This window comes from Aquabacter sp. DMC10 (genome assembly GCF_056314145.1).
Genome location: NZ_JBQUYX010000009.1, coordinates 172,404 through 284,103, shown reverse-complemented (window position 1 = coordinate 284,103; position 111,700 = coordinate 172,404). Strand labels below are relative to the sequence as shown.

At 67.5% G+C, this 111,700-nt stretch carries 101 protein-coding genes, 2 tRNA genes, 1 pseudogene and 1 CRISPR repeat array; of the genes and pseudogenes, 48 read left to right on the top strand and 56 right to left on the bottom strand.

Annotated elements, in window-relative coordinates:
- Nucleotides 1-384: 384 nt before the first annotated feature.
- A tRNA-Phe gene (locus ACT54L_RS22455) sits at nt 385-460 on the top strand.
- A 142-nt stretch (nt 461-602) separates the two neighbouring features.
- Here the strand turns inward: ACT54L_RS22455 and ACT54L_RS22450 are convergent.
- From ACT54L_RS22450 to ACT54L_RS22420, 7 genes and pseudogenes are all read right to left on the bottom strand, one after another.
- Nucleotides 603-1,022, bottom strand: a pseudogene (locus tag ACT54L_RS22450) (tyrosine-type recombinase/integrase); the annotation flags it as partial.
- Nucleotides 1,023-1,623: 601 nt separating this feature from the next.
- Nucleotides 1,624-1,827: a hypothetical protein gene (locus ACT54L_RS22445; protein WP_476087883.1), complete on the bottom strand. Its 204-nt coding sequence runs from the start codon at nt 1,825-1,827 to the stop codon at nt 1,624-1,626.
- 141 nt (nt 1,828-1,968) lie between these two features.
- The gene (locus ACT54L_RS22440; RefSeq protein ID WP_476087882.1) at nt 1,969-2,187 is read right to left on the bottom strand and encodes a phage head-tail joining protein; all 219 of its coding nucleotides are present in this window, start codon (nt 2,185-2,187) and stop codon (nt 1,969-1,971) included.
- Nucleotides 2,188-2,189: 2 nt separating this feature from the next.
- Entirely contained in the window at nt 2,190-4,019 is a 1,830-nt protein-coding gene (locus tag ACT54L_RS22435) for a prohead protease/major capsid protein fusion protein (RefSeq protein ID WP_476087881.1), read from the bottom strand.
- Nucleotides 4,016-5,434, bottom strand: a complete 1,419-nt coding sequence (locus ACT54L_RS22430; protein ID WP_476087880.1) for a phage portal protein — start codon at nt 5,432-5,434, stop codon at nt 4,016-4,018. Before ACT54L_RS22430 ends, ACT54L_RS22435 begins: the two co-directional genes overlap by 4 nt.
- Nucleotides 5,431-5,943 (bottom strand): MerR family transcriptional regulator, encoded by a 513-nt coding sequence (locus ACT54L_RS22425; RefSeq protein ID WP_476087879.1) that lies wholly within the window; start codon nt 5,941-5,943, stop codon nt 5,431-5,433. Before ACT54L_RS22425 ends, ACT54L_RS22430 begins: the two co-directional genes overlap by 4 nt.
- Nucleotides 5,915-6,550, bottom strand: a complete 636-nt coding sequence (locus tag ACT54L_RS22420) for a hypothetical protein (protein WP_476087878.1) — start codon at nt 6,548-6,550, stop codon at nt 5,915-5,917. Before ACT54L_RS22420 ends, ACT54L_RS22425 begins: the two co-directional genes overlap by 29 nt.
- A 79-nt stretch (nt 6,551-6,629) precedes the next feature.
- On the opposite strand from ACT54L_RS22420, the gene ACT54L_RS22415 reads away from it, so the two are divergent.
- Nucleotides 6,630-6,863, top strand: coding sequence for a helix-turn-helix domain-containing protein (locus tag ACT54L_RS22415; protein WP_476087877.1), 234 nt, complete (start codon nt 6,630-6,632; stop codon nt 6,861-6,863).
- A gap of 572 nt (nt 6,864-7,435) precedes the next feature.
- On the opposite strand, the gene ACT54L_RS22410 is transcribed toward ACT54L_RS22415, so the two are convergent.
- The 4 genes from ACT54L_RS22410 to ACT54L_RS22395 all read right to left on the bottom strand — a co-directional run bounded on the left by ACT54L_RS22410 (nt 7,436) and on the right by ACT54L_RS22395 (nt 12,892).
- A complete protein-coding gene (locus ACT54L_RS22410) occupies nt 7,436-9,283 on the bottom strand; it encodes a phage terminase large subunit family protein (RefSeq protein ID WP_476087876.1) in 1,848 nt (615 codons plus the stop codon).
- Entirely contained in the window at nt 9,276-9,809 is a 534-nt protein-coding gene (locus tag ACT54L_RS22405; RefSeq protein ID WP_476087875.1) for a hypothetical protein, read from the bottom strand. The genes ACT54L_RS22410 and ACT54L_RS22405 overlap by 8 nt, the downstream gene beginning before the upstream one ends.
- Before the next feature lie 394 nt (nt 9,810-10,203).
- Nucleotides 10,204-11,493, bottom strand: a complete 1,290-nt coding sequence (locus ACT54L_RS22400; protein ID WP_476087874.1) for a virulence-associated E family protein — start codon at nt 11,491-11,493, stop codon at nt 10,204-10,206.
- A 514-nt stretch (nt 11,494-12,007) separates the two neighbouring features.
- Nucleotides 12,008-12,892: a LysR family transcriptional regulator gene (locus ACT54L_RS22395; protein ID WP_476087873.1), complete on the bottom strand. Its 885-nt coding sequence runs from the start codon at nt 12,890-12,892 to the stop codon at nt 12,008-12,010.
- Nucleotides 12,893-13,042: 150 nt separating this feature from the next.
- On the opposite strand from ACT54L_RS22395, the gene ACT54L_RS22390 reads away from it, so the two are divergent.
- Genes ACT54L_RS22390 through ACT54L_RS22365 form a run of 6 tightly spaced genes read left to right on the top strand, consistent with a single transcriptional unit; the run spans nt 13,043 to nt 19,215 of the window.
- A complete protein-coding gene (locus ACT54L_RS22390) occupies nt 13,043-14,914 on the top strand; it encodes a CocE/NonD family hydrolase (protein WP_476087872.1) in 1,872 nt (623 codons plus the stop codon).
- Complete coding sequence (locus ACT54L_RS22385) at nt 14,911-15,444, top strand: GAF domain-containing protein (protein WP_476087871.1); 534 nt, start codon at nt 14,911-14,913, stop codon at nt 15,442-15,444. Before ACT54L_RS22390 ends, ACT54L_RS22385 begins: the two co-directional genes overlap by 4 nt.
- A 50-nt stretch (nt 15,445-15,494) precedes the next feature.
- Complete coding sequence (locus ACT54L_RS22380) at nt 15,495-16,241, top strand: ABC transporter permease (RefSeq protein WP_476087922.1); 747 nt, start codon at nt 15,495-15,497, stop codon at nt 16,239-16,241.
- A gap of 20 nt (nt 16,242-16,261) precedes the next feature.
- The gene (locus ACT54L_RS22375; RefSeq protein ID WP_476087870.1) at nt 16,262-17,314 is read left to right on the top strand and encodes an ABC transporter ATP-binding protein; all 1,053 of its coding nucleotides are present in this window, start codon (nt 16,262-16,264) and stop codon (nt 17,312-17,314) included.
- Between the two features lie 33 nt (nt 17,315-17,347).
- On the top strand, nt 17,348-18,376 hold the full coding sequence (locus tag ACT54L_RS22370; RefSeq protein WP_476087869.1) for an extracellular solute-binding protein: 1,029 nt from the start codon (nt 17,348-17,350) through the stop codon (nt 18,374-18,376).
- 8 nt (nt 18,377-18,384) lie between these two features.
- Entirely contained in the window at nt 18,385-19,215 is an 831-nt protein-coding gene (locus tag ACT54L_RS22365; RefSeq protein ID WP_476087868.1) for an ABC transporter permease, read from the top strand.
- A gap of 249 nt (nt 19,216-19,464) precedes the next feature.
- Here ACT54L_RS22365 and ACT54L_RS22360 read toward each other — a convergent pair whose 3' ends face one another.
- The 5 genes from ACT54L_RS22360 to ACT54L_RS22340 all read right to left on the bottom strand — a co-directional run bounded on the left by ACT54L_RS22360 (nt 19,465) and on the right by ACT54L_RS22340 (nt 30,463).
- Complete coding sequence (locus tag ACT54L_RS22360; RefSeq protein ID WP_476087867.1) at nt 19,465-24,675, bottom strand: autotransporter domain-containing protein; 5,211 nt, start codon at nt 24,673-24,675, stop codon at nt 19,465-19,467.
- Nucleotides 24,676-25,149: 474 nt separating this feature from the next.
- Nucleotides 25,150-26,032: a CRISPR direct-repeat array (repeat unit 29 nt; unit sequence CGGTTCATCCCCGCGCATGCGGGGAACAG).
- A gap of 153 nt (nt 26,033-26,185) precedes the next feature.
- Entirely contained in the window at nt 26,186-27,568 is a 1,383-nt protein-coding gene (locus ACT54L_RS22355) for an MFS transporter (protein ID WP_476087866.1), read from the bottom strand.
- Nucleotides 27,569-27,652: 84 nt separating this feature from the next.
- Entirely contained in the window at nt 27,653-28,600 is a 948-nt protein-coding gene (locus ACT54L_RS22350; RefSeq protein ID WP_476087864.1) for an amidohydrolase family protein, read from the bottom strand.
- Nucleotides 28,601-28,710: 110 nt separating this feature from the next.
- On the bottom strand, nt 28,711-29,547 hold the full coding sequence (locus ACT54L_RS22345; protein WP_476087863.1) for a polysaccharide deacetylase family protein: 837 nt from the start codon (nt 29,545-29,547) through the stop codon (nt 28,711-28,713).
- 34 nt (nt 29,548-29,581) lie between these two features.
- A complete protein-coding gene (locus tag ACT54L_RS22340; RefSeq protein ID WP_476087862.1) occupies nt 29,582-30,463 on the bottom strand; it encodes a fumarylacetoacetate hydrolase family protein in 882 nt (293 codons plus the stop codon).
- 162 nt (nt 30,464-30,625) lie between these two features.
- Here ACT54L_RS22340 and ACT54L_RS22335 point away from each other — a divergent pair, with 162 nt between their 5' ends.
- Nucleotides 30,626-31,297, top strand: coding sequence for a GntR family transcriptional regulator (locus ACT54L_RS22335; protein WP_476087860.1), 672 nt, complete (start codon nt 30,626-30,628; stop codon nt 31,295-31,297).
- A 200-nt stretch (nt 31,298-31,497) separates the two neighbouring features.
- Here ACT54L_RS22335 and tcuC read toward each other — a convergent pair whose 3' ends face one another.
- Both tcuC and ACT54L_RS22325 read right to left on the bottom strand, forming a co-directional pair.
- Nucleotides 31,498-32,820 carry a tricarballylate/proton symporter TcuC gene (gene tcuC / locus ACT54L_RS22330; RefSeq protein ID WP_476087859.1) on the bottom strand — a complete coding sequence of 441 codons (1,323 nt, stop codon included), beginning with the start codon at nt 32,818-32,820 and terminating at the stop codon, nt 31,498-31,500.
- A 192-nt stretch (nt 32,821-33,012) separates the two neighbouring features.
- Nucleotides 33,013-34,062 carry an ABC transporter substrate-binding protein gene (locus ACT54L_RS22325; protein WP_476087858.1) on the bottom strand — a complete coding sequence of 350 codons (1,050 nt, stop codon included), beginning with the start codon at nt 34,060-34,062 and terminating at the stop codon, nt 33,013-33,015.
- A 290-nt stretch (nt 34,063-34,352) separates the two neighbouring features.
- Between ACT54L_RS22325 and ACT54L_RS22320 the strand changes: the two genes are divergently transcribed.
- Nucleotides 34,353-35,018, top strand: a complete 666-nt coding sequence (locus tag ACT54L_RS22320) for a response regulator (RefSeq protein WP_476087856.1) — start codon at nt 34,353-34,355, stop codon at nt 35,016-35,018.
- Nucleotides 35,018-36,433: a sensor histidine kinase N-terminal domain-containing protein gene (locus tag ACT54L_RS22315; RefSeq protein ID WP_476087854.1), complete on the top strand. Its 1,416-nt coding sequence runs from the start codon at nt 35,018-35,020 to the stop codon at nt 36,431-36,433. The genes ACT54L_RS22320 and ACT54L_RS22315 overlap by 1 nt, the downstream gene beginning before the upstream one ends.
- A gap of 60 nt (nt 36,434-36,493) precedes the next feature.
- On the opposite strand, the gene ACT54L_RS22310 is transcribed toward ACT54L_RS22315, so the two are convergent.
- The 5 genes from ACT54L_RS22310 to ACT54L_RS22290 form a co-directional block, all read right to left on the bottom strand.
- The gene (locus tag ACT54L_RS22310) at nt 36,494-37,216 is read right to left on the bottom strand and encodes an ABC transporter ATP-binding protein (RefSeq protein ID WP_476087852.1); all 723 of its coding nucleotides are present in this window, start codon (nt 37,214-37,216) and stop codon (nt 36,494-36,496) included.
- A 10-nt stretch (nt 37,217-37,226) separates the two neighbouring features.
- Entirely contained in the window at nt 37,227-39,206 is a 1,980-nt protein-coding gene (locus ACT54L_RS22305) for a branched-chain amino acid ABC transporter ATP-binding protein/permease (RefSeq protein ID WP_476087850.1), read from the bottom strand.
- A gap of 4 nt (nt 39,207-39,210) precedes the next feature.
- Nucleotides 39,211-40,110 (bottom strand): branched-chain amino acid ABC transporter permease, encoded by a 900-nt coding sequence (locus tag ACT54L_RS22300; RefSeq protein ID WP_476087849.1) that lies wholly within the window; start codon nt 40,108-40,110, stop codon nt 39,211-39,213.
- A 285-nt stretch (nt 40,111-40,395) separates the two neighbouring features.
- Nucleotides 40,396-41,604 carry an ABC transporter substrate-binding protein gene (locus tag ACT54L_RS22295; RefSeq protein ID WP_476087847.1) on the bottom strand — a complete coding sequence of 403 codons (1,209 nt, stop codon included), beginning with the start codon at nt 41,602-41,604 and terminating at the stop codon, nt 40,396-40,398.
- A gap of 228 nt (nt 41,605-41,832) precedes the next feature.
- Nucleotides 41,833-42,243, bottom strand: coding sequence for a winged helix-turn-helix transcriptional regulator (locus tag ACT54L_RS22290; RefSeq protein ID WP_476087846.1), 411 nt, complete (start codon nt 42,241-42,243; stop codon nt 41,833-41,835).
- Between the two features lie 89 nt (nt 42,244-42,332).
- On the opposite strand from ACT54L_RS22290, the gene ACT54L_RS22285 reads away from it, so the two are divergent.
- Nucleotides 42,333-43,067, top strand: a complete 735-nt coding sequence (locus ACT54L_RS22285; protein WP_476087845.1) for an SDR family NAD(P)-dependent oxidoreductase — start codon at nt 42,333-42,335, stop codon at nt 43,065-43,067.
- A gap of 96 nt (nt 43,068-43,163) precedes the next feature.
- On the opposite strand, the gene ACT54L_RS22280 is transcribed toward ACT54L_RS22285, so the two are convergent.
- Nucleotides 43,164-45,722, bottom strand: coding sequence for a hybrid sensor histidine kinase/response regulator (locus ACT54L_RS22280; protein WP_476087844.1), 2,559 nt, complete (start codon nt 45,720-45,722; stop codon nt 43,164-43,166).
- A 495-nt stretch (nt 45,723-46,217) separates the two neighbouring features.
- On the opposite strand from ACT54L_RS22280, the gene ACT54L_RS22275 reads away from it, so the two are divergent.
- Entirely contained in the window at nt 46,218-46,889 is a 672-nt protein-coding gene (locus ACT54L_RS22275) for a VIT1/CCC1 transporter family protein (protein ID WP_476087842.1), read from the top strand.
- A gap of 94 nt (nt 46,890-46,983) precedes the next feature.
- Here the strand turns inward: ACT54L_RS22275 and ACT54L_RS22270 are convergent, their stop codons facing one another.
- From ACT54L_RS22270 to ACT54L_RS22250, 5 genes are all read right to left on the bottom strand, one after another.
- Nucleotides 46,984-47,190 carry a hypothetical protein gene (locus ACT54L_RS22270; protein WP_476087840.1) on the bottom strand — a complete coding sequence of 69 codons (207 nt, stop codon included), beginning with the start codon at nt 47,188-47,190 and terminating at the stop codon, nt 46,984-46,986.
- 50 nt (nt 47,191-47,240) lie between these two features.
- On the bottom strand, nt 47,241-47,762 hold the full coding sequence (locus tag ACT54L_RS22265) for an MgtC/SapB family protein (protein WP_476087838.1): 522 nt from the start codon (nt 47,760-47,762) through the stop codon (nt 47,241-47,243).
- A gap of 252 nt (nt 47,763-48,014) precedes the next feature.
- On the bottom strand, nt 48,015-49,958 hold the full coding sequence (locus tag ACT54L_RS22260) for a PhoX family protein (RefSeq protein WP_476087837.1): 1,944 nt from the start codon (nt 49,956-49,958) through the stop codon (nt 48,015-48,017).
- A 176-nt stretch (nt 49,959-50,134) separates the two neighbouring features.
- Complete coding sequence (locus ACT54L_RS22255; RefSeq protein WP_476087836.1) at nt 50,135-51,637, bottom strand: aldehyde dehydrogenase family protein; 1,503 nt, start codon at nt 51,635-51,637, stop codon at nt 50,135-50,137.
- A gap of 14 nt (nt 51,638-51,651) precedes the next feature.
- Nucleotides 51,652-53,262 carry a GMC family oxidoreductase gene (locus ACT54L_RS22250; RefSeq protein ID WP_476087835.1) on the bottom strand — a complete coding sequence of 537 codons (1,611 nt, stop codon included), beginning with the start codon at nt 53,260-53,262 and terminating at the stop codon, nt 51,652-51,654.
- Between the two features lie 659 nt (nt 53,263-53,921).
- On the opposite strand from ACT54L_RS22250, the gene ACT54L_RS22245 reads away from it, so the two are divergent.
- Nucleotides 53,922-55,286: a hypothetical protein gene (locus ACT54L_RS22245; protein ID WP_476087833.1), complete on the top strand. Its 1,365-nt coding sequence runs from the start codon at nt 53,922-53,924 to the stop codon at nt 55,284-55,286.
- A 148-nt stretch (nt 55,287-55,434) separates the two neighbouring features.
- On the opposite strand, the gene ACT54L_RS22240 is transcribed toward ACT54L_RS22245, so the two are convergent.
- Nucleotides 55,435-55,812: a chlorophyllide reductase gene (locus ACT54L_RS22240; protein WP_476087832.1), complete on the bottom strand. Its 378-nt coding sequence runs from the start codon at nt 55,810-55,812 to the stop codon at nt 55,435-55,437.
- 163 nt (nt 55,813-55,975) lie between these two features.
- Between ACT54L_RS22240 and ACT54L_RS22235 the strand changes: the two genes are divergently transcribed.
- Both ACT54L_RS22235 and ACT54L_RS22230 read left to right on the top strand, forming a co-directional pair.
- Nucleotides 55,976-56,500 (top strand): DUF2975 domain-containing protein, encoded by a 525-nt coding sequence (locus tag ACT54L_RS22235; RefSeq protein ID WP_476087831.1) that lies wholly within the window; start codon nt 55,976-55,978, stop codon nt 56,498-56,500.
- 10 nt (nt 56,501-56,510) lie between these two features.
- Nucleotides 56,511-56,756, top strand: coding sequence for a helix-turn-helix domain-containing protein (locus ACT54L_RS22230; protein WP_476087829.1), 246 nt, complete (start codon nt 56,511-56,513; stop codon nt 56,754-56,756).
- A gap of 175 nt (nt 56,757-56,931) precedes the next feature.
- On the opposite strand, the gene ACT54L_RS22225 is transcribed toward ACT54L_RS22230, so the two are convergent.
- Nucleotides 56,932-57,007: transfer RNA gene (locus ACT54L_RS22225), tRNA-Thr, on the bottom strand.
- A gap of 601 nt (nt 57,008-57,608) precedes the next feature.
- On the opposite strand from ACT54L_RS22225, the gene murA reads away from it, so the two are divergent.
- The 5 genes from murA (at nt 57,609) to ACT54L_RS22200 (ending at nt 62,039) form a co-directional block, all read left to right on the top strand.
- Complete coding sequence (gene murA / locus ACT54L_RS22220; protein ID WP_476087828.1) at nt 57,609-58,898, top strand: UDP-N-acetylglucosamine 1-carboxyvinyltransferase; 1,290 nt, start codon at nt 57,609-57,611, stop codon at nt 58,896-58,898.
- 211 nt (nt 58,899-59,109) lie between these two features.
- Entirely contained in the window at nt 59,110-59,574 is a 465-nt protein-coding gene (locus ACT54L_RS22215; protein WP_476087827.1) for a DUF2948 family protein, read from the top strand.
- 199 nt (nt 59,575-59,773) lie between these two features.
- The gene (hisD, locus tag ACT54L_RS22210; protein WP_476087826.1) at nt 59,774-61,090 is read left to right on the top strand and encodes a histidinol dehydrogenase; all 1,317 of its coding nucleotides are present in this window, start codon (nt 59,774-59,776) and stop codon (nt 61,088-61,090) included.
- Nucleotides 61,087-61,572: a UPF0262 family protein gene (locus tag ACT54L_RS22205; protein ID WP_476087825.1), complete on the top strand. Its 486-nt coding sequence runs from the start codon at nt 61,087-61,089 to the stop codon at nt 61,570-61,572. The genes hisD and ACT54L_RS22205 overlap by 4 nt, the downstream gene beginning before the upstream one ends.
- Before the next feature lie 2 nt (nt 61,573-61,574).
- A complete protein-coding gene (locus ACT54L_RS22200) occupies nt 61,575-62,039 on the top strand; it encodes an arsenate-mycothiol transferase ArsC (protein WP_476087824.1) in 465 nt (154 codons plus the stop codon).
- 4 nt (nt 62,040-62,043) lie between these two features.
- On the opposite strand, the gene ACT54L_RS22195 is transcribed toward ACT54L_RS22200, so the two are convergent.
- Nucleotides 62,044-63,279, bottom strand: coding sequence for a hypothetical protein (locus ACT54L_RS22195; protein ID WP_476087822.1), 1,236 nt, complete (start codon nt 63,277-63,279; stop codon nt 62,044-62,046).
- A gap of 354 nt (nt 63,280-63,633) precedes the next feature.
- Between ACT54L_RS22195 and ACT54L_RS22190 the strand changes: the two genes are divergently transcribed.
- The 5 genes from ACT54L_RS22190 to ACT54L_RS22170 all read left to right on the top strand — a co-directional run bounded on the left by ACT54L_RS22190 (nt 63,634) and on the right by ACT54L_RS22170 (nt 68,394).
- A complete protein-coding gene (locus ACT54L_RS22190) occupies nt 63,634-64,284 on the top strand; it encodes a Maf-like protein (protein ID WP_476087821.1) in 651 nt (216 codons plus the stop codon).
- On the top strand, nt 64,281-64,499 hold the full coding sequence (gene yacG / locus ACT54L_RS22185; protein WP_476087820.1) for a DNA gyrase inhibitor YacG: 219 nt from the start codon (nt 64,281-64,283) through the stop codon (nt 64,497-64,499). Before ACT54L_RS22190 ends, yacG begins: the two co-directional genes overlap by 4 nt.
- Nucleotides 64,500-64,697: 198 nt before the next feature.
- The gene (locus tag ACT54L_RS22180) at nt 64,698-66,182 is read left to right on the top strand and encodes an aldehyde dehydrogenase (RefSeq protein ID WP_476087819.1); all 1,485 of its coding nucleotides are present in this window, start codon (nt 64,698-64,700) and stop codon (nt 66,180-66,182) included.
- A gap of 66 nt (nt 66,183-66,248) precedes the next feature.
- Nucleotides 66,249-67,661: an aspartate aminotransferase family protein gene (locus ACT54L_RS22175; protein WP_476087818.1), complete on the top strand. Its 1,413-nt coding sequence runs from the start codon at nt 66,249-66,251 to the stop codon at nt 67,659-67,661.
- Nucleotides 67,662-68,004: 343 nt separating this feature from the next.
- A complete protein-coding gene (locus ACT54L_RS22170) occupies nt 68,005-68,394 on the top strand; it encodes a DUF1236 domain-containing protein (protein WP_476087817.1) in 390 nt (129 codons plus the stop codon).
- Between the two features lie 61 nt (nt 68,395-68,455).
- Here ACT54L_RS22170 and ACT54L_RS22165 read toward each other — a convergent pair whose 3' ends face one another.
- The 4 genes from ACT54L_RS22165 to ACT54L_RS22150 all read right to left on the bottom strand — a co-directional run bounded on the left by ACT54L_RS22165 (nt 68,456) and on the right by ACT54L_RS22150 (nt 71,169).
- A complete protein-coding gene (locus tag ACT54L_RS22165) occupies nt 68,456-69,049 on the bottom strand; it encodes a glutathione S-transferase family protein (protein WP_476087815.1) in 594 nt (197 codons plus the stop codon).
- Nucleotides 69,050-69,160: 111 nt separating this feature from the next.
- Entirely contained in the window at nt 69,161-70,024 is an 864-nt protein-coding gene (locus ACT54L_RS22160) for a 23S rRNA (adenine(2030)-N(6))-methyltransferase RlmJ (protein WP_476087814.1), read from the bottom strand.
- A gap of 36 nt (nt 70,025-70,060) precedes the next feature.
- Nucleotides 70,061-70,714: a ribonuclease T2 family protein gene (locus ACT54L_RS22155; protein ID WP_476087812.1), complete on the bottom strand. Its 654-nt coding sequence runs from the start codon at nt 70,712-70,714 to the stop codon at nt 70,061-70,063.
- Entirely contained in the window at nt 70,711-71,169 is a 459-nt protein-coding gene (locus ACT54L_RS22150) for a hypothetical protein (RefSeq protein WP_476087811.1), read from the bottom strand. Before ACT54L_RS22150 ends, ACT54L_RS22155 begins: the two co-directional genes overlap by 4 nt.
- 267 nt (nt 71,170-71,436) lie before the next feature.
- Between ACT54L_RS22150 and ACT54L_RS22145 the strand changes: the two genes are divergently transcribed.
- Entirely contained in the window at nt 71,437-72,735 is a 1,299-nt protein-coding gene (locus ACT54L_RS22145) for an alanine racemase (RefSeq protein WP_476087810.1), read from the top strand.
- Between the two features lie 301 nt (nt 72,736-73,036).
- Entirely contained in the window at nt 73,037-73,387 is a 351-nt protein-coding gene (locus ACT54L_RS22140; RefSeq protein ID WP_476087921.1) for a DMT family protein, read from the top strand.
- 722 nt (nt 73,388-74,109) lie between these two features.
- Here the strand turns inward: ACT54L_RS22140 and ACT54L_RS22135 are convergent.
- On the bottom strand, nt 74,110-74,469 hold the full coding sequence (locus ACT54L_RS22135) for a hypothetical protein (RefSeq protein WP_476087809.1): 360 nt from the start codon (nt 74,467-74,469) through the stop codon (nt 74,110-74,112).
- 186 nt (nt 74,470-74,655) lie between these two features.
- Nucleotides 74,656-75,306: a glutathione S-transferase family protein gene (locus tag ACT54L_RS22130; RefSeq protein ID WP_476087808.1), complete on the bottom strand. Its 651-nt coding sequence runs from the start codon at nt 75,304-75,306 to the stop codon at nt 74,656-74,658.
- A gap of 240 nt (nt 75,307-75,546) precedes the next feature.
- Here ACT54L_RS22130 and ACT54L_RS22125 point away from each other — a divergent pair, with 240 nt between their 5' ends.
- The 5 genes from ACT54L_RS22125 to msrP all read left to right on the top strand — a co-directional run bounded on the left by ACT54L_RS22125 (nt 75,547) and on the right by msrP (nt 79,661).
- Entirely contained in the window at nt 75,547-76,749 is a 1,203-nt protein-coding gene (locus tag ACT54L_RS22125; protein WP_476087807.1) for a pyridoxal phosphate-dependent aminotransferase, read from the top strand.
- 180 nt (nt 76,750-76,929) lie between these two features.
- Nucleotides 76,930-77,412 carry a DUF992 domain-containing protein gene (locus ACT54L_RS22120; RefSeq protein ID WP_476087805.1) on the top strand — a complete coding sequence of 161 codons (483 nt, stop codon included), beginning with the start codon at nt 76,930-76,932 and terminating at the stop codon, nt 77,410-77,412.
- A gap of 209 nt (nt 77,413-77,621) precedes the next feature.
- The gene (locus ACT54L_RS22115; RefSeq protein WP_476087804.1) at nt 77,622-78,110 is read left to right on the top strand and encodes a DUF992 domain-containing protein; all 489 of its coding nucleotides are present in this window, start codon (nt 77,622-77,624) and stop codon (nt 78,108-78,110) included.
- A 5-nt stretch (nt 78,111-78,115) separates the two neighbouring features.
- Entirely contained in the window at nt 78,116-78,613 is a 498-nt protein-coding gene (locus ACT54L_RS22110) for a DUF992 domain-containing protein (RefSeq protein ID WP_476087803.1), read from the top strand.
- Nucleotides 78,614-78,689: 76 nt separating this feature from the next.
- Complete coding sequence (gene msrP / locus ACT54L_RS22105; protein WP_476087802.1) at nt 78,690-79,661, top strand: protein-methionine-sulfoxide reductase catalytic subunit MsrP; 972 nt, start codon at nt 78,690-78,692, stop codon at nt 79,659-79,661.
- Nucleotides 79,662-79,704: 43 nt separating this feature from the next.
- On the opposite strand, the gene ACT54L_RS22100 is transcribed toward msrP, so the two are convergent.
- From ACT54L_RS22100 to ACT54L_RS22090, 3 genes are all read right to left on the bottom strand, one after another.
- Complete coding sequence (locus ACT54L_RS22100) at nt 79,705-81,303, bottom strand: acyl-CoA synthetase (protein WP_476087800.1); 1,599 nt, start codon at nt 81,301-81,303, stop codon at nt 79,705-79,707.
- A gap of 143 nt (nt 81,304-81,446) precedes the next feature.
- Nucleotides 81,447-82,127 (bottom strand): ribulose-phosphate 3-epimerase, encoded by a 681-nt coding sequence (rpe, locus tag ACT54L_RS22095; protein ID WP_476087920.1) that lies wholly within the window; start codon nt 82,125-82,127, stop codon nt 81,447-81,449.
- A 103-nt stretch (nt 82,128-82,230) separates the two neighbouring features.
- Nucleotides 82,231-83,220: a class 1 fructose-bisphosphatase gene (locus tag ACT54L_RS22090; RefSeq protein WP_476087798.1), complete on the bottom strand. Its 990-nt coding sequence runs from the start codon at nt 83,218-83,220 to the stop codon at nt 82,231-82,233.
- 179 nt (nt 83,221-83,399) lie between these two features.
- Between ACT54L_RS22090 and ACT54L_RS22085 the strand changes: the two genes are divergently transcribed.
- On the top strand, nt 83,400-83,720 hold the full coding sequence (locus ACT54L_RS22085; RefSeq protein WP_476087797.1) for a DMT family transporter: 321 nt from the start codon (nt 83,400-83,402) through the stop codon (nt 83,718-83,720).
- 4 nt (nt 83,721-83,724) lie between these two features.
- Here the strand turns inward: ACT54L_RS22085 and folB are convergent, their stop codons facing one another.
- The 3 genes from folB to ACT54L_RS22070 are packed head-to-tail and all read right to left on the bottom strand — an operon-like array spanning nt 83,725 to nt 86,201.
- Nucleotides 83,725-84,156, bottom strand: coding sequence for a dihydroneopterin aldolase (gene folB / locus ACT54L_RS22080; RefSeq protein ID WP_476087796.1), 432 nt, complete (start codon nt 84,154-84,156; stop codon nt 83,725-83,727).
- Nucleotides 84,157-84,162: 6 nt separating this feature from the next.
- The gene (locus ACT54L_RS22075; protein WP_476087795.1) at nt 84,163-85,239 is read right to left on the bottom strand and encodes a hydantoinase/oxoprolinase family protein; all 1,077 of its coding nucleotides are present in this window, start codon (nt 85,237-85,239) and stop codon (nt 84,163-84,165) included.
- On the bottom strand, nt 85,236-86,201 hold the full coding sequence (locus ACT54L_RS22070) for an ATP-grasp domain-containing protein (RefSeq protein WP_476087794.1): 966 nt from the start codon (nt 86,199-86,201) through the stop codon (nt 85,236-85,238). Before ACT54L_RS22070 ends, ACT54L_RS22075 begins: the two co-directional genes overlap by 4 nt.
- Before the next feature lie 31 nt (nt 86,202-86,232).
- Between ACT54L_RS22070 and ACT54L_RS22065 the strand changes: the two genes are divergently transcribed.
- Nucleotides 86,233-86,925: a HisA/HisF-related TIM barrel protein gene (locus ACT54L_RS22065; protein ID WP_476087793.1), complete on the top strand. Its 693-nt coding sequence runs from the start codon at nt 86,233-86,235 to the stop codon at nt 86,923-86,925.
- A gap of 8 nt (nt 86,926-86,933) precedes the next feature.
- Here ACT54L_RS22065 and ACT54L_RS22060 read toward each other — a convergent pair whose 3' ends face one another.
- The 10 genes from ACT54L_RS22060 to ACT54L_RS22015 all read right to left on the bottom strand — a co-directional run bounded on the left by ACT54L_RS22060 (nt 86,934) and on the right by ACT54L_RS22015 (nt 97,147).
- Entirely contained in the window at nt 86,934-87,764 is an 831-nt protein-coding gene (locus ACT54L_RS22060) for a triphosphoribosyl-dephospho-CoA synthase (RefSeq protein WP_476087792.1), read from the bottom strand.
- Complete coding sequence (locus ACT54L_RS22055; RefSeq protein WP_476087791.1) at nt 87,761-88,651, bottom strand: RimK family alpha-L-glutamate ligase; 891 nt, start codon at nt 88,649-88,651, stop codon at nt 87,761-87,763. Before ACT54L_RS22055 ends, ACT54L_RS22060 begins: the two co-directional genes overlap by 4 nt.
- A gap of 1 nt (nt 88,652) precedes the next feature.
- The gene (gene mch / locus ACT54L_RS22050; RefSeq protein ID WP_476087790.1) at nt 88,653-89,615 is read right to left on the bottom strand and encodes a methenyltetrahydromethanopterin cyclohydrolase; all 963 of its coding nucleotides are present in this window, start codon (nt 89,613-89,615) and stop codon (nt 88,653-88,655) included.
- 8 nt (nt 89,616-89,623) lie between these two features.
- Nucleotides 89,624-90,745, bottom strand: a complete 1,122-nt coding sequence (locus ACT54L_RS22045) for an ATP-grasp domain-containing protein (RefSeq protein WP_476087789.1) — start codon at nt 90,743-90,745, stop codon at nt 89,624-89,626.
- 3 nt (nt 90,746-90,748) lie between these two features.
- Nucleotides 90,749-91,642: an NAD(P)-dependent methylenetetrahydromethanopterin dehydrogenase gene (locus tag ACT54L_RS22040; protein ID WP_476087788.1), complete on the bottom strand. Its 894-nt coding sequence runs from the start codon at nt 91,640-91,642 to the stop codon at nt 90,749-90,751.
- A gap of 81 nt (nt 91,643-91,723) precedes the next feature.
- Nucleotides 91,724-92,734: a beta-ribofuranosylaminobenzene 5'-phosphate synthase family protein gene (locus tag ACT54L_RS22035; RefSeq protein ID WP_476087787.1), complete on the bottom strand. Its 1,011-nt coding sequence runs from the start codon at nt 92,732-92,734 to the stop codon at nt 91,724-91,726.
- Nucleotides 92,731-93,165, bottom strand: a complete 435-nt coding sequence (locus tag ACT54L_RS22030; RefSeq protein WP_476087786.1) for an HIT family protein — start codon at nt 93,163-93,165, stop codon at nt 92,731-92,733. Before ACT54L_RS22030 ends, ACT54L_RS22035 begins: the two co-directional genes overlap by 4 nt.
- Before the next feature lie 174 nt (nt 93,166-93,339).
- Entirely contained in the window at nt 93,340-93,768 is a 429-nt protein-coding gene (locus tag ACT54L_RS22025) for a c-type cytochrome (RefSeq protein WP_476087785.1), read from the bottom strand.
- A gap of 158 nt (nt 93,769-93,926) precedes the next feature.
- On the bottom strand, nt 93,927-96,236 hold the full coding sequence (locus ACT54L_RS22020; RefSeq protein WP_476087784.1) for a xanthine dehydrogenase family protein molybdopterin-binding subunit: 2,310 nt from the start codon (nt 96,234-96,236) through the stop codon (nt 93,927-93,929).
- 173 nt (nt 96,237-96,409) lie between these two features.
- Nucleotides 96,410-97,147 carry a competence/damage-inducible protein A gene (locus ACT54L_RS22015; RefSeq protein ID WP_476087783.1) on the bottom strand — a complete coding sequence of 246 codons (738 nt, stop codon included), beginning with the start codon at nt 97,145-97,147 and terminating at the stop codon, nt 96,410-96,412.
- Nucleotides 97,148-97,308: 161 nt separating this feature from the next.
- Between ACT54L_RS22015 and ACT54L_RS22010 the strand changes: the two genes are divergently transcribed.
- The 5 genes from ACT54L_RS22010 (at nt 97,309) to ACT54L_RS21990 (ending at nt 102,704) form a co-directional block, all read left to right on the top strand.
- Nucleotides 97,309-98,724 (top strand): circularly permuted type 2 ATP-grasp protein, encoded by a 1,416-nt coding sequence (locus ACT54L_RS22010; protein WP_476087782.1) that lies wholly within the window; start codon nt 97,309-97,311, stop codon nt 98,722-98,724.
- Between the two features lie 91 nt (nt 98,725-98,815).
- Nucleotides 98,816-99,766: an alpha-E domain-containing protein gene (locus ACT54L_RS22005; RefSeq protein ID WP_476087781.1), complete on the top strand. Its 951-nt coding sequence runs from the start codon at nt 98,816-98,818 to the stop codon at nt 99,764-99,766.
- A gap of 40 nt (nt 99,767-99,806) precedes the next feature.
- The gene (locus tag ACT54L_RS22000; RefSeq protein WP_476087780.1) at nt 99,807-100,631 is read left to right on the top strand and encodes a transglutaminase family protein; all 825 of its coding nucleotides are present in this window, start codon (nt 99,807-99,809) and stop codon (nt 100,629-100,631) included.
- 408 nt (nt 100,632-101,039) lie between these two features.
- Complete coding sequence (locus tag ACT54L_RS21995) at nt 101,040-101,813, top strand: sulfotransferase family protein (RefSeq protein ID WP_476087779.1); 774 nt, start codon at nt 101,040-101,042, stop codon at nt 101,811-101,813.
- A gap of 195 nt (nt 101,814-102,008) precedes the next feature.
- On the top strand, nt 102,009-102,704 hold the full coding sequence (locus ACT54L_RS21990) for a class I SAM-dependent methyltransferase (RefSeq protein WP_476087778.1): 696 nt from the start codon (nt 102,009-102,011) through the stop codon (nt 102,702-102,704).
- 21 nt (nt 102,705-102,725) lie between these two features.
- Here the strand turns inward: ACT54L_RS21990 and ACT54L_RS21985 are convergent, their stop codons facing one another.
- The gene (locus ACT54L_RS21985) at nt 102,726-103,385 is read right to left on the bottom strand and encodes a cytochrome b/b6 domain-containing protein (RefSeq protein ID WP_476087777.1); all 660 of its coding nucleotides are present in this window, start codon (nt 103,383-103,385) and stop codon (nt 102,726-102,728) included.
- 214 nt (nt 103,386-103,599) lie between these two features.
- On the opposite strand from ACT54L_RS21985, the gene ACT54L_RS21980 reads away from it, so the two are divergent.
- Genes ACT54L_RS21980 through ACT54L_RS21970 form a run of 3 tightly spaced genes read left to right on the top strand, consistent with a single transcriptional unit; the run spans nt 103,600 to nt 105,614 of the window.
- The gene (locus ACT54L_RS21980; RefSeq protein ID WP_476087776.1) at nt 103,600-104,493 is read left to right on the top strand and encodes a DMT family transporter; all 894 of its coding nucleotides are present in this window, start codon (nt 103,600-103,602) and stop codon (nt 104,491-104,493) included.
- A gap of 24 nt (nt 104,494-104,517) precedes the next feature.
- Nucleotides 104,518-105,087 carry a chromate transporter gene (locus ACT54L_RS21975; protein WP_476087775.1) on the top strand — a complete coding sequence of 190 codons (570 nt, stop codon included), beginning with the start codon at nt 104,518-104,520 and terminating at the stop codon, nt 105,085-105,087.
- Nucleotides 105,084-105,614 carry a chromate transporter gene (locus tag ACT54L_RS21970; protein ID WP_476087774.1) on the top strand — a complete coding sequence of 177 codons (531 nt, stop codon included), beginning with the start codon at nt 105,084-105,086 and terminating at the stop codon, nt 105,612-105,614. The genes ACT54L_RS21975 and ACT54L_RS21970 overlap by 4 nt, the downstream gene beginning before the upstream one ends.
- 5 nt (nt 105,615-105,619) lie before the next feature.
- Here the strand turns inward: ACT54L_RS21970 and ACT54L_RS21965 are convergent, their stop codons facing one another.
- Nucleotides 105,620-106,144: a DedA family protein gene (locus ACT54L_RS21965; RefSeq protein ID WP_476087773.1), complete on the bottom strand. Its 525-nt coding sequence runs from the start codon at nt 106,142-106,144 to the stop codon at nt 105,620-105,622.
- Nucleotides 106,145-106,510: 366 nt separating this feature from the next.
- Between ACT54L_RS21965 and ACT54L_RS21960 the strand changes: the two genes are divergently transcribed.
- The 5 genes from ACT54L_RS21960 (at nt 106,511) to ACT54L_RS21940 (ending at nt 111,419) form a co-directional block, all read left to right on the top strand.
- The gene (locus ACT54L_RS21960; protein ID WP_476087772.1) at nt 106,511-108,112 is read left to right on the top strand and encodes a DEAD/DEAH box helicase; all 1,602 of its coding nucleotides are present in this window, start codon (nt 106,511-106,513) and stop codon (nt 108,110-108,112) included.
- A 115-nt stretch (nt 108,113-108,227) separates the two neighbouring features.
- Nucleotides 108,228-108,503, top strand: a complete 276-nt coding sequence (gene infA / locus ACT54L_RS21955; protein ID WP_274774806.1) for a translation initiation factor IF-1 — start codon at nt 108,228-108,230, stop codon at nt 108,501-108,503.
- 223 nt (nt 108,504-108,726) lie between these two features.
- Nucleotides 108,727-109,551 carry an ABC transporter ATP-binding protein gene (locus ACT54L_RS21950; protein ID WP_476087771.1) on the top strand — a complete coding sequence of 275 codons (825 nt, stop codon included), beginning with the start codon at nt 108,727-108,729 and terminating at the stop codon, nt 109,549-109,551.
- The gene (locus ACT54L_RS21945; RefSeq protein ID WP_476087770.1) at nt 109,548-110,357 is read left to right on the top strand and encodes an ABC transporter permease; all 810 of its coding nucleotides are present in this window, start codon (nt 109,548-109,550) and stop codon (nt 110,355-110,357) included. Before ACT54L_RS21950 ends, ACT54L_RS21945 begins: the two co-directional genes overlap by 4 nt.
- An 18-nt stretch (nt 110,358-110,375) precedes the next feature.
- Entirely contained in the window at nt 110,376-111,419 is a 1,044-nt protein-coding gene (locus tag ACT54L_RS21940; protein ID WP_476087769.1) for an ABC transporter substrate-binding protein, read from the top strand.
- Nucleotides 111,420-111,700 lie beyond the last annotated feature (281 nt).

Here is a 111,700-nt window from a genome sequence, read left to right as displayed (position 1 = left end):
TCATTCACCGATCATGCGCGGCCGATGACCGGGACGTTTTTCTCCGTTCTTGAAAGGCGCGTGATGCAGGTCCCGCATGACGCGCACATGGCTGATTGGGCGACGTTTCCCGCGCCAAGCGACCGGCTCGCCCACACGGTGCCGCTCCTGCCGTGGGTTGACCGGTTGGATCGTCTTTAGGGCCGCGCGCTTCAGTCCTTGCCTACACCCCTTGGTGCTTCCCCCAAGGCGCTCGCAAAGGGATTTCAGGCAGACGCCACCTCCCGCGCCCCCGGTCATCCACAGGCGCGCGCCCGAAACCGGGCTCATTTCCGCGAGCCTATGGACAGGAGCCGACGAACTGACTATACCCGCCACCGTTCCCGACGGCATCGCCGCCCGGACGCCCAGGTAGCTCAGTTGGTAGAGCATGCGACTGAAAATCGCAGTGTCGCTGGTTCGATTCCGGCCCTGGGCACCATCACTTCCGGAAATGCGTTTTCCGACAAAGACTTAGCTTCATTTTCTGTCCCACTTTCCGGCTTCTCTGAAACCGGTGGGACAAACTTCGGCGCCAGGCGCCGCGATTGCGCGGACCGCGCAAGGTGCTTCTGGCTGGCCGAACGCGTGTAGCGGTCCACCTCCTTTGACGTTCTGTGGCCGGTCATCGACATGATCTCGCGGTCGCTCGCGCCACCTTCCGCCAGCTTGGCCGCGAAGTACTTGCGCAGCCCATGGGCGGACCGGTCGGTGAGGCCCGCAGTGCGGCACCAGTCGCGAAACCGGTTTCCGAAGGCGGCTGTCGAGGCGAAAGGCTGGCCACGGTCGCTGACAAGGAAAGTCTCGCGGTCCTGCGGCAAGGCCGCTAGGACGGCCTGCAACTCGTCGCTGAGGGGCAAGGTCAGCGTGATTGGCTTGCGGTGCCGGTTCTTCCATTGCGTGAAGGTGATGGCGCCGTCCTTCACCATGGCCGGCCCAAGCCGATGAATGTCCGAAATGCGCTGGCCCAGCTCCGTGAACAGCATCAGCGCCAGGCGGCCCATGGTGCCGCTGGGAAACGCGGCCTTGAACTTTTCAACGTCGGCGTCCGTCCATGCGGGGATGCCCTCGGCACGCACGGCGGGAAGGTATGGCACGTCCTTTGCCGGGTTCGTGTCCGCCAGGTCGCATTCCAGTGCGAAGGTGAAGAGCTGGCGCAGTGCCTTGACCAGCGCATTCGCTGCGCCCGGCGTCTCCATGCGCTTGTCGCGCATTGCCCGGATATGGCGCGGGAGGATCTGGCGATAAGGCAGATCGCCGAGCGGCTGCTTTCCGGGCGTCGCCTCCTGGCAGAGGCGCTCAAGAATGGAGCGGCGCACCCGCCGCGTGCTCTCATCGAGGCCCTTGAATTCCGATCCCCGGTAATAGGTCTCGCAGAGCGCCCGGAGCGATCCGGCCTGCGAGGGCGCCTTGATGACACGCGAGCCTTCCGCCTGTGCGGGAGCCCGGCCGGTGAGCGCATCGCTGTAGGCTGCCCAGAAGGCGGGGGTCCCGTATTCCTGCCGAATGCGAACCTTCTTCTTGCCCGGCACGCGCACGTACCAGCGCACGTTACCGTGCCTGTCGGTGTCGCGGGAAAGGTGGGGCGGATTCGGGCGTGGCATGTCAGCCGAGGGCCTCGTCCCAAGGGTTGGCGGGTTCGGCGGTCACCGGTTGCGTGGTCGGCTCGGCGTCCGGCATGTCGAAGCGCACTGACATTGTGCCGTCCGGGCCAATCTTCATCTCTTTCGGCTCCATGCCGGCGGCGCGCGCGCCGACAAGGACGCGGGTCACGTCGGCGGCTTTGAAGCGCGCACGCGGGCGGGCCATCACTGCACCTCCGAAGAATGGAATGCGGCCTTGTCCACCTTGACCCCCGTTGCATGCGAAATGGCGCGCGGAAGGGAGGTGGACTTTCCGGTGTTGGGCCGGCCGCTGGCCCGCAAAGAAGATCCGCGCGCCAAGCTCATGTCACACGCCCTTTGCCGAGTAGATGCGGACCGTCCCGACACGCTGGCCGGTCAGGGCAGCGAGGCGGCGTTCCAGGTCGGCAATGGCGCGGCCAAGTTCATCCGAAGACGCGTATTGGACCGAGCGACCGTCGCTGTACTGCACACGCAGCACGCCGCGCCCTCGGATCTGGCGCAGCTCGGTGAGCTGCGCCTCCAGTGTGGTGATGTCGTCCGCCATCGTCAGCCCGCCGCCTTGGAGGCGTACCAGCCGCGCCAGTCCACGAAGCCGGCGCCGAAGTCGAGGCGGACCTTGACCTTCACGCCGTCCACGTCGAACCCCGCCTGGGTTTCGATCTGCGGTCCCGGCTCGCCCTCCAGATAGGCGTATTCCAGGCCGTCCACCTCCGCCGGGTCGGCGGTCACATACCAGCGGCCCGCGTCGGTGAGGCGGGGTTCCACCAGCGGCACCAGCTTGGCGGTGAAGACGTTCACATCCTCGACCGTGGCCGGCTTGATCTCGGCGAGGATGCGTTCCGCCAGCGTCTCCAGATCCGGCGGCACGAGCAGGTACTTGGGCGTCACCGCGACGGGTTCGGCGGCAAGGCCTTTCTGCTTGCGCATGGCCAGGCGCGCCAGGGAGAGCGAATCGACGGTGAGCGCATAGGTGCCCTTGTTGCCATGGTCCGCATGGAACAGGGCCTTGCCATCGGCGAGGTTGGGACCCACGCCGGCATTGCTCACCAGCAGGCTCACCAGGAAGTCGGCCTCGAAGGCGGCGGCGGCCCGGCCCATGCGGCGGGAGAGGTCGGAAAAGGCGCCAAGGTCATCATTCACCAGCGCCTGGCGGGTGATGGAGATGATCTTGCCGAAGGTGTCAATCTTGTAGGACTCCCGAGCCTCGGCGAGGCCGCCATACTTGAACTCGCCATTCTCAAGCACCTTTTCGAGGGTGGGCGCTTCGGAGAGCTGGAGGCGATGCTTGGCGCGGAAGTCGCGATTCGTGGTCTGGCGGCCGAGCTGGCGCACGGCGGCTTGGGCGGTCCGGTAGCCGTCGCGGAGCGTGCGGCCCACCGCGTCGCCGAGGATCAGCGGGAAGTCGCTGGTGGAAAGCGCGCGCTCGATCACCCCGGCGGCGGAAAGGCCGGTGGTCTGCATGCCGCGCGCGCGCAAGCAATCGCGGGCCACTTCCGGGATGGAGAGGCCGACGAAGGCGCGGGCGCGCTCGGAGGGCTGGTGGCCGGGATTGGCGCGGGAATAGAGCGCCTCGCCGATGGCCGCCGCCCGCTGCACCGGGTCGGTGTGGTCGGCGGTGATGCTGATGGTAGCGGTGCGCAACTGCCCGGCGGGCGCCGAGCGGGTGCGCATGGCATCGAAGGCCGCCGCGCGGGCCGCCTCGGTGGAAGCACCGGCATCGATCTGGCCATCGATCCAGGTCTGATCGAGCCCTGCGACGGTGGCGATGGAACGGATCTCCGTGTTGACGGCGGCCCGATCCGCGGGCGCCGAGTGGGTGGGGGCCGCCGCGGCGGGCGGGGTGGCGTCTGCGGAGGGGGAGGGGGCGGCAGAAATGGGCATGGTTTCACCTCGAATGGTTGCGTGGGGGTCGGCGGGAATGGGGACGATGGAGAGTTCGACCGGGGTCCAGCGGGTCGCGGTCTTCACGCGCTGCCCGCCCTCGGTCGTTTCCTTCCAGTCGTGCACGACGTAGCCGACGGACACCCCGCGAAGGTGTCCGTCCAGTATGTCCTGCACGATGGGCTCAACATCGGGTCGGCGGGACAACTTGATGACGGCCCGGGCCTCTCGGTTCCCGCCGGTTGTCCAGGCTTTCTGGACGGACCCGAGGACGTCGGTCAGGTCGCCCCGCCGATGGGTGTTCAGAACTGGCGCACCAACAAAGGGCGTCCAGTCTTGTTCAAGGGATAGGCGCTCGGCATACCCGCCGCGCGTGTCCATGCGCGGCACCTCTGCGCCGGTCGAAAAGACCACCTCAAGGGTTCGTTCTTCAGGGTTCCAGCTTGCAGCCGCGAGGGGCGCGCGGCGGGTAATGATTTCGGCTGTCGGGTTCATGGGGCGTCCTCGGTGGGGGACGTGGGTGAAGCGGCGGCGGGTGCGTTGAAGGTGAGGCCCAGCGTGGCGGCCCGCGCCGCATCGGCCGCGATCTCGGCATCAAGGGCTTCGAGGTCGTAGCCGCGCGCGGCCACCGCCTGGCGGCGGCTCATGAGGCCGGCGCCGATAGCGGCGATCTCGGCTTCAGCATCCTTCTTGGGGTCCACCCATTCTTGGCGGGGCGTGATCCAGCGGGCACCGAGCCACGGCTCGGGATTGCGCTCGAAGCCGGGCGCGGCGAGGCGTCCGGACAGGATTTCGGTGGTGACGAAGCGGCGCCAGGTGGGGCGGCAAAGCTGGAACACCAGCACATTGTGCTGGATGGCCTCCACGCGGCGGCGAAACTCCACCAGGCCGGCGCGGATGCTGGAATAGTTGGTGCCGGAGAGGTCGCCGGTCAACGCCTCATAAGGTACGCCCAGCCCGGCGGCGATCTCGCGCGCCATCGCCTTGAGGAAGTCGATGGCTTCCGCGCCGATGGTCGCCGGGTCGGAAAAGCGGATGTCCTGGCCGGGCAGCAGCACTTTGAGCGAGCCCGGCTCCAGGCCGCCGTCCAGGTTGCCCATGCCATCCCCTTCGCCCGTGAAATCCGCAGGCTGGCCGTTGGGGTCGGTGATGAAGCCGGTTAGCAAGGCGGCGATCTTCTGGCGCATCAACTGCGCATCGGACGCGGCGTCATAGTCCGCGAGCCGCAGCAGCGTGGGAGCGAACCAGGACAGGCCGCGCACCTGGCCGGGCACGTCGGGGCGGAATAGGTGGCACACATCCTCCGCCGGCAGGCGCACCGTATCGAGAATGGTGCCCAGGGGCAGGCCAGGGCGTTCGCGGAAGGCGTGATAGGCGAGGCGCCGGCCTTGGCTGTCGAACTCGACACCAGCCACGATGCGGCTGTCTCCACCGTTCTCGCGGTGTAAGGCCGGGTCCACCTGTTCGGCGTCCAGAAGTCGGATGCGCAGGCCGCCATTGGCGTCATGGGCGAAGGTGGCGAAGCTCTCGCCATCCACCACCAGGCGACGGGCGGCGAGCGCCTGCAAGCCGTAGAGGTCGGCGACGCCTTCGGCGTCGGCTTCATCGGTCCAACGCTCGAAGGCGGCGTTCAGGACCGCGCGCACGTCGGCATCAGGGTGGGTGGACTGCGGCTTGATGCCGGTGCCCACCAGCGCGGAGACCCATGTGTCGGCGCCGGACGCGGCGAGGGGGTTATTGGCCACCAGCGCGCGCGCGCGCTTGCCCACGGGGCCGCGCGCGGCGATCTGCGCCGCGAGCTGGCTGGGCATATCGGTGAAGCCGCGCCAGCGCCGGCCGCCGCCGGCCGCGTCATAGGAGCGGGCGGAAGGTCTGCCGAGGGCGAGGATGCGAGCCAGGAAGCTTTTCATCGCGCGCCATTCCACTGCAGGCGGACCACCGGGCGAGGGGCACGACGTGCGATTTCATGACCGAGCGCGCGGCAGTCCACGATGAAGCTGGAGGCGTCCTGTCCGTCCCTCTCCCGGTCCGCAAGCCAGGAGTCCAGGGTATCGGTTCCGGTCAAGCGCCCGTTGCGGGCGCAGACGAGATAGCGCCAGATACGAACGCCGTGGATGCCGACGAAGAACGCTTCATCGGGCATGCACGATGCCTCTTCGGCCACCGAGACCACCGAGAACCGGGCGGCGGGAGCAGCCTTGAGCGCGGCACCCACGGCCATGCCGAGGGAGGTCAGTGTCTTGAGGACGATCAGGTCCGAAAGGTCTTCGAGATTGTAGATTGTCCGGTGCGCGACCTTGCGCGGCTTCATGAGCTTGCGGCGGGTCCAGTCGCGCATGACGTGCTGGGACACGCCCGTGATCTTCTCGGCTTCCATGGCCGAGAACACCTCACGGTGAACTTGGACAGACAGCGACATAAGGGGCTCCTTTGACTGCGTGCGGGGTGTGCTCGAAATGGTTCGCGCGGCGGGCGGCGCGGCGGCGGATATTGCGGGCGGCGCCGACGAGGCGCATGGCCTCGCGCATGCCCGCAAAGTGGTTGGCGCGGTGATATGCGCGGTAGGTCTCCCAATGCCGCCGGAAGGCGCATTCCTCGCTCCAAAGGAACAGGGCGCCGCCGTCCGCTAGACCGCGTTCCGCGATGTCTTCCTCGCGCTCGTCTTCATCATGCGGCTGGTCGAGAATGTCCCACTCGCCATCGGCGCCGATGCTGAACCCCTGCGACCACGCGCGCTCCTGATTGAACGGGTCGCGGGCCGCATAGAAGAAGTCCGATTTCGGATGCCAGTCCGGCCCGCGCGCGTCGTCATAGGACACCTCCAGGGCGCCGAGGGACGGCTCGTCGTCGGAGTCATCGGCCCATGGATCGTCATCCTCCTCGGGCTCGAAGGCCTCTTCGTCTGGCGATCCATCGATTTCGTCGAGAAGGTCGATCAGGCTTTCGATTGCGGTTTCGATGCGCTCCCGCAGGGCGGAAGGGGTCAGCGAGGCAAGGCTTTCCTGTTCGCGAACATGGGTGCCCATGCGCGTGCTCCTGTGGTATGATCCTAAAACCGGCAAGATTGCCGAATTGAGATATACCTAAAACAGGCAACGTTGCAAGATGTCGCTTACATCAGCCCAATGCCGCGCTGCGCGAGCGCTGATTGATTGGTCGCGCGACGAGCTTTCGGCTGCGGCTGGCGTCGCCGTCCGGACGATTGCGGACTTCGAGGCGGGGCGCCGCGATCCGATTAAGTCGACGATGGCGGCTATGCGGGTGGCGCTCGAAGCCGCAGGCGTCGAGTTCATCCCGGAAAATGGCGGCGGGCCAGGGGTGCGGTTGCGGAAGGAATGAGCCATTCCATTCCCTGGCAACCGGCCATGAAAAAACCCGGCGCGCTGACTGCGAGCCGGGTTCCTTTTTATCTGTGCAAGAGAAGAACCTAATTACCGTCGCAAGTCAAGCGGCGATTGAATCTCTCTTCCGATGGATCGATCACACGACTCAAAGGCGCACACCGCTAGTGTCTTCATCGCGGGAGCGGACTTACGCGCCTTGGCATTCGGCCATTAAAAAACCCGGCGCGCTGGCAGCGAGCCGGGTTCCTTTTTATCTGTGCAAGAGAAGAACCTAATTACCGCCGCAAGTCAAGCGGCGATTGAATCTCTCTTCCGATGGATCGATCACACGACTCAGGGGCGCGCACCGCTGGTGTCTTCATTGCGGGAGCGGCCTTACGCGCCTTGGCAACCGGCCATGAAAAAACCCGGCGCGCTGGCTGCGAGCCGGGTTTCTTTTTATCTGTGACAAGTGATGCACCAAGTCCGTGCTGTAAGTCAAGCGACGACTGAATCTCTCCCCCGAGGGATCGATCACACAACTCAACGTGGCCGGCCTTCAGCTCCTGCGAAGCGGGGGGCGGGGCCTCAGCCTTCCATCCACCGGCTTTTCACCGTGCGGGCCTCGTGCGCCTTGCCAAGTGGAAGGCCCTCCGCCGGCCCTTGCGGAGGTTGCACGGACGTGGGGGGCATCGATCTCCCCAGCGTGGCCAGCCCCTGCAACGCAGCATAGGCATAGACCCTGCAATCCAACGCCTCATTTCGCACGCCGGGGTCCTTCCGCCATTCGCGGATGGGCACGCCTCGGCGCCAGGTCTTAAGCAGGCGTTCGGCGCCGAGCTGGCGGAAATAGTCGAGGTCTCGCCCGGTCGGGAAGTGGCAATAGCCAGGGCCCGGCGCGGTGAGGCGCAGGCGGTTAGTGATGACTTCCTTCGCCGAGTCCACGCCGACGATGAAGGGGGCCATCATCTTCGCCCGATCCTTCGGCCTGGGCGGGCGCTTGGGCCACACGGGAAGGCCGGGGCCGGCGCGACCCTTGATCGCCCACACGCGCCGCGCGCCCCTGTCCCGCGCGAAGCGATAGACCGTCTGTGTATGGTGGCCGCCCGAATCGATGGCCACCGCCCGGATGGGCTGGGCGCCCGCGATGGGATGGCGGAAGGTGCGCAGCAGCTCGGCGTCAAGCGCCCGCCACACCTCCGGCTCGGCAGGGTTTCCCCAAAGCACCGTGTATTCCAGCGACCAAGATTCCTCGCCCGCGCCCCAACCGACGATTTCCAGTTCGAGGCGGTCCCCTTGCACGTCCACCCCGGCGGTGAGCACCGCGACACGCTCGGGCAGATCCTCGCCCCAGTCCTCGAGGCGGGCGAGGAAGCCGGCCGCCTCGATGGCGGAATCGTCCCGATCCTCGAAGGGCTCGCCGAGCTTGAGGTTTGTCCAGGCCTTCAAGCGTGAAGGGTCATCCTTCGAGGCTAGGAAGTCGGTGGCGATCTCCCCCCAGCTCTCGAAGGGTGAATAGAGGGCGGACAGGTGAAAGCCGGCGGTGAGCCCGTCGCCTTCGGCAGTGGCCCGCCATTCCCCGGCCGCCAGCAATGCGGGCTTGTCGGCTTCCTCGATCACCCCGCCGCAGGCCTCGCAGCTATAGAACGCCTTGCGGGGCTCTCCCTGCGGCCATGTCACGCCGCGCCAGGTCAACACCTGATGCGTGCCGCAATGCGGGCAGGGCACGAAGTAACGGCGTCGGTCGCTTTCGGCATAGGCCTTTTCGATGCGGGACAGGCCCGCCACGGTGGGCGTCGAGATGAGGAACACCTTGCGCCGTCCCCGGAAGGTCACGGTGCGTTGGATGGCGAGCGCTACCGGGTCGCCTTCACCGTCCGCGTCGGCGGGGAAGGCATCCACCTCGTCAAGCACCAGGTAGCGCGCCGGGGTCGAGCGCAGGCCGGCGGCGGAGTTAGCGCCGGTCATCACCAGCGCGCCGCCGGGAAACTCCTTCAAGCCCACCGTGTTGCCGGGCTCCTTGGCGCGGGCAGGGGCGATCTTCTCCTTGAGGGCAGGGGTCCCCTCGATCAGGGGATCGATGCGCGTGCGGGAGTTCCGGCGCACCATGTCGATAGAGGGCCACACAGCGAGGATCAGCCCCGGCGCGTGAGCGATCCAATAGCCGATGGCGTTGAGCCCCGCCTCGGTGCCGCCGGTCTGTGCGCCCTTCATGAGCACCACGCGTTCGGTAGGCGAGGCCACCGAGAGGCAATCCATGATCTCGCCGAGGTAGGGCACCCGCGCCGTGCGCCAGCGCCCTGGCTCGGCGTTTGTGCCCGGCAGAATGCGGTGCTTGTCCGCCCACTCGGTGACGGTGAGTTGCGGCTCGGGTTCCAGGCCGGCGCGCCATGCGGCGTCCACCAGCTCGGCGGTGAGGCTGGCGAGGTCAATCACGGTCGAGGTCTCCCAATGGCAGCGAGGCGAGCATGACGAGCTGGTCGCGCACCAGGCGATCCAGCGTGGCGATGACGGGCGCGAGGTCCGCGCCGGTCGCCGAGGCCAGCTCGGGGGCGGCCCGGTTCACCCAGCCAATCCAGGCGTCCCGTTCGGCCCGTGCGCGGCTCTCCACCGTGCGCAGCACCGCCGCACGGTCCACCAGATGGCCGCCGAGGCGTTCCGCCTTCAGCCGAGCAATTTCCGCCTCTGCCACCTCACGAGCGGCACGCGGCGACTGGAGGGGCGCCGGCGCCCGGTCTTCCAGCGAGGCGCGGCGGCGGTTCGGGTCCACATTCTCCGCCACCCACGCCTTCCCCCGCTCCACATGCACGCGCCCATTGGGCTCCAGCGGAAGGCCGGCGGCAATGAGCTGGGACACGCGGCCAGGCGAAACGCCGATCAGCTCGGCAAAGCCTTTCTTGGAGAGGGTTTCCGCCGGGCGGACAGGATCGGAAAAGAGGCCGAAGCCATGCGCGTTCTGCATGCTCAAGCCTTTCTCAAGTCAGGCATTTTAGGCCTCAAACGCCCCCCGTCTAACGCACCCCTGCGCTCAAGCTGCCCGTATACGTTCGTGGCGGGGAGGACCCTCGCAAGCTCGTGCAAGGCCGCTTCGATCTCGGACTTCGCCTCGTGGAATGCGTGCGGGTCTCGATGCGATGGCGAAAGCCTACGCACCTGCTCGGCGAGAGATGAAAGGATGTCGGGGAGTGTCATGTCCTCCCCTTGGCTGGGCAAGGGTGAGTGACACAGTGACGAATGGAGACGGTAGTTTCTATATTGGGAAATGCGTGTGCGCGCGCACACACATAGGGGGATTATATAGGGGCAAGCGTCCTCATCCGTCACTGTGTCACTCGACGGGGACCGTTGGCGGCGGCTCATTGGTTTTCCTCCCCCGCCCGCACGTACCAGCGGATGCCACCGGTTCCGCGCTTACCCTTTGTGAAGCCCAAGCGCTCCAGACAGGAGATGATCCGCAGTTGGTCCGCGCGGGTGACCTTCGCTGTCTCGATGAAAAGGGCCTGAGATGCCACCTGGCCCACCGTCACGCGGGTTTGGCCCTTGAGCCATGGCGCTATGGTCTCCTCCCACGCATCGCCCTGGAAGCGGTCCTCTTGCTGCGGCTTGATATGCTCGCGCTCGAAGTCGGCAGAAGGCCACCAGCGCCGCCCCTCTCGATAGAGGTGCAGGGCCTCGGCGAACAATTGCTCGCGGTCCCGCTGCAAGGCGTCCGGATTGATCCGACCGACCGAGACGGGCCAATAGCGCCGGCCGCCGGTCTCGTCCCGGAGATACTCTGACTTGTTGGTGGTGCCGATGAACACGCACTGCCTGGGCAACTCCACCTCAGTCCGGCCGTAGGGCGGGCGGAACATCTCGGTGGGGCGCGTGATGAAGGCCTTCAGATCCTCATTCACGGCGCGGCTGATCGCGGATAGCTCGGCGATCTCGATCAGCCATTTGCCCCGCAAGTGAAGGCTCGCCTCTTTGCCAGAGGTCACCGGAGGCATGTTGTCGGAGAACCACTGCCCACCGAGGATGCGGCAGACAGTGGACTTCATGGCGCCCTGTTCCCCCTCCAGGACAAGCATGTAATCGGCCTTGCAGCCCGGATCGAAGACACGGGCCACCATGGCGATGATTGTCATGGTGCCGATCTGCGACTCGTAGAGGCCGTCATTGCAGCCGAGATAGACATGCAGCCACGAGCAAAGGCGGGGCGTGCCGTCCCACGTTAGGTCTTCGAGCCAGTCGCGGACAGGATGGAAGGCGCGCTCATTCGCGCGGGCCTCCACCGCTTGATGCGTCGTGTCTCGCCCAAGCCGCCGCAGGCCCGCGTTCTGCAAGTATTCTTGGATTTTGCTCAGGTCATTGTCGCACACCGGGCGCGGCTGGAAGTCGTCGTCCGGAAGGGCAAAGGGGTCACCCGATGGGGGAACCGGCCTATTGAGAACGGCCGCGCTTCGCATCAGATCGAAGGCCAGCAGGTCGCAGAGAGCCGGGTCGCACCGCAGGGCGTGCAGTGCGTTGGCAAGGTTCGCAATCGGCATGCCCCGGTGATCTTCATGCCACTCGTGACGCCAGTCCGATTTGCGGGTGTGATTGGGCCTGGGCGCGGGCGCAACCGGCGGGGTCGCCTGCGCCTTCTGTATGATCTCCGCGACCATATGGGCGCCCGTGGCCCTCGGAGGCTCTGTCAATCCGCTTTCCTTTCCGGTGGGAAGGCCCCATCGGAAAAGCCTTGAGCGTCAGTGGCCGATTTACCGTCCCACCGATGCTCTATCTCCTTGAAGGTCGGTGCATTTTGAGCCTCGGCCCTGGGCACCATCGCCCTTCTAAGGTGTTGATCTGCAAGCTCCCGCCCTACCGGAGCGAAGTGATTGCCCCAGCCCGCTGATGATCTTTTCTCGCGACGGCGAGGCGGCCGCTAGGACTTCACGTCCTTGCCCACGCACCGCATCTGTTGGCGTTCGCGGGCTTTCGTGCGTCGGTCCGCGGCGGGGCGCGAAGGCCTGTAAGGCAAAGCGAAGGGGGCTGCGTCCTGCTCCGGCATTACTCCCCTTGCGGGACGTGAAATTCTATCAGCTCCTGCGCGGGCGAAGCGCGTGCGGGGCCGCGATCTGCAAATCAACTGGCCCCCATGCGGCGGGCTTCAGTGTTTCCGGTGCGATGGGATGCCACCTAGACGGCGGAGAGGAAGGCCTCCGACTGGGATTTCGCCACCCTGCTGATCTCGGAAGACAATTCAACCACCATGGGCGAACGTGACTGCCAGGTGGGATGCAGGAAGCCATATTGCAGGGGGAAGGCGGGCTTGAAGGGGCGCAGCACCAGGTCGGGGACGCCGCTGGAACGGGCGACGAACGGATCTGCCAGGCAGCAGCCCAGGCCCCGCCCGGTCAGCTGACAGGCAATGACGCCGTTGGTGGCCTCGAACCTGACATTGAGGGGCTTTCCCGCTGCCCGGCTCAGGCGCTCAAGATGTTGCCGCAGGATCGAGCGGGGATGCGTGACCACCACTTCCTCGGCGACGAACTGGTCGAACGTCACCACCTGTTGCGCCGCGAGCGGGTGATCTGGACGCATGGCGACCATGGCTTCCACGCGCAGGAATTCCTCGGTCTCGAAGGCCGCATGGGAGAGCGGCAGGATGGTGATGCCGAGATCGAAGGTTTCCTGCCCGACCCACGTTTCTATGTCCAGGCGCACCCGGGATTCGATCGAGGCGGTGAAGCTCGGGCGCCGCTCGGCAATGGTGGCCACCGCATCGGCGACCATGGCATGGGCAATGAAAGGGGCGGTGAGGATTCGCAGATGGTCGCGGCTGCCGCGGCACATCTGCGCCGCGAAACGCTGTAGCCCATCATGGCCCAGCAGGACCCGCTCCGCCTGCGCGTAGAATTCGCGCCCCTCCCGCGTCAGCGTCAGGGGACGGCTGTCACGCCCGAAAAGCGCGAAGCCCAGTTCCTGCTCCAGGGCGCTGAGCAGCCGCCCCACTTGCGGCTGGGTCCGCCCCAGGCGCTCGGCCGCCCGCGACACCGACCCAGTCTCAACGAACGCTCTCAAGGCCTCCAAGCCACGCTGGTTGGGCAAGTCTCTCTCCCCATATGCGTCTTTCGCACTTTACACGACAAATTACGCATTTGACGCATGTTGATTGCAATGTTTGTTTGCAGAACAGACAGGCGCCCAATGGATGGGCATGTGAGACGAGCCATGATCGCGGACAAAGAGACGGACCCTGCCTGGCACATTGCCCCTGGCGACTATGTCGCGCGCCGGCCGGTCGCCTTCTGCTTGGCCGAGCCCACGTCCTGCTACGTCACGATGCGCGATGGCTGCCGCCTTGCCGTTGATGTCTATTTGCCCGAGGCCATCGACAGCGCGGCGGCACAAACCTCGTTCGCCACCATCGTCCTGTTCACCCCTTATTATCGCCGCTTCAAGCTGCGGCCGGGCGGGACGGGGGAGGTCAATCCCAACAGCGGCAAGTTCCGCGACTTCTTTGTGCCGCGCGGCTATGCGGTGGTGGTGGTGGATGTGCGCGGCACCGGTGCCAGCTTCGGCACCCGCGACAGCTTCCGGTCCCCCCGGGAGCGGGAGGACAGCCGGGACATCGCCGATTGGATCGTGGCCCAGCCCTGGTCCAATGGCATCATCGGGGCGACCGGAATCTCTTATCTCGGCGCCGCCTCGGACTTCCTGGCCAGCACCGGCCACCCCGCAGTCAAGGCCATCGCGCCGCTGTTTTCGGTGTGGGACACCTATACGGACAATTATTTCCCCGGCGGCATCCAGGTCACTTCGCTGACGGCCATCTATGATGACCTCCTGGTCGGCCTGGACCATGACCGGCGCGACGTCCTCCAGAACTTCTCCTATTTCAACAATCCCGACTTCCAAGGCCCCCAGCCGGTGGACGAGGACACCGACGGCAGCCTGGTGCGGGCGGCCATCCAGGAGCATCTGGCGAATTTCCGCCAGACGGATTTCATGGCGGAGTTCAAGTTCCGCGAAGAAGGTCTGCCCTACGACCCGTCCTTCAGCTCCGGCTCGTTCAGTCCCTATGCGGTGTCGGCGGGCGTTCGGCGCGATGTCGCCATCCTCTCGGTGTCCGGCTGGTGCGACGGCGCGGGCTACATGAACGGCGCCATCTCCCGCTTCCTGACCTTGAAGGACAATCCGCACCACCTCCTGATCGGCCCCTGGGACCACGGCGCGCGCATCGACATCTCCCCCTGGCGGACATCGGAGGCCGCGGACTTCCCTCTCCTGGGCGAGATCCTGCGCTTCTTTGATACCTATCTTCTGGGCTGGGAGACCGGTCTTAAAGCCGAGGCCCCGATCCATTATTACGCCCTTCACGCGCAGGAGTGGCGCGCGTCCGCGACCTGGCCGCCGGTGGAGGAGCTGCACCCCCTGTTCCTGGCCGCAGGCCACGCCCTTGATGCGGCCGGCGTGCAGGGGAACGCGCAAGGGAGCGTGCAGGCGGGCACGGACCACTACAAGGTCGACTTTACCGTCGGCACGGGCCAGCAAACCCGCTATGAGCGCATCGCGGGCGTCGACAGCCGGGTCTATTATTCGGACTGGCAAGGGCGCACGGACCGCATGCTCAGCTACATGTCGGCGCCTCTGCCTCAGGCCATGGAGCTTGCAGGGCATGGCATTGCCGACCTCTGGATCGCTTCCAGCGAACCGGATGCGGCGCTGTTTCTCTATCTCAGCGAGATCGAGGCGGATGGCACCGAGCGCTATGTGACCGAGGGGCTGCTGCGCGCCCTGCACCGGAAGGAGGCGCCGGCGCCAGATACCTATCGCACCACCTGGCCGTTCCGGACCTTCTCTCGGGCCGATGCGGCGCCGCTGGTGCCCGGCCGTTTCGAGCGCATCCGCATTCCCCTGCTGCCCGTCGGCTGGCGTTTCGCCGCCGGCAGCCGGATCCGCCTGTCCCTTGCCGGCGCCGACGCCGATCATTGCGGGCAGGTGCCGCACGGCCGGCCGCCGCTCCTCACCGTGGCGTTTGGCGGCGAGCATGCGTCGGCGCTGCACCTTCCGCTCATTGCCAGCGGCGGAACCACCTCATGACCCCTGGCAGCCCCCACCGATGCGGCGATCCGCTGGCCTCGCTCCTGGCGCTGGCGCAGGGGCTGGCTGCGGCGGGCCAGCCCGAGGCCGGCCTCGGCATGCTGGACCGCATGCTCGCCGAAACCGTGGGCCACAATCTGTTCACCGCCTTGCTCTATCGCCCGGCGGACGGGGTCGCCGACCGGCTCTATAGCAGCGCGCCGGATCGGTTCCCGGCCAGAGGGTCGAAAGCCCTGGACGATGCCCCCACCATGCGCCGCGTGTTGACCTCCGGCATGCCCTATATCGGCCGGGATGCCAGCGACATTGCACGGGATTTTCCCGACCACGAGAAGATCTTTGCGCTGGGCTGTGGAAGCATCCTCAACATGCCGGTGCGCTGGAACGGGCAGGTCCTCGGCCAGATCAACCTGCTCCATGAAGCCGGGCATTTCCATGACGGGCATCTGCCGATGGTGGAGGCCATGGCCCAATTGGTCGTGCCAGCCTTTCTTCTCGCAGCACAGCCCGCAGGGAGGGACCCGCCTTGACCGCGCGCCGTCTTGCCTATCGCTCCCTGGTGGTGCTTGCCTATGGGCTGATGCTCGCGCCCGTGGTCATGGTGGTCATGACCAGCTTTTTCCGCGACGAGATCGTTTCGTTCCCGCCGAGCGGCCTGACGTTTCGCTGGTATCTCAACGCCTGGCAGCGCCGGGAATTCGCCAATGGCTTTCTTGTCAGCCTCCAGGTGGCGCTGATCGCCACGGCCATCGGCGTGCCCCTGGGGACGGCGGCAGCCCTGGCTCTGGCGCGCAGCACCATCGTTGCCAAGTCGGCGATCAACACGCTGCTGCTTGGCCCTCTGGCGGTCCCCGGGATCGTCGCCGGCACGGCGCTGTACCTCTTCTATCTCAAGCTGGAAAACGGGTTGGACCGCGACATCGTGGGCACCCTGCCGGGCCTCATCGGCGCGCATGTGCTGCTGACCATTCCGTGGACGGTGCGCGTGGTGACCGCCAGCCTTCAGGGCCTGGACACCGCCGCCGAGGAAGCTGCGGCCAATCTTGGCGCGCGTCCCTGGACCGTCTTCCGCCGCGTGACCTTGCCCATGCTGAGGCCGGGCATTGTCGCGGCCACCATGTTCTCCTTCATCCAGAGCTTCGAGAGCCTCGAACTGACGCTCCTCCTGGTGGGACCCGGCAAGACGACGCTGCCGGTGGCTATGCTCAACTATCTGGAATTCCGCATGGATCCGACCCTTGCCGCGGTGGCGACGGTGCAGATCCTCATCGTCGCCGCGCTGATGCTCATCACCGACCGCTTCGTCAAGCTGTCCCGGGTCGTCTGACCCTTCGAGGAGGAAACACCATGGGCACGCTCCTTCTCGAGGGGCTCCGAAAGGAATATGGATCGGCCGTCGCGGTGGAGCGCGTGGACATTTCGGTCGCGGAAGGCGAGCTGGTCTCCCTGCTCGGCCCCTCCGGCTGCGGCAAGACCACGACGCTGCGGATGGTCGCCGGATTCATCGAGCCCACCGCCGGCCGTGTGGTCATTGCCGGCCAGGACGTGACGCGCACCGCGCCCTATGCGCGCCAGACCGGCATGGTCTTCCAGTCCTACGCGCTTTTTCCCCATATGAGCGTCGCCGACAATGTGGGGTTCGGCCTGGAGATGCGGAAGGTCGGCCGCGCCGAGCGCGATCGGCGCATCGCCGAAGCCCTCAGGCTGGTGCGGCTGGATCATCTGGCCGATCGCATGCCGCGCCAGCTCTCCGGCGGGCAGCAGCAGCGCGTGGCGCTGGCCCGTGCGCTGGTCATCAACCCCGCCGTGTTCCTGCTGGACGAGCCCCTGTCCAACCTGGACGCCAAGCTGCGCGCCGATGTGCGCGCCGAGATCCGTGCCCTCCAGCAGCGTCTCGGCCTCACCACCTTGATGGTGACGCATGACCAGGAGGAGGCGCTGACCATGTCGGACCGCCTGGTGGTGATGGAAAGCGGGCGCGTGCGGCAGATCGGCACCGCCGAGGAGCTGTACGAACGCCCGGCGGACGCCTTCGTCGCGGACTTCGTGGGGCGCTGCAACATCATCGCCGGCACCATCGAGGGCGAGGCCCTGCGCAGCGCAGGGGGCAGCCTGCTGCCGTGCAATGTCACGGCTGTGCCCGCCAAGGCCAGTGTGCTGGCGCTGCGTCCGGAGCGCATCGCGGTCCACGCGGCCCCCGATGCCGCGGGGCTTCCCGCGCGGATCTCAGGGATCCTCTATCTGGGCGCGCAGACCGAATATCGGCTCGAACTGGACGGCGTCGCGCTCACGGCCATCCGTGCGACCCCTGCCGCCGGCGATGCCCTGCGCCAGGTCAAGACCGGGGACACGGTGCGTGTGAATTGGGATCCCGCCGCCGCGCGTCTGATCCCTGCCTGAAGAGAACAAGACCGAACCAGAAGGGATAAGATCATGACCGCACTTACCCGTCGCGGATTTATCGGGGCCGCGTCAGCGGCCGTCCTGCTGCCCTGCATGGCGCGGGCGCAAAGCGCCCAGGTCGTTGTGGGGACATGGGGCGGCGACTATGGCGACCTGTTGCGCGAGAGCATCGATGGTCCCCTCATGAAGCCGATGGGCATCGAGGTTCTCCAGGACATTTCCGGCCCGGTCCCACGTCGCACCAAACTGCTCGCCGAGCGCCAGAACCGGCGCGGCAGCATGGATGTGGCCTGCCTCGCCGACTTCGACATGTTCGCCGCGGCCCAGCTCAATGTGCTCGAAGACATCTCGCCCCAGGTGGTCCCGCGCACCGCCAAGGTGCTGCCCTTCCTGACCAAGCCGAGCTCGATCCCGCACATCTATTCGGCCCACACCATCGTCTACAACACCAGCCGCGTGCCCACGCCGCCGAAGTCGATCCAGGATCTCTGGGACCCCAAGTATCGTGGCAAGGTTGGCCTGTCCGACTTCCTGTTCACCACCAACACCGCCTTTGCCGCCATCGCCGGCGGCGGCTCCATGAGCAATTTCGAGCCAGCCAAGAAGAAGCTCATGGAATGGCGGTCCCTGGATGTGAAGGTCCTGGCCTCCACGGAGGCTGTCGCCGCGGCGCTGAAGTCGGAGGAGATCTGGTTCACCATCATTGCCGCGGCACGCGGCTATATGTGGAAGCAGACCGGCATTCCGCTGGGCCATGTGATTGCCGAGGAAGGGGCTTTCCCGACCATTTATGAGGCTGCGGTGCCGCGCAATGCCCGCAACAAGGAAGACGCCTTCAAGTATCTCAACGCCATGCTCGAGCCTTCGGCCCAGACCGCCTTCGCTGCCAAGATGGGCTATCTGCCGACGGTCACGGATGCACCGCTCCCGCCGGACCTGGACAAGCAGATCAACTTCTCGGAGGCGGAGCGCGCGCGGCTCTGGACGCCGGATTTCGCCTATCTTGCCAAGCAGCAAGCCGCGTTGCTCGACTTCTGGAACAAAGAGTTCAAGGGCTGAGGCGCGACATGGCCATCTTCATCTTCCCCGCGGGGCTGCTCGTCTGCCTGCTCCTTGTCGCGCCGATGCTGATGATGGCCCGCATCTCGCTGAACCACTATGACGCGGCCGCGCTGATGGTCGAGGCCCTGACGGCCCAGAACTATCTGCGCGCCGTCGCGGACCCCTATTATCAGCGCGTCCTGCTGACCACGTTGGGCGTCGCCGTCTTCTGCACGGCGGTCACCGTCGTCCTTGCGTTCCCGGCGGCCTACTGGCTGTCGCGGATGGAGAGCAAGCTCAAGAGCATGGTGACCATCCTCACCATGTTCCCGCTGCTGGTCGGCAATGTGGTCCGCTCGGCGGGCTGGATCGCGCTGCTGGGAAACGACGGCCTCATCAATGCGATGCTTCAGGGGAGCGGGCTCACCTCGGCGCCCCTGAAGCTCCTATACACCCCCGGCGCGGTGGTCATCGGCATCATCGGCATCGTCCTGCCTTACATGGTTCTGACCCTCTCGGCCGTGATCGAAGGCATTCCGCGCCAGACCGAGGAGGTGGCTGCCAATCTGGGGGCCCGCCCGCTCACCGTGTTTCGCCGCGTGGTCCTGCCATTGGCCATGCCTGGCGTCATTGCGGGCAGCGTGCTCGTGTTCATCCTGAGCATGAATGCCTATGCCACGCCGGTTCTGCTCGGAGGGCCGCAATTCCAGATGATGGCGCCCGCCGTCTACGACCAGTTCAACCGTGTCAGCAACTGGCCGTTCGGCGCTGCGCTGGCATTCATCCTGCTGGCGGTGACGCTCATGATGACGCTGATTGGAAGCGCGGCACTGGCCCGCAAATACAAGACGTCATAGGTCCCTTCGGAAGGGGCGCGAGCGGGGGGCGAGCGGTCGACGCCCCGCCCGCGGCACGTCAGACGCAGGGACGCTGCTCAATCGCCTGCGCGCGGGTGAACCCCCCCTGAACAGCGCGGCCCGCGCCGGGCCGGGTCAGGCACACGCCTGCCCCGACGGCCGCCCTCTCCCAGGATGGGCTCCCGGATGCCGCGAGCCCATCGGGCGGTAGACGGTCCTTAGGGGAGCGGGCGATTGCCCGCCCCCGGATCAGAACTTCAGCGAAAACTGCGCCGTGACGGCATTCTGGCTCGCCTGCGCGGCGATCTGGCCGGCATAATTCACCTGGAAGGTGGCCTGGTTCGACAGCGCATAGGCGAACCCGGCGCCCAGAATGGCCGAATCCTGCGCGATCGGCACGCCTTCCACCTGGAACGGGGTCGTGGTGCCGGCGAACGTCATGTTCGCGATGGACGACGTGTCGCCGAACGCATGCTGCCAGCCCACCGTCACCGAGGGCGTGAGGGTCCGCCCCATGACCGTCAGGCTGGTGGCCGCCCGCACGCCCAGCGTGGTGTAGAAGGTGCTCTGCCCCTGCACGTCCACATTGAGCGCGGCTGCCGTCGTATAGGCTTCCTGCGTGCTGGCGCCCGACAGGTTCACATAGGCAAGGCCCAGGAACGGCTCCAACGCATAGGCGCCCACCGCGAAGTCATAGGCGGCCTCGCCGAACACCTGCGTCGTGCCCTGGGTATAGCCGCCCGACGTGCTGCCCGAAAAGCCGGGGAACACAATGGAGCGGCTGAGCGAGACGTCGTGCCACGTATAGGATACGCCGCCGCGCAAGGCCCAGGGTCCGAGCTGGGTGCCGGCATAAAGGCCGAGGTCGAAATTGCCGATGGAGCCCGTGGAGTTGCGGGCATCCACATCGAATTGCGACAAGCTGTAGCCGGCCACCAAGCCCACCCGGCTGTTGCTGCTCGCCGCCACGTCGAGGCCCGCCAGGAAGCCGCCGATGGAGGAGGAGATGCTGGCCGCATTGCTATTGCCGGAGACATTGCCCCAGGCGCCATAGCCCTGCATCCACAAGGTGGGGGTGAGGCCCTCCCCGAGCGAGGCGGTGGCGGGTCCGGCGGCATTGGCCGCATAGCCCAGCGCCTGCGCGCCCAATGGGGTGAGCCCCTGCCGCAGACGGGCGTTCACCGCGTCCCGCAGGAAGATGGCTTCCTGCTGGATCACCGTGTTGACCGAAGCATAGGCCTCGCCGGAGAGCTGGTTCAGGGCGGGCGCCACCGCCCCCGCCGGCAAGGTGACGAGGCTCTCCCACACCGTGCTGCCGATCGGCAGGACCTCCGCCGCCGCGGCCACCGCCAGCTGGTTCGGCGTCTGGGCGAAGTCGGTGAAGTTGAGGCCGTTATAGGTCAGCGTCAGGTAGACGTTGCGTGCGTCATAGCCAAGGGTCGGGGTGAGGAAGGCATAGTCCGACGTCAAGGCGCCGAAGGTGCCCGTCACCTGGTCGGTGCTGGTCAGGATGGCGTAGGTGGTTTGCGCCCGGTAGATGCCGCCTGCCGCCCGCACGGCCACGCCGGCGTCGGACGAGATGGTGACCGGCCCGGTGGCCGTGATGAGGTCGTGGGCGCCCTGGGGGGTCACGTCCACCTGGTAGGTGGCGCCGGAATTGAAGGCGACCGGCCCCGCCACCGCCAGGGTGCCGGGCGAATAGCCGGGCGAGATGGTGGCCCCGGAATTGGCAACGATGCCGCCAATGGTGCCCGAGCCGCTCAGCGTGCCGCCCGAGTCCACCGTGAAGACCGACGAGGTGGTTACGCCGCTTTCGAGCGTCACCTTGGAATTTTCCACCGTCACCGCCCCCTGATAGGGCGAGGAGAATTGCACCGTGCCGCCACCCTGGAACAGGACCGCGCCGGCGCCGCTGATGGAGCCGTTGAAGGTGTAGGTGTCCGAGCGGTTGAAGATCAAGGTGGCGTTATTGACCACATCCCCCAGGATGGAGCCGGTGGTGCCGCCATTGCCGAGCTGGAGAACCCCTTCGGAGATGGTGGTCAGGCCCGTATAGCTATTGGTGCCGGTCAGCACGAGGGTGCCCGCGCCCGTCTTGGTGAGGGCATTGGTGCCGGAAATGACCCCGGACAGGGTCAGGGTCGTCTCACCCCCCACCTGCATTGTGCCGCCGCCGGTGCCGAGCGACACATTGCGCGCGGTGGCGATGTCGGCGGTGGTGGCAAGGGTGCCGCCCTGGAGCGTCAAGGCGCCGCTCACCGCGCCGAGCGCGGCATCGGCCGCAATGGAGATCGCGCCACCGGCCACAAGGGTGCCGCCGGAATAGGTGTTGGCTCCTGTCAGGGTCAAGGTGCCCGCGCCGATCTTCCCCACGATGCCGGTGCCGGAAATGATGCCGCCGAACGTGGTGTTGTCGGAACGATAGAAGGCCAGCACGCCATCATTGGCCACGTTGCCGGTGATCGACCCGGTGGTGCCGCCATTGCCCACGGCGAGCCCGCTGCCCGCGGCAATGCTGGTGCCCTGGGTGTAGGTGTTGGTGCCGGTGAGATAGGTGGCGCCCGCCTGCACGTCGAGCGCGCCATTGCCGGAAATGTCGGCGGACAACACATAATCGCTGGCGGTGTGATTGAGCACGATCCGGCCGCCCGCAGAACCGAACACGATGCGGGGCGTGGTGACCGCTCCGGCCGCGGCGGCCGTGGAGCCGCTCTCCGCGCCGATGACCAGGGTGCCTGAGCCCCTGGTGTCATAGCCGATGCGGATTTCGTTGTCGGCCTTGATGCTGGCGCCATTGGCGACGATGACGGTCGCGGTGCCATTATAGCCCACGTAGAAATTGCCGGGGGCTTCGTAATCCGGGTTCGCCTTGGCCCAGAGCTGGGTTCCCGCGCCGGTCACGGTGAGACGGCCCACGGACTTGGGGTCCATGCCGACGCCCACCGTGGCGGTGGTGACGACAGCTCCCTCGGAAATGGTCAGCTGGCCATTGCCGTTCATGGGGTCCACGTCGCGGACGCCATTCTGGCCGCCCACATAGATGCGCTCGGCGGAATCCACTACGGTGCCGGCGCCGGTGATGGTCATGGTGGTCAGGTTGCTTCCGCCCGCCCCCACATAAATGCCGCTGGCGAACAGATAGGCCTGATCCGACACCGTCACCGTTCCGCCGGTCGGACTGAGCCAGGCGGCCGATGCGGTGTTGTTGGGATCGCCGATCTCCACATGGGTGCCGGCGCCGGTGAAGGTGATCTGCGATCCCGCGCCCGTATAGATGCCGATATTGACGATGGAGGCGAAGGCGCCGCCGGAGATGGTGAGCGAGCCCGTGCCGCCCGCAGTGCGCGCGATGTCCACGCCGCCGGTGTTGTGCCAGGAGCTTCCCGCTCCGGTGACGGTGAGCGTGCCATCGCCGCCGCTGCCGCTCTGCCAGGTGGCGGTGGATAGGGCCAGGCGCCCCGTGGCGAGGGACGCGCCGTCGGACACCGTGATGGACCCGGTGCCACCATCATAGCCGATGCCGAGTTCCGAGGTGTTGGTCCAGTTCGTCCCGGTTCCGCTGAGCGTGACGGTGCCGGCGCCGCCGGCCGGCCCGCCCACGGTGGCATTGGCGCTGGTGAGACTGCCGCCGCCGGAAAGGGCGAGGGTGGCGGGCGAGGCACTGCCGACGGTGGCGGTGGCCACCGACAGGCTTCCCGTGAGCGCCAGCGTGCCTTCCTGCACATCCAGGGCGCCGGACAGGCTGCTGCCGCTGCCGGAGACCGTCCAGGTGCCGGAACCGGCCTTGGTGAGATTGGCAAAGCCCTGGTACTTGCCGCTGGCGCCCACCGTGCCCAGGTTGAGCGCGCCGCTTCCCGTGCCGATCAGTCCCAGCGTGTTGTTGCTGCTGGCATTGGTGACCTTGCCGACGATTGTCGCGGTATCGGAGATGAGCAGCGTGTTGGAGCCCGAGCCCATGCTGATGGCTGTGTCGCTCTCGGACGCCGCGGCAATGCTGCCGGTGTTGGTGATGGTGGTGTTGCCGTTGCCGGTCAGCACGGCCACCGTGCCGGTGGAGGTGAGGGAGCCGGAATTGGTCAGCGTATTTGTGGTGGCATTCAGCGAGACGGCGTAACCGCTGGCGGTGACCGTGCCGGTATTGGTCACGGTGGCATTGCCGTTCACGCTGGCGACGGTGGCACCGGTATGGTGGGTGGCCAGACCGCTCTCCACCACGATGCCGGACAAGCCGCTCAGCTGGCCATGATTGACCACCGTGACATTGCCCTGCGGCGTCTCCGCCCGGATGGCCGCGTCGCGGTTGGCAGTGACAATCCCTGTGGTCTCGTTGGTGATGGCAATGTCGCCGGTGGTATAGGCGGAGCCGAGCAGGCCGGCATAGCCCGCAGGGTCCCGGACGGCGGCACGCGCGGCATCATAGGTCGGGTCACCGGTCGCCGTGACGGTGCCGCTATTGGTGACGGTCGCCTTGCCGTTGTCGGTCGAGGCATAGACGGCATTGTCCGTGTTGGACGTCACGCTGCCGGTATTGTTGATGGTGGAATCGCCCGTCTTGGACCAGGTGACAAGGCCCTGGAACAGGGTGGAACGCACCGAGCCATTGTTGGTGATGGTGGAGAGGCCACGATAGTCGATGACGCGAATGGCGGCCATGGTGGCGTTCACGACGCCGGTGGCGGTGTTGGTGACGGAAACCGTCACCGGCGTCTCCGCGCCGATGCAGCCATCGTCCCCCACCGGGCCGCAATTGCCGTCCGCATAGAGGCCGCGTCCGCCATTGGAGGTCACGAGGCCGCTATTGGTGAGGGTCACGGCCCCCAGATTGGTGGTCCCGTCAATGGCCGCGGTCAGGGCGTTGGGGGCGTTCAGGGTGATGGTGCCGGCGTTGTCGATGGCGACGTTGCCGGCATTGTCGTTGCGCACCCACAAGGTGCCAAAGCCGCCGCTGGGGCCGGACGTGGCCACAACGTCGGGGCCGACGGTGACGGTGGCATTCACCACCACCTGGTTGCGCTGGGGCGGCGAGCTTGTATCGGTGCCGAACTGCATCACCAAGCCGCTGTAGCTTGGATTGTTGAGGGTGGTGGCCCCGAGGATTTTCACCGTCTGGTCGTAGGTCCCGGCGGTCTGCGGCGAGGCATAGACGACGGAGACGGTGGTCACGTCCTCCACCGTCAGCCCGCCCGTGCCGGGCGTCATGGTCACCGAGACGCTGGAGGCATCGCAGGTCTGCAGGGTGGTGGTGCCGCTCACCGTGCAGCCGAGCGGCGTCGCCCCGGCGGTGTCGGCGGCCAGCAGCGCGAAGGCCACGCCCGCCAGGGCGGAGGCCGGCGCCGTCAGGGCGGATGTCAGCAGCAGGCGGCGGCGTCGCGACGGAAGGCGGTGGAGCGAGGGATCACGGCGCCCGGAGGCGCCTTCGGCGCGCGCGGAACCTGCCGCGTTGCCGCTGGCATTCGTCATGATGGCCTCCCCCTGCACGCACGTCGGCGGCGTTTGTTCTTGTCGCTGTTCTTGTCGCGCGGTGGACGTGCCCACGCGTTAATCATCTGGCCATAATTATGGCACAGTCCAGCAACGTTGCATGGCGCCGGTCCGCCCTGCAACCGAGTTTCCCTTGGGTGCAGGCTGGGATTGTGGTTTGTGACAAAAATGCATCATTGAGGTGATGCAGCCCTGCGGCAGGGATTTCCGGCCGCGCGGGACCATCCGCACGCCCTCGGAGAGAAGGGAGCAAGGCGGGAGGGCCGCTTCAGACTGGTGATCCGGCTGTTATGCTGGGCGGGGCGGCCGATCGCTCGCGAACCCGGGCACTGCCCCGTCGTGCCGGACGGGGGCAGAGGGGCTGGCTCCCCTTGTAGTCCGAAGGCTCGGGCCTGGGGGGACCCGCGCATGCGGGGAACAGAACGCCTCAGGGAGCCAAAGGGCATCCGACCTCGGTTCATCCCCGCGCATGCGGGGAACAGGACGTGCATCTGATCGGCGCGAGTGACGACGCCGGTTCATCCCCGCGCATGCGGGGAACAGAACCACGCCGGCGGTGGCTGCCCGCTTCTTGACGGTTCATCCCCGCGCATGCGGGGAACAGGCGCCGTTGGTCACCACCTGCAGGTTCACACCCGGTTCATCCCCGCGCATGCGGGGAACAGCTGGAGAACGCCGAAAGCGCGTTCCTGAGCGACGGTTCATCCCCGCGCATGCGGGGAACAGGGTGCGGATTGTCGGGGTGCCACCCGGTGTCTCGGTTCATCCCCGCGTATGCGGGGAACAGACGGCGGCCGAGTGCGTCGCGCGCTTCCGGGCCGGTTCATCCCCGCGCATGCGGGGAACAGTCGGGCGCGCCGCTGCCCTGGGCAATCTCGTCCGGTTCATCCCCGCGCATGCGGGGAACAGCGGCGGAAGGGGTGATGGCACAAGCCTTCACTCGGTTCATCCCCGCGCATGCGGGGAACAGGTGAAGCCGGGGTTTCCATCAGGCTCAACATACGGTTCATCCCCGCGCATGCGGGGAACAGCGCAAAAGGGCCGTCCGCGCGATTTCCCGGCACGGTTCATCCCCGCGCATGCGGGGAACAGGTGTCAAACTCATGCCTAAGGTTGGCCATATACGGTTCATCCCCGCGCATGCGGGGAACAGGCCGAGGTCCGATGGCTCAAGAGCTCCCTCACCGGTTCATCCCCGCGCATGCGGGGAACAGTTGCTGCTCAACGTGGGTGTGGGTGGCATCACCGGTTCATCCCCGCGCATGCGGGGAACAGGGGGCCGCTGAGGGCATGGGGTTCATGCTGGCCGGTTCATCCCCGCGCATGCGGGGAACAGTCCAATTGGAGCGCCTTGAACGACAAGGATAATTTTAAGGCCGCTGACTCTACCGGTTTTCGGGCCGCCCTTACAGACCCGCCTGCGGGGAGACCCCCGCCTTGCCCGGGGGCAAAGCGGGGGAGGAAACGGGCGGGGCGCGCCGGCCGGCGGTCAGCGGGAGATGTCTTCCAGCGACCGGTTGGTGGTCTCGATGGCGAGCGCCGCCACCACCACCCCGGCCAGGACCGCCGCCGCCGCGAAGACGACGAACACCGTGCCGATGCCGTCTGCGACGAAGAAGCCCACGATCAGCGGTCCCACCATGGAGGCGAGTCGCAGCCAGGCGGTGCCCAGCGCGGTGCCGATGGCGCGGGCCCGGGTGGGGTAGATTTCCGGCGTGTAGAGATAGATGCCGAGCACCGACAGGCCGGCGAAATAATAGGCGATGCCGCTCAGCACCACGAACTGGGGCACAGAGGTGAGCCCGACGATCCAGATGCACAGCAGCGCCGCGGCCGCGCCGAAGAAGGCCACCATGAACAGCCGGCGCCGGCCGATGCGGTCGATGACGAAGCCCGCCGTCAGGCCCCCGGCCAGCTGCATCAGGCTGCCCACCGTGCCGAAGCGCAGCGCGGTTTCCAGCGGCAGGTTGAAGACCGAGCGGTAGAGCGTCGGCAGCCAGGTGCCCAGGCCATAGGTGATGAGGAAGGTGGAGAACCAGATCACCCACACCACCACCGTGCGCTTGATGTAATCGGGGCCGATCACATCCCGCCAGGACGACTTGCGCGGGTCCACCGCAACAAAAGCGGTGGGCGGCGCCAGCTTCTGGCCCGTGGAGGCCTCGATCTCCCGCTCGATGCGCGCCATGGCGGCCTGCGCGTCGGCGGCGCGGTTGCGGCTGGCCAGCCAGCGCGGCGATTCCGGCAGGAGGAAGCCAAGGCTCGCGCCGATCAGGATGGGCAGGACGCCGATGAAGAACATGGCCTGCCAGCCCAGGTGTGGCACCACCACCGAGCCGATGAGCCCGGAGGCGAACAGGCCGAAGGTGAAGACGCATTCGTACAGGATGAAGAAGCGGCCGCGCTTATGGGCCTTGGCGATCTCGCTGATATAGACCGCCGCAATGGGCACCTGCGCGCCGAGGCCGAGGCCCTGGATGGTGCGCAAGGCGAGCAGCGTTTGGTAGTCGCTGGCGAAGGCGCAGGCCAGGCTCATGGCCGACATGATGAAGATGGCGCCGATCATGGTCGGCAGGCGGCCCCAGCGCTCGGCGCACAGGCCGGCCACCAGCGCGCCGACCAGCTGGCCCAGATAGCCGGTGGAGATCAGGAGCCCCACCTGCGGCCCGCTCAGGTTCCACAGCGGCCGCAGCACGGGAAGGACCTGGGCGATGGTGAGCGCGTCAAAGGCATCGAAAAAGGTCGCGGTCCCGATCAGGATGCGCGCCTTCAGATGCCATCGCGAGAAGGGCAGGCGCTCGATGCGCGCGGCCACATCGCGGATGACATCCGCGTGCCCGCTCGGCGCTTGGCCCATGCGGATGTTCGTCATTCTTGACCTCCCGGTATGGCTTGATAGGCGTGCGCGATCAGCCGCGCCGGTGCGTCCGGGCGGGTCTGCACGGGGTGCCGGTCTTCACGCCAGCTTCAGAAGCCTGGTGGCGTTGCCGCCGAAAATGCGCGCCTTGTCCGGCGCGTTGAGCTCGAACCGTCTGAGCCACTCCACGCCCGGCGCGTTCTCCACGAAGGGCCAGTCGACGGAGAACAGGACACGCTCCACGCCCATCTCCTGGATGCAGCAGGCGAGGGCCGCATTGGAGAAGAAGCCGCTGGTGGTGACGTGGAAATGGTCGGTAAACAGCTTGCGGAACGTCTTGGTGGGCGTGTCGCGGCTCAGCGCCTCGTCGATGCGCCCCATGAGGAAGGGAATGGCCTCGCCCAGGTGTCCGAGGATGAACTGGAGGCGGGGAAAGGCCTCCAGCGCGCCGGACAGCACGAGCCGCATGGCATGGGTGCCGGTCTCGATGGTGAAGCCCCAGGCCGCGGTGACGAAGGTCGGGTGGCTCTGCGCATACCTGCCCATATAGGCCTCCCGGACCGCAGCCATGGGCAGGGCCGGGTGGAGATAAAGCGGCACGTCCAAGGCCTCCGCCCGTTCCAGGATCGGCCAGAAGCGGTCCTCGTCCAGGAACTGGCCGTCAGTGGGCCCATGGATCATGGCGCCCTTGAAGCCGAGGTCGCGCACCGCGCGCTCCAACTCGCGCGCCGCCGCCTCGGGCACCGCCGTGGGCAGTGCGGCGAATGCGGCGAAGCGGGTGGGATGGGCCGCCACCTGTTCGGCCAGACGGTCATTGACGCGCCGCGCCAGATCGGCCGCGATGGCTGCCGGGACCTTCTGCAATCCCGGCGGCGCGTGGGAGAGGACCTGCATGTCCACGCCCGCCGCGTCCATTTCCCGCAGGCGCTCGGCCCACAGGTCCCGCATGCGGGTGGCGAGGCGGCCGCCGGTGCCGCCGGTGATCGCCTCCACCTCGCCATCGAGATAATGTTCCTCGATGGCCACGATCGGACCTGGCGCAGTCATCGTCAGCCTCCTGTGCTGGAATGCGTGTCGGATGCGCCCCTGCCATGTCCCGCCCCCGCCATGTCCTGCGCCGGCCTTCCGCCGGCAGCCGGCGCCGGGAGAGGCCAGGGTCAGGCGCAGAGGGCGGCGAGTTCCGCGTGGGTGGTCAGCCGCGCCAGGCCCTCGTACTGCCGGGCGAGGCGAAGAGATTCGACCAGCTCGATGATCCCGTAGGGCCGCCCGAACACATGGGCGTGCACCGTGATGTCGAGGCAGCAGGGGCGCTTGTGGGCGTCCGGCCAGTGGGCGAGCAGCCGCTCGAGGATCTGGCTGAAGGCGCGCGGTTCGTTGCCATAGCGGATGTAGAGCGGCATGTCGTTCACCTCCATGGTGAACGGGACGCCGACGAGGCTGCCGCGCGGCGTTTCCAGGCGATAGGGCACGTCGGTGTCGAAGATGTCCGCGTGCCAGGCAAAGCCCTGTTCCGCCAGGAGGGCAGAGGTCACCGCGCTCGGCGTGCAGCGCGGGCTGATCCAGCCCGCCGGACGCCGTCCCGACGTCGCCTCGAGGACCGAAATGCAGCGCAGGAGGTCCGCCCGTTCCTCCGCCTCGCTCTGATAGGCTGGCACGATGTTTTGCGCCCAGGCATGGGCGGCGATGTCGTGGCCGGCGTCGACGATGGCCTTCATCAGGTCCGGGTAGCGCTCGGCCAGGATGCCGCTGACATAGAACACGGCCTTCACATTGGCGGCGGCCAGCGCATCCAGGATGCGCCAGGTGCCGACCTTTGGCGCATAGTCCGCCCAGGAGCGCCCCTGCAGGTCGAGCACGCCGGCTTTCAGCGGATTGCCCATGGGGCCGATGCCGGGGGCGGAATCATCGGTCCAGGCTTCCAGCATCACGCTCACCGAAAGGGCGAGGGGACGGTCGAGGGGCCAGGCGGCAGGGGTGGGGGCGAGGGCAGTCATTCGGCACGCCTTCTTTCAGAGGGGCAGGTCACGGTCAGCCGACACGGTTTTCGAGCGTTCCGATGCCTTCCACGTGGCAGGTGACCACATCGCCCCGCTGCAGGCGCTGGGGGGGCGTCATGGCATAGCCGACGCCGGAGGGCGTGCCGGTGGCGATGATGTCGCCGGCTTCCAGCGTCATGCCGCGCGACAGATCCTCGATGATGCGCGGCAGGTCGAAGATCATCTGGGCGGTGTTGGCGGACTGGCGGCGTTCGCCATTCACCTCCAGCCAGATGTCGAGCTTCTGGGGATCGGCGACGGCGTCGTCGGTGACGATCCAGGGGCCGATGGGGCAACTGCCATCCAGGCCCTTGCCCTTGAACCACTGGTCGTGGCGCCTCTGCAGGTCGCGGCCGGTGACGTCGTTCAGGACGGTGTAGCCGAACACGTAGCTGCGCCAGTCCGCGGCGGGAATGTCCCGGCCGGTCCGGCCGATAACGAGGGCGAGCTCGACCTCATAGTCCAGGAGCGCCGTGATACCCTCGTGAAGCGGGATGGTGTCGCCGGTGGCGATGACGCTGGTCGGCGGCTTGCTGAAGAATTGGGGAAACTCCGGCAGCTTCAGCTCCAGGCCGCGCGCCTTATAGCCCTCGGTGACGTGGTCGACATAATTGCGGCCCACGCAGAAGACGTTCTTGGCCGGGCGCGGGATCGGCGCCAGCAGCGTGACCTCTGCAAGCGGCACGAGGTCGCCGCCGGTGCGACCGGCTTCCGCGACTGCGCGCGCCTCTTCGAGGGCACCGGCGCGGATCAGAGCCAGCATGCTCTCGAACTGGGGCTGCCCGGTCGCCGTCAGGTCGACCACGGCGTCGTCGCGCACCACGCCCAGGCGCGGCGCGGGGGACGGCTTGCGAAGGAAGGTCACGAGTTTCATGCGTCAGTCTCCTTGGTCAGAAAAAATATCTAATTTCGGAGTCGGTCAACAAAAATATCGTTTTTTTAATGATGCAGCGCAGCAATGTCGACCAAACGGGCTTTACGTGGCCCGGTTCATCATCCAGATTTGGAGCGGTAAAATGGAGCGTCGGCGCAGGTGATGACGAAAAGCGCAACCCTGGCCAGCGAGGCCTATGGACGGCTGCGGAGCGATATCATCAGCGGCGCGATCAAGCCGGGCGAGAAGCTCAAGATCCGCAATATCTGCGAACAATATGGCATCGGCGCCAGCCCAGTGCGGGAGGCCTTGAACCGCCTGGCCAGCGAGGGGCTGCTCGACCACCGGGATCAGCGCGGCTTTCGCGTGCACGCTGTCACGCTCGAAGATCTCGACGAGCTCATCCTGGCCCGCTGCTGGGCCAATGAGGTGGGGCTGCGCAATTCCATCCGCAGCGGCGGCCTGGCCTGGGAGGAGGGCGTGGCCTCAGCGCTCCAACGGCTGGACAAGATCCCGCGCTATCTTTCCGAAGATGCCACCGAGCGCAATCCCGCCTGGGAGCAGGCCCATGGGGCCTTTCACGCGGCGCTGGTGGCCGCCTCCGGCTCGTCCTGGATCAATGATTTCTGCACCCAGCTCTATATCGCGGCGGAACGCTACCGGCACGCCTCCCGCGCCGTTCCGCGCTCGGGACGCAATGAGCAGGAGGAGCACCGCGCCATCGCGCAAGCCGCCATTGCGCGGCGCGAGAACGAGGCGGTGGAGCTGCTGATGGAGCACTTCCGGCTCACCGCGCGCCTGGTGCGCGCGGCGCTCCGCCAGAGCGGCATGTAGGGCGGGGCGCAGTCAAACACCTCTGCCACATCCCCGCATGCGTCAAGGGATGAGAGGGACGGCCCCAAGGGGCTCTCCCGCCATCAGGGCGGAATAGGCCACGGACGAGGTGAAGACGGGCGCCTTCACCTGGGGCTGGCGCGTTTGAAAATGCGGGGGAGGGGGAGGCGACCGGGGAAATGGGCGCCTCCCCGCCTGCTTTAGCTGTGTGCGGACCCCGAGCCGCGGCGGCGATAGATCAGCACCGTCGCCACGAGGCCGGAGGCGGCAGCCGCCATGAGCCAGAAGCCGGGTGCGGCGCGATTGCCGGTCTGGTCAATCAGCCAGGTGGACACCAGCGGCGTGAAGGTGCCGAACAGGGCCGCCGCCAGGGCAAAGGCCAGCGAGAAGCAGGTGGTGCGCACATGCGCCGGCACTTCTTCCGACAAGGCGGCGACCATGGCGCCGTTATAGACGCCGAAGCACATGGAGAACCACAGCTCCACCATCAGCATCTTGTTGAAGGTGGGCTCCACCACCAGCCAGGCCAGGGCCGGATAAGCCGTCACCAGCGCCAGCATGGCAATGGTCAGCAGCACCGGCCGCCGGCCCACACGGTCCGAAATGGCCCCGCCGATGGGAAGCCAGATGAAGTTGGTGGTCGCCACCATCAGCGTGACCAGCAGGCTGTCGGTAATGGACAGCTTCAGCACGTTCTTGCCGAAGGTGGGGGTGTAGACGGTGATGAAGTAGAAGGTCACCGTGGTCATGGCCGTCAGCATCATGCCGAGCACCACGATGCGCCAATTGGCAAGCATCGCCGCGAACACTTCGCTCTGGGTGGGCGGCTTCTTCTGCTTGAGGAACTCCGGGGTCTCCTCCAGCGTGCGGCGGATCAGGAAGATGAAGGGGATGATGGCGCAGCCGATGAAGAAGGGAATGCGCCAGCCCCAGTCGGCAATGGTCTGGGCCGGCATCAGCTGGCTCAGCGAGAAGCCGATGATGGCGGCGAAGAAGATGGCCACCTGCTGGCTCGCCGACTGGAACGAGGTGTAGAAGCCCTTGTTGCCGGGCGTCGCGATCTCGAACAGGTAAATCGAGACGCCGCCCAGCTCCACGCCCGCCGAGAAGCCCTGCAACAAGCGCCCGAACAGCACGATGAGGGGGGCTGCGAGGCCGATCTGCGCATAGGTGGGGCAGACCGCGATCAGCACGGTGCCGGCGGCCATGATGGCCAGCGTCACGATCAGGCCCTTGCGCCGGCCGATATGGTCGAGATAGGCGCCGAGCACGATGGCGCCCACCGGGCGCATGAGGGCGCCAAGCCAGAAGGTGGTGAAGGTGAGCAGCAGCTCAGTGACCTCATTCCCCGTGGGGAAGAAGGCCTTGGAAATGGACGTGGCATAGAAGCCGAACAGGAAGAAATCGAACTGTTCGAGGAAGTTGCCACTGGTGGACCGCAGGATGGCGGCGGTCCGTGACTTGATCGTGGGGGTGTCTGCGGTCGCGCTGGATTGCACGGCGGCTGCCGATGGCCCGGCCATACGTCTTCTCCCGTCCCGGCGCAGCAGCCTGCGGCTGCCCTGCGCTGCTTGTTGTTGCTTCAATCGGAACCGTCGGGGCAGGCGGGCTTCTGGCAAAGGTCCGCGCGGCCGGTGCATGACGGCATCCTCGGGACCCTACGGGGCAGAACCTGTCAAGAACCTGTCACGCCTCCGGGGGCGTTCGGCCCGCCCTCACTGGGCTTCCAGGGCCTTGCGCCAATCGCGGAAGAAGATCCGGCGTCGAGACTGGTCCTGGAAGGCGAGGAGGTCCGGCCCCACATGGATGGGGCGCAGGCGTGCGCCGTCGCCGCCGGTGCCGTCCGGCGCGGCCATGTCGAGGCGCACGGTGCCGAACGCCCGCCGCGCCAGATCGGCCTGGCCTTCCCGGGACAGGAGGAAATCCAGGAACAGATGCGCCTCCGTGAGATGCGGCGCGCGCTTGGGAATGAGCGCGATGCGGGTCATCACCAGCGTATAATCGGTGAAGTCGACGATGCCGATGGCCGGCTCATCCATGGCCCGCGCCCGGGCATAAGAAGAGATCATGTTGTAGGCGAAAAGCTGGTCGCCGTTGGAGATGCGGTCCAGCATGGTATGGGCGAAGGAATAGAGCTTGGGCCCGGTGCGCCCGAGCGCCCGCACCAGCTGCCAGGTCTCGGCCGTGATGCGCACGTCGCTGTTCCAGAACAGATAGCCGGTGCCGCTGCGCTCGGGATCATAGGCGGCGATCTTGCCGCGATAGGTGGCGCCCTTCTCGCGCAGCAGGCGCGTGAAGTCGGCGTGGGTGCGCGGCACGTCGTCCGGCGGCACCAGCATCTTGTTATAGGCGAGCACAATGGGCTCTGCGGTGATGCCATAGGCCTCGTTGCGCCACACCGCCCAGGGCGGGAGCACTGCTGCGGCCGCGCTGTCGTGGCGGGCGGCATAACCGTCATTCACCAGCTTGATCTGGAGGTCCATGGCTGAACTCCAGGCAAGGTCCGGGCAGGGCCGCGCATCGTCACAGTCCAGCACGTCGGCATTGATCTCCAAGGAGTTCTTGTGGGTGTAGGTCAGCCTGATGTCGGGATAGCGCGCGCGCCAATGTTCCAGAAGCTCGCCCACCTCCACCAGGTCGATGGAGGACACCACATGCAGGGCGCCGGCGTGGCCGGTGCCGATGGAGATTTCATTGGGACGCTGGGCTTGCGCGGCGGCGGTGCCGCTCGCCACTGTCCAGAGGGACGCCGCAAGGGCAAGCACGGCTCCGATCGGGGCGAAACGACCGCGCTGGCTCGCCGCGGGAGCGGGGCGCGCAGCCTCTCCTTGGCAGGCGGACATGTGCGGGCTAAGGCTCCCTTCCGTCCCTTTGCTGCCGCCCCCTGCCATCGCCCTCTCCTGCGGCTGCTGCGCAGCTTCTTGAAATTACGCCGGTTTGCCGGTCTACATTAGGTGATGCAACGAATGCGGTCACGACCGGGGTCTCCTGGCTTCAGAGGACAGCAGGCCTTCAGGTCCCGCCGGACGTCTCGCCCGCGCCGGGAGGCGCCGTCATGCGGATCCTGATTGTGGAGGACGACCGCGCCCTGGCGAGCGGGCTCAAGCGCTCGCTCTCCTCGCTGGGCTATGCGGTGGACCATGAGGCCGATGCCGCCGACGCCGTGGGGCTTGCCACCCGCGAGGCCTATAATCTGGTGGTGCTCGATCTCGGCCTGCCCAATGGGAGCGGCTACGATGTGCTGCGCGCCCTGCGCCGCGCCGGCCTCAAGACGCCGGTGATGATCCTCACCGCCCGCGACCATGTGAGCGAGAAGGTCAAGGCCCTCGACCTGGGCGCCGATGATTATGTCAACAAGCCCTTCGCCCTGGCCGAATTCGAGGCGCGGGTGCGGGCCCTGGTGCGGCGGGGCTTCGGGGTCAGCGACACCACCCTGGAATTCGGCGCGCTCCAGTTCGATACGGCGCAGCAGGTGGCCTGCCTTGAGGGCAAGCCGCTGGATCTGCGCCGTCGCGAACTGGCGGTGCTGCACCTCCTCCTGTTGCAGGCGGGCAAGCTGGTCCCCAAGGCGCGCCTCATCTCCGAGGTGTTCGGGCTGGATGATGCGGTGGCCCCCAACGCCCTGGAGCTTTACATCGCCCGCTTGCGCAAGAAGCTGGGCGAGGCCGGCGTGCGCATCCGCACCGTGCGCGGGCTCGGCTATATGCTGGAGAAGGAGTGATGATGCGCGCCCGCCGCTCGCTGAGGCGGGCGGTCCTCGTCAATCTGCTCGCGCCCGTCTTCCTGCTGGCCGTGGCCATCGCCGCAGGCGGCTATCTCACCATCACCTCGGTGGTGGAAACCTCCCACGACCGCCTCCTCGACGGCTCTCTGATGGCCATCGCCGAACGCCTGGCGGTGGAGAATGGCGAGCTGGTGGTGGACATGCCGCAGGTGGCGTTGGGCATGCTGGAAACCAAGACGCAGGACAGCGTCTATTATCTCGTCGCCACCGCCACCGGCCCGGTGACCGGCTATGCGGACCTGCCACTCGGGCACAGCGTGGCCGCCGCAGCGGACGAGCCGGTGCATTGGGACGACACCTATCGCGGTCAGGCCGTCCGCCTCGCCGCCGTGGCCCGGCGTGTCTATGGCATCGAAAGCCCGGTTTTCGTGGCGGTTGCCGAGACCCGGCTCGCGCGCAACCAGCTGCGCAACGAAATGCTGCGCAATCTCGGCCTCGCTGAGGCGGCCCTGATCCTCGCGGTGGCGGTCCTGGCGTGGGTATCGGTGGAACGGGGCCTGATGCCGCTGGCGGATCTCAGCCGGCAGATCGACACCCGCGCGGTCGCCGACTGGCGGGACCTGCGGCCGCTGGATTTGTCCGACGTGCCGGAGGAGGCGCTGGCGCCGGCCACCGCCATCAATGCCATGTTCGAGCGCCTGCGCTCGGCCACCGAGATGTTGCGGCGCTTCACGGCGGACGCCTCCCACCAGATGCGGACGCCGCTGGCCATCGTGCGCATGCATGTGGACCTGCTGCGCCGGGAGAGCGCCGATGCCGCCGTGCGCGCCAGCACGCTGGAAGAGCTGGACCAGGGCGCCGTGCGGCTGGAGCGCCTCATCACCCAGCTCCTTACCCTCGCCCGCGTGGAGGAAAGCGGGGTCGCCGCCGCCGGAGCCGCGCCGTGCGACCTGGCCGAGGTAATGGAGCATGTGATCGCCGAGCGCATCGCCGGCATTCCGCCGGACACCCAGATCACCTGCCATCTGCGCCATCGCCCCTTGCCGCTCCTGTCCGATCCCGTGCTGCTGGCCGAGCTGCTGGGCAATCTTCTGGACAATGGGGTGAAATATTCCGGCGTCGGCGGCCAAGTGGTGCTTGCTGCGGAGCGGGACGGGGCGGTGGCGGTGGCCACCATCGAGGATAGCGGGCCGGGAATCCCCGAGGCCGAGCGCGAGCGGGTGTTCCAGCGGTTCTATCGCATGCCGAGCCGGGCGGTTGTTCCCGGCAGCGGGCTGGGCCTGTCCATCGTGAAGGGGATCTCGGACCTGCTGCACATCGCCATCGTGCTCGACCAGAGCCCCGACCTCGGCGGCCTTCGCGTCACCTTGCGCATCCCCCTCACGCCGCAGGCCTCCCCCGCCCAGGCCTGAGAGGGGGCTGCACGCCCGACCGGCGGCAGTCCCGCACCAAAGTTTTGCCGCGCATTCCCGTCAATGCGCGTGGCCGAGATAGGCGGCGCGCACGGCCGGGTCGTCGCGCAACTGGGCGGCGGGGCCGGAGGCGGAGAGGCGGCCATTTTCCATCACATAGCCGAAATCGGCCACCTCCAGCGCGGCGGCGGCGAACTGCTCCACCAGCAGCATGGTGATCTTCTGCTCCTTCAGCCGCGCGATGGTGGCGAACACCTCCGCCACCAGGCGGGGCGCGAGGCCCATGGACGGCTCGTCCAGCAATAGCACGCGGGGATTGAGCATCAGCGCCCGTGCCATGGCCAGCATCTGCTGCTCGCCGCCCGAGAGCGTGCCCGCCAATTGCTCGCGCCGCTCCTGAAGGCGCGGAAAGAGGGCGAACATGCGCGAGAGGTCATGGTCCACGTCGCCCTTGGGCCGCGACCCGGTGAGGCGGGGAAAGGCGCCCAGCAGCAGATTGTCGGTGACCGAGAGCGTCGGGAACACCCGCCGACCTTCCGGCGAATGGGCCATGCCCTTGCGGGTGATGCCATAGGAGGGCAGGCCGCCGATCTCCTCTCCGCCGAGGCGGATGGAGCCCGACTGGGGCGCGATCATGCCGGAGAGCGCGCGCAAGGTCGTGGTCTTGCCCGCGCCGTTGGAGCCGATGAGGGTGACGAGCTGGCCCTCTTCAACGGTCAGGCTTAGGCCGTGGAGCACCTGCACCTTGCCGTAGCCGGCCACGAGATCCTTCACTTCGAGCATGGCCGCCCCCTCATTCCGCTGCCAGGGCGGCGCCGCCCAGATAGGCTTCGATGACACGTTCGTCGGCCTGCACCTCGGCCGGGCGGCCTTCGGCGATCTTCTGGCCGAAATCGAGCACGCTCACCATGTCGCAGACCCCCATCACCACATCCATGTGGTGCTCGATGAGCACGATGGTGATGCCCGCGTCGCGCACCTTGCGGATGATCTCCATGAGCACGCGGATGTCGGGCGCGGTGAGGCCCGCGGCGGGCTCGTCCAGCAGCAGAAGCTGCGGGTCCAACGCCAGGGCACGGGCGATCTCCAGGAGGCGCTGCTTGCCATAGGGCAGGTTGCGCGCCTCCTCGTTGGCGAGGTCCTGAAGGCCCACGAAGGTCAGCAGCCCCATGGCCCGCTCGCGCGCCGCCCGCTCTTCCCGGCGGATGCGGGGCAGGCCGAGGGCCACCTCCAGGAAGGTCGCCCGATAGGTGTGGTGGAGGCCCACCAGCACGTTCTCGATCAGCGTCAGCTCACCGAAAAGCTGCACGTTCTGGAAGGTGCGGGCGATGCCGTCGGTGGCAATGGCCGCCGACTTGCGGCCGGCAATGTCCTGACCTTTGAAGCGGATGGCGCCGCCGGTGGGCACATAGATGCCGGTGAGCACGTTCATCATGGTGCTCTTGCCCGAGCCGTTCGGGCCGATGAGGCCGTGAATGGTGCCGGGCTTCACGGCGATGGACACCCGGTCCAGCGCCCGGAGGCCGCCGAACTGCATGATGACGCCGTCGGTCTCCAGGAGGACGCCGGGCCCGCTTGCGCCGGCGGTGGTGACCGCCGTCTTGGCGGCGGTGGCGTCGATCACCGCATGAGCGTGGAACAGGCGCGGCCAGAGCTTGATGGCGGCGCGCTTGAGGAAGCCTACGATGCCTTCGGGCAAGTAATAGACCACGAACAGGATCATCATGCCGAAGACGGTGAGCTTGTAGTCCGTGATCTTCTCCAGCATCAGCGAGAAGATGAAGAAGCCGATGCATAGCGCCACGGGGATGGCATTCTTCAGCCGCCGGTCCGGCTCGGCGAAGAAGGCGCGGATGCCGGCGATCACGGCGATCACCGCCACGAGCCCCGCGATCTGGCGGAACAGGTTGATGTCCGCGAGCAGGTTGGGCAGGAAGACGATGATGACCGCGCCGAGGATCGGTCCCAGGCGCGACTTGCGCCCGCCCACCGTCACCGCCAGCAGGAATTGGACGGACAGCTCGAAGCCGAAATTGTTCGGCGCGATGTATTGCTCCGAATAGGCAAAGAGCACCCCGGCAAGCCCAGCAAAGCCCGCGCTCACCACGAAGGCCAGGACCTTGTGCTTGTAGACGCTCACCCCCATGCAGTCCGAGGCGATGGGGCTGTCGCGTAGCGCCTCGAAGGCCCGCCCGAGGTGCGAGGCGAGGATGCGGTTGATGACCAGCAGCGCCAGCACCAGCGCGATGGCGCAGATGTAGTAATATTCCACTTCCTTCATGCGCTTCAGCGACATGTCGAACAGCGGAATGGTGCTGCCCCAGTCCCGCAGGTCCAGGAAAAGGGGCGTCGACAGCTTGATGCCCAGCGGCCCGTTGGTCAGGTCGCTCATCTCATTGATGAGGATCTGCACGATGGTTCCGAAGGCCAGCGTCACCATGGCCAGATACGGCCCGTTCACCCGCAGCGCCGGGAAGGCCAGGATGACGCCGAACAGGGCCGCCATGATGACGCCCAGCGGCAAGGACGGCCAGAAGCCGATGCCGAAATGCATGGACAGCACGCCGGCCGTATAGGCGCCGATGCCAAACAGCGCCGCATGGCCGATGGAGACTTCGCCCGTATAGCCAAACACCACGTCGAGGCCGAGCAGCAGGATGGCATAGATGGCGATGGTCACCATCAGGTGCAAGTAATAGGGGCTCGTCACCGCGAAGGGCAGGACGAGCAGGACGGCAAGGCCGAGAACGGCACCGACAAGCTTTACCGGCATCTGCTCAGACCTTCTTGATGGCGGCGCGGCCGAACAGGCCGGACGGCTTCAGGGACAGGACGAGGAGCAGGAGGACGAGGCCGGGCACGTCCTTGTAGCCGGTGGAAATGTAGTAGCCGGTCAGCGTCTCGGTGATGCCGAGGATGAGGCCGCCCACGATCACGCCCATGCCGCTGGACAGGCCGCCGATGATGGCCACGGCGAAGGCCTTCAGCCCCAGCGCGGCGCCCATGGTGGCCCCCGTGAGCGTCACCGGGGCGATGAGCACGCCGGCCAGCGCCGCGGTGGTGGAGGAGAGCGCGTAGGAGAAGGTGATGACGAGGCGCGTATTGATGCCCATCAGATCGGCCGCGTCCTTGTCATTGGCGGTGGCGACCACCGCCTTGCCGTAGATGGTGCGGCGGTTGAACACCTCCACCGCCAGCATCATGGCCAGCGCGCCGAGTACGATGGCGATCTCCATGGGCTGCACGCGGATGGGGCCGATGTTCAGCGCCGCCTCGGGCAAGGGGGAGGGAAAGCGCAGCGCGTCGCGGCCCCAGATGTTCTCGGCGAGATTGCGGAAGATGATGCCGAGCGCGATGGTGGCCATGATCCACCCTGCCTCGGACTTGGCCTCCACCGCCCGGCGCACGCCGAGCCATTCCACCACCGTGCCCTGGGCCATGCCGAAGACGAAGACCACCGGCAGCATCAGGAGATAGGCGATCCAATTGCCCAGCGCCTGGCCAATGAGGAAGTTCACGGTGGTGAGCCCCACCAGCGCCCCCAGCATCAAGGCTTCGCCCTGGCCGAAATTCAGGGTTTTCGAGGTAACGAAGGTGAGCTGATAGCTGAAGGCGATGACGCCATAGATCATGCCGACGGCAATGCCGCTGACGACGAGCTGCAACAGGATGTTCATGGCCGGTCCCGAAGGCGAGGAGCGGGAGCCCGCGCGCGGCGCGGGGCGGGAAGCGTCGCACTGCTAAGAAAGTCTTGGCCGGGCATGAACCGGCCCATCCCCGAACTGCGTCGGGTGGAGCTAGAGCGCGATCCGATCAGATTGAATCAATCTGGTCGGTGAATCGCCCTCTAACTCATTGAGAGAGAATGCGTAATCCGATCGGCCTGCGGTGCAGGGCGCCCGGGACGCGCCCGGGCACCCTTGCCGCATGCAAGGCGGGCCGGTGAGGCCCGCCCCGATGGCTCAGTTGGTGGCGGGCTTCACCCGCACCGCCTTGTCGCCGGCGATGTCTTCGGGGTGGGCGGCGACCACCCGGCCATTCTTCACCACGCCGAACACCGGGATGTTGGACGTGATGGCCTCATGGTCGGTGGCGCTGAAGGGCTTGTCATAGATGGTGACGACGCCTTCCACCTTGGTCTTCAGGTTTTCCAGCGCCTCGCGCACCTTCTTGCCGTCCGTGGAGCCGGCCTGGGTGATGGCGGCGGCCAGCAGATAGACCGAGTCATAGCCCTGCGCGGCCGAGACCGGGGAGGGGATGCGGTCCACCTTGTAGGCGGCCTGATAGGCGTCGATGAAGGCCTTCCGCTTGGGGGTATCACCCAGCTGGATGAAGGTCTGGGGCATCATCGCGCCCTCGCCATTGGCGCCGGCCGTGTCGATGAAGCTGGCCATGGACAGGGTCCACGACCCGATCATGGGCACCTTCCAGCCGAGCTTGGCCATGCCGTTGGCGATCTGCGCCAGTTCCGGGCCGATGGCATAGGTCAGGATCACGTCGGCGCCGGCTTCCTTGGCGCGCAGCAGCTGCGCGGTCATGTCGGTGTCGCCGATGTTGAACTTCTCGGTGGCCACCGGCTTGATGCCCATGGTGGCCAGCGCCTTTTCCAGGTCCTGGCGACCGAGCTGGCCGTAATTGGTGCTGTCGGCGAGGATGGCCGGCTTCTTGAAGCCCTGCCGCTTCACCGCTTCCTCGGCGATCATGGCGCTCTGGATGGTGTCATTGGCGGCATTGCGGAAGATGTAGTTCGCCTTGTCCTTCGGCGGAACAAATTGCTGCGTCACTGCCGTTCCGGTGGCGACGTTGTTGATGACCGGGATCTCGGCTTCCTGGTAGAAACGCTGGGAAGCGAGCGCGACACCCGTGTTGATGAAGCCGAGGGTGGCGATCACTTCCTCTTTATTAATCAGCTCCTGCGCAATCTGGACGCTGACCTCGTTCTTTGCTTCGTCGTCGCGCTCGACGACCACCAGCTGGCGCCCGAGAACGCCGCCATTCTTATTGATCTCGGCCACCGCCAGCTTGACGCCGTCGCGCATGGACACGCCCATGGACGAGGAGCCGCCGGTGAAGGGGCCTGAAAGACCGATCTTGATGGGATCCGCCGCAATCGCGGCTCCGGCCATGGCAAAGGTCACGGCGGCCGCCGTGAGGAACCATTTCAGTCGCATGTTTCACTCCCTATGGGGCGCCGGATTTTTCGGCATTCTTATCGGGACGCCTCTTTGAGCGTCCGAGCTTCAATCGTTTAGAGTAATCACCGCCAAGGCGCCAGTTCAACCTTGAGATGATGACGTAAGGTAATGCTCCTGTGCGGCCCCGTGCAAGGCTGAGGACGTGGAGGTACGCCCGCGCGGTGAGGGGCCTGCGGTGCCGTCACGGCGAAGCCAGGAGGCGGCCTATTCTGCCTTGCGGCGCCAGGCACCGCGCTCGGCGAACAGGCGCGTGACCTCTTCCATGTTTTCCGTCCCCCAGGTGCACAGGGGCACGAGCGCCTGGGCGAGGCTGTGGCCGCGGGGCGTGAGGCTGTAATCCACCCGCGGCGGAACCTCGTGATGGTCGGTCCGTAGCACGAGGCCGTCCGCTTCCAATTCCTTGAGTTGCTGAATCAGCATCTTGTCGCTGACGTCGCGAATGGAGCGGCGCAGCTCGCCATAGCGCGTGGGGCCGCCCTGGGCGACGAAATAAAGGATGAGCGGCTTCCACTTGCCGGCGATGACCCGAAGGGTCGCATCGAGGCCGCAGGTGAAGCCGGGGAGGGTGGGCGTGCAGCCGGGCGTGGCATTCGGCATGGGAGACGAGGGATCCATGGTCATCTCAGGTACTTACCAAAAGGTGCATACTTGTCAAAAAGTAGGTGGGGCGCCAGCTATGTGCAACCTCAACGCAGGAGCACATGATGAGACGGCTGGAAAACAAGACGGCGGTGATCACGGGCGGCGGCAGCGGCATTGGCCTTGGATCGGCCAAGCGCTTCATCGAAGAAGGCGCTTTCGTCTATCTCTTCGGGCGGCGGCAGGACGTTCTGGATGCGGCGGTCGAGGATCTCGGCCCCTCCGCCCGTGCCGTGCGGGGATCGGTGACGGACCTTGCCGATCTCGATCGCCTCTATGACAGGGTGAAGGCCGAGCGGGGCGGCCTCGACATCGTCTTCGCCAATGCGGGAACGGGCCTGTTCGCGCCCCTGGGCGAGATCACGCCCGAGCATTACGACCGGATTTTCGACACCAATGTGAAGGGCCTCGTCTTCACGGTCCAGAAGGCCCTGCCCCTCATGAGGGCGGGCGGGTCCATCATCCTCACCGGCTCGTCCACCGGCGTCATGGGCACGCCCGAATTCAGCATCTACAGCGCCTCCAAGGCGGCCATCCGGAACCTGGCGCGCACCTGGGCGCTGGACCTGAAGGGCACGGGCATCCGTGTGAACGTGCTCTCGCCGGGACCGACCCTCACGGAGCTGGCCATGGAAGTGGTGGGCAAGGATGCTCTCGACGCGCTCGGGCGCACGACGCCCATCGGACGCATGGGCCAGCCCTCCGAAACCGGTGCGGTTGCCGCCTTCCTCGCCTCGGCCGACAGCAGCTTCATGACCGGCGGCGAAGTCTTCGTCGATGGAGGCCTCGCCCAGGTTTAAGGCGGCGACGGGCCTGCGCCGCGCCCGGGGGCTTGCAGCCCTCCGGCGCGGTGCGGACACGCCGGGCCTGCCGTCGGCCCGGAATGAACGCAGCCCTCAGGCGCTGAGCGCAGCCTCCACCACCGCCTTGAGATCCTTGAAGACATAAGGCTTGCGCAGAAGCAGCGCGTCGCCCGCATCGCGGATGCTGGCCTCGCCGGTGGCGAAGATGATGCGCATGCGGGGATGGGACTGGCGGACCTGGGCGGCAAGGTCGCGCCCGCTCATGCCCGGCAGGTTCAGATCGGTCATCAGCACATCGGCGCTGGCGCGGTCCAGCAGGGCGAGGGCCTCCTCGCCTTGATGGGCTTCCAGCACCCGGTAGCCGGCATCCTTGAGCATCTCGCTGGCGGACAGGCGGATGAGTGGATCATCCTCCACCAGCAGAACCACGGCGGGGGCGGCCGAAGCCGATGCCGCGACGGGCGCAGCCTCCTCGGCCCGGGACGACAGCTCCGAGGCCTTGGCGAGCATGGCGGAGCGCTGGCGTTCATTGGCGAGCACATGGCGCAGCTTTCGCGCCAGGGCCTCGCGCGTGTAGGGCTTGGAGAGCAGTTCCACCCCCGCGTCCAGCCGCCCGCCGTGCACGATGGAGTTTTCCGTATAGCCGGAGGTGAAGAGCACCGCGATCTGCGGCAGGCGCTCCTTGGCCTTGCGGGCCAGTTCCGTGCTCTTGATGGGGCCGGGCATCACCACATCGGTGAACAGCAGGTCGATGGGGATGCCGCTTTCCACCACGCTGAGGCCCGACTGGGCATCCACCGCCTTCAGGACGTTGTAGCCGAGCTCGCTCAGCATCTCCACCACGGTCGCGCGGACTTCCTCGTCATCCTCCACCACGAGGATGGTTTCCGTGCCGCCCGACACGTTCGCGGCGGTGGCCACCACCTCCACGTCCTCGCTGTCGGTGGCCCGCGGCAGATAAAGGCGGATGGTGGTGCCTTCGCCCACCTCAGAATAGATTTTTACATGGCCCCCGGACTGCTTGACGAAGCCATAGACCATCGACAGGCCCAGGCCCGAGCCCTTGCCCTCGGGCTTGGTGGAAAAGAAGGGGTCGAACACCTTTTCCATCACCTCGGGCGGCATGCCGCAGCCGGTGTCGCTCACCGCCAGCATCACATATTGGCCGGGCGCCACTTCCGCATGGGCGCGGGCATAGTCGTCATCGAGCGTGGCATTGCCCAGCTCGATGGTGAGCTTGCCCTGGCCGTCCATGGCGTCGCGGGCGTTGATGGCGAGGTTCAGAAGGGCGTTCTCGATCTGGGTGGGATCGATGAAGGTGTTCCAGAGCCCGCCGGAGGCGATGGTCTCGATCTCGATGCCCTCGCCGATGGCCCGGCGCAGCATCTCATCCATGCCGCGCACGAAGCGCGTGACGTTCACCACCTTCGGCTCCAGCGCCTGCCGCCGGCCGAAGGCGAGGAGCTGGGAGGCGAGCTTGGCGCCGCGCGAGACCCCGGCCAGCGCATTGGCGATGCGCTTCTCCGCCTTCTCGTTGCCGGCCACGTCGCGGGCCAGCAATTGCAGATTACCTGAGATCACCTGGAGCAGGTTGTTGAAGTCATGGGCCACGCCACCGGTGAGCTTGCCCACGCTTTCCATCTTCTGGGCCTGGGCCAGGGCAAGCTGGGCCTGACGGGCCTCCTCGATGGCCGCAGCCACCCGGCATTCCAGCGTTTCGTTCAGGGCCCGCAGCTGGTCTTCGGCGCGCTCGCGGTGGCGCATCTGCCGTTCCAGCTCCTCGGCATGGTCGCGCAGGCGCTGCTCGGCCTCCCGCTGCTCGGTGATGTCGGTGTGGACGCCGACCCATTCGCAGATGGTGCCGGCATCGTCGAGGACCGGGATGGCGCGAATGGAGAAGGTGCGCCAGACCCCGTCATGTCGGCGCACCCGATGCTCGAAGATGAAGATGGACCGTGCATCCACCGCCTTGCGCCAGGCGATGATGGAGGGCTCGATGTCGTCGGGGTGGACGGCCTTGGACCAGCCGTAGGCCTGGTATTCGTCAAAGCTCTGGCCGGTCAGAGCGGCCCAGCCGGGCTGCTCGCCCACCATCTCGCCCTCGGCGGAATTGGTCCACAGCACACCGCTGACCGCCGCCACCGCTCCCTGAAAGCGGCGGTTGCTGGCGCGCAGGTTCCGTTCGGCCATGACGCGCTGGGTGGTCTCCTGCACCGTGCACAGCACGCCGCCGATCTGACCGCTCTCCGTAAGGACAGGGGTGTAGAAGAGATCGAAATAGACCAGTTCCGGCACGCCGTGGCGGAGCAGGGTCATGGGCTGGTCGGCAAAGGACAGCACCTCGCCCCGCATGCCCGCTTCGATGACCTGGCGGTTGAAGTCCCAGATCTCCGCCCAGATCTTGTCCACCGCCCCGCCCAGGGCTTCCGGGTGGTTGCCGCCCGCGATCACCGCATAGGCATCGTTGTAGATCATGATGTGGTCGGGCTCCCACATCAGCACCTTCGGCACCGGAGAATTGACGATGGTGGAGACCGTGGAGCGGAAATGCTCCGACCAGGTCTCGATCGGCCCGAGCGAGGTCTTGGACCAGTCGCGGGTGGCGATAAGGGCGCCGCATTCGCCGCCGTAGGACAACCAGGAAGGTGGCATGTGAAGACAGGCGTTCACCAAGTTTGATCCGCTGACACTATGGGGGAGATCGCGTTGGGATGCGATAGGTGGGCGGAACGGGGTAGGGGAAAGGGCGGGCCAGCGCCATGATCTTCGGCAAGGGGCCGGAGCGCTCCGCCGTGACGGACCCGCCAGCGGTCTCCCCTGGGGCACACCAGGGGCGAGGGATCGCATGAGGCGGTCGAGGGCGCACGCCCTGTGCGCCGGCGGCCGCTCCGCAGATCAGCGCCGTGCCCACGCCGCGCCAAGCTCATGCTTCCCCCTCCGGCCGGAACCGACCGCGCCGTAAACGCAGGAGCTCGGCATTTGTTCCGGCAAGGGAGCGGGAAAATCCACTGGCCTGCGATCACTCCAGGGCGGCATGACAAACGCCATGCCTCTGCGGCCTTTCGCCATGGCGGGAGCCTCTTCTATGGTGCGTCCGCAAGGCTCGGGCCGGGCCAGGCGGCTCGGCAGCCTGTGCGGGGGTGGGACATGCAGGGTCTGGCGCGCTTGAAAGCCTCGCTGAAGGCCTCCATTGGCGATGTGGTCTTCGGCATGGAAGACGGGACGGTCTCCATTTTCGGCCTGGTCTTCGGCGTCGCCATGACCACCAGCGATCCGCGGACGGTGCTGATTGCGGGCGCGACGGGCGCTGCTGCTGCAGCGGTGTCCATGATGGCGGGCAGTTATCTGGATGCGGAATCGGTCCGCGATGCCCGGCGCGCCCGGCGCAATGCGACGGTATCGCCCGAGATTGCCGCTTCGGAGGCTCGCGCCATTACCGCCGCTCTGGCGGCCGGCGGCATGGCGGCGGCAGATGTGGACGCGGTGGCCGGTGCGCTCGCCCGTGCGCCCCGCGCTGCCGCCGGTTTGCGCGCGGATCTGGCGGAGGCCGAGGATGGTGCCAGCCCCACCTCCCATGCGGCCTGGATGTTCGTTTCGGATCTTTTCGCCGGCTTCACCCCGGTGCTGCCCTTTGCCTTTCTGCCCATGGAGACCGCGCGCATCGTGTGCCTGGTGCTGACCACCATTCTCCTGGTGGCCCTGGGCGTGGGGCGCGGTCTGGTGGCCAAGCGCCCGCTGTTCCGCGCCACGCTGGAAACGCTGGGTATCGCCGCGTCGGCGGCGGTCGCCGGCATCCTCATGGGCCGGCTGCTTTCGTAGCGGGCGGGAGGGGGGCGGAGCCGACCCTGACGCAGGTCAGCGCGAACGGGGCACCAGTCGAGCGTTCCGGTGGCTCCATGAACCACTGGACCGTCTAGCCGTCGTTGGAGGCATTCAGCTCCTGCGGCGGGATGCCTTCGGGCGCCACCGCATCCGGGCGCCGCACCACCTCATAGCCGGAGGCGCGCAAGGCCGCGATCACCGCGCCCGCCCGCCGCAGGGGCAAGCCATTGCCCGAGGCGGGCTCGCCATTGGTGGACGCCAGCGCGGCGGCGATGAGGGCGATGACATCTTCGTCCATGAGCTTGCACTCCCGCTTTTCATGTGGGGTCAGGGGACCGGGCGCGGATCTCATCGCGCGGGACCCGTGGAGGCCGGCGAAGACGCCGCGGTCGAGCGCCGCTGGCCCTTCGCCTCCAGCCAGCGCTCCAGCGGATGGGCCACCACCAGGAGGAAGAGCGCCAGGCCGACGCCTGCCACTATGAGCGTCCATGAGGCCAGTGCACAGGCAATTCCCAGCGCCGCCGTGACCCAGACGGTGGCCGCCGTGGTGAGGCCCGCGATGCGCTTTTCCGCGTGATCCACCAGAACCACGCCGGCGCCAAGGAAGCCGATGCCGGTCATGACGCCCTGGAGGATGCCCTGGAGCACGCGGCTGGTGGCGTCGGGGTGGCCGAAAATGCCCTCCACGCGCAAGCTGACCACCCCGACCAGCGCCGCGCCGAGGCACACGAGGCCGAGGGTGCGAATGCCCGTGGGCTTGCCCTTGAGGTCGCGATTGAGCCCCACCGCCATCCCCACGACCACGGCGACGGCAAGGCGCAGGGCGCCATCCAGATCCTGCGGGGCCATTCCCAGAATGCCGTCGTCCATGACCTCCCTCGGGTGCGGCGCTGCGAGCGGCGGGGCGTTGCTCCCCCGCTGCGCGCGGTTGCCGGTCTGCGGGATCAAGGCCGGCGGGCCGGCTTGGTTCCGCAGCGAGAGGTCGCGGCCGGTCCCGCGCTCAAGAAAGCCGCGTCCCCGGCCGCAGGCCGTCGGCAGCGCGAGCACTGGACCGCCGCGCGGGTCGCAGGCGCGGCGCCGCGCTCACGGTGGGGCCAGCCTCGGAAGACGGGGAAGACCGGGCTAGAAAACGGCCGGCATTCCCGTCAGGTAGCCCACCGCCGCGCCGACTTTTCCACGGCCATCGGCATAGTTTTTCTCGATCAGCGGGTCCAGGCGTTGATAGACCTTGGCGTGAAGGCCGCCGATGACGGTGCCCGCCGCGTCCTTCTTGAGCTCCCAGTCTCCCGGATGCTGGAAGTTGCTGACGATGTAGGTGAAGCCGTTCACCTGATCGACGGCGTGCAGCCCGGTGGATTCGGCGCCGGCGGGGGTCGAGAGGATGCGGGTCAACTCCTTGGTGTCCACATTATAGGCCCAAAGGAAGTTGTTGACGTGCATCCCGCTGTCCTCTCCGATGAAGAGGGTGCGCATGTCCTCGTTGAACTTGATGTTGTCGGGGTTGGCGACGAGAGCGGGATTGGCGAGATTGCCGAGATCGTCCGGGGTGGCCAGGTCCTCCCCGACGAGAAGCGCCTGGGTGAAGACCGGAACCCAGTCGCTGTTGATCGGCGCGCCCGTGTCGTCGATCTGTCCGCCTGAGAGCCGGTGCTGATAGACGATCCCGGCGGCTGGCCCTTCCACCTTCAGGTCGCCGGAACCGTCCTTCATGGCGGCCTGGACGTAGCTCATGGCCGAATAGGCGATCCTGTCCTTGGCGTTGACCGTGGTGCCTTCCATCTTGGTGAAGCCAAGGCTTCCGCCCTTATAGGGCGCGTAGCGGCGGGTCTCGAGAAAGGCGGCCGCAAGCTCTTGGCCGGGCGCGAACTTCACCCATTCGGTCTTGCCCTCGAAGGGGATTTTGACATAGCTGGGGTCGTTCGGGTCCTCACGCTTCACATCGACAATATCGGCCGCGGTGAGCCGGTCCGCGAGCTCTTTGATCTGCCCGCTCGTGGCGTGGCCGAGCTTGATCCAGGACAGGTCGGCGCTGCCGCCCTTCGCGGCCGATTTCTGCTTCCACTTGGCCACATAGAGCGTGCCGGCATCGAGCTTGCCCGGCGCGTCGGCCACGAACATGAACAGGCCGCCATTGGTGGCGTCGTCGCCCATCAGGGCGGTTCGCCCGTCGGGCATCACCTGCGCCAGCTCGTGGGAGATGCGGCCCATGCAATAATGCTTGGTGAGGGTGCCGGTGCCGTCGGGATGGACCGTGACTTCCGGCATGTGGCCGTAATGATAGGGGTTGGCCTTTTCGGGATCGCCGAACAGGTTCTGGCTGAAGGCCCGGAAGGTCTTGTCGGCGCGGGCCTTGGTGGCGTCGGGTTCGTATTCCTCGCTGGACAGATGGGTGTTCCAGGGCGTGATGGAGGCCCCGCAGGGCGTCCAAAGGCCCTGCACCGGCCCCGCGTCCAGGGGTACGTATTTGACCAGCTTCAGCCGGCCGGTCTGCGGGTCCTGGTCGAGGGTGAGGATGGCCATGGGCGCAGGCAGCGTCCGGTAGGTGTTGGCACCTGCCGCATTCTTGGTCATGTACTCGAACTGCACCACCAGGAAGACCGGCTTGCCCTGGACCCCGTCCACGGCCGCGCCCTCCACTGTCAGCAGGCTGCTGCCGTCGGGGCAATCGGAGAACAGCTGGGGCTTGGTGTCCCCCGCCGCGCTGGCATCAAGGATGGGCCGGTTGTTGATGTCGTAATAGCCGCCTGCAATGACCGTCCCGCCCTTGCCATCCGGCACGGCCTCGCCGGTGATGAACAGCGGCTGGTATCCCAGAGCAAAAGTCTTCTTTGAGCCATCCGCATAGGTCACCTCCATGGCCGATTTCACCAAGGTGGTCGCCATTCCTGCGGGATCATCAAGGTTTGGAGCGTCCATGCCGACGAAGCGCGCGCCGGTCACTGGCGCGGTCGCGGCCGGTCCCGCGCCGAAGACGGAGGCCAGGGTCCCGCCGGCGAGGGGGAAGATCGGAAGGCCGCCCATGATCTTGAGCGTGTCTCTGCGCGTGAGATCCCGTTTGCCCGCCATCACCGCCTCCCAAATGCAGGTGTCCGAGGCTGACGGGCGCGCTGGAATGCGGCCCACCCCGGGAAATCCGGGATTTTGGCGCGGGTTTGTCACGCGCCTGTGACGCCCGGTGCCCGGGACGCCAGACGCCAAACACCAGACTCGGGGGGAGGGCGCGGGGGACCGCGCCCCCAGGATCAAAGGGCGGCGCAGACGGACTTGACCTCCGTGAAGGTGCGGATGGCGTCCGCCCCTTGTTCACGACCCCAGCCCGATTGCTTGAAGCCGCCGAAGGGCAAGGCTGGGTCAAAGAAGTGGTGCATGTTGATCCACACGCTGCCCGCCTTGATGCGCCGCGCCATCTTGTGGGCAATGGAGAGGTCGCGCGTCCAGACGCTGGCGGACAGGCCAAAGGGCGTGTCGTTGGCGGCCGCCGCGACCGCATCGAGGTCGTCATCGTCATAGGACATGACGCACAGCACCGGGCCGAAGATTTCCTCGCGCACCACGGCCATTTCGGAGCGGGTGCCCGCGAGGATGGTCGGTTCCATGAAGTAGCCGCCATTGCCGAGCCGTCCGCCGCCCGTGACCATCTCGGCGCCGCTCGCCATGCCCTGGTCGAGATAGCCCATCACGCGATCCAACTGCCGGCGGGAGACCAGCGGCCCCATGGTGGTTCCCGCCTCCAGCCCGTGGCCGATGACGAGCTTGCCCGCCTCGGCGGCGATGCCGTCCACCACCCGGTCGTGGATGGACCGGTGCACGAAGAGGCGCGAGCCGGCCGTGCAGACCTGCCCCTGGTGGAAGAAGATGGCCGAGGCGAGGCCGGGAATGGCCCGGTCGAGATCGGCATCCTTGAACACCACCATGGGCGACTTGCCGCCCAGTTCCAAGGTCACGCGCTTGAGGCTGGAAGTGGCGGCGCGCGCCACCGCCTTGCCCACATCGGTGGAGCCGGTGAAGGCCACCTTGTCCACGTCCGGGTGCTCGGCCAGCGCGGCGCCGGCGGTGGTGCCATAGCCGGTCACCACATTCACCACGCCGGGCGGAAAGCCCACCTCCGCGATGATCTGCGCGAGGCGCAAGGTGCTGAGCGGTGTCTGCTCCGCCGGCTTGATGATGCAGGTGCACCCCGCCGCGAGGCTCGGGGCCAGCTTGTAGGCGGTGAGCACGAGGGGGAAGTTCCAGGGCACGATCTGCGCCACCACGCCGACGGGCTCGCGCAGGGTGTAGGCGTGGAAATCGCCGGGCGTGGACACGCCCACCGTCTCGCCGGTGATCTTGCTCGCCCATCCGGCCATGTAGTGATAGGTGGTGGCCGAGAGGCCCACATCCACATAGCGGGCATAGGCGACCGGCTTGCCGCAATCGATGGCCTCGATCTCGGCCAGTTCATCGCCCAGTTCCTCGAGCCGGGAGGCAAAGCGGCTGATGAGCTTGCCCCGCTCAAGGCCGGTCATGCGGCCCCAGGGGCCGTCCAGCGCTTTCCGGGCGGCGATCACCGCGAGGTCCACATCCTGCACGCTGGCACTGGGCACGGTGGCGATCACCGTGCCGGTGGCGGGATCTTCCACGTCGATGGTCTCGCCGGAGAGGGCAGCGCGCCATTCCCCGCCGATGAGCATGCGGTGTGGCCCCGGCACGAAGGTCGCTGCCGCGGTCTTGAGCAGGGAGAGGCCGGAAGGGAGGTCGGTTCGCATGGGATGGGCTCCTCTCACGCGTGCGCCAGGCCGTAATGGGCCTTGATGATCTCGCCGGCCCGCTCGCCGATGATGACGGTGGGCGCCATGGTGTTGCCGGTGGAGATGTCCGGCATGATGGAGGCGTCGGCGATGCGCAGGCCCTGCACGCCGTAGACCCGCAGTGCGCCATCCACGACGGACATCTCGTCCTGCCCCATCTTGCAGGTGCAGCTCTCGTGGAAATAGGTGCCGGCGGCGTTGCGGATGAAATCTTCCAGGGCCGCCCCCTGGAGCGGGCCGGGCATGACCTCGCGCTTGCGATAGGGGGCGCAGGCGGCCGAATTGCCGATCTCGCGGCACATTTCCACGCAGCGGACCATGGCCCGCATGTCGGTCTGCGTGGAGAGGAAATTGGCCTCGATGATGACCTTGTCGAACGGATTGGCGGAGGCGAGGCGCACGCGGCCGCGACTGTCGGGGCGGGCAAGGCCCGGCGCCAGCGTCCAGGCGGAGGCGGGGCCGACCGGCAGGTCGAATTGCTTGGCGGTGACTTCCGAGCCGAACGGGGTTTCCTCCAGCACCGGCATGAGATCCGGCGTCTTCAGGGAGGGGTCGCTCTTGGCGATGAAGACGAACTCCGCCGCGTTGTTGCGGGGCGGTTCGGGGGTGATGTACTCCCAGCAACAGCCGGCGAGCAGGATGTGGTCCTGGAAGTTCCGGCCCACCCCCGGCAGATGCTGGCGCACCGGGATGCCATGGGCGCGAAGCTCGGCCTCGTCGCCGATGCCGGAGAGCATCAGCACCTTCGGCGTGTTCATGGCGCCCAGGGAGAGGATCACCTCCTTGTCGGCGCCGACGGTGTAGGAGCGGCCGCGCCGGGTGAAGGACACGCCCGTCACGCGCGCGCCCTCAAATTCGAGCCGGGTGACCTCGGCGCAGAGCAGCACCGCAAGGTTCGGCCGGTCCATATAGGGATGGATATAGGTGGCGGCCATGGACACACGCTGGTTGCCATCCTGCACCAGCACATTGGGCAGGCCGCAGCCCCCCTCGCCCTCCATGGCGGCGCCGTTCATGTCGTCCACATGGGGGATGCCGATGTTCACGGCGCCCTCGATGAGCCCGGCGACGAGGGGGATGGGGTCTTCCGGCTGGAGGATGTTCAGAAGGCCGCCGGTGCCCCGGCGGTGCGCGTCCTTGGGGCCCTGCCAGTCTTCCACCCGGCGGTAGATGGCCAGCACCGAGTCATAGTTCCAGGCCGGGTCGCCGGCGGCCTCGGCCCAGCGGTCGAAATCATGCTTGTGCCCGCGCGCCCAGACCGATCCATTGATGCTGGAGCCGCCCCCCAGCAGCTTGCCCATGGGCAGGAGCGGCGTGCGCCCATTGAGCGTGGGCGAGGGCTCCGCCTTGAATCCCCAGTCCCGTTCCGTGCCGATGTTCCACATCCATTGGGTGGAATCGATCACGGACGGCACACGGTCGCTGCCGCCCGCTTCGAGCAGAAGGACCGTGACCTCCGGGTTCTCCGCCAGCCGCCGCGCGACCACGCAGCCCGCGGAACCGCCGCCGCAGACCACGAAGTCATAGGTTGAGTTCACGTGCTCGTTGAGGATTTCCCGGTCCACCCTGAGTCCAGCCAGCATTGTCGCGTCCTCGTTCTGCCGTGGCGCATCCTGTTGGCGGCTGGCGAAGGCCCGCCGCCGGGCCTGGAACCAGCAAGGGGCATGCCAATCGTTTCTGTACGAATGAGTTTTCCCCCGCCGGGGCGGAGCGGGAGCGCGCGGAAACGCAGGGATCAAGGCCTGACGCTGGCGCCCGCGGCCGGGTCGCGCAATTCATCGCCAATTCATCGACAAATCGATTGAATACTGACCTAAGGTCCGATGAATACAGTTTTGGCAAATAAAACCCCGCCTGCCTGAATCATATGCATGCAAACGACGAGGCGCCCCGGCAGCGGTGGTCTTGCCTTCCTTCACGCGGGCCGGGCCGGGAGGAGGGCATGGCGGGTGGGTGCTTCCTGAAGCCTATATTCTTCAAATTGTTATGAGAGGCTTGGCCGCCATTTCCCACTCGGCTTCAGGCGTGCTGACGGCGCCATCGGGCGAGAAATGTTTGTATAAAAACGAATTGGTACATCGCTTGCTAGTTGAGGTCCCGGGAGCCCCCCTGCGGTGACCCGAGGCGTGCGCCGCCCCACCCGCCGTTCTGGTGCTTTCCGATGCATGCGACACGCCGGCTGCAGGCGCGCCGGCGGGCGCCAGGCTCGTCCATATGCGCCTCCATACGAGGGGATCTGAAGATGACGACACCTCTGCAAACTTTTACGGAGCAGGTGACGACGCACCAATATCTGGTCGCCTTCTTCTATATATTCGCCACCATTGGCGTGATGCTCGGCGTGGCGGCGATCATTCTGATCGACGCGGGACTGGTGAAGCGCGCCAACCTTATCGACACCATCGTCCAGAAGGTGCTCTCCACCTTCATCGCCGGCGCCGCCTTCATGGTGGTGGGATATGGCATCTGGAACTGGCAATATTACCAGGCCTTCGGCGTCCCCGATGCCCTGTCCGTCGCCATCAAGGACTGGTCCATCTTCGGCGGCAACCTCCTGCACTTCTCGCAGAACATCGATCCCAAGGCGGTGGCCGAGGGGGACACGTTCCAGATTTTCAGCGTCTTCTTCTTCGCCTTCGCCGGCCTCACCGCCATCCTGATCCACGGGGCGGGCCTGGAGCGGCTGAAGGCCTCCGCCTGCTACATCACGTCGGCGGTGGTGGGCGCGGTGGTGGTGCCGTTCGCCGCCTATCTCACCTATGGCTCAGCCAGCCCGCTGACCAATGCGGGCCTGCATGATTTCGTGGGCGCCTATTGCCTCTATATGGTGGTTGGCGTGTGGGCGGTCGTGCTGGCCTGGCGGCTCGGCCCGCGGAAGGGCGGCGTCTCGGCGCCCGGCAGCTTCTCGCTGCTGACCATCGGCGTCCTGCTGCTGCTGCTTGCCATCCCCATGTTCGTCATCGGCTGCGGCTTCATGGTGCCCGAGGCCGGCTATTTCGGCCCCACCCTCGCCACCTCGGGGCTGGGCATTGTCTTCACCAATGTCTTCCTGTCCTTCGCCGGCGGTGCGCTGACCGGCGGCCTCCTCGCCTATCGCAAGCAGAAGCCCGCCTACATCCTGCTGGGACCGATTGCCGGCTATATCTCCTGCTCGGCGCTGTTCGACGTGGTGATGCCGTGGCAGGCCTTCGCCATTGCCCTTCTTGGGCCCTTCATTCTGGTTGGGGGCGAGCGCCTGCTGCTGGCGGTGGGCATTGACGAGCCGAAGGTGGCGCCGCTGGCCCTCGGACCCTCCATCTACAGCGTTCTGATGGCGGGCATTGTGGGTGCCGGCGTGCCGCAGGGCGGCTTCTTCGGCATCAAGGACGGCGCCTTTGCCTTCCAGCACGCCACGGTGAACCTGGGCATGCAGGTGCTGGGGCTGATGGTCATCGTCGGGCTGACCGCCGTGACGGCCTTCGTGGTCACCTACCTGATCGAGCGGACGGTGGGGCTGCGGGTGTCGGCCGAAGCGGAAGAGAAGGGCCTCGACGTCAGCCTTTGGATGCAGGCCGTCTCCGCCACCGCTCCCGAGCCGCAAGGGGCGGCGCACGCGAAAATCGCGTGAGGGATCGGGCAGGGGCCTTGAGCCCCTGCCCGTCGCATGGGCGTGTTTCCCACCCCTGGGGGCGGTGTCAATCATGCGGGGCCGGTGACGAGGGCCTGGTGTTGCTGCCGTCGAATAGGCCGCCCGGACCGCGATCCGTGTGACCGGCTCAGTGGCGCGTGCATCCCGCCCGCTTCAGCATGTCCGCGACGATCAAGGGCGTCGCCGGTGTCTCCACCGCATCGCGATCCCCAGCCCTCCCGAGCGCTTGGCCGACATTGGCCGCGTTCAGGCTCATGGAGGTCTGGCAGGTCACGTCACCGATCTTGGCAACCGCGCCCGCCGTCTCACCGACGCCGGCCAGATAGGCGGTGAGGACTTGCTGCGCCATGCGGTCGGTCGGAGCCTTCCCCAGCATCTCCGTCACCTGAGCCACCGAGATCTGGCCACGGGACGTGGTCGGCGTGGCAAGGGAGGGGGATGCCGTGGAAAGCAGGGTGGCGCAGGCCACAAGGGCCAAGGCGGGTTTGACGGGGCGATGGGGCATGGGAGACCTCCGATGTGAGGATCAATCTGTTTCATGACAAAAAATTATTGTCAAACAATAATGATTGGGGCAAGGTCGACCGGGATCACAGAGGAGCCGCTGCGCCATGGTTCGATCATCCGCTCTGCCCGACATGACCTGCGAGCAGGACCGCGAGAGGCGCATGGGGCGCATCCGGCAGCTCAGCCGGCTGATGGCGACGGGCTGCCTGGTCTCATCCTGGCTGCTGGCCGCGGCCATGTTGGTCTATTGGGCGACAACGCCGGCGCCCGCCGTGTTCAGTCAGGCCGGACTTGCGGGTGATCCGGCGGCGGAGATCGATTTTTCGGTGAGGATGCTCGCCTTCGCGGTCTCGATGCTTCCCCTGGGCGCGCTCATCTATGGATTGCTCAGTGCGCGCCGTTGCTTCAACGCCTTCGCGGCCGGCCAGATCTTCTGCAGGGAGCCGATCCGGCGACTGAAGGGATTTGCGATGGGCATCGCGGCCTCCGCTCTGCTGAAGCCGTTCGCCGGAGCGGCGCTTTCCCTTCTTCTAAGCCTCCACCGCCCGGCGGGCGCGAAAGTGCTCATGCTGAACATCGGCTCCGATACGCTGATCGCCCTCATTTTCGCGGGGACGATCGCGGCCATCGCCTGGGTGATGGCCGAGGCCTTGGATATCGCCGATGAAAACAGACAGTTCATCTAGGGGGCAGGGAATGCCGATCCGGGTGCGACTGGGCGTGATGCTCGCCGAACGCAATGTGAAGTCCAAGGACCTGGCCGAATACGTCGGCATCACCGAGGCCAATCTCTCCCTTCTCAAGCAGGGGAAGGTCAAAGGCGTCCGATTTGAAACCATTGAGAAAATCTGTCAGTTCCTGAACTGCCAGCCGGGGGATCTACTCAGATATGAGGAGGACGCATCCGCCGACGATGGCAGCAAAGATGGATCATCTCCTTAGGCAAGGCCGGCAATGCCGCAGCCGACCTTTGTTCATGTCAAAGAGGAACAGAACGACGGTCGGTTCTGGGGAGCAGGAGGCTTCCCGCACCGCTGTGCCTGCATTCGCTACGAGAGCGCAAAGCCTTGCACATGCTCGGCTTTGAAACGGCGCAACGCGATGTGAAGGGGAGAAATGGTGCCGCAAGAGGGATTCGAACCCCCGACCCCCTCATTACGAATGAGGTGCTCTACCAGCTGAGCTATTGCGGCATCCTGCGGCTGTTGGGGCCGCGCACGCCATCGACCGCCGGGGCGATGCGAGGACGTTAGGGGCCTTCTCATACGTGGCCACGCGGTGAGTTGCAAGCCCGCCCTGCAGGATCTCCCCAGGCGGGGCGGGGACCTTGCCGCTGGCGCGCGGCGTGGACGGTCCCTTGACAGCAGCCGGGGCGTCTTGCGCCGCCCCGGCGGGCGCATTAACGAAAGGCATGTCCAGCGATCAAGACAAGGCGGCCCGTCTCGCCAGCGCCCTGCGGGCCAATCTCGCACGGCGCAAGGCGCAGGGCCGTGCCCGCCAGGCGGCCGAGCGGGGGCAGGGGGGGGCAGCGGCCGGCGCGTCGGCATCGCCCGCGCCGGAACCCGCGACAGCGGTACAAAGTCCGCCCGAGGTGCGGCCCGTGTCGGGCGGGGAGGGGGCCACGGCGCCCGTGGCGGCGACGCCCGACGGCGCGGCCGAAGCCGCCGCCTCCGCAAAGCCCGGGAACGCAGGGTGATTGTGCGCGCCGCGCCGCCGGGCTAGACACGCTCTTCAGCCTCCGTAAAGGCGGGGCGCGCTGAAATGCGGCGGAGGCAATCAAGGAGCGTTTTGCGCATGGACAAGATCCGCATTGTCGGCGGCCAACCCCTTCAGGGCTCCATTCCCATTTCCGGCGCCAAGAACGCCGCCCTGCCGCTGATGATTGCGAGCCTGCTCTCCGAGGAAAAGCTGATCCTGGAGAATGTCCCGCGGCTTGCAGACGTGGCGCTGCTCCAGCGCATCCTGGGCAATCACGGGGTGAACGTCACCACCAATGGCAAGCGCGTGGGCGATGATCCCCATGCCGGCCAGACGCTGGAGCTGGATGCCCGCGTCATCGTGGACACCACCGCCCCCTATGACCTTGTCTCCCGCATGCGGGCGAGCTTCTGGGTGATCGGCCCGCTCCTGGCGCGCATCGGCGAGGCGCGGGTGTCGCTGCCCGGCGGCTGCGCCATCGGCACCCGCCCGGTGGACTTCCACCTGGACGCGCTGCGCGCGCTCGGCGCGGAGATCGACATCGACCAGGGCTATGTGATCGCCCGCGCGCCCAAGGGGCTCACCGGCGCGCGCATCGTCTTCCCCAAGGTCTCGGTGGGCGCCACCCACACCGCGCTCATGGCCGCCGCGCTCGCGCGCGGGGAGAGCATCATCGAGAATGCCGCCCGCGAGCCGGAAATCGCCGATCTCGCGGCCTGCCTGGAAAAGATGGGCGCGCGAATCAGCGGCGCCGGCACCTCCACCATCCAGGTGGAGGGCGTCGCCCGCCTGCGCGCCGCCCGCCATGCGGTGCTGCCCGACCGCATCGAGACCGGCACCTATGCCATGGCCACCGCCATGGCCGGGGGCGACGTAACCCTGCTCGGCGCGCGGGCCGACCTCCTGGAAAGCGCGCTCGACACGCTGCGTCAGGCTGGGGCCGAGATTGACGTGACCAATGAGGGCATCCGCGTGCGCCGCAATGGCGCCGGCATCTTCCCGGTGGATGTGGAAACCCAGCCGTTCCCGGGGTTCCCCACCGACCTGCAAGCCCAGTTCATGGCGCTGATGACCCGCGCCAAGGGCCGCTCCCACATCACCGAGACCATCTTCGAGAATCGCTTCATGCATGTGCAGGAGCTGGCCCGGCTCGGCGCCCGCATCCAGCTTGATGGCGACACCGCCACCGTGGACGGCGTGGAGCGCCTGAAGGGCGCGCCGGTGATGGCCACCGACTTGCGGGCCTCGGTTTCGCTGGTCATCGCCGGCCTTGCCGCCGAGGGCGAGACCATGGTGCAGCGGGTCTATCACCTGGATCGCGGCTTCGAGCGGCTGGAAGAGAAGCTCTCCCGCTGCGGCGCGCAGATCGAGCGCATCAGCTCCTGATCTGACGCAGGGCCGATCGCGCCCTCCGCCCTTGCGCCACCGGGGGCGCGACGCTATCTGCCCGAGGAGAGGGCGGTGGATGGGTCCTGTGCGCCGAAGGGGGCCAGGACCAGACATCACGCGCGCTCCATCAAGGCTTTAGCGCCTCACGCCCGGATCAGGCTCCGGGCCAGGGGGCGAACCGACGGCCCCGGAAGAAGGCGGACGCATCATGGATGGCCTCAAGCTGCTCGCGCTGGACATGGAGGATCTTGCCGTCATCTCCGCGCATCTCCAGGACGCGGTGGTGAAGGTGAAGGACATGGGCTTCCTGCCCAGCTGCCAGCGCTTCGCCTTGCTGCTCAACCGCTTCGACTGGGACAGCAAGGAAACCGCCGCCCAGAATGTGCGCCGGCGCGCAGGCCTGCATTTCGAGCGGGTGAGCGCGGCCAAGGTGCGCGGCATCGACCTGAAGAACGGCGAGGCGGTGCTCAATCTCCTCGCCATCACCTTTTCGCCCGACGACGAGCCCTCCGGCACCGTCGCGCTGACCTTCTCGGGCGGCGGGGAGATCCGGCTTTCGGTGGAATGCATCGAGGCGCGGCTTGGCGATCTCGGCCCGGCCTGGGGCTGCTCCAAGGCCCCCGTCCATGAGGCCCCTTCGGTAGCCGGCCCTGTGAAGGATGCCTCGCTCTGAGGCCCGGGTGAGGCGCGCACGGGCGCGGCGCGGCGCCGCGTGGCGCAAAAATAAGCCCATATGGGCTGACCACCGCTACCCAGGCCGTGGGAAAATGCTCTAGAGCCTTGGTCCGACCTGTCTGTCTTCAAGGAACGAGAGAGCGGCCGCCGCCGGCAGGGGCGAAGTTCCTGTCGCGGAGCGCACTCCAGGAAACGGCATGCCCATCCGTATTGACGCCCAGAGCCCCGATTTCCCCGCCGCCTTCGCCGCCTTCCTGGCCGGCAAGCGGGAAGTGTCCGTGGACGTGAACGCCGCCGTGGCCGACATCATCGCCGACGTGCGCGCCCGCGGCGATGCCGCCCTCATCGACCTGTCGCGCCGTTACGACCGGGTGGACCTGGAAGCCCTGGGCATCAAGGTCACCGACGCCGAACTGGACGCCGCCATCGGCCAGGTGCCGGCCGAGACGCTGGAGGCCCTGACCTTCGCCAAGGCGCGCATCGAGGCGCACCATGCCCGCCAGAAGCCGCAGGACGAGCGCTACACGGATGCCGTGGGCGTGGAACTGGGCCAGCGCTGGACGCCGGTGGACGCGGTCGGCCTGTATGTGCCCGGCGGCACTGCGGCCTATCCCTCCTCGGTGCTCATGAATGCGGTGCCCGCCAAGGTGGCGGGTGTGCCGCGCGTCGTCATGGTGGTGCCGGCCCCCGATGGGCAGATCGCGCCCCTGGTGCTGGCCGCCGCCCGCCTTGCTGGCGTCGACGAGGTCTATCGCGTGGGCGGGGCGCAGGCGGTGGCCGCGCTGGCTTATGGGACTGAGACCATCGCCCCGGTGGACAAGATCGTCGGCCCCGGCAATGCCTATGTGGCCGCCGCCAAGCGCCAGGTGTTCGGCAAGGTGGGCATCGACATGGTGGCCGGTCCGTCGGAGGTGCTGATCCTCGCCGACGACACCGCCAATGCGGACTGGATCGCCGCCGACCTCCTCGCCCAGGCCGAGCACGACACCGCCGCCCAGGCCATCCTCGTCACCGCCAGCGCCGCGCTGGCCGATCGGGTGGAGGCGGCGGTGGAAGGCATGCTGAAGACCTTGCCGCGCGCCGAGATCGCCGGCGCCTCCTGGCGCGACCATGGTGCCATCATCCTGGTGCCGGACCTCGACGCGGCCCTTCCGCTGGTGGACCGGGTGGCCCCCGAGCATCTGGAGATCCAGTGCGCGGAAGCCGAGCGCTTGGCATCCGCCATCCGCCATGCGGGGGCGATCTTCATCGGTGCCCATACGCCCGAGGCCATCGGCGACTATGTGGGCGGCACCAACCATGTGCTGCCGACCGCCCGCTCCGCCCGGTTCTCCTCGGGCCTTGGCGTGCTGGATTTCATGAAGCGCACCTCGATCCTGAAATGCACCGCCGAGGCGCTTCAGGTGATCGGCCCGTCGGCGGTGCGCCTGGCCCAGGTGGAGCGGCTCGATGCCCATGGCCGTTCCATTCTCATCCGTTCCAATGCCGGGGCGCCGGGGGGATCAGCCCAATGACCAAGGCCAAGCCGGTGAACCGCCTGTGCGCGGTCCATCTCGACGAAGGGTCCATCGGGCGCGGTGGCGCGGATGTGGAGCATGAGCGGGCCACCGCCATCTACGACCTTCTGGAGGACAACCGCTTCGCCCCCCACAATGACCCGGGGGAGGGGCCCTATACGCTGCATATCGGGCTCATGGACAACCGGCTCGTGCTGGACATCCAGCGGGAGAGCGGCGAACGGGTGGTGCAGCACCATCTCTCGCTGACCCCCTTCCGCAAGGTGGTGAAGGACTATTTCCTCATCTGCGAGAGCTATTACGCCGCCATCCGCACCGCCTCGCCCACCCAGATCGAGGCCATCGATATGGGCCGGCGCGGGCTGCACAATGAGGGGTCGGAGCTGTTGCAGGAGCGCCTGAAGGACAAGATCGAGGTGGATTTCGACACCGCCCGCCGCCTCTTCACCCTGATCTGCGCGCTCCACTGGAGGGGTTGAGGGTGGCCGAGCCTTCTGCGGTATCCTCGCGCTCAGCGCGGCCGCAATCGGTGCTGTTCATCTGCGGACAGAACGTGGTGCGTTCTGTCATGGCGGCGGCGCTCGCCAAGCACCTTTATGGCAAATCGATTTATGTGGGCTCCGCCGGCGTGATCGCCGGGGAGGCTGACCCGTTCGTGACCGCGGTCATGGACGAACTGGGCCTCGACGTGCAGCGCCATCGGCCCAAAAGCGTGGACGAGCTGGAGGAATATGAGGGGCTCGGCTTTGACCTTGCCATCTCGCTCTCCCCCGACGCCCACCACAAGGCGCTGGAGCTGACCCGCACCAACGCCTTGGACGTGGAATATTGGCCCACTTCCGACCCGACGCTGGAAACAGGCAATCGCGAGCAGCGCCTCGAGGCCTATCGGGCCGTGCGCGACGAGCTGGACAAGCGCATCCGTGCCCGCTTCCGCGCCACCTGACCGATCAAGGGCGCGGTTCCCGCTTGCCCCAGGCGGCCAGGAGCGGTCGCTTGATGGCAACCGCCCAGGGATGGGCATCCACCTTCAGCGGATAGAGCATGGTGACCGGGCCGGGCGGGAAATAGGCATAGATGCCCGGCAGCAGCCCATAGACCACTGCGCCCGCCGCCAGCAGCCCGGAGCCCACCCGCTTCAGGGGCGTCACGCTGGGGCACGGGGTGCGCGAGCGCGCCTCCGCCGCCAGCAGGAACAGGAGGCCGGCGCTGAAATTGGAGATGGTCAAGAGCCGCGACAGGTCCCACGCAATGGCCAGCACGGTCACCGGCACCAGGCCCGCCAGCGCCAGCGCGGCGTTGCGCCAGTCCGGCCGGGTGCGCCAGAACAGGAGGCCGAGGCAGGCGATGACGCTGGGCAGCAGGAAGAAGGCGAAATTGCCCACGTCATAAAGCGGCGCGCGGGAGAAATGATCGGCCATCACGACGAGCATCTGGCCCACCCCTTGGCCGAACTGCTGCTGGATGAGGGCCTGCTTCATCTCGGGGGTGAGCGGCATGCGCCCGATCTGGGCCACGGTGGCCGCCGGATCGGCGTTCAGCATCACGAAGGCCGCCACCGCCATGCCGAGCACGCCCAGCCCCGCAAGGGTCCACAGTGAGAGGGGCGTGCGCCGGTCGGGGGGCGTGCCCGGCAGCAGGCCGGCGGCCAGCGCCATGGGCAGCAGGAACACGAAAAACTCGTGCACCAGCGGGCCGATCGCAATGGGCAGCGCGGCGAGGAAGGGCCGGCCCGCCCATACCAGCAAGGCCGAAAGGGTCGCCAGGGCAAGGACGGGGGAATCCAGATAGCCGGCATCATAGGCCAACAGCGCCCAGCCCTGAGCGGTGAAGCTCCACAGCACCAGCCCCAGGAACACGATCTGGGCGCGGCCCTGCAGGCGCGTCATCACCGTGGCCGCCAGCGTGCAGAAGGTGGCGCCGAGCAAGACCAGGCACATGGCGTGGAACACCAGCACCGGCCGGGTCAGTCCCGCTTCGCTCAAGGGGCCGAACAGGCGATGGAACACCTCGCCCGCCAGTCCCCGCCGCACCAGGCCGTCGCCGTAGGAAATGTACCAATAGGGCAGGCCCCAGCCCTGCACCACGCCGCGCCAGCCCTTCAGCACATCCAGCCAGATGAGAATGCCGAACAGGACGAACCAGGTGGCAAATTCGCGCGCGCGGGTCGCGTTCATGGTCGGCATGGTGCCACTCCCTGTCCCGCCTGCCACGGCGGCCCCCTTGGCCTGACATGATCGCACCGGCCATGGCCCGCGTCATGTCGGCGGACGGCGGACGGGTGCGAGGCACCATAGCCCGAGTCGCCCGCCGCCGCTTAGCCGGTGTGCGCAGCACCGACCGGGGCGCGGATGGGCCCTATGCCTGCTAAGGCGCTCGTTCCGCACGGCTTTCCGCCGGGATCGCCAGGTTGCCCTGGCCTGCCGCACCGGCACGGCCCACCGGCGCGGCCATGCTCTGCACGCATCGCCGTTCACACCGCGCCGCCTTTGGGTTAGCGTCCGTCGGCCGCCGGTTGGGGCCAGCCGGTGGCCGCCGGCATGCGGCCGGCCGCGCGAGAAGAGGACGACGTGAGGGAAAAGGTGAAACTGGTGTTGGCCTCGGGCTCGCCCCGTCGGCTCGCCCTTCTCAATCAGGCCGGGATCGAGCCGGATCATCTCATGCCGGCGGACATCGACGAGACGCCCGAGCGGGGGGAGCTGCCCCGGCGCCTGGCGGTGCGGCTCGCCCAGCAGAAGGGGGAACTGGTGGCCGCGCGCGCCCGCGAAGCCGGCCTCGAGGGCATGGTGCTGTCCGCCGACACGGTGGTGGCGGTGGGCCGACGCATCCTGCCCAAGCCGGAGCTGCGGGACGAGGCGGAGGAGTGCCTGCGGCTCCTGTCCGGCCGCGCCCATCGCGTGTTCACGGGCCTGTGCCTCGTCACCCCCCGGGGACGGGCGCGCACGCGCCTGGTGGAGACGCGGCTGCGCTTCCGCCATCTGTCCCATGAGGATGTGACCGCCTATCTCGATTGCGGCGAGTGGCGGGGCAAGGCGGGCGGTTATGCCATCCAGGGCATTGCCGGCACCTTCGTGGTGAAGCTGACCGGTTCCTATACGTCTGTGGTCGGCCTGCCGCTGCCGGAGACGGTGGCCCTGCTTTCGGGCGAAGGCTATCCGGTGCGCGCCGGCTGGGCGGAGCGGGCGGCATGAGCGGCGCCAACGACAATGAAAAGGGCACCGGTCGCAAGGCCATGGGCCGCGGCTGCCCCATCTGCGGCAAGCCCCCGGTGGAGGCCTATCACCCCTTCTGCTCCAAGCGTTGCGCGGACGTGGACCTCAACCGCTGGCTGACCGGGGCCTATGCCATTCCGGTGGTGGCGGATGAGGACGAGGATGGCGAGGCGCCCGACACCGGGCGCCAGTAAAGGCAGATGCGTGCCCGCTTTGGGGCGACGTGGCGGAAAGCTGTGCGGGACGGGGGGTGTTTTTAGCGCGAGCGGCACGGTAAGAATGGAGGCATCGGGCGCCGATGGCGCCCCCGTGGGCGGCCCCCGCATCCGCCGTCCCCGGTTCCAGGGGTCCAAGGCGACCCCAGGGTGCCTGTGAGTTGCAGGAGTTCGCGCATGACCGTCGCGGCACGACACGCACCGGTGGCAGCGCCCATCTTTCGCACCGACGCCTTCATCAACGGGCGTTTCGTTCCCGCCCAGAGCGGCCGCCGTTTCATCGCGGTGAACCCGGCCACCGGCCAGCCGCTGGCCGAGGTCGCCTCCTGCGATGGCAAGGACGTGGACCTTGCCGTCCAGGCCGCCCGTGCCGCCTTCGAGGATCGCCGCTGGGCCGGCCTGAAGCCGGGCGAGCGCAAGCGCATCCTGGTCAAGTTCGCCGAACTGGTGCGCGCCGCCCGCGAGGATCTGGCGCTGACCGAGACGCTGAACATGGGCAAGCCCATCTCGGACGCCCGCTCCATCGACGTGCGCGCCACCGCCGATGCCATCGCCTATTATGGCGAGGCGGCGGACAAGGTGTATGGCGAGATCGCCCCCACGTCCGACGACAATCTCGCCCTCATCATGCGCGAGCCGCTGGGCGTGGTGGGCTGCGTGACGCCTTGGAACTTCCCCATGATTATGGCGGCGTGGAAGTTTGCGCCGGCGCTGGCCATGGGCAATTCGGTGGTGCTGAAGCCGGCCGAGGAATCGCCCCTGACGGCCCTCAAGCTCGCCGCCCTGGCGCAGGAAGCGGGCATCCCCGATGGCGTCTTCAACGTGGTGCCGGGCCTTGGCGAGGAAGCCGGCGCGGCACTCGGCCTGCACCCCGACGTGGACGCCATTGGCTTCACCGGCTCCACTGAGGTGGGGCGCTATTTCATGCGCTATTCCGCCGACAGCAATTTGAAGCGCGTGGCCCTGGAACTGGGCGGCAAGACCGGTTTCGTGGTCGCCCACGACGTGCCGGACCTCGACGCGGTGGCGGAAGCTGCCGCCGCGGGCATCTTCTTCAACCAGGGCGAAATGTGCACGGCCGGCTCCCGCCTGCTGGCGGACTGGCGCATCAAGGACGAACTGGTGGAGCGCATTTCCGCTGCCGCCCAGAAATGGATGCCGGACGATCCGCTCAACCCGGAAGCGCCTGCCGGCGCGGTGGTGAGCGCCGTGCACCAGAAGCGCATCCTCGCCGCCATCGACGAGGGCCTCGCCGAAGGCGCCCGCCTGGTGGTGGGCGGCACGGCCGTGCGCGAGGAAACCGGGGGCGCTTTCGTGGCGCCCACCGTGTTCGACGGGGTGGAGCCCAATTCTGCGCTGGCCCAGAAGGAAATCTTCGGCCCGGTGCTCTCGGTGATCGGCTTTGACGGCCTCGACGAAGCCGTGGAGATCGCCAACAACACCGTCTACGGCCTCGGCGCGGCGGTGTGGAGCGCCGACCTTGGCGCCGCCCACAAGGTGGCGCGGCGCTTCAAGGCGGGCGTCGTCTATGTGAACTGCTTTGACGCCGATGACATCACAACGCCCTTCGGGGGCGTGAAGCAATCCGGCTTCGGGCGCGACAAATCCCTGCACGCGCTGGAAAAATATTCCGACCTCAAGACCATCTGGACGCGGCTGTGAGGCTTTGAGGCCGTCGCGTCCGGCCTGTTATCCCTGTCCGTTCGACAACCCAGGAGTGTGCCTATCGTGTCATCTGCCCCGGTTTCAAACTCCACCGCCCACTGGCGTCACCTCGACGCCGCGCACCACCTGCATCCCTTCTCCGACACCAAGTCGCTGAATGCGGAAGGCGTCCGGGTCATCACCCACGCGCAGGGGAGTTACATCTACGATTCCGAGGGCAACAAGATCTTGGACGGCATGGCCGGCCTCTGGTGCACCGCAGTGGGGCACGGCCGGCATGAGATCGTCGACGCGATCTCCGGCCAGCTGAAGAAGCTCGATTATTACAACACCTTCTTCAAGACCACCCATCCGGCCGCCGCCGAACTGGCCGCCGCCATCGCCGACGTGGCCCCCGAGGGCATGAACCATGTCTTCTTCACCTCCGGCGGGTCGGAGGCGGTGGACACTGTGCTGCGCATGGTGCGCCATTATTGGGCGGCGCTCGAGCGGCCGGAAAAGCACATCTTCATCGCCCGCAAGAATGCCTATCACGGCTCCACCGTGGCCGGCGCCAGCCTTGGCGGCATGAAGCCCATGCATGCCCAGGGCGGCCTGCCCATTCCCGGCATCATCCATGTGCAGCAGCCCTATTGGTGGGGCGAGGGCGGCGACATGGACCCCGAGACCTTTGGTCTTCATGCCGCCCGGGAAGTGGCCCGCGCCATTGACGAGGTGGGCGCGGAGAATGTGGCGGCCTTCATCGGCGAGCCCATCCAGGGGGCCGGCGGCGTTATCATCCCGCCCTCCACCTATTGGCCGGAAGTGCAGAAGATCTGCCGCGAGCGGGACGTGCTGCTGGTCTGCGACGAGGTCATCTGTGGCTTCGGGCGCACGGGCGAGTGGTTCGGCTGCCAATATATGGGCGTCCAGCCGGACCTCATCACCTTCGCCAAGGGGGTCACCTCCGGCTATTTCCCGCTGGGTGGCGTCATCGTGAGCGATCGGGTGGCCGAAGGCTTCATTGAATACGGCGGCGATTTCAACCACGGCTATACCTATTCCGGCCATCCCGGCGGGTGCGCGGCGGCGCTGGCCAACATCAAGATCCTCCAGGACGAAAAGCTGGTGGAGCGGGTCAAGACCGACATCGGCCCCTATCTCCAGGAGCGCTGGCTGAAACTGGCCGACCATCCCCTGGTGGGCGAGGCGCGCATGATCGGCCTCATCGGCGCCCTGGAACTGACGCCCGACAAGGCCACCCGCGCGCGGTTCGCCGCCGAGGAAGGCACCATCGGCCTCATCTGCCGCGACTTCTCCTTCCGTTCCGGCCTTGTGATGCGGGCGGTGCGCGACAGCATGATCCTCGCCCCGCCCTTCACCTTGAGCCATGGGGAGGCGGACGAACTGGTGGCCACCGCCCGCAAGGTGCTGGATCTGACCTATGCAGAGCTGAAGGAGCGCGACCTCCTGAAAGCGGCGCCCGCCGCCGCCTGAGGGCGGCCCCGGCCCTGTTTGCCATAGGCTGCGTTGAGAACGCCCGGGCCCAAAGCCTGGGCGTTCGCGTTTGTAGATGGCCTCGATCGCGGGCCGACCGCCGCGCCTTCGGGCGCGTCGGGAACCAAGGGTGGGGAAGGATGTTTGTCTCGCCGGCCCCTGCGGGCTGGCGAATGCGCCGGTTTTTTGTGGTCTGGGACTCTTGCGCGCTGGCCCCGGCCCCCAACCCTGAGGCCTCACGGAGCTCTTCTTGCCGCAGTGCAGAAGGCATCATGTATAACTCTGCGGGAACACAGTGGCGCTTCCGGCGTTTGTTAGATGGTTCGCTAGACAGGAGAGATCCATGCGAAATCATCTTTGTGCCGGCGCGGTTGTTCTTGCTGCGCTCGCTCCCGGTTTCGCCTTCGCCCAGGCGTCCACCGCCACCGGCGCCATTGGTGGCGCGGCCGTGGGCGCCGTGGTCGGTGGTCCCGTAGGCGCGGTGGTGGGTGGTGCGGTGGGCGCCACCATGGGTGCCGCAGCCGAGCCACCGGCGGAAGTGCGCACCTATGTGCTGGAAGAAAACCGCCCCTCCTACCGCGTCGAGCGCGAGGTGGTGGTGGGTGAGCCCTTGCCGCCTGACGTGCAGGTCTATGCAGTGCCCAAGTATGAAAAGTATCGCTACACCGTGGTCAATGACCAGCGTGTGATCGTCGATCCCGAGACCCGCAAGGTCATCCAGATCGTCCGCTAAGCCCGCTGATCCCAAAAATGGCCGCTCCCGCAGCGCGGGGGCGGCCATTTTCATGTGCCGATCAGGACGGGGCGCTGTCGAGGAACAGGGGCGCGCGCTTCACGAAGCTGTCGTACCAGGCCACAAGGCGCGGATGATCCGCCCGCCAGCGGCCCTCCAGGCGGAAGTCCAGATAGCCGAGCGCACACGCGAGCGCGATGTCGCCCACGGTGGGATCGCGATCCGCCGGCGGGGGCGAGGCTTCCAGCGCGTCGAGGGCGGCGGCCACCTTGCCGGCCTGGTGCGCCAGCCACTTGGCCACCCGATGCTCCTCCGGCCGGAAGCGCACCTCATAGACCTGGAGCAGGGCGGCGTCGGCAATGCCGTCGGCCAGGGCCTCCAGGCGCATTTCCTCGAACCTGGCCTCGGGGTCGGAGGGCAGCAGGCGCCCGCCGGACAAATGGTCGAGATAGGCCAGGATCACCGAGGAATCATAGAGCGGCCCCTTGCCCTCCCGGAGCAGGATCGGGATCTTGCCCAGCGGATTCTGGCTGCGCAGGGTGGCGTCGGGGTTGAGGGTATCGGCCACGTCCAGTTCCAGCGGGATGCCAACCAGAGCGGCGGCGACGCGGACCTTGCGGGCGAACGGCGAGGTGGGGGAATAGCGAAGACGCATGCGAACTCTCTTGGAAGGGGAAGACCCTTGTGCGGGTTCGCCTAAAGCCGTAGCCGGCTTCGCCGCCGTGAGATAGGGGCCGGGCCGCACTTTTCGCCCCGCTGCGCCGGCTCAGCCCTCCGGCGTCAGCCAGCCCACCCGCACCCGGCCCTTGCCGTCCCGCGCCAGAAGCGGGGCCAGGGCAGTGAGTATGGTGCGCATCTCCTCCGCCAGGGTGAAGGGCGGATTGACGATGATGAGGCCGGAGCCGGACAGGGTGTCGAGGCTGCGCGTCTCGGCGAAATCGATTTCCACCCGCAGCGTCTTGGGCATGTGGAGCCGCGCCACATCCTTGCGAAAGGCGTCCACCGCCCGCAAATCCTTGATGGGATACCAGAACATGAAGGTGCCGGTGGCGAAGCGCTCATAGGCGGCCTTCAGGCCGAGGCGCATGCGGTCGAACTCGCCGGGCTCCTCGAAGGGCGGGTCCACCAGCAGCAGGCCACGCCGCTCGCGCGGCGGCAGGTGGGCGCCGATGGCGTGCCAGCCGTCCTGCAGCAGGACCTTGGCCCGCTTGTCCTCGCCCATGTGCTTTTCCAGCTTCTGCTTTTCTTCCCGGTGCAGCTCGCAGAACAGGAACCGGTCCTGCGGACGGCCCAGGGCCAGGGCCAGCGCCGGGGAGCCGGGGTAGCGCTTGGGGCCGGCGTGGGCGCGCAGGGCGCGGATGGCGTCCAGATAGGGGGCGAGCAGAGCCAGGGCCGGGGCGGCGATCTCGCCGGCATCGGCGGCGGCCAGCACCTTCTCGATGCCCAACTCCGCTTCGCCGGTGCGTTGGGCATTGGTGCCCGCGAGGTCATAGAGGCCCGCCCCGGCATGGGTGTCCACCACCCGGTATGGGGTTTCCTTGCGGGCGAGATAGGTGAGGATGCGCGCCAAGGCGGCATGCTTCATCACGTCGGCCGGATTGCCGGCATGGAAGGCGTGGCGATAGTTCATGGACGGGCGTTCCGGCGGTTGCGCGGGCGCGGCCGCTCAGGGGAGGGGCCGCGGCGGCGGCACGTCAAGGGGGCGTCCTCCGCCACAGGCGCGGCGGTCCACTTCGGGACAGGAGGTGAAGGCAAAGTCGCGCGTGAGGCACACACGCACCTCCTTCAGGCGGCCATTGGCGCAGCTCACCGCGATCATATCCCCTTCCAGGCCGGGATTGGCAGCCCGGAACGCGTTTTCCACGTCTTGGGGCGTCATGTGCAAGGTGGCGGCGGGCGCAATGAGCGCTTCCGGCAGCTTCACATGGCTGGAGGCGTTGCGCACCGCGCCGAAATAGGCGGCCGGGGAGAGGCCCGAGCAGGTGCCGTGGCGGCGCCACTCATGCAGGACAAGGCCCTTGCTGGGCATGAGGTCGGTGATGCCGGAAATCACCTCGTCCGGCACATAGGGGGCAGGGGACTGGCAGAAATCGGGGAAGCCGCGGGCATATTGCGGCCACAGCCCATGCACCACGAAGCCGCGCGGCGTGGCGGTGCGGCATTGGGCGGGACTTGCCCGCTCGCCCAGGCAATAGGTCGGGCTCCAGGACAATGCGAGCACGTAGAAATCGAACGTGCCCGGGGAATCGTCCTTGGCCTGTCCCGCGCCGGCGCCGAGGACGAGAATCCCGACCAGCGCCGCCAGCAGGCGAGAGATCACGGACGGGCCATCTTGCAGTCCGGCGCATAGGCGAGGTTGCGATCCAGCCCCGTCACGCACCACTCCACACCCCAGGTATAGCCCTGGAAGCTGGCATCGGAGATGATGGAATAGAAGATCTGGTGCGGCTTGGCGTCGGACAGCACCACGGTGGCGCTGCAATAGCGGCGCGGCTGGAAGCCCTCGCCCCAGGGGCGATAGGCCACTTCGCGCACATTGGAGAAGCTGTTGATGTTGAGCGCGCTGTTCCAATACATGCGCTCGGTCTCGGCGAACCGCATGGAGATGGTGCCGAGCGCCAGGGGCTCGCTGCACACGGGCAGCTCGCCAGTATATTTGTCGTTGGGCAGCCAGAAATTATCGAGCAGAGACGCGGCACCGGCCGCGGACGCCGAAAGGGCACAGGCGATGACTGCCGCAAGGCCTGCCCGTCCGCTACGCACCGTGAGACCCATGCTCAGCTCCCGTCCCTCAACCCGACAAAACTTGCCGGACGATGCTGCGCCTGCGCGCCACGGTCAAGCGCATGGGGGCAACACTCGCCCGGAAAAGCGCGCAATCTTGGAGCAATCCCCGCCTGCGATGGGTGCGAACGGCCGTTGACCGGCCCAAGGGTGGGTGGCACCAGTGACATCGGCTTGTGTCTTGGATGAGGGATCATGTCCAAATCCGGTTTCGCTCCCCGGGTCGTGACGGGGGGCGCCGCGACGAAAGGTTCAGGCGTGGCGCAACAAAATCTCCCGCGTTTCACCACCGGGCGCGAAGCCGCGCTCCAATTGCGCTCCGACCAGCCGGTCTATTGCTTCCGCCCGTCCGTGCTGGCGCAGGATGCCCGCGCCTTCATGGCGGCCTTTCCCGGTAAGACCGCCTATGCGGTGAAGACCAATGGCGAGGACCAGGTGCTGGCCGAACTGGCGCGGGCCGGGGTTGGCGTGTTCGACGTGGCGAGCCCGGCGGAATTTGCCGCCGCCCGCGCGGTCGCGCCCGCCTGCGAGCTGCTCTACATGCATCCGGTCAAGGCCCAGTCCGACATCCGCCTCGCCCTGGAGCGCTATGGCGTGCGGGTGACGGTGGTGGACCACGAGGACGAGGTGGCCAAGGTGCTGCGCATCGTCCATGCGCTGGACCTCGACCCCGAGGAATTCACCCTGTTCGTGCGCATCGCCTCGAAGGGCGAGGCGGCCTACGAATTGTCGAAGAAGTTCGGCGCCGCCCCCGCCCATGCGGCCGAGCTGCTCCAGCGCATCGACAATATCGGCTTCAAGTGCGGCATCTGCTTCCATGTGGGCAGCCAGATGGAAGACCCCACCACCTTCGAGCGGGCCATCGCCACCGCTGCGGAGGTGCGCGACGCCGCCAAGGTGCCGATTGTGGAGCTGGACATTGGCGGCGGCTTTCCCGCCTCCTATGCGCTTGATCCCCGCAAGCCCAATGCGGCCATGCCGCCGCTCAGCGAATTGATGCGCTCCATTCTGGGCGCGGTGGAAAAATACGGCTTTTCCGGCACGCCGCTGGTGGCCGAGCCTGGCCGGGTGATCGTGGCGCGGGCCTATTCGGTCATCACCCGGGTGATGCTGAAGAAGGGCCAGCGTCTTTATATCAATGACGGCATCTGGTCCTCGCTCTCCGACAGCTGGACCGGCAAGCTGCTCTTGCCAGTGAACCACATTCCCGATCCCGCCCGCCGCCGGCGCTCGGGGGACCCCAACAAGATGGTGCCGTTCCGCATCTATGGCGCCACCTGCGACAGCGTGGACGTGCTCTCCCGTCCCTTCTATCTGCCGGAGACGGTGGATACGGGGGATTGGATCGAGATCGGCCATATCGGCGCCTATTCGCTGTCCCTGCGCACCCGCTTCAACGGCTTTTATCCCGACACCTTCGTGGAGGTGGCCGAGCCGTTCGAGCCCAATGTGCCGGGCTTTGTCGTGGCCGAGCCGGAGCGGCGGACCGGGGGAGACCGGCGGATCGGGGGTGACAGCCGGGGAGAAGACGGGACGGTGCCGGTGGAGAACCGCTAAGGCGCCTCGCGCCCGGCAAAAGGCTTGTGGTTGAAGAGGCCGGCTCCCTGTGGGGCCGGCCTTTTTGTTGGCCAGGGCCGGGGGGACAGCCGGCGCTAGAGGGCGATTCACATTGAGAGAGAATACCTGATCCGATCAGCCTGCGGTGCAGGCTGATCGGCGCATGCAATAGGCATCCCTTAACCATGCCGGAGACCGGACTGCGGCGACCCAAGCCTTGGAGAGCCGCCGTTAAGGGGCGAGCGGCGAGGGTGGCGGCGCGGCCTTGACCACACCGGGGCCCGTCGTCCTCGGAGCCCCCATGCCCGTCTCCCTCAATGCCGTCCTGCCCATTGTGATGCTGCTGGCCTCCAATGTCTTCATGACCTTCGCGTGGTACGGCCACCTCAAGTACAAAACCACCGCTCTGGCCATTGCGGTGGTGGCGAGCTGGGGCATTGCCTTCTTTGAATATTGTCTGGCGGTACCGGCGAACCGTATGGGGTCGGACTTCTACACCACGGCACAGCTGAAGACCATCCAGGAGGTCATCACTCTGGTGGTTTTTGCTGGTTTTTCAGTGCTTTACCTGAAGGAGCCGCTGGGCTGGAACCACGCCGTGGGCTTCGCCTTCATCATCGCGGGCGCCTACTTCATTTTTCACAAGTTCTGAGGTCCCCCGGAGACGCGGAAGGGGAGGGGAGCTCGCGCCTCTCTTAATTCTTAATCTAAAACATTAACCATAAACTATTGATATATTTGAGAAAAATACCGTTATTAAAGCGACCACTTAACTTGAAGCTTGAACAGGAGTGCGCGCTTTCTTCCGGCGGCGGCGTCGCTTTAAGAGTTGGTAATTTACTATTTTTATCAATTCATTATGGTTAATATCTCACTTTAAGAACAATCTTCGCCTGGATCGCCGCCCCATCGGCCTCCCGTCCCGCCATTCCGGTGCCGTGCGAGCACAGGCGCATGCGCCTCATGCCGCGTTCCTTGCGCGTCATCCCGCCGACGGCCCCCCGCGCGGGCAGCCGACGGTCAGGAATTGGAAGCGGATTGGAGGGGATCGGGGCCGGGGAGGGGCGGAGCTTCAGGGCGGCAAGTGCACCCTCGAGGGCTGCGGCCGCGTCAGGCGGAGGTCACGCGGGAGGAGATCTCGCTCCGCTCTGCGGGCGATCGGGAGGAGAGGCGGCGGCAGGGAGGGTTGGCCCGGCGGCCTGTAATCCCCATGGGGCAGGGCGAGCGGCAGGGGCACGTTCCGCCGCCCATGCACCCAGGCGCGGGCCGCCGGGTGCCAATGCACATGCCCAAACGAAAACGGCCGGCGTGTTGCCACGCCGGCCGTGCCTTCAGCTTCATCTTATGCCCGGCCGCAGCCCGGCGCGAAAAGGATCAGTTGGGGCGGCGCGCGCGCACCGGAACGGGCGCCGGCCGCAGGCGGGCGTCGCGCTTGTCCTGCAGGCGCTGGCCCAGCAGCACCGCCGTGCCCAGTGCCGCCACGCCGGCGCCGATGGCGAGGCCAAAGGCAAAGGACGGCCCGCCGGCATCGTCCAGCAGGAGCGTTGCGGCCGCCGCGCGGTCCAGCGTCAGGACGAAGGTCACCGCGCAGATGGCGATCATCAGCGCCACGGTGATCGCCGCCTGGGTCATGGCATCGCCGGCCTTGTGATTGCGCACGACCCGAGCAAGCGCGTCCGGATCGGCGGCGGAGGTGCCCGCCTGAAGCATTCCGTACTCACGAAACTCGGACATGATGGTCTCGCTACTGGCAGTGCCTTTCCGCGTGGTGCGCAAAGGCGGTGAGTCTCGGTTCCCTCAACGTCGGCGTGCGGCGATTCGGTTCCCTCGGTCCTGTGGAAAAATGACTGCCGAGCTGGTTGTGAATGTGGCGGCTTCGCGGCCGGGCAAGGAAAAAACGTGGCCGAACCAGGGCTTGGATCACACCCGCGCGAGCCGCCAGGAACAGGGCTCCACCGCTTCGGGACGCCACGTCATGGGCACGTGGCCGGGGGCCTGTTCGACCCGTGCGAGCCAGGTCTCCACGGCAGGGAAATGTGACAGATCGAAGTCACCTTCCGGCGCCACGTGCGTATGTGGATAAAGGGCAAGGTCTGCCACGCTCAGCTGGTCACCCGCGAAGAAGGGGGTGAGCTGGAGATGGCGCTCCATGATGCGCAGCGCCCCGTAGCCTTCTTCCATCCAGCGGTCGATGTCATGGGTGCGCAACTCGCGTCCGCCCCGCACCTGGTTCAGCCAGAAGCGCGCCTGGGCGATGCCGGGCTCGTGATTGTTCTGCTCGAAGAACATCCAGCGCAGCGCCTCCGCCCGCGCCAGCCGGTCGGCGGGCAACAGGGGCGTACCCTCCGCCAGATAGAAGAGGATGGCATTGGATTCCGGCAAGGTGGTGCCGTCCTCGAATTCCAGCAGCGGCAGGCGCCCTTCCGGGTGCTTGGCGAGGAATTCGGGCGTGCGATGCTCGCCGGCGAAGATGTCCACTTCCACCAGGCGGAAGGGCAGGCCGAGCCTGGCCAGCAGCAGCCGCACCTTATAGGAATTCCCAGATGACTGCGTGGAATAAAGTGTAAGCACAGCGCCCTCCCGGCGCTCGCTAGATGGCCCTGCGCCCGCCGCTCCGCAAGCGGTCCCATCAACAAAGCGGGGCGCAGCCATTCACGATCCTTGCTTGTTCGGCAAATGGGCCTCCGGTAAGAACAGGTGCACGCATCGGCGGGCATGACGCCGCCGGTGCTTCATACCATCCACCGCGCCCTGTTCTCCCGCGCCGCCCGGCGCGACCAACGGGGTGCGGGAGTTCGGAGCCTTTTGGCCATGAGCCTCCTGTCGCCCGCCCTGAAGCGCATCAAGCCGTCCGCCACCATCGCCATCTCCAACAAGGCCCGTGAGCTGAAGGCGCAGGGGCGGGACGTGATCGCTCTGTCCGCCGGCGAGCCGGATTTCGAGACCCCCGAGAACATCAAGGAAGCGGCCATTGCCGCCATCCGCCGGGGCGAGACGCGCTACACCGCCGTCGACGGCATTCCCGAGCTGAAGGCCGCCATCGTCAAGAAGTTCAAGCGCGAGAACGGCCTCGACTACAAGCCGAGCCAGGTGACCGTGGGCACCGGCGGCAAGCAGGTGCTGTTCAACGCCCTGGTGGCCACCGTTGGCCCCGGCGACGAAGTCATCGTGCCCGCCCCCTATTGGGTGTCCTATCCCGATATTGTCGAATTCTGCGGCGGCACCCCCGTTTCGGTGGCCACCACGCTGGCCGACAATTTCAAGCTGCGCCCCGAGGCGCTGGAAGCGGCGATCACGCCCAAGACCAAGTGGCTGATCTTCAACTCGCCGTCCAACCCGTCGGGCGCCGCCTATAGCTATGACGAGCTGAAGGCGCTCACCGACGTGCTGGTGCGCCACCCGCACGTGTGGATCCTCACCGACGACATGTATGAGCACCTGGTCTATGACGACTTCAAGTTCGTCACCCCGGCCCAGGTGGAGCCCTCGCTCTATGACCGCACGCTGACCATGAACGGCGTGTCCAAGGCCTATTGCATGACCGGCTGGCGCATCGGCTACGGCGCCGGTCCCGAGCCGCTCATCAAGGCCATCGGCACGCTGCAGTCCCAGTCCACCTCCAATCCCTCCTCCATCGCCCAGTGGGCGGCGGTGGAAGCGCTGAACGGGCCGCAGGACTTCATCGCCCGCAACAATGCGGTGTTCAAGGAGCGGCGCGACCTGGTGGTCTCCATGCTGAACCAGGCCAAGGGCCTTACCTGCCCCAAGCCCGAGGGCGCCTTCTACGTCTTCCCGTTCTGCGACGGCACCATCGGCAAGACCGCGCCCTCGGGCAAGGTCATCGCCAATGACGAGGACTTCGCCACCGAGCTGCTGGAAGCGGAGAATGTGGCGGTGGTGCATGGCTCGGCCTTCGGCCTCGGCCCGGCCTTCCGAATCTCCTACGCCACGGCCACCTCGGACCTGGAAGAGGCGTGCACGCGCATCCAGCGCTTCTGCGGCAGCCTGAGCTGAGGCTTTGCCGGACGCGGGTAGGGCGTCCGGCAGATATTTTCGCAATCTTGGCCATTTTGGCGTCTTTTGCGAAACATTCGGGAAGTCCTGGCGTTGGCGAACCGGGCGTGCCGAGCTAAGGCTTCGGTGCGCCGGCCATCGCGCGGTCCGCGAGGCCGGTGTCCTTTGGAGGAAGAGACCATGAAGACTTTTGTGAAGGCTGGTTTCGCGGCCGCTCTTGCCGCTTCCGCCCTCGCGTTCGCCGCCGCTCCCGCCGCGGCGCAGACCCGCGTGCAGGTGGGCGTGCTGACCTGCCAGATGGCGCCGAACGTCAGCTTCATCATCGGCTCCGTGCGCGAGATGAGCTGCACGCTGCGTCCGTCCGTGAAGGGCGCCCCGAAGGGCACCTACGCCGGCACCGTGCGTCGCTTCGGCCTCGACATCGGCGTGTCCGGCCAGGGCGCTCTGGTGTGGACCGTGCTCGCCCCCACCACCAAGATCGGTGCCAAGGACCTGCGCGGCACCTATGCCGGCGTGTCCGCCAATGCGGCGCTCGGCGTCGGCCTTGGCGCCAACGCCCTGGTGGGTGGCTCCAACAACACCATCGCCCTGCAGCCCCTGTCCGTCGAAGGCCAGACCGGCTTCAACGTGGCGCTGGGCGTTGCCGAGCTGACCCTGCGCTGATCCGCGCACGCGCGGCAATGTCGCAACGGGCGCCCCATGGGCGCCCGTTTTCGTTGGTAATTCCGTAAGACGGAGCGCAGGCTTGCCACATTCGCCCGTTGAATGGGGTTGGCTTCGCCCGCGGTTGGAATCACACCCCGCGCAGGATGCGCGGGCCTGTGTCCGAACCGGGACTTCGAGCTGTCCTTGACCACCCAGAGGGGGATCAGATGCGTCCGTCTTCCATCATCGCCGGCCTCGCGCTTGCCGCCTGCGCCGTCCTGCCTGCCGCCGCCCAGACGCCCGCCCGCGTCCAGGCCGGCCTGCTCATGTGCAAGGTCCAGCCCGCCGTCGGCTTCGTGATCGGCTCCATGCGGGAAATGACCTGCGAGCTGCAGACCGGCGCGCCCAACGCGCTGAAGACGGTGGGCACCTATAAGGGCACGGTTGCGCGGTTCGGCATCGACATCGGCTTCACCGGCCCGAGCACGCTGGGCTGGGCGGTGTTCGCCCCCACCACTGCGCCCGCTCCGGGCGACCTGAAGGGCAGCTATGTGGGCGTCAGCGCCGATGCGGCCTGGGGCCTGGGCGCGGGCGCCAATGTGCTGCTGGGCGGGTCCAACAAGACCATCGTGCTTCAGCCGCTCTCGCTCCAGGGCAATACCGGCATGGCAGTGGCCGCCGGCATTTCCGACCTGACCTTGACCCCGACCCCCTGAGCATCATGAACCGCGTCGCCCCCCTCCTCGCCGGCAGCCTGCTCTGCCTTGCCGCAACAGCGCCCCTGCGGGCCGAAGACAGCGTCAAGGTGGAGGCGGGCCTCCTGGAATGCCGGGGGGCGGCCGCCGTCGCCTATGGCTTCGGCTCCACCCGCGCGGTGACCTGCGAGTTCCGCCCCGCCGCCGGCGTCAACCAGCATTATGTGGGCACGCTGGAGCGGGCGGGCCTGGATTTCGGCGTTTCCGATCAGGGCTCCATGCTGTGGATGGTGCTGGCCACCAGCCCGCAGCTCACCCCCGGCGCCCTGGCCGGCCAATATGTGGGCCTGGCCAGCGGCGCCGCGCTCGGGCCCGGCTTTACCGCCAATGTGCTGGTTTCCAAGGACGCCGCCAACGGCATTTCCCTTCAGCCTTTGAGCGTGTCCGCCGATAGCGGCCTGTCCATCACGATCGCGGGGGCAACGCTCACCCTCAACCCCGCGCCGCCGCCCAACCGCCGCTGATGGCGGTCCACACGCCCGTTTGAATTGCCTTGCGGCCCCCGTGGCCGCAATCCTCCGCCCGAACGGAGGATTTGGCATGCACATTCGGCGTACCCGCGGCTGGGAGATCCCGGAGAGCGCGGCCACACCCGAGCACATTTTCCTGTCGCGCCGGGCGCTGCTCGGCGCAGGGGCGGGACTGATCGGGGCGACCGCCCTGCCGGCCTTGGCGCAGGCCCAGCGGGCGGCTGACGTCCCGGACCCGTCCGCCGACCTCTATCCCGCCAAGCGCAACGACGCCTACACGCTGGACCGGCCGCTGACGCCCGAGAAGGTGTCGAGCACGGTGAACAATTATTACGAGTTCGGCACGTCCAAGGACGTCACCCGCGCCGCCTCCCGCCTGAAGGTGCGGCCCTGGACCATCACGTTCGATGGCTTGGTGGAGAAGCCGAAGCAAGTGGCCATCGACGATCTCCTGAAGTCCGTCACCCTGGAGGAACGGCTCTACCGGCATCGCTGCGTGGAGGCCTGGTCCATGGCGGTGCCGTGGACGGGCTTTCCCATGAAGGCGCTGGTGGAGGTCGCCAAGCCCTTGAGCAGTGCCAAATATGTGCGCTTCGAGACCTTCCTCGACAAGGCGGTGGCGCCCGGCCAGTCCGGCCGCTTCTATCCCTGGCCCTATGTGGAAGGGGTGACCATGGCGGAAGCGACCAACGACCTCGCCTTCATGGTGACCGGCGTCTATGGCAAGCCCGCGCCCAACCAGTTCGGCGCCCCGCTGCGGGTGGTGCTGCCCTGGAAATATGGCTTCAAGTCCATCAAGGCCATCGTGCGGGTGTCGTTCGTGGAGGAACGGCCCAAGAGCTTCTGGGAGGTGATCCAGGGCTCCGAATATGGCTTCTGGGCCAATGTGAACCCGGAAGTGGCCCATCCCCGCTGGAGCCAGGCGACCGAAGAGGACATCGGCACCGGCCAGCGCCGTCCGACGCTCCTCTATAACGGCTATGGGGCCTATGTGGCCGACCTCTATAAGGGCATGAGCCCAAAGGAAAACCTGTTCATGTGAGGGGAGGGGGCGCCCCGTCCCGTAGGCCTGATCGGAACAGGTTCTATCCCCGCGACCGCAATTCCCGGCGCAGGATCTTGCCCGTGGCGGTCATGGGCAAGGCGTCGGTGAAGGCGACGGCGCGGGGATATTCGTGGGCGGAGAGGCGCTCGCGCACGTGGCGCTGGATCTCGGTGGCCAGCTCGTCTGTGCCCTCCACACCGGGCTTCAGCACCACCCAGGCCTTCACCGCCTCGGTGCGCACCGGATCGGGCACCCCCACCACGCCGACCAGCGCGACAGCCGGATGCTTGAGGATGCAATCCTCGATCTCGCCGGGGCCGATGCGATAGCCGGCGGAGGTGATGACATCGTCTGAACGGCTCACATACCAGAGATAGCCGTCCTCATCCTGCCGGCCGAGATCGCCGGTCAGCAGGAAATCGCCCGCGAACTTGGCGGCGGTGGCGGCGGGATTGTTCCAATATTCCAGCATCATGACCGGATCGCCCCGGCGGATGCCGATATGACCCTCGGTGCCGGGCGGCACGGGAGCGCCCCCTTCGTCCACGATCTGAACGTCATGGCCCGGAATAGGCTTGCCCATGGCGCCGGGACGGATGGGGAAGAAGGAGGAATTGGAGCCCACCACCAGATTGCATTCGGTCTGGCCGTAAATCTCCCGCGCCTCGACGCCCAGCCGCTCCTGCACGAAAGCGCCCAGCTCGCTGCCCAGCGTCTCGCCGCCGGTGAGCAGCGAGCGCAGCTTCAGCCCCTCCTGGCGCACATCCGCCTGGCGCAGCAGCTTCAGCGCCGTGGGCGGCAGGAAGACGTTGCGGACCCCCTGGTTCGCCATCAGCGCCATGGCGGCGTCGGGATCGAACTTCTTGGCCCGATAGGCCAGCACCGGCACGCCCAGATGCAGGGTCGGGAACAGCACGTCGAACAGCCCGCCAATCCAGGCCCAGTCGGCCGGCGTCCAATGCAGGTCGCCGGGCTGGGGCATGTCCTCGTGGACGAATTGCAGGCAGGGCAGATGGCCGAGCAGCACGCGATGGCCGTGCAGCGCGCCCTTGGGATTTCCCGTGGTGCCGGAGGTGAAGATAATGATGCCGGGATCGTCCGGGGTGGTGTCCACCGGGGTGAAGCGGTCCGAGCCCTTCTCCAGCGCCGCGTCGAAGGAGAGGGCGCCGCCGCTGTCGGGTCCGATCACATAGACATGGGTGAGGGCGGGCAGGTGGTCGCGCACCCGGTCGAGCTTGGCCAGGCCCGCAAGGTCCGTCACCAGCACCTTGGCGCCGGACGCCGACAGCCGATATTCCAGCGCCTCGTCGCCGAACAGGGTGAAGAGCGGCACCGAGATCATGCCCGCCTTGAAGGCGGCCAGGTGCGCGATGGCCGTCTCCGGCGCCTGGGGCAGGAACACCGCCACCCGGTCGCCGCGCGTGAGGCCGGCAGCAAGGAGCACATTGGCGAAGCGGTTGGTGAGGCGGGCGAGATCCTCGAAGGTGTAGCGGATGACGGCGCCGCTCTCTTCCACGAAGATCAGGGCCGTTTTGCCGGCGCCGGTGGCGTGGGCATCGGTGCAGGCGACGCCCATATTGAAGCGCGCGGGCAGGTTCCAGCGGAATCCGCGCACCGCTTCGTCATAGCTCCGGGCCATCTCGTCCTCCCCGCATGCCACGCGCATAGGCGCGTCTCCGCGGCCGGTCTGTGCCGGCGCGCAGGAAACAATCGAACGTTTTTTTAATTCGGCGTCAAGCGCCGTCGCAAAACGCTCCGCCCGCCATCCTCAGGCGCGCAGCGTCAGGCCACAAGCCCCAGCGCGCTGGCGGCCTCATTGCGGATGGCGGCGATGTTGGTGCGATAGCCCTCGATGCCGCCCTTGAAGACGGCAGAGCCGGCCACCAGCACGTCGGCACCCGCGCGGGCGCAGAGCGCGCCGGTCTGCGGGTTCACGCCGCCATCCACTTCCAGGCGGATGTCGCGGCCGCGGATCATGTCGCGGATGCGCTCGATCTTGGGCAGCACGTCGGGGATGAAAGCCTGGCCGCCGAAGCCGGGATTGACGCTCATCACGCAGACGAGGTCGATCTTGTCGAGGAGATAGGTGAGGGCGGTCTCGGAGGTGGCCGGGTTCAGCGCCACGCCCGCTTTCTTGCCGAGGCCCCGAATCACCTGGAGGCAGCGGTCCAGATGGACGGTCGCTTCCGCCTGCACGGTGATGATGTCGGCCCCCGCCGCCGCGAAGGCCTCCAGATAGGGCTCCACGGGGGAGATCATCAGGTGCACGTCGAACACCTTGTCGGTGTGCCGGCGCAGCGCCTTGATGATGTCCGGGCCGAAGGTGATGTTGGGCACGAAATGGCCGTCCATCACGTCGAGATGGATATAGTCGGCGCCCGCCGCCGCCACGTCGCGCACCTCCTCGCCAAGCCGGGAGAAGTCCGAGGCCAGGATGGACGGGGCGATCAGCGGCAAGGTCATGATGGTCACTCCGGCGGGCGGCGGCCCGTGTGTCATGTAGGGCGCCGCACCCGGCGGCGCCATGGTCGCTTCCCGCGCGCGCCAGGGCGCCCGCGCCTTGAGATCAGTAATAGGAGGCGATCTTGGCCACTTCCTCGCGCGAGCCGAACACCAGCGGAATGCGCTGGTGCAGCTTGGCGGGGACGATGTCCAGGATGCGGGTCTGGCCGTCGGTGGCGGCGCCCTTGGCCTGCTCGGTGAGGAAGGCGACGGGATTGGCCTCGTAGATCAGGCGCAGGCGGCCTTCGGCATAGCCCTTCCGGCTGTCGCCCGGATAGATATAGACGCCGCCGCGCGTGAAGATGCGGAAGGCATCGGCCACCATGGAGCCGACCCAGCGCATGTTGAAGTCCTTCCCCCGGGGGCCGTCCTTGCCGGCGAGGCAATCGGCGAGATAGGCCTGCATGGGCGCCGCCCAGTGGCGGACATTGGACTGGTTGACGCCGTATTCCTTGGTCTCGGCCGGGATCTCCACTGCCGCGCGGGCCAGGATGAAGGTGCCGCTCGCCCGGTCATAGGCGAACACCTGCGTGCCCTCGCCCACGGTTGAGACCAGCACGGTGGAGGGACCATAGACCAGGAAGCCGGCCGCCACCTGCGCCGAGCCCTTCTGCATCAGCGCGGCGGTCGGATCGGGGAAGGTCGCGGCGTCATAGGGCAGGATGGAATAGATGGTGCCGATGGAGACGTTGGTGTCGATGTTGGACGAGCCGTCCAGCGGGTCCACGGAAACCACCAGGGAACCGCCCTCGACCACCGGAATGGCGGTCTCGCTTTCCTCGGAGCCGAGATAGGCCACCGGCGCGTGCTTCAGCGCGTCCAGGATGGTCTCCTCGGCGATCACGTCCAGTTCCTTCTGGGTGTCGCCGCCGGCATTGGCCTCGTCGCCGCGCACCTTGGCGAAATGGTCGGCCAGCGGCCCCTGCGCCACGAGGTCGGCAATGGTGATCCCCGCCCGCGCAATGCTCTTTACCGCCTCGGCGACCGCGCTCCTTTGGGAATCGCCCGCCGCCCAGGTGGCCAGATAGCTGTCGAGGGTCACCGCTTGGCTCACGTGTCTCTCCTGTTGCCGCATCAGTCGACGGCGCCCTTATGGCTGAAGGCGCGGGGCGCGTCGAGGGTGACGCACCGCCACCGCCCCCGCGTCAGCGGCATGGCACGCCAGCTTGCCTCGCTGCTCCGGCTCGCGTTTATTGCATCGACAAGATATTTCTTGCTGGGAAAAATTGCGGAATGAGCTGGATCATCCTGTTTCTCGCCGGCCTGCTGGAGATCGGCTGGGCCATCTCCATGAAGCACTCCGAAGGCTTCACCAAGCCGCTGGCGAGCGTCATCACGGTCGCCCTCATCGTGCTCAGCCTCATCATGCTGAACTTCGCCATCAAGACCTTGCCGGTGGGCACGGCTTATGGGGTTTGGGCGGGCATCGGCACGGTGGGCACGGCGGTGGTGGGCATTCTCGCCTATCACGAGCCGGCGACCTTGCCCCGCCTTGCCTGCATCGCCTGCATCGTGGTGGGCATCGTGGGGCTGCGCCTGCTCTCCGAGCATTGAACCCTCAGCGGGTGCGGAAGATCTCCACGCCCACGTCCCCGAACACCCCGGTGATGGGCGCGCCGGGCTTGTGAACCACCACGCGCACCTGCTCGATGGCGGGGAAATGGTCGAGCAGGCGGGTGGCGATGCGCTCGGCCAGCGTCTCGATGAGATGGACGGGCTCGTCCTCCACCACCGCGCGGATATGGCCGTAGACGTCCTGATAGGAGACGGTGAGCCCCGCATCATCCGCCCAGGCGGCGGGGCGGGTGTCGAGCCACCAGTCCGCATCCACGACGAAGCGCTGGCCCAGCTCCTGCTCGGCCTCATGGACCCCATGGCGGGCGAAGAAGGGCAAGGCGCGCAGGAACACCCGGTCGCTGCGGGAGGGGCCGGGCAGCGCCTGGGCGTCGGCGGCGGGCAGGTCGAGGGCGGGGGAGGAAGGCTCGATCATGATGCGTCACGCGGTCAGGAGGAAGGCATCGGCGGCGGAAAGGGCGAGGCGGCCCACGGCCACCGCCGGGGCGCAATCGGCGGCCCGGACGGCGCGCGCCTCATCCTCGCAAAGCAGCGGGGCGAGGTTCAAATAGGGCCGATCCAGCCGCGCCGCCAACCGCGCCACAAAGCCGCGCCCGACGCCTGCCCCCACCACCGGGGCGGCGGCCGGCAGGCGGGCGGCGGAGCGCACGCAGGCAAGCGCCTGGATGAGGCTGCACATCTGCGCTTCGCTCGCCGCAGCGGCCAGCGCGCGGGCCTCGTCGAGACTGGCGCCCCAGGGGCTGCCGGGATCATCTGCGATAAGGTCACGCCCCACCATGCGCAGCAGGCGGCGGGCGCTGGCTTCCTCGGTCTTCACGCCATTGTCGGCGGCGGCGTGGAGGTCGGCCCCCTCCGGCAAGGCGCCGGTGAGGCGATGAATGTCGGCGCTGGTGGCGAAATATTCCGCCATCAGCGGCACCTCCTCGCCCCGGAAGGGCAAGGTGCGCGCGAGCGCCATGACCGGCGTGCGGGCAAGGCCCGTATAGACCAGCTCCCGCGTCACCAGCCGCTCGGCATCGGAAAAGCCCCGGGCGGCCACGCCGCCGCCGCGCACGGGAATGATGTCCGTGGTGGTGGAGCCCATGTCGATGAGGACCGCATCGGGCACCATGCGCCCCACCGCCGCGGCGGTGGCGTGCCAATTGGCGGAGGCGATGAAGGGCGCGGCCTCCACGGCCCCGGCAAGGCTCACGAAGCCGCGCGGCCCGGCATAGAAGCGCGTCTGCGGCCCGAGCCGCGCCGCCAGTGCGGCGGTGAGCGCCGCGACGCCCGCCTGCCGGTCCGGCCACAGATCCACCAGCTCGCCGGTCATGGTCACCGCCGAGGGCAGGCCGGGCAAGGGCGGGAAGCCGGCGAGCGCCCCGTCCAGTTCGGCGAGGCCGCGCCAGAGTGCGCAGGGGGCAAGGTCCACGTCCAGGAGGGTGCCGGCAGCATCGAAGACCGCGCGCTTCAAATGCGCGCCGCCCACGTCCCAGCCGAGGAGCGCCGCCTTGGTCATCTCACCCGCACCTCGACCGGCTGGGCCTTGGGCAAGTGCGGCAGGGAGGGCGGAACGCCGTCGCGGATCAGCTCGGGCAGGAAGGCGGCGGGGTTCACGCCGATGGCGGCGTGCAGGCCCGCATAGGCCGTGGTGACGCGGGGATTGACCTCCACCACCACCGGCCCGGCTTCGGTGAGCAGGATGTCGATGCCGATGATGCCCGACAGGCCCGGAAACGCCGCCACCACGGCTTCCGCCAGGGCGGCCAGCCGCCCATCGGTGTCGCTGATGCCGCCCACGGTCAGGCCCGTCAGGCTGAGGCGGCCTTCCACGACCGCCACATGCTGGCGGTTGGCGGCGAGCAGGCGCGTACCATCCGGCCGGCACAGAACGGTGAGGCTGGCGGGCATGCCCTCCACGAACGGCTGCACCACTAGGCCCGCATCGGTGGGCGTGGCGGCGCCGGCCTCCCACACCCGCGTGTCCACCGCGCCCGCGCCCTGGTCAGGCTTGGTGAGGCGGCAGCCGGTGAGGCGGCGGGGCGCCGTGGCGGCGGGGAAGGTGGGAATGGCCGGCAGGCCATGGGCCTCCAGGCGGCCGGCGGTCTTCAGCTTGCTGGAGGCGAGGGCAATGGCCTCCAGCGTGCAGCCGATGACGCGGGCGCCGCTCGCATGCGCCATTTCCACCATGCGGGCCAGCAGCCCGTCGGTCTCCGGCGCGATGGGCCAGACCACATGGCTTTCCGCGCACAGCCGCGCCCAGATGACCCAGGGGTCCGCGCCGTCCGGTATCGCCTCGGCAGGCAGGGCAGCCGGGGGCAGGCGATCATCCCCGGCAAGAAGGGGATGCACGCCGGGAAGGGCGGACACATCGGCGAGGATCGCATCGCGCATCAGCGTGCCTTCGGGCAGCAGATCCTCGGGCAGGGGCTTGTCCCTGAGACCGCCGGCTGTCACGAACTCGCAGACGAACACGCGCATTCCGCTTGCCTCCCGATTCGGACACCCGCCGATGCAGATTATCCCGGTCATCGATCTGAAGGGAGGCCAGGTGGTGCACGCCCGCCGGGGCATGCGCCATCTCTACCGCCCCGTTCAATCCCGCCTCGCCGAGGGGGCGGACCCGCTGGTCCTGACAGAAGCGCTTCTGGCGCTCGGCGGGTTCCGAACCCTTTATGTGGCCGATCTCGATGCCATCGCGGGCAGCGGCGACAATGCCCCCGTGGTCGCGGCGGTGCGGGCGCGCTTTCCCGCCCTCCATGTGTGGGTGGATGCCGCTGAGGCGCGCCTTGAGGCCCTCGCGGCCCGCCGGGCGGCGGATCTCGGCACGCCCGTGGTGGGCAGTGAATCGCTCCCCCATGCCGATGCCCTCGCCGCCCTCGCCGGGCGCGATTTCGTGCTCTCGCTGGACCGCACCGCCGATGGTCCCCTCGGCCCGATCGCCGTGCACGAGACCCCTGCCTTGTGGCCGTCCCGCCTCATCGCCATGACGCTCGGCCGCGTCGGCTCGGGCGAAGGGCCGGACCTCGCCGGCATCGCGGCCCTGCGCGCCCGTGCGCCAAAGACTGAAATCTATGCCGCCGGCGGCGTGCGCGGGCGGGCGGACCTGGACGCCCTGGCGGCGGCGGGCGCGGCCGGCGTGCTGGTGGCGACTGCCCTTCATGACGGCACCCTCACGGCGGCGGATCTGGCGGATTTTCGCTGAAGGCACCCTCACCCCTCACGGGCCATGAGGGAGTCCGCAAGCAGGCTGGCCACGGTCAAGTCGGCACTGGTGCCCGGATTGAGGCCGCGGGCCTTCAGGTCGGCATCGAAGGCCAGGAGACGCGCCGTGCGGTCTGCCTCTGAGAGGCCCTCAAGGCCGGTGCACACCGCCCGCGCCTCCTCCCGCACCGCCTGCGCGGTGGCGCCGCCGAACTTGCGGCCGATATGGCTGTCGGGAAAGGCCTGGAGAAACGCCAGATAGACCGCCTGCGCCGCCTGCGCCGGATCGCCCCGATGGGGCGCCGCCACGGGCACGCCGAGGGTGAACACCTCCGCGAATCCGCCGGCATATTGCCGGGCGATGAGGTCGCGATCGGCCGCCGCCGCCATGGCGGCCCGCAGCGGGACGCGGGCGGGCGCGCGCACATCCTCGTCGGCATCGCCAAGGCCACCGGGATTGGCCGCCGCGATGGCGCGGAAGACGGCCTGGGCGTCCTCCAGGGTCAAGGCGTCCAGCACCGCCTCCACTCGCTCGGGGAACGGCCGGTCGGCGGGGGCTTCGGCGGCCATCAGCAAGGGCGCGCACAGCAGCAGGATGCCCAGATTGGTGTTGCAGCCGGCCACCGCCAGCGAAGCCGCAACGGCCTGTTCGATGCGTGCGCCCACCGGCGCGCCCGCGACCGAAAGGGGGCCGGCGGCGGCGGTGGCGGCGGCCTCGAACTGGGCCACCTCCATGCCGTGGCCGGGGGCATATACATGCACATTACCCGGCTTCAGGGCGGCCAGCTCCGCCCGGCAGGCCGCCTCGAACAGGCGCGCGGCCGTGTCGGGGGCGATCATGCCGGCTGGGCGACGCCGCACAGCAAGGCGGCGATGGGCGCGGCCATGTCCCGCCCGGTGGCGCCGAAAAGGCCGTTCCAGGCGGGCATGGAATTGACCTCCAGCACCAGGAGGGCGCCGTCCCGGTCGCGGATGAGGTCGACGCCGGCCACTTCAGCCCCCACGGCTTGCGCGGCGGCCACCGCCAGATCGGCCAGCGCGCCGGTGGCGGGCACCGGCTCGCCCTCGGCGCCCTGGTGGATGTTGGTGATCCAGTCCTCATTCACCCGCCGCATGGCGGCCTCGGCATGCCCGCCCACCACGAAGACGCGGTAGTCCGCATGGAGGCCGTCGGCGCGGGGCACGAAGTCCTGGAGATAGAACACGCCCTCCACCGCTTCGGCCTCCGGCAGGTCGGTGCGGGGGGAGAGGCGCAGGAGGCCGCGGCCCTGCGAGCCGAACAGGGGTTTGAGCACGGTGTCGCCGGGCGCCGCATCCAGCAGCGCCTGGGCGGGGGCGCGGTCCTGGAGCACGAAGGTGCGCGGGGTGGGCAGGCCGGCGCGGGCGATGAGGAAGGAGGTCATGGCCTTGTCCACGCACCGCTCGATGGCGCGGGCGGAATTGACCACCTTCACCCCCAGCGCACCGAGCGCATGGAGCACGCCGAGCCGCAGCGTGATTTCCTCCGTCGAGCCATTGGGCACCGTGCGCACGAAGGCGGCGGCGGGAAGCTGGTCCTCGAAGCCGGGCAGGATGAGGCCGTGGACACTCTCGCCGATGGCGAAGCCGCAGCGGGAGAGGGGCACGATGCGCCCCTGCCGCCCCTGCGCCTCCAGGGCCGCAAGCAGGCGGCCGGTGTGCCAGTCCGGCTTTTCGGCGAACAGTGCGACAGGCGCGGGGGCGCTCATGTCAGCCGCCGAAGGAGCGCACCACCAAAGCGGGGTCCAGCGCTCCGGCGGCAAAGCTGGTGCCATGGTCCACCGCCGTCACGGTGACGCGGGCAGGGGAGAACAGCATGGGATCGATGCGGTAGAAGTCGCAGTCGCAGGCCGCAAACGTCTCGGCGAACGGCTGGCCATAGTCCCGCGAGGTGCTGCTGGGCAGGCTTTCCGCCAATTGGCGCGCCTCGTCCTGCGGCCCGGTGACGAACAGATGCACCTGCCCGCCATAGAGGGTGGCATCATTGGTGCGGCCCATGGCGGCGATGAAGTCGGGCGCGGGCGGCGGCACCGGCGCGCTGCCGCGCCCGTCGAGGATGCGCTCCAGCGGGAAATGCAGCGCGTGGGCCTTGTGGAGCGCCACTTCCAGCACCCGGGCGGCGATCTGCACCGCGCCGGCAAGGCTCGACGTGGGGGTGAGGATGAAGGTCACCTGTCCCGCCGCCACCGCGCAGGCGCGCGCCACTTCCACCACCACCTCGGGCGGCGGCACCTGGCTGGCCTCCAGCACCAGCGCGACGCTTTCCCCGGCTTCCTTCAGGCCCAGTTCCGCGAACAGCGGCTCCACCGCCGCCGTGGCCCGGCCGGGGCCGGAGCCGAGCGCGAAGAAGTCGCCTGCCGCCAGTTTCCAGCCCGCATATTGGCTGCCGAGGCAGGCGAGCACCGGGTCGCCGGTGCCGACGCTCACTAGGGTCGGGAAGGGATCGAAGAGCGGGCTGGTCTCGAAGCCCACGGTGCCGAGGCCGCCCAGGCAGATCTCGGCGACGCGCCTGCCCGCCTCCAGGCCGCCGGGCGCGGCGATGCCGGCATCGATGATGCGGGCGCCGAGCGGCCCCTCGCTGACCTTCAGGCGAAGGGCGCGGGCATCGGCGGCGAGGGCGTCCACCAGAAGGGCGGCGCGAGAGGCCAGCAGGGGCGTGGCAGTCTGCGTCATGGTCCGCCTCACCCGCGCGCCGGCAGGCCCAGATGGGCGCGGGCGGCGGCGAGGCGGTCCGCCAGCTTCTGCCGCGCCGCGTCCGCCGTCCCCGCCTTGGCCTTGACGGTGCAGATGGGGCCGCCGGCGGGAATGACGGTGCCGGCGGCGGTGCGGTCATAGACCCCCTCCGGCCAGTCGCCGGGCGGGATCATCACCGGGGTGTCCGCATAGAGCACCGCCGCCGCCACCGCATCGGCGGGCACGGGCAGGCTTTTCGGCAGCTTGCCGCCGCAGGCGGTCAGGTGCAGGGCGAGGAGCGGGGGCAGGGGGTCCACGTCGAAAATGTCCAGGCTGGCGCCGGGGCGGGGATTGATCTCGACGAGCCACCAGCCCTCCACGCCCACCAGCAGATCCACCGAGACGAGCCCTACCAGGCCGCAGGCGGTGATGGCGGTGATGGCGGCACGGCGGATGTCGGCGTCGAAGCGGGCCGGCAGCGCCACCGGGCCGGCGGCGCCGCCGAAGCGGAAGGGATGGGCCTCATCGCCGTCCGTCCATTGGCGCGAAGCGCCCACCACCAGGGCCTCCCGGCCGGAGGACAGCAGCAGCAGCGAATGGGCCTCGCCCGCCACCTCCTCCTGGAGGTAGCACCCCGACGCGGGCGGGGTGGCATCGCCCGGCGCCCGGCGCCGGATATGGCCGCCGCCGGCGCCGCCGATCTTCTTTTCCAGGAGCGGCACGTCTGCCAGCGCGCCCTCGGGGGCGGCGAGCGTCACGCGCGGGAAGGGGATCTTCAGGTGCCCGCACAGCGCGGCGAGCGCCAGCGGGTCCTTCATGACCCGCACCGTGTCGGCCATGTTGCCGAGAATGGGATTGCGCGCTCCGATGCGCGTCATCAGCGCGGGATCATCCTCGAACCCGCCCCCCAGCACCACCGGCAGGCCGGGCGGGGAGAGAGAGGTCAGCGCCTGGATCAGATCGTCACCGTCAAAGGCGAAGCCGTCCTTCTTATGCACGCGCACGCAGCGCTTGGCATTGGCGCAGGTGTCGAGATCCGCGAACAAATCGAGGGCAAGGGCCGAGAAGCCGGCGCGCGCCGCGCTGGCGGCCAGCGGGCGGGCGGACAGGGCAATGACGGCAAGATCCATGGGCTACACCGTAAGCTCGCGGGCGAGGGCGAAGGCCTCGTCGAGGCCGATGTACAGCGCCTGCTCGGTCTCGCGCATGCGCTTCAGCAAAAGATGCTGCACCTGATACTTTAATTGGCCGATGGCCAGCGCCCCGATGCCCACCCCATGGGGGAGCGGGGCGGCGGCGTCCTGCGCGCCGATGCCGGCAATGCCGGCGGGGGGCACGGCGTTGACGTCGGCGGCCACCTTCAGGCGCGCGGCGGCGGCCAGGTGCGCGGCGCCAAGGATTTCAACGCCCGCCTTGCCGGCGGCAAGAATGACCTCTGCCTCCGGCACCAAGGCGAACTTCTGGGTGTCGTCCGCGGCCTCCGCGTAGGCGAGGGTGACGCCGAAGCGCCGGGCATACTCCTGCGCCTTCAGTTCCACCGCCCCGAGGCCGCGATGGCTGACCAGCGTCACATGGGCCCCCGCCCGGGCGGCGATGATGGCGGCGACCCCGCCCACCACGCCCGTGGCGCCATAGACCTGCACCGCCGCGCCCTGCAAACCCTCGGGCCGGGTGGCTTTGAGGGCCTGTTCCACCCGCGCGATCATGGCGGCGGCAGTGGTGAAGGACCCGGCGGGGTCCGGGAAGATGGAAATCTCGAAGGGCGGGAAGATGGACTGGCGGGCGATCTCCGCCATGTCGAGGGCAAGGCCCGCATCCTTGCCGCCGATGAACAGCCCGGTGCGGGCGGCGGCGGAGGGGGCGCGGGAGAACATCATATCTTGCACCAGGTCGCGCACCTCATCCAGCGCCACGCGGGAATAGGGGGCAAGGTGCACATAGCCCGCATCCACTGCCATGTTCACATCGAACGGGCTGACATGGGGTAAGGGCGAGATGAGGTGGAGGATGGGGGCGGCGTCCGCCATGGCCGTACGGCTCCGTGCTGGGGAAACAACGGGACAGCGGGTGGCGAGGCAGAGCGAGAGACGTGGATCGCGGGTGCGGTCCTAAAGGTCCACCACTTCTGCGCCGCGGTTGTTTCCCCGCACGCAATCAAAACCAAGATTGGCTTTGCCAGCATAGCGGCTGCGCAGCCGGGATGAAAGCGCCTCCGCATGGTCCGGCGTGCCGAGAATGGCAAATCCAGTGGGCCCCCAGGAACTCTGGCCGATGCCCGCGACCCCTTCGGCGGCAAGGAATTCCATCACCTCGGCCACGTCCGGGCTGGAATAGCGCCCGCCCCCCTGTGCCGCGGCATAATGGTCGCCCAGATGCTGCTGGATCTCGCCCACCGCCGCGCCGAATCCCTGCACCTCGCCTTGCGCCAGCGCCGGCAAGGCACGCATGAGGGTGAGGTGGCACAGATGGGCGGCCAGCGACTCAGGGAAAGGGGGCAGGCGGCCCATAGCCCGCGTCTCCGCCTCGCCGGAAAGGCCGGCGCGCGCGGTATCGGTGACGAGCAGAATGCGCCAATCGTCCGGCACCGGCAGGCGGGCGATGACCGGGGGCGGGGCGTCGGTGTCGCCGCCCACTGGCTTGCCGCCATCGAGAACCACGCCCCCCGCCATGAAGGCGGCCAAGCCGATGGCCGAACGCCGGCCGCGCCCCAATCCACCGGCGAGGGCGCGCGGATCATCCGGGCGGCCTTCCAGGCGGGCCATGCCGGCGGCCACCGCCAGCGCCAGCTGGGTGCCGGAGCCGAGGCCATTATGGGCGGGGAGGGCGGTTTCCACGGTGATGGCCAGCGGCCGGGAGGCGCCGGTGGCGGCGCGCACAGCGTCGCGGGCCTTTCCCGCCCGCGCGCTGTCGGGGCCGGCGAGGGCGTCCATCTCGGCAGGCGCGAGATGAACCGTGGTGACGGGGCGGTCCAGGGTCAGGCCGAGGGAGCCGAAGCGCCGGCCGAGACTGCCGCCAAGATCGAGGAAGCCGAGGTGCAGCCGGGCCGGGGCGGTGACGCGCACAGCGGCCGGAACTGCGCTCGCGGGGCCGTCCGGGCCCTGCGTGCGGCTGCCCGTCACTGGGCCAGCGCCGCCTTCAGCTTCTCGGCATGCTCCGCCAGAACGGCCATGTCTTCCTTGATGCTGGCGGCGGGCTTCATGGGCACGCCCTCATGGCGGGGAATCACGTGCACATGCAGGTGGAACACCACTTGGCCGCCGGCGGCCTCGTTGAACTGCTGGACGGTGACGCCATCGGCGGCGAACACCGCCTTGCCGGCGCGGGCGACCTTCTGGGCGACCTTGGCCACGTGGGCGAGGTCCTCGGGGTCGATGTCCAGGATGTTGCGGGCGGGGGCCTTGGGGATCACCAGCGTGTGGCCGGGCGCGCGGGGCATGATGTCGAGGAAGGCATAGGCCTTCTCGTCCTCATAGACCTTGAAGGCCGGCAGCTCGCCCCGCAGGATCTTGGCGAAGATGTTGTTGGGATCGTAGGCGGGCGCGTCGCTCATCGGGGCCTCCGGCGATTGCTTTGGCTTTTCGCATCGCAGGCGATGGGCGAAGGGTCAAGCCCCCTGCGCGGCGCGCTCCGGCCGGTCCGGGCTGCAAACGCCCGGAGCGCAAGGGTCCGGGCGCTGTGACACAGGGCGTCATCGCGCCCGGACGGTGCCGTGGCGCGGGGCGCGTCAGCGCGCCTTGTAGGTGCTGTGGCAGGTGCGGCAGGTCTGGGCGACGGCGGAAAACGCGCTCTTGAAGCCGTCGGCGGTGGCGATGTTGTGGGCGCCCGCCGCCACGGCCTTGTTGAAGGCGGCCAGGTCCGCCTCGAAGCCGGCGCGCTTGCTCCACACGGCCGGCAGGGCCTTGGTGTCGCCCTTGTCGGAACCTTCGGGGAAGAGCGTGCCGAACTTGGCGCCGCCCTCGGCGAAGGTCTTGAAGATGGCAGCGGCCTTGGTGGTGTCGAAGGGCGCCTCGCCCTTCAGCATGGCCGCTCCGGCGCCGGTCTGGTCGCCGATCTGCTTCATGATCGCCTGCCGCTCCTTGATCGGGTCGGACTGGGCGCCGGCAGAGACCGCGACAAACGGCAGGACAAGGGCAGCAAGGAAAAGGGGACGCATTATATGCTCCGTCTGAAATGACGCAGCGTTATATGAAAGGCGTCCTATCCAGGGCTAGTGCCCTAACGTCACGCTTGCGCGAGCCGAGGGCGTCGCACCCGCCGGCCCCTGCGTCGCAACGCTTTGCTTCCGCTCACGCTTGCGCGAGCGGAGCGGCGTCAGTGCGATACGCCCGCCGCAGCAATGGCCTCCCGCACCGCCAGCGGCGTGGCGGGCATGTCCAGATGCGCGATGCCGCATCCGCGATGAAGCGCATCCACCACCGCATTCATCACCGCCGGGCAGGCGCCGATGGTGCCGGCCTCGCCCGCGCCCTTCACGCCCAGCGGATTGGTGGCGCAGGGCACGTTGCGGGTCTCGAAATGGATGGGCGGGATGTCCTGGGCGCGGGGCAGGGCATAGTCCATGAAGGAGGCGGTCAGCAGCTGGCCCTCGTCATCGAAGACGGTGCGCTCCAGCAGCGCCTGGCCGAGGCCTTGAGCGATGCCGCCCTGCACCTGGCCTTCCAGCAAAGCCGGCGTGACCACGGCGCCGAAATCATCCACCACCGTATAGGAGACCACGCGCACTTCGCCGGTGAGCGGGTCGATCTCCACCTCGCAGGCATGGGTGCCATTGGGATAGGTGGCTTCCGGCGGGGCGAAGGCATCCTGGGCTGCGATGGTGTCCTCGTTGGCTTCAGGCAGCGCGGCGAGGGCGGAGAAGTCCAGGCGCCGGTCGGTGCCGGCCACTTCCACGCCGCCGTCCACCAGCTCGATGTCGCCGGGATCGGCCTCAAGCGCGTCGGCGCCTAGCTCTCGCAGCTTCTGGGCGAGGCGCCGGGCGGCGCCCGCCACCGCCGCGCCGCCCACCGGAATGGAGCGCGAGCCGCCGGTGCCGTGGCCTTCCGCCGTGTCGTCGGTGTCGCCCTGGAGCACCCGCACCCGGTCCAGCGGCACCTTCAGATGGGCGGCGGCCAGATGCGCATAGGCGGTCTTGTGGCCCTGGCCGGACGACTGGGAGCCGATGCGCAAGGTGAAGGCGCCATCCTTGTCGAGGCGCAGGAAAGCGGGCTCGGGCAGGCCGCCGCCGCAGGCCTCGATATAGGTGGCAAAGCCGAAGCCGCGCAGCAGACCGCGTGCTTTGGAGGCCTCCGCGCGGGCGGCAAAGCCGGCATGGTCGGCGCGCTCCAGGGCGCGGGTCATGTGGCCGTCGAACTCGCCGCTGTCATAAAGGCGGCCGGTGGCGGTGGCATAGGGCATGGCGGACGGCGCGATGAAGTTGCGCCGGCGCAATTCTTCGGGCGGCAGGCCGATCTGGCGGGCGGCGGCATCCACCAGCCGCTCGATCACATAGGCGGCTTCCGGCCGGCCGGCGCCGCGATAGGCGTCCACGGGCACGGTGTGGGTGTAGATGCCGCGAATGCGGGCGAACACCGCCTTGATGTCATAGACCCCCGGCAGCATGCGGGCGCCGCCCACCGGGACGAAGGGGCCATAATAGGCGAGGTAAGCACCCATATTGGCTGCGGTATTCACCCGCAGCGCCAGGAAGCGGCCGTTGGCGTCGAGGGCGAGTTCCGCCTCGGTGATGTTGTCGCGGCCTTGGGTGTCGGCCTGGAAATGCTCGCTGCGGTCGCCGATCCAGGCCAGCGGGGCGTTCAACTGGCGGGCGGCCAGCGCCGCCAGGGGATATTCCGGGAAGGGGAACATCTTGGTGCCGAAGCCGCCGCCCACGTCGGGGGTGACGACGCGCAGTTCCTCGCGCGGCCATTTCAGGATCTTGTCGGCCACCGCATTGCGCAGGAGATGGCTGCCCTGGCTGCCCAACGTCAGGCGCACGCGGCCGCTCTCCTCCACCTCGGCGAGGACGCCGCGGGTCTCCATATAATTGGTGATGACGCGGTTGTTGACGAGGCGCAGGCGCACCACATGGGCGGCGTCCGCAAAGGCGGCGTCGGTGGCCGCCTCATCGCCGATCTCGCTGGTGAAGGCCACATTGCCGGGCCGCTGCGACCAGACCTGCGGCGCATCGGCGGCGGTGGCGCTGGCGAGGTCCGCGATGGCGGGCAGGGGCTCCCATGCGATCTCCAGCGCCTCGCCGGCATCGCGGGCGGCCTCCGCCGTATCGGCGACGATGAAGGCGATGGGCTCGCCCACATGGCGCACGACGCCCTGGGCGAGAATGGGGTGCTCGGGCTTCCACAGGCGGGCCTCGCCCACCACGGGAATGACCGCGGCCACCGGCAGGCTGCCGCAATCGGCCACGTCTTCGCCGGTCATCACCAGACGCACGCCCGGCATGTCCGCCACCGCCTCGCGGCCAGTGATCTCGAACCGGGCATGGGCATAAGGCGAGCGCACCACATAAGCGCAGGCGGCATTCACCTTGGCGGCAGCATCCGCCACGAAGCGGCCGGCGCCGGTGAGAAGGGCGGGGTCCTCGAGCCGGGTATAGGGTTGGCCATGGCCGAACTTCATGGACGTCATGGGGTCACTCCGGCTCGAGCGCGATCCGCTCAGATTGCATCATCCGGCTCTATGGGGATGGCGCCCGCGCCGCCCGCCCCCCGGCGGTGCACGTTCGGCCTCTTCTAGATGTGGCGCGCGCGGCGCCTCAGCGCAATACGGGCGCGCGAATGAAGCGCGCCCGAGCCATGCCCTCAGCGGGCGACCATGGCCGCCACCGCGCCCGCCACTTCGTCCAAGAGGGCGGCATCGCGGGTGCGCACCACAAGGTTGGTGTTGGGCCGGCCGGCCTCGTCCAGGAACGGATAAGAGCCGATGATCGCCTTCGGGTAGCGCTTGGCGATCTCGCCCAGCGGGGCGGCGATGTCGCCTTCCTTGGCATTGGCGAGCACCGTGCGCGAGAGCATGGGCGCGCCCTTGCGCAGTTCCGGGATGATGGCTTCCAGCATGGCATGCATGATGCGCGGCACGCCGGCCATCACATAGACATTGCCAAGGCGAAAGCCCGGCGCCTTGGAAACGGAATTGACGACGAGGTCCGCCCCATCGGGGATGCGGGCCATGCGCAGGCGGGCCTCGTTGAGGTCCTTCTCGGCGATATATTCCAGCAGCATGGCGCGGGCGCGCGGGTCCACGTCGATGGAAACGCCGAAGGCCTTCGCGATGGCGTCCGCGGTAATGTCGTCATGGGTCGGCCCGATGCCGCCGGTGGTGAAGACATAGTCATAGCGCCCGCGCAGGGCGTTCACTGCGGCGACGATCTCCGGCTCCTCGTCCGGCACCACACGGACCTCCTTCAGGTCCACGCCCACTTCGGTGAGGCGTTCGGCCACATGGCCGATATTCTTGTCCTTGGTGCGGCCGGAAAGGATCTCGTCGCCGATCACCAACAGCGCGGCGGTGACCGGTTCCTTGTCTTCTGCCGCCATCATGATCCGACCTCCTGCTTGGTACAAAAGCACCGAACGCGCCTTTGCCCACGTTTTGACCACCTGGTGCCCCGTCTTTCCCCTGACACCACCCTTGCGGGTGCCGGGTCTTCCTTGGCACGATGTTTGTACATAGGGTGGAATCAAGCGGAGTGGCAGTCCAAATGCGGCGTACTTTCGACGAGATGTCCAGCGACGACGGCGTCGTCCGCCCGGCCTATGAGACCTTGAGCAAATGGCTGAGCACCGTCCCCCATGACGTGCTCAACCAGCGCCGAAAGGAAGCCGAGTACATCTTTCGCCGCATCGGCATCACGTTCGCCGTTTACGGCGAGCAGAACTCCCAGGAACGGCTGATCCCGTTCGACATCGTCCCGCGCATCATCACCCACGACGAATGGACGGGCCTCGCCAAGGGCCTGGAGCAGCGCACCAAGGCGCTGAACCTCTACATCAATGACGTGTACGGCAAGCGCGACGTGCTGCGCGCCGGCATCATTCCCGAGGACCTCGTCTACCAGAACCCCGCCTTCCGGCCCGAGATGAATGGCCAGAAGGTGCCCCACGACATCTATGTGCACATTGCCGGCATCGACATCGTGCGCACCGATCCCTCCACCTTCTATGTGCTGGAGGACAATGCCCGCACCCCGTCCGGCGTGTCCTACATGCTGGAAAACCGGGAGATCATGCTGCGGCTGTTCCCCGAATTGTTCTCCATGCACAAGGTGGCCCCGGTCGACAAATATGCCGACGACCTGGTGACAACCCTGCGCTCGCTGGCGCCCCATCGCAGCCACGAGCCCAATGTGGTGATTCTCACCCCCGGCATCTATAATTCCGCCTATTACGAGCACTCCTTCCTGGCCGACAAGCTGGGCGTCGATCTGGTGGAAGGCCGCGACCTCTTCGTGAAGGACAATGTGGTGTACATGCGCACCACCGAGGGGCCGAAGCGGGTGGACGTGATTTATCGTCGCCTGGACGACGACTTCCTCGATCCGCTCGCCTTCCGCCCCGACAGCGTGCTGGGCGTGCCCGGCCTCATGAGCGCCTACCATGCCGGCAATGTGACGCTGACCAATGCGGTGGGCACCGGGGTGGCGGACGACAAGGCCGTCTACAGCTACATGCCGGACATCATCCGCTTCTATCTGGGCGAGGAACCCATCCTCCCCAACGTGCCCACCTGGCGCTGCCGCGAGCCCGACCACCTGAAATATGTGCTCGAGCACCTGCCTGAGCTGGTGGTGAAGGAAGTGCACGGCTCCGGCGGCTACGGCATGCTGGTGGGCCCCAAGGCCGACAAGGCCCAGATCGAGGTCTTCCGCAACAAGCTCAAGCACGATCCGGCCAATTTCATCGCCCAGCCCACCCTGGCACTCTCCACCTGCCCGACCCTGGTGGAGGAGGGCGTCGCCCCCCGCCATGTGGACCTGCGGCCCTTCATCCTCACCGGCAGCGACAAGGTGCGCATCGTGCCGGGCGGCCTCACCCGTGTGGCCATGAAGGAAGGCTCGCTGGTGGTCAATTCCAGCCAGGGCGGCGGAACCAAGGATACCTGGGTCCTCGATGTGTAATCGGGGCCTCGCCGCCTAGTCCTCGTCCAAGACGCGCCAACGCGCGGCGCCCCGAAGCGCCGCCTCCCGCCCCCTTCCAGATGGTGCCACCATGCTCTCCCGCACCGCAGACAACCTCTACTGGCTGACCCGTTATGTGGAACGCGCCGACTGCCTCGCGCGCATCCTGGACGTGGCGCAGCGCCTGTCCTACCAGCCGGTCTCCTATGGCGGGTCCACCAATGAGTGGGGCTCGGCCATCCTGACCGCCGGCTGCTCCGAACTGTTCGTGGCCAAGCACGGCCCGCTGGAGGACGCGACCGAGGAGGCGGTGGTCTCCTTCCTCGCCTTCGACGCGGAAAACCCGGCCTCCATCCGCAATTGCGTGGAAGTGGCGCGCACCAATGCCCGCTCCGTGCGCACGGCGCTCACCTCCGACATGTGGGACGCCATCAACGGCGCCTGGATCGAGCTGCGCGCCTTCCCCGACAAGACCCTGAGCCGGGAGGAGCTGACGCGCTTCCTCGCCTTCGTGAAGGAGGCAACCCTGCGCTTCGACGGCGCCATGTACCGGTCCATGCTGCGCAACGATGCCTATTGGTTCGCCCGCACCGGCACCCATGTGGAGCGCGCCGACAACACCGCCCGCATCCTGGACGTGAAATATCACGTGCTGCTGCCCGATAAGGAGCGGGTGGGCGGGCCGCTGGATTATTTCCAGTGGGCGTCCATCCTGCGCTCGGTCTCGGCGCTCACCGCCTTCCACTGGGTCTATCGCGACAGCGTCAAGCCGTGGCTGGTGGCGGATCTGTTGATCCTGAACCGCGCCATGCCCCGCTCGCTGGCCTCCTGCTACGAAAATCTCACCCGCTCGCTGGACGACATCGCCGGCGCCTATGGCCGGCAGGGGCCGTCGCAGCGCCTCGCCCGGGCCACCCAGGCCAAGCTCACCAATCACAGCATTGATGATGTCTTCCAAACCGGCTTGCATGAATTCATTTCCGAGTTCATCTCAGAGAACAACAAGCTGGGCTCCGCCATCAGCGAACAATATCTGACCTGAGGGCGGCAGGGTCCTGCCGTCCCAGCCGCCGAGGGGTTCCATGCGTATTCGGATCCGGCATGAGGTTCGCCACCGGCTCGAACCCAATTTGCGCACCGCGACCGCGACCATTCGCGTGACGCCCCGCAACCATGTGGGCCAGCACATCCTGCGCTGGTCCCTCGACATCGTGCCCGACTGCCGCATCTATCCCCAGGAGGATGCCTTCGGGAACCTCACCCACACCTTCTCGCTGGAGGGGCCGGGCGAGCACATCACCCTGCTGGCCGAGGGCGAGGTGGAGACGCAGGATACCAGCGGCATCGTGCGCGGCACGGTGGAGCGCTTCCCCGCGTCCTTCTTCCGCCGGCAGACGGACCTGACCGCCCCCTCGGAGGATCTGAACGCCCTGGCAGCGGAAGTGGCGAAGGCGGCGGAGGATGATCTCAGCCGCATGCATGCCCTCATGGGCCTCATCTCCGAGCGGTTCGAGGAGACCGAGGCGGAGGGGCCCGTGCCGGCCGCCGCGGATGTGGCCGAAAAGCTCGTCGGCACCAGCGCGGGGCTCGCCCAGGTGTTCACTTCCGTCGCCCGGACCCTGGGCGTGCCCGCCCGTCAGGTGTCCGGCTATGCCGCGGAGGAGGGCACGCGAGGGGCCGCGCGCCAGTGGGCGGAGGTCCATCTGCCCAAGATCGGCTGGGTGGGCTTTGATGCCGGCCGCTGCCTGTGCGCCACCGAGGCCTATGTGCGGTTGGCCGTGGGGCTCGACAGCCTGGGCGTCGCCCCCATCCGCGCCCTCGGTGTCACCGGCGTGGTGGATGTGCTGGCCAAGGACGCCCAGTGCGCGCCGCGCGGGTCCCAGAGCCAGACCCAGTCGCAAAGCTGAGACCGGCGGCCGCTCCGGCGGCCCCCACCTTGCGCCCGCCGCCCCGATGGAGGGCGGTGCGGCGCAGCCTGTCGTTTATTGCCGCAGGCGGTCGCCGGGCCGGCCCCGACACCCCTTCGCGCCCCCCTTTGCACCCCCCTGGCATCCCCCTGGCATCCCCCTGGCACCCCCCTTGCGCCCCCCTGGCACCCTTGCAAAATCACCGCTTTGCCCGTCCTGCGCCGCCGCCCTGCGCCGCTGTGGGCGTGAGGACAATGCGCGCGGTTCAGGGGCGGTTGATTTTCAAACGAACCTTTTTCTGATTGAAGGAACATCCCGGCGCCGAATCCGTGAATGGGGCGAGACCGGAGGATTGAGCGGACGTGGGCGCATCAGAGCCCCCAAGGTCCCATCCAATACGGGCATGGAATGCGGTCGGCGGCGGGGACACCCAACCTTTTCATTCTCGGCGCGGGGAAAAGCGGCACGACCACCCTCTACGATCTGCTAGGGCGGCATCGCGACGTCCATCTGTGCTCCCCCAAGGAGCCCAGCTTCTTTTGCCGTCACTTCCAGGTTGTGCGCGACCCCATCACCTATTTCAGTCTGTTCAGGTCTGATCGGCGCTACCGTGTCGATGCCTCCCACGCCTATTTTACCGATCCCGAAACGGCACCTGTTCTGAGGGCACTGTTTCCGCGGGCCAAGTTTCTCCTGATTTTGCGCGCGCCGAAGGCGCGGGCCTATTCGCTCTATCGGCACATGCGTCGCACGCGCCACAGCGATGGGCGCCCCTGCGAACTGGCTGACAGCTTCGACCAGGCTCTCATCCTGGAGGAGGAGAGATTTCATTCGCCTGATTTCATGGAGCACTGCCGCCAGTATTTCTGGAATTTCATGTATGTACGCTCGTCCTTCTATGACGAGCAGATTTCAAGATACTTCAGCCTTTTCCCACGGGAACAGTTCTTCATCCTGACGCTTGGGGAATTGGTTGCCGCGCCGAACAGGAAACTTGCTGAGATCGCAGACTTCCTGGGTCTGGACCCCGTTTATTTCGGAACAGATGTCCCGGTGAGCAATGCGTCCCCCGCCGAGGCCGGCTTCGATCGCGTCTGCAATGCGCTGATGGAAAGCCGCTTCGGCACGCTCACCCACCGTGTGGAAGCGCTCGTGGGGCGGGAGATGGATTGGTCGCTGTGAGGCGACCCTGGTGTTTTTGGAGGTGGGTCAGTGCAGCTTCTTCAGTCTCTTCTTCGTCCAAAATGGCTGCGGCGCCCGGGTGAAACGCGCCCCTCCGCGGACGGTGCTGAGGCTCCTTCCGCCGCGCCGCAGGCCGACCTGCGGCAGCAGAGGCTCGCCGAGGTCAAGGCCCGCATCTGGTTTTATGAATTCGACTTGCCGGACGGCTCGACCACCCAGACGGATGTTCCGCCCACCGTTCTGCCCATCCATATGTCGCGGCGGGACAAGCTGCGCCACATCATCGCGCGCCACGTGCCCGACGCGCATGATCTGGTCGCCTATGATTTTGCGTCGCACGAAGGCTATTACAGCCTCGAGCTGGCCCGGCATTTCAAGCAGGTGCGCGGGTATGAGATCCGGCAGGAGAGCCTTGCCGCCGCACGGCTCATCACCGAGGTGCTGGAGGTCGGGAACGTCGAGTATCAGCAGGCCGACCTTCAGGTGATGCCCTATGATCCCGCCCAGACGGCCGATTTCGTGCTGCTCTACGGGCTGGTCTACCACTTGGAAAACCCGGTGCACACCTTGCGGCTGGCCAGCCAGATGACCCGCAGGCACATCCTGATCGAGACCCAGGTCTTCCCCTATGACATTGCCGGCTTGATCGAGGACGGATTCTTCACCAACCAGCGCCGGGTGGAGGGCGTCTTCGGCGTCGCGCCGGATTACTCCTGGGGCCGCGAAGGCGGGTCCACGAACCTTGCCCTCATTCCCTCGCTGAATGCCCTGCTGTTCCTCATGCGCGACTTCGGCTTCACCACCATCGAGGTGTGGCCCCGCGAGCCCGGCGATTTCGAGCAGTTCGCGCGGGGCACCCGCGTGGTGGTCTATGGCCGGAAGGACCCGTGAGGGCCTCCTGGCGCGGGCGCCTCAGCCCAGTTGGGATAGGCCCCACACGGCCGCCGCACTGGCCGCCAGCAGCGCCACCGCCAGGGCCGGCGAGCGCAGGCGCGGGGCAGGCGAGGTGGCGGGCAGGCGCTTGACGCCGGTCACCATGGGCCGCACCAGATCCTGGCCCTTGAAGGCGGCATAGGCCAGCACCGCCGCCACATGCAGCGCGGCCGCCACGACGATCAGGTTGAAGTTGAAGGCGTGCCACCCGGTGATGGTGTCCGACAGGCCGCCGACGAAATGGGCGAGCGGGCCTTCCGTGAACACGCCGTCGTTGGAAAACAGCCCGGTGCCGGTCTGCACCAGCAGCAGCGCCAGCAGCGCCACCACCATCCATCCCCCGGCCGCATTGTGCCCCACCTCGCGATCGGGCTCCCGGCGCATCATGTGGGAGAGATGGCCGAGCGCCGCCGCCGGGCTCTTCAGGAAGCGGGAGAAGCGGGCGGTGTCGCTGCCGAACAGGCCCCACAGGATGCGGAACAGCACCAGGGTCAGGATCGCGTAGCCGCAGCGGAAGTGCCAGTCGATGAGGCCAAGTTCCGCGGTGAAATAGGCGCCGACGATGAGCCCCGCCAGCGACCAGTGAAACAGGCGTGTGGGCAGGTCCCACACTTTTGTGCGCTGCAGCGGCGGATGCATGAAAGGTCCTCGTGCCGGGCTCAAGATGGACCTGCCCATACGGCAGGGGAATGAGCGCCGGCAAGGAATAAGGCCGTGATGGGTCGCCGCTCGGCGCTCAGGTGCCGGCTCGCGGGACGGGCATGCCATTGTTGCATGACACAAATTTAAGGGAAGCGGGTATAGGACAAACGTCGGCTGTGGGTCTTTCCAACCGACCAAAACGAATCCAGACATGCGCCCCTCCCTCGGAATTTTCCTGCAGCTGTGCGCGACGCTTGCGTTCGCCATCATGTCCACGCTGGTGCGTGGCGTGGCCGACGAAGTGTCCAGCGGCCTCGTGGTCTTCGCCCGCTCCATGATCGGCATCGTGCCGCTCCTGATCTGGCTCGGCGCGCGCGGGGAATTGCGCGGGGCGTTCGCCACCACCCATTTCGGCGGCCATGTGGTGCGCGGCCTCGTGGGGGTCAGCTCCATGTGGGCCGGCTTTGCCGCGCTGGCCTATATTCCCCTCGCCGAGGCCATCGCCTTCACCTATGTGACGCCCCTCGTCACCGTGATCCTGGCGGCCGTCATCCTGAGTGAGCGGGTGCCGGCTTATCGCTGGATGGCGGTGGGCATCGGCTTCGTCGGCATCATCACCATGCTCACCCCCATCTTCTCCATGCACGGCATGAAGGCTGAAGGTGCGGCGCTGGGCGTGGGCCTGGCCCTGTTCGGCGCCATCGGCGCGGGATTTGCGGTGACGCAGGTGCGCCGCCTCACCCAGACCGAGACCACCGGCTCCATCGTGTTCTATTTCTCCATCGTCGCCGCCGCGGCGAGCCTTGTCACCGTGCCGCAATGGTCGCTGCCCTCCTGGCATGCGGCGCTTGTGCTGGTGGGGGTGGGGCTGTCCGGCGGCGTCGGGCAGATCCTGCTCACCGCCGCCAATCGCTATGCCCCCGCGTCCGTGGTGGCGCCGTTCAACTATGCCACCTTGCTGTGGGCGGTGGCCTTCGGTGCGGTCTTCTTCCGGGAATGGCCGCACTGGCTGGTCTTCTGCGGCGCGGCCCTGGTGGTGGCGGCCGGCGCGGGTGTCGCCTGGCGCGAGGGGCGTGTCGCCCATCGGTCCCGAACCCTTCCGTGATCCATCCCTGACGGGGCCTTGCGCATGAAGGACGACGCTCCGGCTTCCCCGCTCTCCACGGCACCGGGGCCGGGCGTCCCGGACCTGTTCCTCACCTTCCTGCGCATCGCACTCTCCGGCTTTGGCGGCGCCTTGCCCTTCGCCCGCCGCGAACTGGTGGAGCGCAAGGGCTGGCTGGACGCGCGGGAGTTCAACGACCTCCTGTCCATCTGCCAGCTCATGCCGGGCCCGAACATCGTCAACATGTCCTTCTGCATGGGGGCACGCTTCGCCGGCTTCTTCGGCGCCGCCGCGGCGTTCGGCGGGCTGATCCTGGCGCCCTGCGTCATCGGCATCACCATCACCGCCATCTATCTGCGCTACGGGCAGGTGCCGGAGGTCTCGGGCATCCTGCGGGGCATTTCGGCGGCGGCGATCGGGCTGTTCCTGGCTCTGGGGCTGAAGATGGCCTTCGCCGAGCGGCGCAGCCCCCACATGCTGGTGTTCGCGGCCCTTGCCTTCGCCGGCGCCGGCCTGATGGGCTATCCGCTGCCCTTCGTCATCCTGGCGCTGGCGCCGTTTTCCATCGCGGCGGCCTGGCGGTGGTCCAAATGACCGGGCGTGATCCCCTCTTCGATCTCACCGCCCACATGTTCATGCTGTCGTTCCTGGCCATTGGCGGGGCGAACGCGGTGATCCCCGAGCTCCATCGCATGGCGGTGGACTCCTATGGCTGGATGGGCGACACCACCTTTGCCGACCTGTTCGCCATCGCCCAGGTGACGCCGGGCCCCAATGTGCTGCTGGTGACGCTGATCGGCTGGTATGTGGCCGGCGTGCCCGGCGCCATCGCCTCCACTCTGGTCATGTGCGTGCCCTCGGGGGCGGCCGCCTATGCCATGTCGCGCCTGTCCCACCGCTACAAGACGGCCCGGCCCCGCATCGCCATCCAGCGGGGGCTGGCGGCGCTGACCATCGGCATCGTGCTGGCGAGCGCCTATATCCTCATGGGCGTCGCCGACACCCATGCGCTCGCCTATGGGGTGACCGCGCTGGCCGCCATCGGCTCGCTGACCACGCGCCTCAATCCCATCTGGCTGATAGGGGTGGGCGCGCTCGCGGGGGCGTTCGGGCTGGTGTGACGGGCTCAATAGCCGATCATCTTAAGCGCGGCGGCTCCCGGCGCCAGCATGGCGAAGGCCCAGAGCGCCGCGCTGGAAATATTGGCGGCCTGGAACGGCAGCTGCCCCATGGCCATGATGCCCGCCACCAGCGGCACGATGGCCCGCAGCGGCCCGAAGAAGCGGCCGATGAACACGCCCCACACGCCGTAGCGGCTGAAGAAATCCTCCGCCCGCACCACCAGGTCGGGGCGCCGGCTGAGCGGCCAGAGCGTCTTGGCGCGGGCCTTGTAGTGGAAGCCCAGCCAATAGGAGATCGCATCGCCCAGCGCCGCCCCCGCCACCGCCGCGCCCCAGATGGGCCAGAAGGGCAGGCCGCTCGCCTCGATGAGGGCGCCGATGCCCAGCAGCAGCACGGTGGCCGGGATGAAGATGGAGACCAGGGCCAGGGACTCCCCGAAAGCGAGGCCGAAAACCACAAGCGGTGCCAGACCTTGCTGCTCCCGCACGAAATTCAGCACGGGGTCGACATAGGATTGCAGATCGAACATGGCTCCTCCGCACGCCTATGTCGGAAAGGCAGGGCACTTCTGCAAGAGGCTCGCTTTTTTGGCCACAGGAAGGGGCGCGAGAGGCTTCAGGGCTTCATCCGCCTTGAAATGACCATGGATCTGCGCCATATGAGCGCTGCAGCAATCAGGCGACGCCCGCACAATCAGGGCGCGGGTTGCTCTCGGGCCGCGTAGCGGAAGCGAGCTGATGGCCGGCCGAGCCGGTGTCACAGGCTTTTGCCCGATTTCGACCAGATGTTTTGCGACAGCCCAGGCCACGCGGGGTGTCATCGACCCTCGCGAACGTGCGCGGTGTGCGGAATGCATCCGCCGCGCCGATGCCGTTCGCCGCATGAAAGTTGTAGCTTGACAACGTTTTCCGAACTCGGCCTTGCCGAGCCTATCGTCCGCGCGCTCACCGATGTGAAGCATGTGACGCCCACGCCGATCCAAGAGCAGGCCATCCCCCAGGTTCTGGCCGGCCATGACCTGATCGGCATCGCGCAGACGGGCACCGGCAAGACCGCAGCCTTCGCCCTGCCCATTCTCGACCATCTCGTGCGCCGTCCGCACACCATCGCCCCCAAGTCCGTCCGCGTCCTCGTCCTCTCGCCCACCCGCGAGCTGTCGGGCCAGATCGTGGAGAATTTCCAGAAGTTCGGGCGCCACATGCGCCTGTCCGTGGAGCTGGCCATCGGCGGCGTGCCCATGGGCCGCCAGATCCGCGCGCTGCATCGCGGCGTGGACGTGCTGGTGGCCACCCCCGGCCGCCTCATCGACCTCATGGAAAACCATGCGGTGAAGCTGGATGCGGTCGAGGTGCTCGTCCTCGACGAAGCCGACCAGATGCTGGACATGGGCTTTGTCCATGCCATCCGCGCCATCGTGCGCAAGCTGCCGGCCAAGCGCCACAGCCTGTTCTTCTCGGCCACCATGCCCTCGGCCATCGCCGAATTGGCCAATTCCATGCTGCACAAGCCCGTCACCGTCTCGGTGACGCCGGCGGCCAAGACCGCCGACCGGGTGGAGCAGCGGGTCATCATGGTGGAAAAGCAGGGCAAGCCCGCGCTCCTGGCCGAGCTGCTCGGCACCGAGACCATCGACCGCGCGCTCGTCTTCACCCGCACCAAGCATGGTGCCGACCGGGTGGTGAACGCGCTCGCCAAATATGGCCACACCGCCGAGGCCATTCACGGCAACAAGTCGCAGAACCAGCGGGACCGCGTGCTGGCCGCCTTCCGGGTGGGCACCGTGCGCACCCTGGTGGCCACCGACATTGCCGCCCGCGGCATCGACGTGACCGGCGTCAGCCACGTGTTCAATTTCGACCTGCCGAACGTGCCGGAATCCTATGTGCACCGTATCGGCCGCACCGCCCGCGCTGGCAAGGAGGGCATTGCCATCTCCTTCTGCGACGGGGAGGAGCGCGCCTATCTGCGGTCCATCGAGCGGCTCATCCGCATGCAGATCCCGCAGTCGGACCGCCGCGGCGTGCCGGCCAGCGTGACCGTCGTGCAGGGCTTCGTGCCCGCGACGGAAGAAGACGGCGAGCGCCGTCATCCGCGCGGCGGCCGCCCCAATGGGGGCCGGCCCAATGCCGGTGGCCGTCCGCCCCGCGCGGGCCGTCCCGATGGGGGCCGTGGTGAAGGCGTGCGGGCCGAAGGCGATGCCGGTGCAAACCGGGGCCGTGGCGGCGAGCGCCGCGATGGCCGTGCGCCGGAAAAGCGCGCGGGAGAACCCCGCGCCGAGGGCCGCACCCGCGATGGGCGCGGCCATCATGAGGGCCGTCCCGAGGGCCGCGAGGGTCGTCCGCATGACGCGCGCCCGGCTGGCCGCCGGGATCAGCGCGGCAGCCGCCCCCAGGGTGGCGCCGGCGGTGAGGGCACCGACATCGGTGCTGTTGGATTTTTGCGGTCTGGACCTGCGCGCGGCGGCAAGCCGGGCTCGGCGTTCAAAGGTCCGCGGTGAAAATCAGGGCACGCGCCGACCGGCGCGTGCTCTTTCCTTATGATACGGGGTCGCTTTACCGGACAGATGGTTTCATCTAATCGGAGCGCCTGCCGGGGTAGCTGGAGAAGACTATATGGCGAAGGAAGAACTGCTGGAGTTTGAAGGTACGGTCACGGAAGTCCTGCCGGACGGCAATTTCCGTGTGCGGCTCGACAATGACCATCAGATCCTGGCCTACGCGGCCGGAAAGATGAAGAAGAACCGCATCCGCACCATCGAAGGTGATCGGGTGGTGGTTGAGATGTCCCCCTACGATCTCGATCGCGGGCGCATCAACTTCCGCCACAAGGCCGAGGGCACCATGCCTCCGCCCGGCGCACGCCGGCAGCAGAACTTCCGCCGCCGCTGAGGCGCACTGGCCGCCCGGCCTCGGTCGGGGCCGGAGCCAGTCAGCCCCTTTCTTGCGACCCGGGTCGTGCCAGCGCACGGCCCGGGTCGCCTGCGTTTGCGGGGCAGGGGAGGGGCGCCGCCCGCGCGCCATTCCCCTTGCCTCCGGCGCTGCCACACCGCTACCTTCCCCGCCCATAAACGGCCGCAGCGACGGCAGGGGAGAGCGAATGGGAGGGGTTGAGATGGCGGGCGCCACGGCGCAGCCGGGCGCCGTGAGCCTGAGCGAGGTGCGCATCGCCTTTCCCGACGCCAAGGGCGGGCCCGGCTATGTGGCTGTGGATGCCGCCTCCCTCCATGTGGCCGATGGGGAGTTCGTCGCCATTGTCGGCCCCACCGGCTGTGGCAAGTCCACCTTGCTGAACGCCACCGCGGGCCTGCTCACCCCCGCCGCCGGGCGGGTGGAAATTTATGGCACTCCGCTCGCCGGCCTTAACCGCAAGGCCGGCTATCTCTTCCAGGCCGAGGCCCTGTTTCCCTGGAAGACCGCCATCGACAATGTGGCCATCGGCCTGGAAGTGGCGGGTACTCCCTCCAGTGAAGCCCACGCGCGCGCCCGCGCCTGGCTCTCCCGCGTGGGCCTTGCCGCCTTTGCCGACCGCTATCCCCACATGCTCTCCGGCGGCCAGAGAAAGCGGGTGGGCCTCGCCCAGGTGCTGATCCGCGACCCCAAGATCCTGCTCATGGACGAGCCCTTCGGCCCGCTGGACGCCCAGACCCGCCAGATCATGGGCAACCTGCTGCTGGACCTGTGGAGCGCCGACCGCAAGGCGGTCCTGTTCGTGACCCACGACCTGGAAGAGGCCATCGCCTTGGCCGACCGCGTGGTCATCATGGGCGCGGGACCGGCCTCGCGCATCATCGGCGAGTGGACGGTGGCGCTGCCGCGCCCCCGTGACATTTCCGACGTGCGCCTCGACCCGGCCTTCCATGCCCTGCACAAGGAGATCTGGTCGGCGCTGAAGGAAGAGGTGGTCAAAGGATACCGGCAGGCGGAGGGCGTGGCGTGAGACGGGTCAAACTGCTCTTCCTCCAGGTCCTGGTGGCGGTGGTCCTCATCGCCATCTGGCATTTTGGATCCACGGTGAAGGTGCCCGGAGGAATCGTCTCGACGAAGCCCTTCTTCCCCCTTGATCCGTTCTTCTTCTCCACTCCTCTGGCGGTGTTCGAGCGCACGTGGCGCGACTTCGCAACCGGGGTCATCTGGTATCACCTGGGAATCACGCTCCTGGAGACGGTCCTGGCCTTCGTCATTGGTGCCGTGGGCGGCGTATTGGTGGGCTTCTGGTTTGCCCGCCAGCAATTGGTGGCTGAGGTGTTCGACCCCTATGTCAAGATGACCAACGCATTGCCGCGCGTGGTGCTTGCGCCCATATTTGCGCTGTGGCTGGGTCTTGGTATCTGGTCCAAAGTGGCACTTGGTGTCACGCTGGTATTTTTTATCGTCTTCTTCAACGTCTATCAGGGCGTTAAAGAGGTGAGCCCGACCGTGCTCAACAATGCCCGCATGCTCGGTATGAGCGAGCGGCAGTTGCTGCGCCACGTCTATTGGCCATCTGCATTGTCCTGGATGTTTTCTTCGCTTCATACGGCGGTCGGCTTTGCCCTTGTTGGTGCCGTGGTGGGCGAATATTTAGGATCTGCTGCGGGGCTGGGATATCGCATCCACCAGGCCGAAGGCGTCTTCGACGTTACTGGCGTGTTCTCGGGAATGCTTGTCCTGGCCGTCTTCGTTATTGTGATCGACACCCTCGTGACTGCAATCGAAAACCGCCTCATGGTGTGGCGGCCAACGGCTGCAGCACAACAGAAATAATCTCGGGAGGACAATGGGATGAGCACATTTTCCAGGACTCGCAGGCAGGTTTTCGCCGCCTTGGCGGCGGGCGCCCTGGCGCTCACCGCGGCCGGTCCCGCCTTGGCCCAGAAGGCCGAAAAGACCCAGCTGACGCTCGGTGTCGGCGGCAAGCCGCTGCTTTATTACCTCCCGCTGACCATCGCGGAACGCAAGGGCTTCTTCAAGGAGGAGGGGCTTGACGTCTCCATCAACGACTTCGGGGGCGGCGCGAAATCCCTCCAGGCGCTGGTGGGCGGATCGGTGGACGTGGTCACCGGCGCGTATGAGCACACCATTCGCATGCAGGCCAAGGGGCAGGACATCGTCTCCGTCATCGAGCTTGGCCGCTATCCCGGCATTGTCCTCGTCGTGCAGAAGGACAAGGCTGATAAATACAAGTCCATCAAGGATCTGAAGGGGGCAAAGATCGGCGTGACGGCGCCGGGATCGTCCACCAACTTCTTCGTCAACTTCCTGCTCGCCAAGGACGGCTTGAAGCCGGACGATGTATCCTTCGTTGGCGTCGGCGGCGGCGCCTCGGCGGTGGCCCAGATGAAGCGTGGCGAGATCGACGCCATGTCCAACCTCGACCCGGTCATCACCAAGCTTCAGAGCGATGGTGACGTCGTTGTCCTGGCTGATACCCGCACCGAGGAAGGCAACCAGAAGATCTTCGGTGGCACAAACCCCGCGGCGGTTCTCTATATGAAGCGGGACTTCATGGAACAGAACCCCGTCACCACGCAGAAGCTTGTGAACGCCTTCTATAAGTCTCTGAAATGGCTTCAGACCGCAACCCCGGAAGACGTGGCGAAGGTGGTTCCGGAGGAATATCTCCTGGGCGACCGCGATCTCTACATCGCTGCCGTAAAGGCATCCAAGCCCACTTACTCCCTCACCGGCGTCATTCCTGAGAGCGGAATGAAGAACGCGCTGGGAATGCTGGTGGAGTTCGACCCGGAGCTGAAGGCAGCGAAGATCGACCTGCCGAAGACCTTCGATGGCCGCTTCGTGACCAAGGCCTCCGAGACCGTCAAGTGAGGTGACCTTCTGCGAACTTTCGGCGAAAAGCGCATCTTCGCCGGAGTTCAGCCCTTGAACCGCCCATTTCGGCTCCTACATAGGGAACAACAGGCCAATGATCGCGTTTCCATCGCGGTCTCGGGAGACGGACGGATGTACTCCGATCCCTTTGGCCAGAAGCCGGACCGACCCGGTCCTGCTCGCCTTTCCAACTGGATAAGGGCACAAGGCGGGCGCTTCCGGCGCCCATGCCGCCCGGCTCATGCTTTTAGCCATGTCCGGTCCGCATCGGGAGTGCC

Excerpts from the sequence above, each read along its gene's own strand:
- ACT54L_RS22205 (WP_476087825.1), top strand. The coding sequence starts at position 61,087 with ATGACCAAGGCCAAGCCGGTGAACCGCCTGTGCGCGGTCCATCTCGAC.
- ACT54L_RS22420 (WP_476087878.1), bottom strand. The coding sequence starts at position 6,550 with ATGGGCACCCATGTTCGCGAACAGGAAAGCCTTGCCTCGCTGACCCCT.
- tcuC (WP_476087859.1), bottom strand. The coding sequence starts at position 32,820 with ATGGCCGGGCCATCGGCAGCCGCCGTGCAATCCAGCGCGACCGCAGAC.
- ACT54L_RS21940 (WP_476087769.1), top strand. The coding sequence starts at position 110,376 with ATGAGCACATTTTCCAGGACTCGCAGGCAGGTTTTCGCCGCCTTGGCG.
- ACT54L_RS22275 (WP_476087842.1), top strand. The coding sequence starts at position 46,218 with ATGCAGGGTCTGGCGCGCTTGAAAGCCTCGCTGAAGGCCTCCATTGGC.
- ACT54L_RS22385 (WP_476087871.1), top strand. The coding sequence starts at position 14,911 with ATGACCCCTGGCAGCCCCCACCGATGCGGCGATCCGCTGGCCTCGCTC.
- ACT54L_RS22300 (WP_476087849.1), bottom strand. The coding sequence starts at position 40,110 with ATGAACATCCTGTTGCAGCTCGTCGTCAGCGGCATTGCCGTCGGCATG.
- ACT54L_RS22070 (WP_476087794.1), bottom strand. The coding sequence starts at position 86,201 with ATGCGCGTGTTCGTCTGCGAGTTCGTGACAGCCGGCGGTCTCAGGGAC.
- ACT54L_RS22340 (WP_476087862.1), bottom strand. The coding sequence starts at position 30,463 with ATGAAACTCGTGACCTTCCTTCGCAAGCCGTCCCCCGCGCCGCGCCTG.
- ACT54L_RS22055 (WP_476087791.1), bottom strand. The coding sequence starts at position 88,651 with ATGAGCGCCCCCGCGCCTGTCGCACTGTTCGCCGAAAAGCCGGACTGG.
- ACT54L_RS22425 (WP_476087879.1), bottom strand. The coding sequence starts at position 5,943 with ATGTCGCTGTCTGTCCAAGTTCACCGTGAGGTGTTCTCGGCCATGGAA.
- ACT54L_RS22430 (WP_476087880.1), bottom strand. The coding sequence starts at position 5,434 with ATGAAAAGCTTCCTGGCTCGCATCCTCGCCCTCGGCAGACCTTCCGCC.
- ACT54L_RS22240 (WP_476087832.1), bottom strand. The coding sequence starts at position 55,812 with ATGCCCCATCGCCCCGTCAAACCCGCCTTGGCCCTTGTGGCCTGCGCC.
- ACT54L_RS22380 (WP_476087922.1), top strand. The coding sequence starts at position 15,495 with ATGCTCGCGCCCGTGGTCATGGTGGTCATGACCAGCTTTTTCCGCGAC.
- ACT54L_RS22295 (WP_476087847.1), bottom strand. The coding sequence starts at position 41,604 with ATGCGACTGAAATGGTTCCTCACGGCGGCCGCCGTGACCTTTGCCATG.
- ACT54L_RS21995 (WP_476087779.1), top strand. The coding sequence starts at position 101,040 with ATGCGGTCGGCGGCGGGGACACCCAACCTTTTCATTCTCGGCGCGGGG.
- ACT54L_RS22125 (WP_476087807.1), top strand. The coding sequence starts at position 75,547 with ATGAGCCTCCTGTCGCCCGCCCTGAAGCGCATCAAGCCGTCCGCCACC.
- ACT54L_RS22255 (WP_476087836.1), bottom strand. The coding sequence starts at position 51,637 with ATGCGAACCGACCTCCCTTCCGGCCTCTCCCTGCTCAAGACCGCGGCA.
- ACT54L_RS22015 (WP_476087783.1), bottom strand. The coding sequence starts at position 97,147 with ATGATGGCGGCAGAAGACAAGGAACCGGTCACCGCCGCGCTGTTGGTG.
- ACT54L_RS22435 (WP_476087881.1), bottom strand. The coding sequence starts at position 4,019 with ATGAACCCGACAGCCGAAATCATTACCCGCCGCGCGCCCCTCGCGGCT.
- ACT54L_RS22190 (WP_476087821.1), top strand. The coding sequence starts at position 63,634 with ATGCGGCCGGCCGCGCGAGAAGAGGACGACGTGAGGGAAAAGGTGAAA.
- ACT54L_RS21950 (WP_476087771.1), top strand. The coding sequence starts at position 108,727 with ATGGCGGGCGCCACGGCGCAGCCGGGCGCCGTGAGCCTGAGCGAGGTG.
- mch (WP_476087790.1), bottom strand. The coding sequence starts at position 89,615 with ATGACGCAGACTGCCACGCCCCTGCTGGCCTCTCGCGCCGCCCTTCTG.
- ACT54L_RS22025 (WP_476087785.1), bottom strand. The coding sequence starts at position 93,768 with ATGCGTCCCCTTTTCCTTGCTGCCCTTGTCCTGCCGTTTGTCGCGGTC.
- infA (WP_274774806.1), top strand. The coding sequence starts at position 108,228 with ATGGCGAAGGAAGAACTGCTGGAGTTTGAAGGTACGGTCACGGAAGTC.
- ACT54L_RS22285 (WP_476087845.1), top strand. The coding sequence starts at position 42,333 with ATGAGACGGCTGGAAAACAAGACGGCGGTGATCACGGGCGGCGGCAGC.
- ACT54L_RS22405 (WP_476087875.1), bottom strand. The coding sequence starts at position 9,809 with ATGCAGAACGCGCATGGCTTCGGCCTCTTTTCCGATCCTGTCCGCCCG.
- ACT54L_RS22065 (WP_476087793.1), top strand. The coding sequence starts at position 86,233 with ATGCAGATTATCCCGGTCATCGATCTGAAGGGAGGCCAGGTGGTGCAC.
- ACT54L_RS22195 (WP_476087822.1), bottom strand. The coding sequence starts at position 63,279 with ATGCCGACCATGAACGCGACCCGCGCGCGCGAATTTGCCACCTGGTTC.
- folB (WP_476087796.1), bottom strand. The coding sequence starts at position 84,156 with ATGATCGAGCCTTCCTCCCCCGCCCTCGACCTGCCCGCCGCCGACGCC.
- ACT54L_RS22000 (WP_476087780.1), top strand. The coding sequence starts at position 99,807 with ATGCGTATTCGGATCCGGCATGAGGTTCGCCACCGGCTCGAACCCAAT.
- hisD (WP_476087826.1), top strand. The coding sequence starts at position 59,774 with ATGCCCATCCGTATTGACGCCCAGAGCCCCGATTTCCCCGCCGCCTTC.
- ACT54L_RS22360 (WP_476087867.1), bottom strand. The coding sequence starts at position 24,675 with ATGACGAATGCCAGCGGCAACGCGGCAGGTTCCGCGCGCGCCGAAGGC.
- ACT54L_RS22315 (WP_476087854.1), top strand. The coding sequence starts at position 35,018 with ATGATGCGCGCCCGCCGCTCGCTGAGGCGGGCGGTCCTCGTCAATCTG.
- ACT54L_RS22120 (WP_476087805.1), top strand. The coding sequence starts at position 76,930 with ATGAAGACTTTTGTGAAGGCTGGTTTCGCGGCCGCTCTTGCCGCTTCC.
- ACT54L_RS22010 (WP_476087782.1), top strand. The coding sequence starts at position 97,309 with ATGCGGCGTACTTTCGACGAGATGTCCAGCGACGACGGCGTCGTCCGC.
- ACT54L_RS22160 (WP_476087814.1), bottom strand. The coding sequence starts at position 70,024 with ATGAACTATCGCCACGCCTTCCATGCCGGCAATCCGGCCGACGTGATG.
- ACT54L_RS22335 (WP_476087860.1), top strand. The coding sequence starts at position 30,626 with ATGACGAAAAGCGCAACCCTGGCCAGCGAGGCCTATGGACGGCTGCGG.
- ACT54L_RS22280 (WP_476087844.1), bottom strand. The coding sequence starts at position 45,722 with ATGCCACCTTCCTGGTTGTCCTACGGCGGCGAATGCGGCGCCCTTATC.
- ACT54L_RS22020 (WP_476087784.1), bottom strand. The coding sequence starts at position 96,236 with ATGACGTCCATGAAGTTCGGCCATGGCCAACCCTATACCCGGCTCGAG.
- ACT54L_RS22355 (WP_476087866.1), bottom strand. The coding sequence starts at position 27,568 with ATGACGAACATCCGCATGGGCCAAGCGCCGAGCGGGCACGCGGATGTC.
- ACT54L_RS22390 (WP_476087872.1), top strand. The coding sequence starts at position 13,043 with ATGATCGCGGACAAAGAGACGGACCCTGCCTGGCACATTGCCCCTGGC.
- murA (WP_476087828.1), top strand. The coding sequence starts at position 57,609 with ATGGACAAGATCCGCATTGTCGGCGGCCAACCCCTTCAGGGCTCCATT.
- ACT54L_RS22215 (WP_476087827.1), top strand. The coding sequence starts at position 59,110 with ATGGATGGCCTCAAGCTGCTCGCGCTGGACATGGAGGATCTTGCCGTC.
- ACT54L_RS22310 (WP_476087852.1), bottom strand. The coding sequence starts at position 37,216 with ATGCTCGAAGTGAAGGATCTCGTGGCCGGCTACGGCAAGGTGCAGGTG.
- ACT54L_RS22370 (WP_476087869.1), top strand. The coding sequence starts at position 17,348 with ATGACCGCACTTACCCGTCGCGGATTTATCGGGGCCGCGTCAGCGGCC.
- rpe (WP_476087920.1), bottom strand. The coding sequence starts at position 82,127 with ATGACCTTGCCGCTGATCGCCCCGTCCATCCTGGCCTCGGACTTCTCC.
- ACT54L_RS22290 (WP_476087846.1), bottom strand. The coding sequence starts at position 42,243 with ATGGATCCCTCGTCTCCCATGCCGAATGCCACGCCCGGCTGCACGCCC.
- ACT54L_RS22060 (WP_476087792.1), bottom strand. The coding sequence starts at position 87,764 with ATGATCGCCCCCGACACGGCCGCGCGCCTGTTCGAGGCGGCCTGCCGG.
- ACT54L_RS21970 (WP_476087774.1), top strand. The coding sequence starts at position 105,084 with ATGACCGGGCGTGATCCCCTCTTCGATCTCACCGCCCACATGTTCATG.
- ACT54L_RS22305 (WP_476087850.1), bottom strand. The coding sequence starts at position 39,206 with ATGCCGGTAAAGCTTGTCGGTGCCGTTCTCGGCCTTGCCGTCCTGCTC.
- ACT54L_RS21980 (WP_476087776.1), top strand. The coding sequence starts at position 103,600 with ATGCGCCCCTCCCTCGGAATTTTCCTGCAGCTGTGCGCGACGCTTGCG.
- msrP (WP_476087802.1), top strand. The coding sequence starts at position 78,690 with ATGCACATTCGGCGTACCCGCGGCTGGGAGATCCCGGAGAGCGCGGCC.
- ACT54L_RS22100 (WP_476087800.1), bottom strand. The coding sequence starts at position 81,303 with ATGGCCCGGAGCTATGACGAAGCGGTGCGCGGATTCCGCTGGAACCTG.
- ACT54L_RS21975 (WP_476087775.1), top strand. The coding sequence starts at position 104,518 with ATGAAGGACGACGCTCCGGCTTCCCCGCTCTCCACGGCACCGGGGCCG.
- ACT54L_RS22445 (WP_476087883.1), bottom strand. The coding sequence starts at position 1,827 with ATGGCCCGCCCGCGTGCGCGCTTCAAAGCCGCCGACGTGACCCGCGTC.
- ACT54L_RS22350 (WP_476087864.1), bottom strand. The coding sequence starts at position 28,600 with ATGACTGCGCCAGGTCCGATCGTGGCCATCGAGGAACATTATCTCGAT.
- ACT54L_RS22135 (WP_476087809.1), bottom strand. The coding sequence starts at position 74,469 with ATGTCCGAGTTTCGTGAGTACGGAATGCTTCAGGCGGGCACCTCCGCC.
- ACT54L_RS22250 (WP_476087835.1), bottom strand. The coding sequence starts at position 53,262 with ATGCTGGCTGGACTCAGGGTGGACCGGGAAATCCTCAACGAGCACGTG.
- ACT54L_RS22170 (WP_476087817.1), top strand. The coding sequence starts at position 68,005 with ATGCGAAATCATCTTTGTGCCGGCGCGGTTGTTCTTGCTGCGCTCGCT.
- ACT54L_RS22345 (WP_476087863.1), bottom strand. The coding sequence starts at position 29,547 with ATGACTGCCCTCGCCCCCACCCCTGCCGCCTGGCCCCTCGACCGTCCC.
- ACT54L_RS22260 (WP_476087837.1), bottom strand. The coding sequence starts at position 49,958 with ATGGCGGGCAAACGGGATCTCACGCGCAGAGACACGCTCAAGATCATG.
- ACT54L_RS22235 (WP_476087831.1), top strand. The coding sequence starts at position 55,976 with ATGGGGCGCATCCGGCAGCTCAGCCGGCTGATGGCGACGGGCTGCCTG.
- ACT54L_RS22140 (WP_476087921.1), top strand. The coding sequence starts at position 73,037 with ATGCCCGTCTCCCTCAATGCCGTCCTGCCCATTGTGATGCTGCTGGCC.
- ACT54L_RS21965 (WP_476087773.1), bottom strand. The coding sequence starts at position 106,144 with ATGTTCGATCTGCAATCCTATGTCGACCCCGTGCTGAATTTCGTGCGG.
- ACT54L_RS22115 (WP_476087804.1), top strand. The coding sequence starts at position 77,622 with ATGCGTCCGTCTTCCATCATCGCCGGCCTCGCGCTTGCCGCCTGCGCC.
- ACT54L_RS22365 (WP_476087868.1), top strand. The coding sequence starts at position 18,385 with ATGGCCATCTTCATCTTCCCCGCGGGGCTGCTCGTCTGCCTGCTCCTT.
- ACT54L_RS22045 (WP_476087789.1), bottom strand. The coding sequence starts at position 90,745 with ATGGATCTTGCCGTCATTGCCCTGTCCGCCCGCCCGCTGGCCGCCAGC.
- ACT54L_RS22270 (WP_476087840.1), bottom strand. The coding sequence starts at position 47,190 with ATGGACGAAGATGTCATCGCCCTCATCGCCGCCGCGCTGGCGTCCACC.
- ACT54L_RS22375 (WP_476087870.1), top strand. The coding sequence starts at position 16,262 with ATGGGCACGCTCCTTCTCGAGGGGCTCCGAAAGGAATATGGATCGGCC.
- ACT54L_RS22085 (WP_476087797.1), top strand. The coding sequence starts at position 83,400 with ATGAGCTGGATCATCCTGTTTCTCGCCGGCCTGCTGGAGATCGGCTGG.
- ACT54L_RS22075 (WP_476087795.1), bottom strand. The coding sequence starts at position 85,239 with ATGACCAAGGCGGCGCTCCTCGGCTGGGACGTGGGCGGCGCGCATTTG.
- yacG (WP_476087820.1), top strand. The coding sequence starts at position 64,281 with ATGAGCGGCGCCAACGACAATGAAAAGGGCACCGGTCGCAAGGCCATG.
- ACT54L_RS22040 (WP_476087788.1), bottom strand. The coding sequence starts at position 91,642 with ATGGCGGACGCCGCCCCCATCCTCCACCTCATCTCGCCCTTACCCCAT.
- ACT54L_RS22265 (WP_476087838.1), bottom strand. The coding sequence starts at position 47,762 with ATGGACGACGGCATTCTGGGAATGGCCCCGCAGGATCTGGATGGCGCC.
- ACT54L_RS22320 (WP_476087856.1), top strand. The coding sequence starts at position 34,353 with ATGCGGATCCTGATTGTGGAGGACGACCGCGCCCTGGCGAGCGGGCTC.
- ACT54L_RS22150 (WP_476087811.1), bottom strand. The coding sequence starts at position 71,169 with ATGGGTCTCACGGTGCGTAGCGGACGGGCAGGCCTTGCGGCAGTCATC.
- ACT54L_RS22005 (WP_476087781.1), top strand. The coding sequence starts at position 98,816 with ATGCTCTCCCGCACCGCAGACAACCTCTACTGGCTGACCCGTTATGTG.
- ACT54L_RS22165 (WP_476087815.1), bottom strand. The coding sequence starts at position 69,049 with ATGCGTCTTCGCTATTCCCCCACCTCGCCGTTCGCCCGCAAGGTCCGC.
- ACT54L_RS22245 (WP_476087833.1), top strand. The coding sequence starts at position 53,922 with ATGACGACACCTCTGCAAACTTTTACGGAGCAGGTGACGACGCACCAA.
- ACT54L_RS22180 (WP_476087819.1), top strand. The coding sequence starts at position 64,698 with ATGACCGTCGCGGCACGACACGCACCGGTGGCAGCGCCCATCTTTCGC.
- ACT54L_RS22230 (WP_476087829.1), top strand. The coding sequence starts at position 56,511 with ATGCCGATCCGGGTGCGACTGGGCGTGATGCTCGCCGAACGCAATGTG.
- ACT54L_RS22400 (WP_476087874.1), bottom strand. The coding sequence starts at position 11,493 with ATGGTCGCGGAGATCATACAGAAGGCGCAGGCGACCCCGCCGGTTGCG.
- ACT54L_RS22030 (WP_476087786.1), bottom strand. The coding sequence starts at position 93,165 with ATGAGCGACGCGCCCGCCTACGATCCCAACAACATCTTCGCCAAGATC.
- ACT54L_RS22415 (WP_476087877.1), top strand. The coding sequence starts at position 6,630 with ATGTCGCTTACATCAGCCCAATGCCGCGCTGCGCGAGCGCTGATTGAT.
- ACT54L_RS21985 (WP_476087777.1), bottom strand. The coding sequence starts at position 103,385 with ATGCATCCGCCGCTGCAGCGCACAAAAGTGTGGGACCTGCCCACACGC.
- ACT54L_RS22440 (WP_476087882.1), bottom strand. The coding sequence starts at position 2,187 with ATGGCGGACGACATCACCACACTGGAGGCGCAGCTCACCGAGCTGCGC.
- ACT54L_RS22110 (WP_476087803.1), top strand. The coding sequence starts at position 78,116 with ATGAACCGCGTCGCCCCCCTCCTCGCCGGCAGCCTGCTCTGCCTTGCC.